104 protein-coding genes, 2 pseudogenes and 3 riboswitches (1 of these 109 only partly in view) are annotated in these 115343 nt (G+C 32.3%); of the genes and pseudogenes, 77 read left to right on the top strand and 29 right to left on the bottom strand.

From position 1 onward, the window contains the following. Positions 1-784, top strand: the 3' portion of a protein-coding gene (locus HMPREF2578_RS09920) for an FtsX-like permease family protein (protein WP_049417976.1). The gene continues 1172 nt to the left of window position 1, outside the view; only the last 784 of its 1956 coding nucleotides appear in the window; its start codon lies beyond the left edge, outside the window; the stop codon is at positions 782-784. A gap of 91 nt (positions 785-875) precedes the next feature. Further along, positions 876-1640 carry a DUF4064 domain-containing protein gene (locus HMPREF2578_RS09915; RefSeq protein ID WP_049417974.1) on the top strand — a complete coding sequence of 255 codons (765 nt, stop codon included), beginning with the start codon at positions 876-878 and terminating at the stop codon, positions 1638-1640. Between the two features lie 95 nt (positions 1641-1735). Here HMPREF2578_RS09915 and HMPREF2578_RS09910 read toward each other — a convergent pair whose 3' ends face one another. Together HMPREF2578_RS09910 and HMPREF2578_RS09905 are read right to left on the bottom strand one after the other, a co-directional pair. Beyond that, positions 1736-3028 carry an LLM class flavin-dependent oxidoreductase gene (locus tag HMPREF2578_RS09910; protein WP_049419649.1) on the bottom strand — a complete coding sequence of 431 codons (1293 nt, stop codon included), beginning with the start codon at positions 3026-3028 and terminating at the stop codon, positions 1736-1738. A gap of 63 nt (positions 3029-3091) precedes the next feature. After that, entirely contained in the window at positions 3092-3841 is a 750-nt protein-coding gene (locus tag HMPREF2578_RS09905) for a 3-oxoacyl-ACP reductase (protein ID WP_049382134.1), read from the bottom strand. 123 nt (positions 3842-3964) lie between these two features. After that, positions 3965-4066, bottom strand: a riboswitch (TPP riboswitch). Positions 4067-4351: 285 nt separating this feature from the next. Here HMPREF2578_RS09905 and HMPREF2578_RS09900 point away from each other — a divergent pair. The 17 genes from HMPREF2578_RS09900 to HMPREF2578_RS09820 all read left to right on the top strand — a co-directional run bounded on the left by HMPREF2578_RS09900 (position 4352) and on the right by HMPREF2578_RS09820 (position 24105). After that, positions 4352-5944, top strand: a complete 1593-nt coding sequence (locus HMPREF2578_RS09900) for a solute:sodium symporter family transporter (protein ID WP_070508440.1) — start codon at positions 4352-4354, stop codon at positions 5942-5944. A gap of 90 nt (positions 5945-6034) precedes the next feature. Further along, positions 6035-7237 (top strand): 5,10-methylene-tetrahydrofolate dehydrogenase, encoded by a 1203-nt coding sequence (locus HMPREF2578_RS09895; RefSeq protein ID WP_037541500.1) that lies wholly within the window; start codon positions 6035-6037, stop codon positions 7235-7237. Beyond that, on the top strand, positions 7234-8340 hold the full coding sequence (locus tag HMPREF2578_RS09890; protein WP_017175457.1) for a hypothetical protein: 1107 nt from the start codon (positions 7234-7236) through the stop codon (positions 8338-8340). Before HMPREF2578_RS09895 ends, HMPREF2578_RS09890 begins: the two co-directional genes overlap by 4 nt. Positions 8341-8529: 189 nt before the next feature. After that, complete coding sequence (locus HMPREF2578_RS09885) at positions 8530-9285, top strand: zinc-ribbon domain-containing protein (protein WP_049414253.1); 756 nt, start codon at positions 8530-8532, stop codon at positions 9283-9285. 67 nt (positions 9286-9352) lie between these two features. Further along, positions 9353-10090, top strand: coding sequence for a zinc-ribbon domain-containing protein (locus tag HMPREF2578_RS09880; RefSeq protein ID WP_049420725.1), 738 nt, complete (start codon positions 9353-9355; stop codon positions 10088-10090). Between the two features lie 217 nt (positions 10091-10307). After that, on the top strand, positions 10308-11039 hold the full coding sequence (locus HMPREF2578_RS09875) for a phosphoadenylyl-sulfate reductase (RefSeq protein ID WP_049379416.1): 732 nt from the start codon (positions 10308-10310) through the stop codon (positions 11037-11039). Between the two features lie 163 nt (positions 11040-11202). Then, positions 11203-13056 carry an assimilatory sulfite reductase (NADPH) flavoprotein subunit gene (locus HMPREF2578_RS09870; protein WP_049414257.1) on the top strand — a complete coding sequence of 618 codons (1854 nt, stop codon included), beginning with the start codon at positions 11203-11205 and terminating at the stop codon, positions 13054-13056. Positions 13057-13074: 18 nt separating this feature from the next. Further along, complete coding sequence (gene cysI, locus HMPREF2578_RS09865; protein ID WP_070508439.1) at positions 13075-14796, top strand: assimilatory sulfite reductase (NADPH) hemoprotein subunit; 1722 nt, start codon at positions 13075-13077, stop codon at positions 14794-14796. Positions 14797-14831: 35 nt separating this feature from the next. Continuing rightward, entirely contained in the window at positions 14832-15596 is a 765-nt protein-coding gene (gene cobA / locus HMPREF2578_RS09860) for a uroporphyrinogen-III C-methyltransferase (RefSeq protein WP_048761808.1), read from the top strand. A gap of 33 nt (positions 15597-15629) precedes the next feature. Continuing rightward, positions 15630-16241 carry an NAD(P)-binding protein gene (locus HMPREF2578_RS09855; RefSeq protein WP_054105909.1) on the top strand — a complete coding sequence of 204 codons (612 nt, stop codon included), beginning with the start codon at positions 15630-15632 and terminating at the stop codon, positions 16239-16241. Positions 16242-16262: 21 nt separating this feature from the next. After that, positions 16263-17138: a sulfite exporter TauE/SafE family protein gene (locus tag HMPREF2578_RS09850; protein WP_048761805.1), complete on the top strand. Its 876-nt coding sequence runs from the start codon at positions 16263-16265 to the stop codon at positions 17136-17138. 45 nt (positions 17139-17183) lie between these two features. Next, positions 17184-18362: a sulfate adenylyltransferase gene (gene sat, locus HMPREF2578_RS09845; protein ID WP_049379419.1), complete on the top strand. Its 1179-nt coding sequence runs from the start codon at positions 17184-17186 to the stop codon at positions 18360-18362. A gap of 18 nt (positions 18363-18380) precedes the next feature. Then, positions 18381-18980, top strand: coding sequence for an adenylyl-sulfate kinase (cysC, locus tag HMPREF2578_RS09840; protein WP_048680071.1), 600 nt, complete (start codon positions 18381-18383; stop codon positions 18978-18980). A gap of 426 nt (positions 18981-19406) precedes the next feature. Further along, positions 19407-20168: a CHAP domain-containing protein gene (locus HMPREF2578_RS09835; RefSeq protein WP_070508438.1), complete on the top strand. Its 762-nt coding sequence runs from the start codon at positions 19407-19409 to the stop codon at positions 20166-20168. A 202-nt stretch (positions 20169-20370) separates the two neighbouring features. Beyond that, positions 20371-20613, top strand: coding sequence for a hypothetical protein (locus HMPREF2578_RS09830; RefSeq protein ID WP_019835181.1), 243 nt, complete (start codon positions 20371-20373; stop codon positions 20611-20613). 165 nt (positions 20614-20778) lie between these two features. Then, entirely contained in the window at positions 20779-22071 is a 1293-nt protein-coding gene (locus HMPREF2578_RS09825; protein WP_070508437.1) for an anaerobic C4-dicarboxylate transporter family protein, read from the top strand. Between the two features lie 411 nt (positions 22072-22482). Continuing rightward, a complete protein-coding gene (locus HMPREF2578_RS09820) occupies positions 22483-24105 on the top strand; it encodes a BCCT family transporter (RefSeq protein WP_070508436.1) in 1623 nt (540 codons plus the stop codon). A 92-nt stretch (positions 24106-24197) separates the two neighbouring features. Here HMPREF2578_RS09820 and HMPREF2578_RS09815 read toward each other — a convergent pair whose 3' ends face one another. Then, on the bottom strand, positions 24198-24752 hold the full coding sequence (locus tag HMPREF2578_RS09815; RefSeq protein ID WP_070508435.1) for a choline uptake/conversion transcriptional regulator CudC: 555 nt from the start codon (positions 24750-24752) through the stop codon (positions 24198-24200). A gap of 238 nt (positions 24753-24990) precedes the next feature. Here HMPREF2578_RS09815 and betB point away from each other — a divergent pair, with 238 nt between their 5' ends. The 9 genes from betB (at position 24991) to lqo (ending at position 37687) form a co-directional block, all read left to right on the top strand. Beyond that, positions 24991-26481, top strand: coding sequence for a betaine-aldehyde dehydrogenase (gene betB / locus HMPREF2578_RS09810; protein ID WP_049414267.1), 1491 nt, complete (start codon positions 24991-24993; stop codon positions 26479-26481). 136 nt (positions 26482-26617) lie between these two features. Then, a complete protein-coding gene (betA, locus tag HMPREF2578_RS09805) occupies positions 26618-28324 on the top strand; it encodes a choline dehydrogenase (RefSeq protein WP_002449442.1) in 1707 nt (568 codons plus the stop codon). A 129-nt stretch (positions 28325-28453) separates the two neighbouring features. Beyond that, a complete protein-coding gene (locus tag HMPREF2578_RS09800; protein ID WP_049416395.1) occupies positions 28454-29635 on the top strand; it encodes an amidohydrolase in 1182 nt (393 codons plus the stop codon). 123 nt (positions 29636-29758) lie between these two features. Further along, positions 29759-29965: a YozE family protein gene (locus HMPREF2578_RS09795; protein ID WP_017175440.1), complete on the top strand. Its 207-nt coding sequence runs from the start codon at positions 29759-29761 to the stop codon at positions 29963-29965. Positions 29966-30027: 62 nt separating this feature from the next. Continuing rightward, positions 30028-30516, top strand: a complete 489-nt coding sequence (locus HMPREF2578_RS09790; RefSeq protein ID WP_070508434.1) for an antibiotic biosynthesis monooxygenase family protein — start codon at positions 30028-30030, stop codon at positions 30514-30516. A gap of 86 nt (positions 30517-30602) precedes the next feature. After that, positions 30603-32195 (top strand): acyl-CoA synthetase MbcS, encoded by a 1593-nt coding sequence (gene mbcS, locus HMPREF2578_RS09785; RefSeq protein ID WP_017175438.1) that lies wholly within the window; start codon positions 30603-30605, stop codon positions 32193-32195. 213 nt (positions 32196-32408) lie between these two features. Continuing rightward, complete coding sequence (gene ppdK / locus HMPREF2578_RS09780) at positions 32409-35033, top strand: pyruvate, phosphate dikinase (protein WP_017175437.1); 2625 nt, start codon at positions 32409-32411, stop codon at positions 35031-35033. Between the two features lie 6 nt (positions 35034-35039). Then, positions 35040-35870 (top strand): pyruvate, water dikinase regulatory protein, encoded by an 831-nt coding sequence (locus tag HMPREF2578_RS09775; protein ID WP_017175436.1) that lies wholly within the window; start codon positions 35040-35042, stop codon positions 35868-35870. Between the two features lie 314 nt (positions 35871-36184). Beyond that, positions 36185-37687 carry an L-lactate dehydrogenase (quinone) gene (gene lqo / locus HMPREF2578_RS09770; protein WP_002449218.1) on the top strand — a complete coding sequence of 501 codons (1503 nt, stop codon included), beginning with the start codon at positions 36185-36187 and terminating at the stop codon, positions 37685-37687. 141 nt (positions 37688-37828) lie between these two features. Here the strand turns inward: lqo and HMPREF2578_RS09765 are convergent, their stop codons facing one another. Further along, the gene (locus tag HMPREF2578_RS09765; RefSeq protein WP_002449395.1) at positions 37829-38719 is read right to left on the bottom strand and encodes a fructose bisphosphate aldolase; all 891 of its coding nucleotides are present in this window, start codon (positions 38717-38719) and stop codon (positions 37829-37831) included. Between the two features lie 175 nt (positions 38720-38894). On the opposite strand from HMPREF2578_RS09765, the gene HMPREF2578_RS09760 reads away from it, so the two are divergent. Together HMPREF2578_RS09760 and HMPREF2578_RS09755 are read left to right on the top strand one after the other, a co-directional pair. Next, positions 38895-39386 carry a P-loop NTPase family protein gene (locus HMPREF2578_RS09760; protein WP_017175435.1) on the top strand — a complete coding sequence of 164 codons (492 nt, stop codon included), beginning with the start codon at positions 38895-38897 and terminating at the stop codon, positions 39384-39386. 192 nt (positions 39387-39578) lie between these two features. After that, entirely contained in the window at positions 39579-40913 is a 1335-nt protein-coding gene (locus HMPREF2578_RS09755) for a putative glycoside hydrolase (RefSeq protein WP_048680059.1), read from the top strand. Positions 40914-41053: 140 nt separating this feature from the next. Here HMPREF2578_RS09755 and HMPREF2578_RS09750 read toward each other — a convergent pair whose 3' ends face one another. Further along, complete coding sequence (locus tag HMPREF2578_RS09750) at positions 41054-41677, bottom strand: LPXTG cell wall anchor domain-containing protein (protein ID WP_070508433.1); 624 nt, start codon at positions 41675-41677, stop codon at positions 41054-41056. Between the two features lie 166 nt (positions 41678-41843). Then, positions 41844-42269, bottom strand: coding sequence for a hypothetical protein (locus HMPREF2578_RS09745; protein WP_049382381.1), 426 nt, complete (start codon positions 42267-42269; stop codon positions 41844-41846). Positions 42270-42415: 146 nt separating this feature from the next. Beyond that, a riboswitch (SAM riboswitch) is annotated at positions 42416-42522 on the top strand. Positions 42523-42630: 108 nt separating this feature from the next. Between HMPREF2578_RS09745 and HMPREF2578_RS09740 the strand changes: the two genes are divergently transcribed. Continuing rightward, positions 42631-43446, top strand: coding sequence for a MetQ/NlpA family ABC transporter substrate-binding protein (locus HMPREF2578_RS09740; protein ID WP_017175106.1), 816 nt, complete (start codon positions 42631-42633; stop codon positions 43444-43446). 202 nt (positions 43447-43648) lie between these two features. Then, a complete protein-coding gene (locus tag HMPREF2578_RS09735; RefSeq protein WP_070508432.1) occupies positions 43649-44986 on the top strand; it encodes an aspartate aminotransferase family protein in 1338 nt (445 codons plus the stop codon). Between the two features lie 128 nt (positions 44987-45114). Here HMPREF2578_RS09735 and HMPREF2578_RS09730 read toward each other — a convergent pair whose 3' ends face one another. After that, on the bottom strand, positions 45115-46566 hold the full coding sequence (locus HMPREF2578_RS09730) for an APC family permease (protein ID WP_017175104.1): 1452 nt from the start codon (positions 46564-46566) through the stop codon (positions 45115-45117). Positions 46567-47305: 739 nt separating this feature from the next. Here HMPREF2578_RS09730 and alsS point away from each other — a divergent pair. The 4 genes from alsS to HMPREF2578_RS09710 all read left to right on the top strand — a co-directional run bounded on the left by alsS (position 47306) and on the right by HMPREF2578_RS09710 (position 51737). Next, the gene (gene alsS, locus HMPREF2578_RS09725) at positions 47306-48970 is read left to right on the top strand and encodes an acetolactate synthase AlsS (RefSeq protein WP_017175103.1); all 1665 of its coding nucleotides are present in this window, start codon (positions 47306-47308) and stop codon (positions 48968-48970) included. A gap of 29 nt (positions 48971-48999) precedes the next feature. Continuing rightward, positions 49000-49704: an acetolactate decarboxylase gene (gene budA / locus HMPREF2578_RS09720; protein ID WP_002449310.1), complete on the top strand. Its 705-nt coding sequence runs from the start codon at positions 49000-49002 to the stop codon at positions 49702-49704. 125 nt (positions 49705-49829) lie between these two features. Continuing rightward, positions 49830-50762, top strand: a complete 933-nt coding sequence (locus HMPREF2578_RS09715; protein WP_017175102.1) for a zinc ribbon domain-containing protein — start codon at positions 49830-49832, stop codon at positions 50760-50762. Positions 50763-51020: 258 nt separating this feature from the next. Further along, the gene (locus HMPREF2578_RS09710) at positions 51021-51737 is read left to right on the top strand and encodes an epoxyqueuosine reductase QueH (RefSeq protein ID WP_017175101.1); all 717 of its coding nucleotides are present in this window, start codon (positions 51021-51023) and stop codon (positions 51735-51737) included. 52 nt (positions 51738-51789) lie between these two features. Here HMPREF2578_RS09710 and HMPREF2578_RS09705 read toward each other — a convergent pair whose 3' ends face one another. Both HMPREF2578_RS09705 and HMPREF2578_RS09700 read right to left on the bottom strand, forming a co-directional pair. Then, positions 51790-52065: a hypothetical protein gene (locus HMPREF2578_RS09705; protein WP_070508431.1), complete on the bottom strand. Its 276-nt coding sequence runs from the start codon at positions 52063-52065 to the stop codon at positions 51790-51792. Positions 52066-52136: 71 nt separating this feature from the next. Continuing rightward, a complete protein-coding gene (locus HMPREF2578_RS09700; RefSeq protein WP_017175099.1) occupies positions 52137-53207 on the bottom strand; it encodes a quinone-dependent dihydroorotate dehydrogenase in 1071 nt (356 codons plus the stop codon). A 225-nt stretch (positions 53208-53432) separates the two neighbouring features. Between HMPREF2578_RS09700 and HMPREF2578_RS09695 the strand changes: the two genes are divergently transcribed. Together HMPREF2578_RS09695 and HMPREF2578_RS09690 are read left to right on the top strand one after the other, a co-directional pair. After that, positions 53433-54287: a fructosamine kinase family protein gene (locus tag HMPREF2578_RS09695; protein ID WP_019835160.1), complete on the top strand. Its 855-nt coding sequence runs from the start codon at positions 53433-53435 to the stop codon at positions 54285-54287. A 52-nt stretch (positions 54288-54339) separates the two neighbouring features. After that, a pseudogene (locus tag HMPREF2578_RS09690) lies at positions 54340-54513 on the top strand (VOC family protein); the annotation flags it as partial. 91 nt (positions 54514-54604) lie between these two features. Here HMPREF2578_RS09690 and HMPREF2578_RS09685 read toward each other — a convergent pair. The 6 genes from HMPREF2578_RS09685 to HMPREF2578_RS09660 form a co-directional block, all read right to left on the bottom strand. Beyond that, positions 54605-55474, bottom strand: a complete 870-nt coding sequence (locus tag HMPREF2578_RS09685) for a DMT family transporter (protein WP_070508430.1) — start codon at positions 55472-55474, stop codon at positions 54605-54607. Beyond that, positions 55467-55892, bottom strand: a complete 426-nt coding sequence (locus HMPREF2578_RS09680; RefSeq protein WP_002449463.1) for an NUDIX hydrolase — start codon at positions 55890-55892, stop codon at positions 55467-55469. Before HMPREF2578_RS09680 ends, HMPREF2578_RS09685 begins: the two co-directional genes overlap by 8 nt. Beyond that, positions 55861-56562: a class I SAM-dependent methyltransferase gene (locus HMPREF2578_RS09675; protein ID WP_017175096.1), complete on the bottom strand. Its 702-nt coding sequence runs from the start codon at positions 56560-56562 to the stop codon at positions 55861-55863. The genes HMPREF2578_RS09680 and HMPREF2578_RS09675 overlap by 32 nt, the downstream gene beginning before the upstream one ends. 391 nt (positions 56563-56953) lie before the next feature. Then, positions 56954-57190: a DUF896 domain-containing protein gene (locus HMPREF2578_RS09670; protein ID WP_002488270.1), complete on the bottom strand. Its 237-nt coding sequence runs from the start codon at positions 57188-57190 to the stop codon at positions 56954-56956. A 12-nt stretch (positions 57191-57202) separates the two neighbouring features. Further along, the gene (locus tag HMPREF2578_RS09665; RefSeq protein WP_070508429.1) at positions 57203-58147 is read right to left on the bottom strand and encodes an LLM class oxidoreductase; all 945 of its coding nucleotides are present in this window, start codon (positions 58145-58147) and stop codon (positions 57203-57205) included. A gap of 157 nt (positions 58148-58304) precedes the next feature. Further along, the gene (locus HMPREF2578_RS09660) at positions 58305-58856 is read right to left on the bottom strand and encodes a TetR/AcrR family transcriptional regulator (RefSeq protein ID WP_202596561.1); all 552 of its coding nucleotides are present in this window, start codon (positions 58854-58856) and stop codon (positions 58305-58307) included. A gap of 304 nt (positions 58857-59160) precedes the next feature. Between HMPREF2578_RS09660 and HMPREF2578_RS09655 the strand changes: the two genes are divergently transcribed. From HMPREF2578_RS09655 to HMPREF2578_RS09635, 6 genes and pseudogenes are all read left to right on the top strand, one after another. Beyond that, positions 59161-60219, top strand: coding sequence for a PTS sugar transporter subunit IIC (locus HMPREF2578_RS09655; protein WP_049434794.1), 1059 nt, complete (start codon positions 59161-59163; stop codon positions 60217-60219). A gap of 110 nt (positions 60220-60329) precedes the next feature. Then, positions 60330-61754 (top strand): phosphate--AMP phosphotransferase, encoded by a 1425-nt coding sequence (locus HMPREF2578_RS09650; protein WP_049382428.1) that lies wholly within the window; start codon positions 60330-60332, stop codon positions 61752-61754. A 426-nt stretch (positions 61755-62180) separates the two neighbouring features. After that, positions 62181-62906 (top strand): aggregation-promoting factor C-terminal-like domain-containing protein, encoded by a 726-nt coding sequence (locus HMPREF2578_RS09645; protein WP_070508428.1) that lies wholly within the window; start codon positions 62181-62183, stop codon positions 62904-62906. Positions 62907-63304: 398 nt separating this feature from the next. Then, positions 63305-63465: pseudogene (locus HMPREF2578_RS11455) on the top strand (dehydrosqualene desaturase); the annotation flags it as partial. Positions 63466-63528: 63 nt separating this feature from the next. Next, positions 63529-63643, top strand: a riboswitch (SAM riboswitch). Positions 63644-63711: 68 nt separating this feature from the next. Then, positions 63712-64881, top strand: a complete 1170-nt coding sequence (locus tag HMPREF2578_RS09640) for an aminotransferase class I/II-fold pyridoxal phosphate-dependent enzyme (RefSeq protein ID WP_049382427.1) — start codon at positions 63712-63714, stop codon at positions 64879-64881. A 27-nt stretch (positions 64882-64908) separates the two neighbouring features. Beyond that, the gene (locus tag HMPREF2578_RS09635; RefSeq protein WP_070443137.1) at positions 64909-65907 is read left to right on the top strand and encodes a D-lactate dehydrogenase; all 999 of its coding nucleotides are present in this window, start codon (positions 64909-64911) and stop codon (positions 65905-65907) included. 37 nt (positions 65908-65944) lie between these two features. Here HMPREF2578_RS09635 and copZ read toward each other — a convergent pair whose 3' ends face one another. The 3 genes from copZ to HMPREF2578_RS09620 all read right to left on the bottom strand — a co-directional run bounded on the left by copZ (position 65945) and on the right by HMPREF2578_RS09620 (position 68971). Continuing rightward, on the bottom strand, positions 65945-66154 hold the full coding sequence (copZ, locus tag HMPREF2578_RS09630) for a copper chaperone CopZ (RefSeq protein ID WP_017175088.1): 210 nt from the start codon (positions 66152-66154) through the stop codon (positions 65945-65947). Positions 66155-66242: 88 nt separating this feature from the next. Further along, complete coding sequence (locus HMPREF2578_RS09625; RefSeq protein WP_017175087.1) at positions 66243-68630, bottom strand: heavy metal translocating P-type ATPase; 2388 nt, start codon at positions 68628-68630, stop codon at positions 66243-66245. A 134-nt stretch (positions 68631-68764) separates the two neighbouring features. After that, on the bottom strand, positions 68765-68971 hold the full coding sequence (locus HMPREF2578_RS09620; RefSeq protein WP_017175086.1) for a hypothetical protein: 207 nt from the start codon (positions 68969-68971) through the stop codon (positions 68765-68767). 190 nt (positions 68972-69161) lie between these two features. Here HMPREF2578_RS09620 and HMPREF2578_RS09615 point away from each other — a divergent pair, with 190 nt between their 5' ends. The 3 genes from HMPREF2578_RS09615 to HMPREF2578_RS09605 all read left to right on the top strand — a co-directional run bounded on the left by HMPREF2578_RS09615 (position 69162) and on the right by HMPREF2578_RS09605 (position 73453). Beyond that, positions 69162-70031, top strand: coding sequence for an SDR family oxidoreductase (locus tag HMPREF2578_RS09615; protein WP_019835151.1), 870 nt, complete (start codon positions 69162-69164; stop codon positions 70029-70031). A gap of 94 nt (positions 70032-70125) precedes the next feature. Further along, positions 70126-70719, top strand: coding sequence for a sugar O-acetyltransferase (locus HMPREF2578_RS09610; protein WP_017175084.1), 594 nt, complete (start codon positions 70126-70128; stop codon positions 70717-70719). A 226-nt stretch (positions 70720-70945) separates the two neighbouring features. Beyond that, entirely contained in the window at positions 70946-73453 is a 2508-nt protein-coding gene (locus HMPREF2578_RS09605) for a glycosyltransferase (protein ID WP_070508427.1), read from the top strand. A gap of 43 nt (positions 73454-73496) precedes the next feature. On the opposite strand, the gene HMPREF2578_RS09600 is transcribed toward HMPREF2578_RS09605, so the two are convergent. Further along, positions 73497-74447 carry an NAD-dependent epimerase/dehydratase family protein gene (locus tag HMPREF2578_RS09600; protein WP_048681963.1) on the bottom strand — a complete coding sequence of 317 codons (951 nt, stop codon included), beginning with the start codon at positions 74445-74447 and terminating at the stop codon, positions 73497-73499. Between the two features lie 270 nt (positions 74448-74717). Here HMPREF2578_RS09600 and pruA point away from each other — a divergent pair, with 270 nt between their 5' ends. The 4 genes from pruA (at position 74718) to HMPREF2578_RS09580 (ending at position 78907) form a co-directional block, all read left to right on the top strand. Continuing rightward, positions 74718-76262: an L-glutamate gamma-semialdehyde dehydrogenase gene (gene pruA, locus HMPREF2578_RS09595; protein WP_070508426.1), complete on the top strand. Its 1545-nt coding sequence runs from the start codon at positions 74718-74720 to the stop codon at positions 76260-76262. Positions 76263-76480: 218 nt separating this feature from the next. Further along, on the top strand, positions 76481-76708 hold the full coding sequence (locus tag HMPREF2578_RS09590) for a FeoA family protein (protein ID WP_002449375.1): 228 nt from the start codon (positions 76481-76483) through the stop codon (positions 76706-76708). 4 nt (positions 76709-76712) lie between these two features. Continuing rightward, positions 76713-78707, top strand: coding sequence for a ferrous iron transport protein B (feoB, locus tag HMPREF2578_RS09585; protein WP_070508425.1), 1995 nt, complete (start codon positions 76713-76715; stop codon positions 78705-78707). Positions 78708-78718: 11 nt separating this feature from the next. Then, on the top strand, positions 78719-78907 hold the full coding sequence (locus HMPREF2578_RS09580) for a FeoB-associated Cys-rich membrane protein (RefSeq protein WP_017175079.1): 189 nt from the start codon (positions 78719-78721) through the stop codon (positions 78905-78907). 71 nt (positions 78908-78978) lie between these two features. Here the strand turns inward: HMPREF2578_RS09580 and HMPREF2578_RS09575 are convergent, their stop codons facing one another. Continuing rightward, complete coding sequence (locus tag HMPREF2578_RS09575; protein ID WP_070508424.1) at positions 78979-79527, bottom strand: TetR/AcrR family transcriptional regulator; 549 nt, start codon at positions 79525-79527, stop codon at positions 78979-78981. Positions 79528-79853: 326 nt separating this feature from the next. Between HMPREF2578_RS09575 and HMPREF2578_RS09570 the strand changes: the two genes are divergently transcribed. After that, on the top strand, positions 79854-80318 hold the full coding sequence (locus HMPREF2578_RS09570) for a hypothetical protein (protein WP_017175077.1): 465 nt from the start codon (positions 79854-79856) through the stop codon (positions 80316-80318). A gap of 151 nt (positions 80319-80469) precedes the next feature. Beyond that, the gene (locus HMPREF2578_RS09565; RefSeq protein ID WP_017175076.1) at positions 80470-80991 is read left to right on the top strand and encodes a methylated-DNA--[protein]-cysteine S-methyltransferase; all 522 of its coding nucleotides are present in this window, start codon (positions 80470-80472) and stop codon (positions 80989-80991) included. 120 nt (positions 80992-81111) lie between these two features. On the opposite strand, the gene HMPREF2578_RS09560 is transcribed toward HMPREF2578_RS09565, so the two are convergent. Continuing rightward, positions 81112-82278: a hydroxymethylglutaryl-CoA synthase gene (locus tag HMPREF2578_RS09560; protein ID WP_048762255.1), complete on the bottom strand. Its 1167-nt coding sequence runs from the start codon at positions 82276-82278 to the stop codon at positions 81112-81114. A 112-nt stretch (positions 82279-82390) separates the two neighbouring features. On the opposite strand from HMPREF2578_RS09560, the gene HMPREF2578_RS09555 reads away from it, so the two are divergent. Both HMPREF2578_RS09555 and HMPREF2578_RS09550 read left to right on the top strand, forming a co-directional pair. Continuing rightward, positions 82391-83545, top strand: coding sequence for a thiolase family protein (locus tag HMPREF2578_RS09555; RefSeq protein WP_070508423.1), 1155 nt, complete (start codon positions 82391-82393; stop codon positions 83543-83545). A gap of 1 nt (position 83546) precedes the next feature. Further along, positions 83547-84824: a hydroxymethylglutaryl-CoA reductase, degradative gene (locus tag HMPREF2578_RS09550; RefSeq protein WP_019835141.1), complete on the top strand. Its 1278-nt coding sequence runs from the start codon at positions 83547-83549 to the stop codon at positions 84822-84824. Positions 84825-84897: 73 nt separating this feature from the next. Here HMPREF2578_RS09550 and HMPREF2578_RS09545 read toward each other — a convergent pair whose 3' ends face one another. Continuing rightward, positions 84898-85332 carry a CHAP domain-containing protein gene (locus HMPREF2578_RS09545; protein ID WP_048762252.1) on the bottom strand — a complete coding sequence of 145 codons (435 nt, stop codon included), beginning with the start codon at positions 85330-85332 and terminating at the stop codon, positions 84898-84900. Between the two features lie 216 nt (positions 85333-85548). Next, positions 85549-85764: a sterile alpha motif-like domain-containing protein gene (locus HMPREF2578_RS09540; protein WP_002454831.1), complete on the bottom strand. Its 216-nt coding sequence runs from the start codon at positions 85762-85764 to the stop codon at positions 85549-85551. Between the two features lie 224 nt (positions 85765-85988). Here HMPREF2578_RS09540 and HMPREF2578_RS09535 point away from each other — a divergent pair, with 224 nt between their 5' ends. The 5 genes from HMPREF2578_RS09535 to ptsG all read left to right on the top strand — a co-directional run bounded on the left by HMPREF2578_RS09535 (position 85989) and on the right by ptsG (position 92239). After that, positions 85989-86873 (top strand): cidABC operon transcriptional activator CidR, encoded by an 885-nt coding sequence (locus tag HMPREF2578_RS09535; RefSeq protein WP_017175071.1) that lies wholly within the window; start codon positions 85989-85991, stop codon positions 86871-86873. A gap of 201 nt (positions 86874-87074) precedes the next feature. Further along, positions 87075-87464, top strand: a complete 390-nt coding sequence (locus HMPREF2578_RS09530; RefSeq protein WP_017175070.1) for a CidA/LrgA family protein — start codon at positions 87075-87077, stop codon at positions 87462-87464. A 2-nt stretch (positions 87465-87466) separates the two neighbouring features. Further along, a complete protein-coding gene (locus HMPREF2578_RS09525; RefSeq protein ID WP_002449420.1) occupies positions 87467-88153 on the top strand; it encodes an LrgB family protein in 687 nt (228 codons plus the stop codon). Between the two features lie 49 nt (positions 88154-88202). Then, positions 88203-89942 (top strand): pyruvate oxidase, encoded by a 1740-nt coding sequence (locus HMPREF2578_RS09520; protein WP_048762249.1) that lies wholly within the window; start codon positions 88203-88205, stop codon positions 89940-89942. A gap of 269 nt (positions 89943-90211) precedes the next feature. Next, positions 90212-92239 carry a glucose-specific PTS transporter subunit IIBC gene (ptsG, locus tag HMPREF2578_RS09515; protein WP_017175068.1) on the top strand — a complete coding sequence of 676 codons (2028 nt, stop codon included), beginning with the start codon at positions 90212-90214 and terminating at the stop codon, positions 92237-92239. A gap of 174 nt (positions 92240-92413) precedes the next feature. Here the strand turns inward: ptsG and HMPREF2578_RS09510 are convergent, their stop codons facing one another. Next, a complete protein-coding gene (locus HMPREF2578_RS09510) occupies positions 92414-93466 on the bottom strand; it encodes a zinc-dependent alcohol dehydrogenase family protein (RefSeq protein ID WP_048762247.1) in 1053 nt (350 codons plus the stop codon). Positions 93467-93672: 206 nt separating this feature from the next. Between HMPREF2578_RS09510 and HMPREF2578_RS09505 the strand changes: the two genes are divergently transcribed. Continuing rightward, positions 93673-93999 (top strand): thioredoxin family protein, encoded by a 327-nt coding sequence (locus tag HMPREF2578_RS09505; RefSeq protein ID WP_017175066.1) that lies wholly within the window; start codon positions 93673-93675, stop codon positions 93997-93999. Positions 94000-94053: 54 nt separating this feature from the next. On the opposite strand, the gene HMPREF2578_RS09500 is transcribed toward HMPREF2578_RS09505, so the two are convergent. After that, positions 94054-95016 carry an L-lactate dehydrogenase gene (locus HMPREF2578_RS09500; RefSeq protein ID WP_017175065.1) on the bottom strand — a complete coding sequence of 321 codons (963 nt, stop codon included), beginning with the start codon at positions 95014-95016 and terminating at the stop codon, positions 94054-94056. A 161-nt stretch (positions 95017-95177) separates the two neighbouring features. Here HMPREF2578_RS09500 and HMPREF2578_RS09495 point away from each other — a divergent pair, with 161 nt between their 5' ends. Further along, positions 95178-96155 (top strand): alpha/beta hydrolase fold domain-containing protein, encoded by a 978-nt coding sequence (locus tag HMPREF2578_RS09495; protein WP_048762244.1) that lies wholly within the window; start codon positions 95178-95180, stop codon positions 96153-96155. Positions 96156-96436: 281 nt separating this feature from the next. Here HMPREF2578_RS09495 and HMPREF2578_RS09490 read toward each other — a convergent pair whose 3' ends face one another. Continuing rightward, positions 96437-96742, bottom strand: a complete 306-nt coding sequence (locus tag HMPREF2578_RS09490; RefSeq protein WP_048762467.1) for a hypothetical protein — start codon at positions 96740-96742, stop codon at positions 96437-96439. Positions 96743-97092: 350 nt separating this feature from the next. Here HMPREF2578_RS09490 and pgsB point away from each other — a divergent pair, with 350 nt between their 5' ends. The 10 genes from pgsB to HMPREF2578_RS09440 all read left to right on the top strand — a co-directional run bounded on the left by pgsB (position 97093) and on the right by HMPREF2578_RS09440 (position 107139). Then, the gene (pgsB, locus tag HMPREF2578_RS09485) at positions 97093-98250 is read left to right on the top strand and encodes a poly-gamma-glutamate synthase PgsB (protein ID WP_017175062.1); all 1158 of its coding nucleotides are present in this window, start codon (positions 97093-97095) and stop codon (positions 98248-98250) included. Between the two features lies 1 nt (position 98251). Continuing rightward, positions 98252-98704, top strand: coding sequence for a poly-gamma-glutamate biosynthesis protein PgsC (pgsC, locus tag HMPREF2578_RS09480; protein WP_017175061.1), 453 nt, complete (start codon positions 98252-98254; stop codon positions 98702-98704). Positions 98705-98727: 23 nt separating this feature from the next. Further along, entirely contained in the window at positions 98728-99798 is a 1071-nt protein-coding gene (locus tag HMPREF2578_RS09475) for a CapA family protein (RefSeq protein WP_017175060.1), read from the top strand. Beyond that, positions 99788-99949: a hypothetical protein gene (locus tag HMPREF2578_RS11190; RefSeq protein WP_002488200.1), complete on the top strand. Its 162-nt coding sequence runs from the start codon at positions 99788-99790 to the stop codon at positions 99947-99949. The genes HMPREF2578_RS09475 and HMPREF2578_RS11190 overlap by 11 nt, the downstream gene beginning before the upstream one ends. 1 nt (position 99950) lies before the next feature. Continuing rightward, the gene (locus HMPREF2578_RS09470; RefSeq protein ID WP_017175059.1) at positions 99951-101549 is read left to right on the top strand and encodes a gamma-glutamyltransferase; all 1599 of its coding nucleotides are present in this window, start codon (positions 99951-99953) and stop codon (positions 101547-101549) included. A gap of 190 nt (positions 101550-101739) precedes the next feature. Beyond that, the gene (xylB, locus tag HMPREF2578_RS09465) at positions 101740-103221 is read left to right on the top strand and encodes a xylulokinase (RefSeq protein WP_049420455.1); all 1482 of its coding nucleotides are present in this window, start codon (positions 101740-101742) and stop codon (positions 103219-103221) included. 925 nt (positions 103222-104146) lie between these two features. Continuing rightward, positions 104147-105190, top strand: a complete 1044-nt coding sequence (locus HMPREF2578_RS09455; protein ID WP_019835130.1) for a PTS sugar transporter subunit IIC — start codon at positions 104147-104149, stop codon at positions 105188-105190. 2 nt (positions 105191-105192) lie between these two features. Beyond that, a complete protein-coding gene (locus HMPREF2578_RS09450) occupies positions 105193-105879 on the top strand; it encodes a serine dehydratase beta chain (RefSeq protein ID WP_017175055.1) in 687 nt (228 codons plus the stop codon). A 13-nt stretch (positions 105880-105892) separates the two neighbouring features. Further along, the gene (sdaAA, locus tag HMPREF2578_RS09445) at positions 105893-106795 is read left to right on the top strand and encodes an L-serine ammonia-lyase, iron-sulfur-dependent, subunit alpha (RefSeq protein ID WP_019835129.1); all 903 of its coding nucleotides are present in this window, start codon (positions 105893-105895) and stop codon (positions 106793-106795) included. A gap of 140 nt (positions 106796-106935) precedes the next feature. Continuing rightward, positions 106936-107139, top strand: a complete 204-nt coding sequence (locus tag HMPREF2578_RS09440; RefSeq protein WP_017175053.1) for a hypothetical protein — start codon at positions 106936-106938, stop codon at positions 107137-107139. A 53-nt stretch (positions 107140-107192) separates the two neighbouring features. Here the strand turns inward: HMPREF2578_RS09440 and HMPREF2578_RS09435 are convergent, their stop codons facing one another. Beyond that, positions 107193-107690, bottom strand: a complete 498-nt coding sequence (locus HMPREF2578_RS09435; protein WP_049414301.1) for a GNAT family N-acetyltransferase — start codon at positions 107688-107690, stop codon at positions 107193-107195. A gap of 148 nt (positions 107691-107838) precedes the next feature. On the opposite strand from HMPREF2578_RS09435, the gene srtA reads away from it, so the two are divergent. Next, on the top strand, positions 107839-108444 hold the full coding sequence (srtA, locus tag HMPREF2578_RS09430) for a class A sortase SrtA (protein ID WP_049382421.1): 606 nt from the start codon (positions 107839-107841) through the stop codon (positions 108442-108444). 177 nt (positions 108445-108621) lie between these two features. Continuing rightward, positions 108622-109431 (top strand): Cof-type HAD-IIB family hydrolase, encoded by an 810-nt coding sequence (locus HMPREF2578_RS09425; protein ID WP_048762239.1) that lies wholly within the window; start codon positions 108622-108624, stop codon positions 109429-109431. 89 nt (positions 109432-109520) lie between these two features. Here HMPREF2578_RS09425 and HMPREF2578_RS09420 read toward each other — a convergent pair whose 3' ends face one another. Next, a complete protein-coding gene (locus tag HMPREF2578_RS09420; RefSeq protein WP_048679920.1) occupies positions 109521-110513 on the bottom strand; it encodes a D-lactate dehydrogenase in 993 nt (330 codons plus the stop codon). A 317-nt stretch (positions 110514-110830) separates the two neighbouring features. On the opposite strand from HMPREF2578_RS09420, the gene HMPREF2578_RS09415 reads away from it, so the two are divergent. From HMPREF2578_RS09415 to HMPREF2578_RS09405, 3 genes are all read left to right on the top strand, one after another. Then, entirely contained in the window at positions 110831-111499 is a 669-nt protein-coding gene (locus HMPREF2578_RS09415; protein WP_079335305.1) for an NAD(P)H-dependent oxidoreductase, read from the top strand. A gap of 130 nt (positions 111500-111629) precedes the next feature. Beyond that, entirely contained in the window at positions 111630-113123 is a 1494-nt protein-coding gene (locus HMPREF2578_RS09410) for an aldehyde dehydrogenase family protein (protein ID WP_049420450.1), read from the top strand. A gap of 331 nt (positions 113124-113454) precedes the next feature. Further along, positions 113455-114363, top strand: coding sequence for a phosphate/phosphite/phosphonate ABC transporter substrate-binding protein (locus HMPREF2578_RS09405; protein ID WP_017175046.1), 909 nt, complete (start codon positions 113455-113457; stop codon positions 114361-114363). A 31-nt stretch (positions 114364-114394) separates the two neighbouring features. On the opposite strand, the gene HMPREF2578_RS09400 is transcribed toward HMPREF2578_RS09405, so the two are convergent. Continuing rightward, positions 114395-115201 carry a VOC family protein gene (locus tag HMPREF2578_RS09400; RefSeq protein WP_019834962.1) on the bottom strand — a complete coding sequence of 269 codons (807 nt, stop codon included), beginning with the start codon at positions 115199-115201 and terminating at the stop codon, positions 114395-114397. Positions 115202-115343: the final 142 nt, after the last annotated feature.

The raw sequence follows: 115343 nt of genomic DNA, 5'->3' as shown, positions 1-115343 counted from the left end.
ATATTTAATTGTAATGAATCAGAAAGATTACAATACAATCAATCATACGCACCTGCGACTTAAACATAATGAAATGGGAATATTAGCGAATCATTTCATGTTTCAAAAATTAGACCATATCAAATTAATGAATCAAACATTTAAAACAAATCAGTTAAAAGGAGATCATTTTTCATTTCCAGTTCCAGGTGGAGTCACACTTGTTACTCATAATGTAAATCAACAACGTCAATTGATTCATTATTATCAAACAACAGCAAATATTAACTCATACATTGCTTTTAATCTTAAAACAAAAGATACACAGTCCATAGATCATATTAAGTCTAAATTGATGAAACAATATGATATTCAAATTGATAATAAAGATGAATTAAATAAGGATATGTTTGATATTTATGGTGGTCTCATTTTTGTTGGCACTATTGTTTCTTTAGTCTTAATGATTGGTACATTTACGATGATGTATTACAAAAATATTGCTGAGGGATATGAAGATCGGAAAAACTATCGAATTATGCGTCAAGTAGGTTTAGAAGAAGAACGGATTAGATCTGTTATTCATGACCAAGTAGTTATTATTTTTACTTTACCTATTATAGTATCTATGATACATGTACTATGTGCTTCTAAAATGATTTATACTTTGCTTGGTATTTTAGATGTTAATGATATAAAATTATTTTTAACAACTTATATTGGTGTCTTAGTGTTCGTAATGATAATCTATGCTTTGATGTATGTAATGACGTCTCGTGTATATTATCGTCTCATTCATCGTTGATATATTAGTAAAAAGAAATCCTCATTCTTATATATAAATGAGTGTAAGACTTTAGACAGTAGGGTATAAGGATAAAAAAGGAGGCGGAATAATGGCGAAACAATATGATGATGCAACAATTAGAAATAGTAACAATAACATTAAACGTACTGGGGAACACGTTCTTACTTGGATAGGTGTTGCGATTCAAGCATTAGTTGCAATTATGTTTTTAATGATTAAACCATTTATTGGTAATGCTGATTTTAAAGAACAAATTATTAACGAAACACAAAAGCAAGGCAATGAGGTTTCTATAACAGAAATAAATAATGGTATGGATGCATTAGGTGGTTTATTTAATTTCTTTACATGGGGCGCGTTCATTCCATTAATTCTTGCAATTATTGGTGGTATTTTAATTAATAAAAAACCTAAACTTGCAGGTATCTTATTAATTATTGCAGGTATTTTAGCGATTGCTACAAACTGGATTAGTTTAATTTTATGGTTAATTGCTGGTATTATGTTACTTGTTCGTAAACCTAAGTATGACGTGTATGGCAATGGCGGTTATAATGATCATTACAAAAGAGACCATCATGATGTAAATGCAAATAATAATGCATTCATTTTGAATGAAGAAGAAGAAAAACAGCAACAACGTTATATTAAAGATCATTATTCAAATAAAGATCAAGCAGCGGACAATAATAATGAAAGAGAGCACGATACACACGTAAATGATTCAAAGGATGACGACTATCGTGATCAACGTTATTCAAATCATAAAACGAATAAACGAAGTAATGATTTTATTCAAGATGAAGCAAGAAAGCTTCAAGAAGAAAAAGATAACGATCCATACAAATATTAATAATATGATATATAAAAGCGATGGTATTCCTAAGTTAATACCATCGCTTTTTACGTTAATTTCTACTATATGGTTTGGATAAAATATATTAGACATTAAATTAAATCTAAGTGTTCTCTTAGTGTAGAACCTTTATACTGATGTCGATATAAGCCACGACGTTGTAATTCAGGTACAATGAGTGTAACCACGTCGTCTAAACTATCTGGTAAAGAAGGTGGCATTAAGTTAAATCCATCTGCAACACCCGCATTAAACCAGCGTTCCATTTCATCTACAATTTCTTTTGGCGTACCTATGAGTGTCAGATGTCCACCCCCCGCATTAAGGTAACTTAGCAGTTCTCTGACAGTAGGTTGCTTATCTTGAATAATTTCTAAGATGGTTTCATATCGACCGACGGGACCGTTAAACTCTTCTAAAGAAGGTAGTTTAGGCACAGGAGCATCTAATTCCCACTGACTACAGTCTTGTTGAATGAAAAAACTGAGTTGCTTTAAAGCGGCTTTGATAGGAAGTCGTTGATCAAGTTTTGCTTTCTTTTTCAATGCTTCTTCATGTGTATGACCTACATAAGTGACTAGTCCAGGAAAGACTTTAATATAACGCTTGTGGTCATGTTGTGCCATTTCACTATCTAAGCGCTCGCGATAACGTTTTGCTTGCTTCATATTCCAAGAAACAGAATATACTGCATCTGCATATTTTGTAGCTAATGCAATACCTTGTTTAGATGCACCTGCTTGCATCGCCACAGGTTTTCCTTGAATGCTACTTGGTGTTGTTAATGGTCCATGAACTTGAAAATATTTGCCATTGTGGTGAAGCGGTTTGATATTGCGATTTATCATTGTATGATGATGCCGATTTGGTTTGAAATCTTCAGTATGCCAAGAATCAAACAATCCATTCATGACTTGAGCAAACTCTTCTGCTTTCTTATAGCGTTCATCATGATTGGGTAGATGGTCCATGCTGTGATTTTGAGCTTCGGCATCTGTCATGGAAGTGACTAAATTCCATCCCACTCGTCCACCACTAATATGATCTAAACTAAGTAACTGACGTGCTGCAGTGAATGGATTAGAAAATGTACTTGAAATGGTAGGAACTAATCCAACATGTTGTGTGACTTGAGATATAGCAGTTAAGTTAATCAGTGGATCAAACCAAAAACTTGGCATAGAAGTATAGCTAGGGATAAAAGACTGATTATCTGCGAAAAAGACTACATCTAACAACCCTTTTTCAGATAACTGAGCTAATTCTTGATAGTATTGAATATCACCGATACGTTCAATACTTGAATTGGGAAGTTGCCAAGCAGCTTGATGATGACCACATCCATAGATTAATATACCGAGATGAAGTTGATGTTGATGGGTCAATTTAATTTCTCACTCCAATGTTCATTTTATTTCTATTCTAAGATAAGGAAGACCAGTTATATATTAATTCATGGTTAAACCACCATCGACAGTAATATTTTGACCAGTCATACCATCTGCTGCTTCGCTACTTAAATAAGCAACCATATTAGCAACATCTTGTGGGGTAGTCACTTTACGTAATGGCGTAGTCTGTGCAATTAAATCAAAAACGTCTGGTGTAGTGACAGCACTAGCATCAGTTGTTTTAAGCAATCCTCCTGACACTACATTAGCAGTAATACCATATTGCCCTAATTCGGCTGCAACATTACGCGTGAATCCAATCAATCCAGCTTTAGCTGTTGTGTATTCATGATATGGGACAACGGGATGTTGATACAAATTTGTGCCAATGCTTACAATGGCACCAGAACCACGTTCTATAAATTGCGGAATGACACTTTGAGTAACATTAAAAGCGCCTTTTAGGGTACCATCAATTTGTTGTTGATAGTCTTCCCATGCTAAGTCTTTAAATGCCTTTTGCGCATTAGGATCGAATTTAAAATTAACTAATGCGTTATTGACCACAACGTCAATTTTTCCAAAATGATGTGTTGCCTCATTAACTAAACGATCAACTTCATCACGTTGTGTGACATCTGCTTGAATTGCGATAGCTTTGTCACCAAGCTCCTTTGCAAGTGCCTCAGCCGCTTCACGACTTTGATTGTAATTAATGATTACTTCAAATCCTTGTGTAGCTAATGTTTTTGCAATGACCGCACCTAAACCACGGCTACTTCCCGTTACTAATACTGTTCTCGTCATAAAGATCGTGCCTCCATTTACTTCATTTACAGCGAAAAAATATGCAACCTTCACATTAGGAAAGTTGCATTAAAATAGATCTATCATTATTGAGAACAGTTTGACACATCTCAACAGGTCATCTTATTTTATACGACACTTTCCTACGCTAGTATAAGCTAGTTCAGGTTCAAAGGGTTTGAGGTTACACCTCATCTCAGTTTTAAAACACCCCTAGTGCATATGATTTAACTATAGTTTCACTTTATGCCTTCTATTATCAGAAGTCAAGCGCTTCCATTAAAGAATATATTGATTACTTTTTTATTTGAATATAAAAATAAAAATTTATATAATTTATTTTTATAATAATTTTCAATTATATGATTGAAAATCAGATATACCGTGGTTAAAATAGAAGTTACACTAAATAGGTGCTTTATAGGATAAGTAATAAACAGTTTAACGTTGAATGAAGATTTAACGTTTTTATTTTTTGCAAATAAAATATTGAGGAGAGCGACACGTATTATGAATTGGCTAGCAATTATTTTATTTTTAGCCGTTGTTATGGGGGTCAGTCTTTATGCGTTCTGGCGTTCAAAAAAAATAAAGACTGATAGTGCAGATGGCTATTTTATGGGAGGCAATAGTTTAACAGGATTTACGATTGCCTCAACGATTATTATGACTAACCTATCTACAGAACAAATTGTAGGGCAGAATGGTCAAAGTTATGGTAAGGGTATGGAAGTGATGGCTTGGGAAGTCACAGCTGCTGTAGCAGTTGTCTTACTTGCATGGATATTCTTACCAAAATATTTAAGGTACGGTGTGGATACCATTTCTGAATTACTTGAAATGCGTTATGGTACCTTTACTAAACGTTTCGTTTCTATATTATTTATTTTCACTTATATTGTATCATTTTTACCAGTTGTCTTATATTCTGGTTCATTAGTATTTAATAAAATGTTTAGTATTGGGGAATACTTAGGAGTAAGTGATGCCACAGCAACGATTATTATTGCATTTGTCATTGGTGCAGTAGGTGTTATCTACTTATTCATCGGTGGTTTGTCACTGAGCGCATTTAGTGATTCAATCTATGGTGTCGGATTAATTATAGGTGGTTTGATTATTACAATTTTAGGTTTACATCATTTAGGTGATGGGAATTTTGTAAAAGGATTCGACCACATGGTCCAACGTACGCCTGAAAAACTAAACGCTTTTGGGGCCATTGATTCAGATGTTGTTCCATGGCCAACATTATTCTTTGGTATGTTCTTTAATAATTTATTCTTTTGGTGTGCGAACCAAATGATTGTACAAAAAGCCTTAGCTGGTAAGAATTTAAAAGAAGCACAAAAAGGTGCGATATATTTAAGTTTATTCAAGGTATTTGGTCCTATTTTTACAGTGATTCCTGGTGTTATTGCATATAATTATTTCAATGGGGGTATAACATCTAATGATAATGCTTATCCTGCATTGATTCAGGCGATTTTACCTGATTGGGGCTATGGTTTATTCGGAGCAGTTATTTTTGGAGCCATATTAAGTTCATTTGTTGGATCATTAAACAGTACAACAACACTCTTTACTTTAGACTTTTATAAACCTATTTTTGGTAAGCGTGCTTCAGATCAACATATTGCACGTGTCGGTCATATCGCGACAGTTGTGATTGGCATTATTGTAGTAGGTATATCTCCACTTATTGCCCTTTTCCCAAGTGGATTATATGCGATTGTGCAACAGTTCAATGGTGTATATAGTATGCCAGTACTTGCATTGGTCTTAGTTGCATTTTATTCTAAGCACACATCTAAACTAGGCGCTAAAGTAGCTTTAGTTACACACATTGTGTTATATGCTGCAATTAGTTTTATGGTGCCACAATTAAATTATTTATATACTTTTAGTTTTATGTTCTTTATTGATTTAGCTATTATACTTGTCTTTAATAAATTTAAACCTTCCAATACGTTTGACTTAAATACTAATAAAGCTAAAGTGGATCTTACACCTTGGAAATATCGTTATATTACAGGCGGTATTGTTCTAGGTTTAGTAGTACTTGCTTACATTATCTTTTCACCACTTGTACTTGCTAAATAATCATTTATAAATAGGTGTACGTTTGAAAAGAGTAGACTTTTTCGACGTACACCTTACTTTATATATTTATAAAGAAAGGAGGATAACACAATGCACAAAATCGGTTTGATACCTTCACCGGGTGTATCTCATAAACACGTAGAAGCTGTTATTCCAGATGTAAAAGAACAGCTGAATCAACGTGTGAATGATCAACAAGAATGGGTATTTCAGCTCCACGTTGATTTAATGATTGGCTCAGCTGAAGATGTACATGAAAGTATTGATAAAGCGGCAAAAATGAAAGAGAAACATGATTGGGATTTTGTTGTATGTATTACAGATTTACCAAGTATTTCTGGAAATAAAGTAGTGATTAGTGATTTTAATAATGATAAACAAGTAGCGATGCTATCTTTACCTTCATTAGGTTGGATAGACCTACGACGAAAATTAAGAAATAGTTTAACTTCTATTATTGAACAATTGTATTATTCAACTTCAAGAGTGGCTCCCAAGATTCATCCTCTTATACATCCTAAAGCAGTAGAACCAAATGAAGATGAAACGCCAAAGCAACGTTATATTCATCGATGGTTTATTCTCAGTTGGATTCAACTTATTTTAGGGTTAACACGAGCAAATGAACCATGGAAAAATATTTTTAATTTCAAAAAGATTATTTCAGTTGCTTTTGCAACTGGGACTTATGTATCGATTTTCTCCATGCCTTGGGAGCTGAGTATACAGTACTCCATAATAAGATTTATTATACTTATGCTTATTGCTATCCTAGGTATGACAGGCTGGTTACTCTATGCACATCAATTGATTGAACGTAAAACGGCTAAGTCACAGCGTGTGTATCGCTATATTTATAATTTTACTACCGTATTCACATTATTTATTATTACACTTTTAAATTATATTATTTTATATCTTTTATTAGCGATAAGTGTATCATTGTTTGTTCCACCAAGTTTATTTAATCAATGGACCAGCGCACATCCTCATTTTACATTTATAAATTATGTAAAATTAGTATGGTTTGTATCTTCACTAGGTTTACTTGCTGGGGCAATGGGGTCTACTGTAGAGAATGAAGAGAAAATCCGTCAGATTACTTATTCGTATCGACAATATCATCGTTATAAAGAAGCAGAACAAGAGAAGAAAGAAAAAGAACAAGCTCAATCATCTTCTCATGATGCATCAAATCAACAAGTTGAAGAAAGTGCATCCAATAAACAAAATAATGATAATCAACAAGATGAACATAAAAAACAAGATCATAGAGAGGAGGAAACAACATGAGTGAAGAAAAATTAATTGGTCTCGTTGTGGCGCCAGGAGTGACAGAGAAATTAGCACAAAGTTTAATTAATGACATACCCAATATATTATCAGAACAAGATAATCATCAACGTGACTGGAAAGTTGATCTCGTGGTGGATCCTCTTACTGGTTTTGCGGAAAGTGTGGAAGAAATATTCAAAAAAATTCAAGATTATCATAATAAAAGAGAATGGGATTATGTTGTAGGAATTACAGACTTACCTATGTTCTATCATCAAAACGTACTTGCTTTAGATATTAATAAAAAAAATGGCGCTGCAATATTTTCATATCCTGCATTTGGATGGCGTCCTGTAAAGAATCGCTTTAAACATGCTATCGTAACCATTATTAATGAACTTCATTATTCTGAAAGAGCGCATATAGGTTATGATGACAATAATAGGGTTAAGAAAGAAATCAATAAACAATTTCCTTTTTCACGTATTGAGAAAACAGAAGTACATTTAAAAGAAACAGGAAACAATCATTTAAGATATTTATCAAATTCACGCAGTCTTGGAATGATACGACTTGTCAGTGGGATGACCTTTGCGAATAACCCACTGAATATGATGGCAAGTTTAAGTAATATTGTAGCGATTGCTTTTACGACAGGTGCATTCGGATTGATTTTTTCAACCATGTGGAATATGGGTCTTGATTTTTCTGTATGGCGATTATTTGGAATTTCCATCATGGCAATTTTAGGTATGCTCGTTTGGATAATGGTATCCCATGGTTTATGGGAATCTACAAAAGAAGCTAAGCATAAAAGAATTGTAATGTTATATAATTTAACAACTATCATGACTTTATTTATAGCCATTGTTATATATTATATGATTTTATATTCATTATTCTTAATAGCAGAGCTGGTTTTATTACCTCCAGGATTCTTAGGACAACAAGTAGGTTTAAAAGGACCAGCCAGTGTTCAACTTTATTTAAGTATTCCTTGGTTTGCAACCTCAATATCTACTGTTGCAGGAGCAATAGGTGCAGGTTTGCTTAATGATCAATTAATTAAAGAAAGCACATATGGTTACCGTCAAAAAGTACGTTATGAAAAGAATAACTAATTAGTAATAATGAAGTGAGAAACACTTCATTATTATTTTTTTATATAATATAATAAATTTATAGAAAACATCTTTAAAGTCATTTAAAATAATGAATAAATATAAGTGTGAATGGATTAAACTAAGACACAGACAACCTACAACACGAACAGAATTATGTGCATCATAAGAAAGAAAGTAGGTAACATCATGAAATTTTGTCCACAATGTGGAAATCAAATTAAAGAAGGTCAATCATTTTGTAATAAATGTGGTAGTGATTTAAAAGTTTTTAAACAATATAGAGAGAATCAATTATATGAAAGTGCGGCATCTCAAAAAAACAAAAGGTGGCCATATATTTTATTCGTAATACTTATAGTAGCTATTTTAATTTCTGGAGGTTTAACATACTATTTCTTTTTTGTGAAACCAGAAATGGTAAAGAGTGAGGAAGTGACAAGCACACATCATAAAACTAAAGAAGACATCAAAAAGACAGTGAGACAAGGAGAGAAAAAATCTAAACAAAAAAATGATAAAGAGATACGTATGAAGTCTCCAAATATTGATGTGATGTCCGAAGATTTTGAAAATACATATTTAAAGAGTGATTGTAGAGACGGCTATTATGGTATTAAGGTAGGTATGACAAAAAATGAAGTTGAAAAATTAATAGGTAAACCTACAGGCATATTGGAAGTGCCAGGGTTCAAATGGAAATCAACGAAATATGGAAATATTACAGTAGATTATAGCCCTAATAATGAAGAAGGTAAGGTAATAGCAGTAGGCGTAAGCCCAGATAATGTAAAAGTAGATGATTTTTTAAGTCGCTATTATTCATATGATAGTTATACACCTACTGAAATTATTTATAACAATGATAAAAGTAACGGATATTTAGTTGCAGTTGATATTGATGGCAATCATATTGCAAAAATTCAGTGCTTAGCTGAAAGATAAAAACAGATATCAACATGTTCACAAGCATCTAAGAATTTAACCTCAAGAAGTGAAAGTAGGTAATAAAATGAAATATTGTCCACGTTGTGGGAATCATATTCATGAAACTCAACGCTTTTGTAATCAATGTGGGAATGATCTAGAAGCATTTGAGCAATATAGAAATCAAATGATCACTAATTCAAAGCGAAAAAAATGGTCTTTTATTGTAATTGTCATTTTAGTTATTGCAATGATTGTCGTAGCATGTTCGACGTATTATTACTTTTTTGTCAGACCAGTAGATGCACCTAAAAAAGATACACCAGTGCATCAAGTATCTAAAAAAGATAGTGAAGAAGGTAAAGTTCCAAATGATCCTGATAAGGAAGGGAAAGAAACGATAGAGAATAAGAAATCACCACAGATTAATGTAATGAGTGATGATTTCTTAGAAAATTTCATGCATAAAAATACATTGAATGGATATATGGGGATAAAGCCAGGAATGACTGAAAAGGAAGTTGAGAGGATAGTTGGAAAATCAACAGGAAAAATTCATATTGATGGTATGGATCATGAATCTATTAAGTATGGAGATTTGGCAGTTAATTACGATCCACACTCTAAAGAAAAGATTGTCACTTCAGTGGGAATTGCTCCAAATAATATAAGTGAAGAAGAATTTATAAGTCATTACAATAATTATGATAAAAGAAATTTTAGAGATATTGTTTATAACAATATCAAAGGAAATGGTTATGAAATTGTAGTATATTTAGATGGAGATAAGGTGGGACTTATATTTGCGGTTCCAGAATATTAATAAAAAAGTGCGAGTCCATAATAGGATATTGCACTTTTTTTATTAATATTATTTTTTTAGTTCGAATAAAAAATGTATTTTTATTTTAAAGCAAATATTCCCTAAACTTTCTTGACTTTCTCCTCAAAACTCGTTAAAGTATTAGCATATTATTCTGACAATTCTGATAGGTATTAGATTAATAAATTTGTAAATACTGAGGAGGGACCATAGGTTTATGTCAGTATCAAAGATAACGTATGAGAGTTTTGATGGTGATCCATTTATTGACTCCATTTCTACTGACGACGCGACAAAGGGTGCCTATGAAATTTTAAAATGGGCTTATACTACGTATGGTGAAGATATCGTTTACTCATGTAGTTTTGGGGCAGAGAGCATGGTACTTATTAATTTGATTTATCAAATTAAACCAGATGCTCAAATTGTATTTTTAGATACAGATTTACATTTTCAAGAAACATACGATTTAATTGATAGAGTAAAAGAACGTTTTCCTAAGTTACGTATTGAAATGAAGAAACCAGAATTGACGCTTGAAGAACAAGCTGAGAAATACAATCCTGCATTATGGAAAAATAATCCAAATCAATGTTGTTATATTCGTAAAATTAAACCTTTAGAAGAGGTACTAGGTGGGGCGATTGCCTGGATTTCGGGACTACGAAGAGATCAATCTCCGACTCGTGCTAAAACAAATTTCATTAATAAAGATGAACGTTTTAAATCGATTAAAGTATGTCCTTTAATTTATTGGACGGAAGATGACGTTTGGGATTATATTAAACAGCACGATTTACCTTATAATGAACTGCATGACCAGCATTATCCAAGTATTGGTTGTATTCCTTGTACAGCGCCAGTATTCAATTCAGATGATTCCAGAGCAGGACGTTGGTCAAGTTTTGAAAAAACAGAATGTGGACTTCATGTTGCAGATAAACCGTGATGTAAGGTTTAAAAAATTTTATACAAAAAACATAGTATTCTGATAAGGATTTAAAGATATTCTATATTCGATTTTTACTGGAAAGTCGAATATAGATTACATAATATAGAGATAGTAAGTATTTTAAAATAAAATAAAGATTGAAATGATAGAGGTGGATGAATTGAATCTAAGTGTTACCAATAGTCCTTTTACTGAAGGACAAGCCACACAAATTAATGAATTATTACAGACACTTACACCAGAACAAAAAGTATGGTTAAGTGGCTATTTAGTCGCAAATCAACAACTTACATCAGGAACATCTGACACACAAGGTTCACAAATAGGAGCTGTTTCAAAGGATACTGAAACAATGCTTCAACAAAATGAACCAACAATTCAACCTGAAAAACGAGCGATTACATTATTATATGGTTCAGAAACAGGAAATGCGCAAGGTTTAGCAGAAATATTTGAAGAACGTCTTTCAAATATTGGACATAATGTAACGTTAAAAGCCATGGATGAATTTAAATCTAAAAATCTTAAAAATGTTGAAGATTTATTTATTATTACTTCCACACAAGGTGAAGGAGATCCACCAGATAATGCAGCCGAATTACATGAATTTATTCATGGTAGAAAAGCTCCTAAATTAGAGGGAGTAAGATTTTCAGTACTTGCATTAGGTGACCAAACTTATGAGTTCTTCTGTCAAACAGGTAAAGATTTTGATAAAAAACTTGAAGAACTTGGTGCCGAACGATTATATGAACGTGTTGATTGTGATGTGGATTATGAAGAAGATGCCGAAAAATGGATGGCTAATGTCATTAATACTATTGACTCAGCACCTGAAGGTACACAAAGTGAACAAGTTGTAAGTGAATCAATTAAATCTGCGAAAGAGAAAAAATACTCAAAAGCGAATCCATACCAAGCTGAAGTATTAGAAAATATTAATTTAAATGGTAGAGGATCGAATAAAGAAACACGTCATATTGAATTCTTATTAGATAATTTTGGTGAAGAATATGAAGTAGGAGATTGCTTAGTCGTTTTACCACAAAATGATCCAGCTTTAGTTGAATTACTGATGAGTACATTAGGATGGGATCCGGGAGATCAAATTCAAATCTCAGAAGATGGAGATACGATTTCTTTAGAAGAAGCATTAACATCTTACTTTGAAATTACAAAATTAACGAGACCATTACTTCAAAATGCAGCAGCATATTTTGATAATGAAGCGTTAGAAGACAAAGTTCAAGATAGTGAGTGGATACAAAATTATATTGAAGGTAGAGATTTTATTGATTTACTCAATGATTTCCCACCTGAAGAATTAGAACCTGAAGATTTATATCAAATCCTTAGAAAATTACCTCCTAGAGAATATTCTATATCAAGTAGTTATCAATCATTACCTGATGAAGTTCACATTACGGTTGGTGCAGTAAGATATAATACACACGGTAGAGATCGTTCAGGTGTATGTTCCGTTCAATTTGCTGAACGTATTCAACCAGGAGATACTGTTCCAATTTATCTTAAACGTAATCCAAACTTTAAATTTCCTAAAGATGGAGATACGCCTGTTATTATGATAGGACCTGGTACAGGAATTGCGCCATTTAGAGCACATATGCAAGAACGTGAAGAATATGGTTATAAAGGTAATACGTGGTTATTCTTCGGCGATCAACACTTTACTACTGATTTCTTATATCAAACAGAATGGCAAGAATGGTTAAAAGATGGTGTTCTTGAAAAAATGAATGTCGCTTTCTCCCGTGATACAGATCAAAAAGTATATGTACAACATCGCATTGCTGAACATAGTAAAGAATTTAATGAGTGGTTAGAAAAAGGTGCATCTATCTATATTTGTGGTGATGAAAAAAATATGGCTAAAGATGTACATCAAGCTATTCGCAATGTATTAGTGAAAGAACAAAATTTAACTGAAGAAGATGCTGAAAGCTACTTAAAACAAATGAAAAAAGATAAACGTTATCAACGTGACGTGTACTAAAGAAAGGGTGGAGAGTGAATGGCTAAAACGATTAAACAAATTGCTGATGAGTTAAATGAAAACCTTGATGCGTTAGAACATTTAAAAACTGAAAGTAATTATTTACGCGGTACGATTGAAGAAGGTTTAGCAGATCCTTTAACTGGTGCTATTTCTGATGATGATACCAAATTACTTAAGTTTCATGGGAGCTATCAACAAGATGACCGAGATGTACGTGATGAACGTCGTAAACAAAAATTAGAACCTGCATATGCTTTCATGATTCGTGTGCGACTACCTGGAGGTAAAGCAACACCTGAACAATGGATTGCAATGGATGATATTTCTAATAATTATGCGAATCATACATTGAAATTAACAACACGTCAAACATTCCAATTTCATGGTATTTTAAAACGAAATTTAAAATCATCTATGAAAAAAATTAATGAATCAGTGTTAGATACGATTGCAGCATGTGGGGATGTTAATCGTAATACAATGTGTAACCCAAATCCATATCAATCAAATATTAATAAAGAAATACTTGATTATGCTACAGCTATCAGTGATCATTTATTACCTAAAACGAATGCCTATCATGAAATTTGGTTAGATGGAGAGAAAGTGCTTGATTCTAAAGAAGAAGTAGAACCAATGTACGGGGAAAAATATTTACCACGTAAATTTAAAATTGGTATTGCCGTACCACCATCAAACGATATTGATGTATTTTCACAAGATATTGGTTTAATTGCAATTGTAGAAAATGATGAACTCGTTGGATTTAATGTGGCTATTGGTGGCGGCATGGGTATGACGCATGGTAATCCAGATACATACCCTCAAGTAGGACGCATTGCTGGATTTATTCCTAAAAATAAAGTCATAGATGTATGTGAAGCATTACTTACAATTCAACGTGATCTTGGTAATCGTTCAAATCGTAAAAATGCACGTTTTAAATACACAGTAGATCGTTTTGGTGTAGATAATATTGTTAAAGAATTAAATACACGTCTAGGCTGGGAAATCAGTGAAGCTCGTGAATTTAAATTTGAACATAATGGCGATCGTTTAGGTTGGATTGAAGGTGAAAAAGGTGTATGGAATTATACATTATTCATTCAAAATGGACGTGTAAAAGATACAGAAGACTATAAGTTAAAAACGGCGTTAAGAGAAATTGCAGAAACACATACTGGTGATTTTAGATTATCTCCAAATCAAAATTTAATTATTGCTAACGTAACTGAAGAGAAAAAAGCAGATATTCAATCTCTTATTGATAAATACGGTTTAACTGATGGTAAAAATTATAGTGGTTTAAGACGTAATTCAATGGCTTGTGTAGCATTTCCAACTTGTGGTTTAGCAATGGCTGAATCAGAACGTTATTTACCAACGCTATTATCTAAAATTGAAGATTTATTAGATGAAGCTGGTGTTAGTGAAGAAGAGATTACTATACGTATGACAGGTTGTCCTAATGGTTGTGCAAGACCTGCATTAGCTGAGATTGCATTTATTGGTAAAGCGCCTGGCAAATATAATATGTATTTAGGCGGAAGCTTTAACGGTGATCGCTTAAATAAACTATACAAAGAAAACATCGATGAAAAGGAAATCCTTGAAAGCTTAAGACCAATTTTAATGGATTATGGAAAATCACGTCTCGAAGGTGAACATTTTGGCGACTTCGTTATTCGTTCGGGTGTAGTAGCTAAAGTTCATGATGGTAGAGATTTTCACAGCTGATTTTTAAAGAAATAGAAGGCGAACGGGGTGATAAGATGGGAAAGGTTTATCTTGTAGGTGCAGGACCTGGTGATCCTGATTTAATAACTGTAAAAGGTATGAAAGCGATTCAAGCGTCAGATGTGATTTTATATGATCGCTTAGTAAATAAAGAGATTTTAGATTTTGCAAAACCCAACACAAAGTTCTTCTATTGTGGTAAAGATCCAAATAAGCATTCATTGCCACAAGAGGAAACAAATCGTATGTTAGTGAATTTAGCGAAAAAAGGTCATACCATTACACGATTAAAGGGTGGCGATCCTTTCGTTTTTGGACGTGGTGGTGAAGAAGCAGAGATATTAGCGGATAATCAAATTCCATTTGAAGTTGTTCCTGGTATTACATCAGGAATTGCAGCTCCTGCTTATGCAGGAATTCCTGTTACTCATAGAGATTATAGTTCCTCAGTTGCGTTTGTTACAGCTGTGAATAAACCAGGTATGACGAAAGAAGCATATTGGGAACATTTAGCGCATGGTCCTGAAACATTGTGTATTTATATGGGGGTAAAACGTTTGCCTGAAATTTGTGAACTATTAGTGCGTCATGGTAAGTCAGTAGATACACCTGTAGCGCTAGTACATTTAGGGACAACAGTTTCTCAAAAAACAGTCACTGGAACATTAGGTAGCATTGTACAACGTGCATCTGAAATCAAAAATCCTGCAATGATTGTGATTGGTGATGTTGTAAATATGCGCCAAAAAATTAGCTGGTTCAAAGAACAAGTATCAGATGTTGAAATGACATTACCATAATTTGAAAAATATCTAATATAGGAGGACGACAATATGAACCATATGCCGCTCATGATTGATTTAAACCAGAAATCGATTGTCATAGTAGGTGGTGGGAAAGTTGCAACGAAACGAGCTTCAACTTTAATCGAATATTGTGCTGATGTTCATATTGTTAGTCCTAATATTTCAACAACTTTAAAAGAATTATTAGATAACGAAAATATCACTTGGAGTCAAAAAGAATTTGAGCCACAAGATGTTGAACATGCCGACCTTGTAGTGATTGCCACAAATAATAACGACGTCAATACAAAGGTGTTAGAAAGTGTTCCTCATCATGCATTGTGTAATCATGCTTCGAAAGCCCAAGTTGGAAATGTTACGATTCCAAGTATTTTAAAACGTGGAAAACTTTCTATTAGCGTGTCAACCAATGGAGCAAGTCCTAAATTGAATAAAAAAATTATTTCAAGAATAAGCGATATGTACGATGAATCATATGAAATGTATATTGATTTTTTATATGAAAGTAGACAACTAATTAAACGATTATCAATCGAGCCATCTAGGAAACAGGAGTTATTACAACACATTTTATCTGATGAGTATTTAGATGAGGTTAAGCAACGAGAATTCACACGATGGCTTCATTTGCAAGTTTAGGTATGAAGGGATATGTGATATATGAGAAAATTGTTTATATTTGCATTAGCTGGATTTTTAGCACAACTTGTTGATGGATCACTCGGAATGGGATTCGGTGCTTCCTCATCATCCATATTATTAACATACGGCATAGCACCTGCGATTGTTTCAGCAACGGTACACTTTTCAGAAATAGCAACGACTGCTGCATCTGGTACATCACATTGGAAATTTGAAAATGTACATAAGCCAACCATGTTGAAACTCGCAATACCAGGATCAATCAGTGGATTTATCGGTGCAGCATTATTAACTCAAATACATGGTGACTATATTAAACCTTATATAGCACTATTCTTACTTTCAATGGGTTTTTATATTTTGTATCAGTTCTTATTTAAACGTCACAAAGCCATTCATACACACGTAGGCACACTTAGTAGTGCGAAACTTGTTCCACAAGGAGCCGTTGCTGGTTTTCTAGATGCCATTGGTGGTGGAGGCTGGGGACCAGTCAATACACCGTTGTTACTTGCAAGTCGTAAAATTCAACCACGCTATGCCATTGGTACAGTGTCTGCAAGTGAGTTTTTTGTAACACTTTCAACATCATTAAGTTTTATTATCTTTTTAGGATTTACCCAAATTAATTGGTGGTTTGTCATTGCATTAAGTATAGGCGGTATGATTGCCGCACCAATTTCAGCCTATTTAACTAAAATATTACCCATTAATATTTTAGCAATTTGTGTAGGTGGTCTTATTATTTTTACAAATAGTAATGCTTTAATGACGTATTTCATCCAAGACACTACAGTGACAAATGTTATTCGATTCGCAATTATTTGTGCGATTATTGTATTAGTTATTATTACTATTATTCGTAACAAAAAATTGTCTTTTTCTTATAAATAAAGCCGAGTAAACTAATCAAAATAATTAGAAAAGGAGTTATCAACGATGCCAACAAATGAAGATATTATCAATTATACAATTAAGCCACATGGTGGAGAGTTAATTAATCGAGTTGTAGAAGGAAAAGAAAGAGAAGCATTAATTGAAAAAGCGAACGCTTTTAAATCATTAACTTTAAATCCTTGGTCAATTTCAGATTTAGAATTAATAGCTATTGGTGGCTTTAGTCCACTTACTGGATTTATGGGGGAAGCGGATTATAAAAAAGTTGTTGAAGATACACATCTTGAAAATGGACTAGTATGGAGTATTCCTATCACTTTACCTGTCACTGAGACACAAGCGAATGAACTTAATATTGGTGATGATATTGCTTTATATGGTGAAGATGGCATACTTTATGGTACTTTAAAACTTGAAGAAAAATATACGTATGATAAAGAAAAAGAAGCTCAAAATGTCTACGGTACGACTGAAGAAGCCCATCCAGGTGTCAAAAAAGTATATGAAAAAGGAAATGTTTATTTAGCAGGTCCTATTCAATTAGTAAATCGTCCTAAACATGATGAATTTTCAGATTATCATTTAGATCCTGCTGAAACACGTCAATTATTCAAAGACTTAGGGTGGAAAACAGTAGTCGGATTCCAAACACGTAATCCTGTCCACCGTGCACATGAATATATTCAAAAATCTGCATTAGAAATTGTAGATGGCTTATTATTAAATCCTTTAGTTGGCGAAACTAAAGCGGATGATATCCCTGCAGATGTACGTATGGAAAGTTATCAAGCTATCTTGAAAAATTACTTTCCTAAAGATAGAGCACGTTTAGTTATCTATCCTGCAGCGATGCGTTATGCAGGTCCACGTGAAGCAATTTTACATGCTACAGTTCGTAAAAATTATGGTTGTACACATTTTATTGTTGGACGTGATCACGCAGGTGTTGGTGATTATTATGGTACTTATGAAGCACAAGAGCTTATCTCTCAATTTGAAGATGAATTAGATATTCATATTTTAAAATTTGAACATGCATTTTACTGCGAAAAATGTGGCAATATGGCTACAGCTAAAACGTGTCCACATGATGCATCAGACCATGTACATTTAAGTGGTACGAAAGTAAGAGAAAAATTACGTAATGGCGAATCATTACCAAAAGAATTCTCAAGACCTGAAGTTGCAGAAGTATTAATTAAAGGATTAAGACAAAAGTAATTTGGGGGAGTATATAAAATGAGTCAATCAACAAATATTACATGGCATGATTCAGAAGTAACTAAAGAAGATAGACAACGTCAAAATGATCATAAAAGTGCTGTCATTTGGTTTACAGGTTTATCTGGTTCTGGTAAGTCAACAATCTCTGTGGCACTTGAAAAGGCTTTATTTGAAGAAGGCAAACATTCATATCGATTAGATGGCGATAATGTCCGTCACGGTTTAAATAAAAACTTAGGTTTTAGTCCAGAAGACCGTAAAGAAAATATTCGTCGTATCGGTGAAGTAAGTAAATTGCTTGTAGATGCAGGAACAATTGCAATTACTGCATTTATTTCTCCATATAGAGAAGATCGTGATGAAGTACGTGACATTCTAGAAGACGGAGAATTCATTGAAGTATATACGGAGTGTAGTGTAGAAGAATGTGAGAAACGAGACCCTAAAGGTTTATATGAAAAAGCACGTTCAGGTGAAATTAAAGAATTTACAGGAATTAGTGCACCTTATGAAGCGCCAAAACATCCTGAAATAACTATTAATACTGAAACACAAAGTATAGATGAATCAGTTGAACATATTCTTAATTACTTAAAAGAACACCAATATATTTAATGAATAACCAAACGAGTGAGATAACGAATTCAAAATGAATGTTATCTCACTCGTTTTTTGCTATACATTCTTGAAAATAATAAATAATATTCCCCTATGTTATGAAATAAAACATATTTAAAATAATCAGATATATTACATCATTTGTAATGACACTGTTGATTAAATTGATAAAAAGATTGATATTAAAGTGTTTTGATGATGTAACAAAAGAGAGATTTAATTACAAAAACCGTCGTATTATTATGATTCAATTACAAGGTATTAACAACGCCCACAAACGCTTGTTTATCTGATAAAGTATGTCTTGTCGTTAATTAACGAGAAAAAATAATTCGAAGTAATTTAATATTGAGATGTCATTTGAAAGTAGCCACGTGATAAATAAAAGAAGAATGTTTTAAAATTCTAGGAGGATATTTAATTATGAAAAAAATCGCTACAGTAACTATCGCCACAGCCGGAATCGCTACAGTTGGATTTGCGCATCATGACGCACATGCAGCGGAAAATAATGGATATAACCCTAATGACCCAACTTCATATAGCTACTCTTATACAATTGATCAACAAGGTAACTATCATTACACATGGCAAGGTAATTGGAGTCCTGATCGTTTAAATCACACTAATGATTCAAATAATAGTCAATCTAACTATAATAATTACAATAATAATAACTATAATTACAATAGCAATTATTCATATACAACAAACAACAATCAATCTTATACAACTAATAATACGACAGGTGGATTAGGCGCTAACACTGCGTCAACATCAGATAGTAATGTAAAAGTTACAACTCAAAGTGCACCAAGAACACAATCAACTGCTTCAACTCAAGCATTCTTAGGTAAAACAAATTCAGGTGCGAATTACTATACTTGGGGTCAATGTACATATTATGTATATGACAAAGTTGGTGGCACAATTGGTAATACTTGGGGAAATGCAAATAACTGGGCTAACGCAGCAGCGCAATCTGGTTATACTGTAAACAATACACCTAAAGCAGGTGCTGTAATGCAAACGACTCAAGGTGGTTATGGTCACGTTGCATATGTTGAAAGTGTAAATAGTGATGGTTCTGTTACAGTATCTGAAATGAACTATCAAGGCGTAGGTGTAGTATCTACACGTACAATTTCAGCAAGTCAAGCAAGTTCATACAATTACATTTCATAATTTAAGGAAATGAACTATTAAAAAATTGGTTTAAAATAATGACTAAGATGTTTAAAAGAGCAAGTATATGAATTCAAAACGAATTCTACCTTGCTCTTTTTTATTTTTAAAAATTATATTTAATATGATTTAAATCGCTTTATAAAGGGAATATATAACTACTAGTTCTTATAGTGTTCAAATATAAAGGTGGTGATTCACAATGGCGTTAGGAGTACTTCAATGGATCCTAGTGATCGCAATTGTGGTAATTACGATTGGCGTCATATTTGGTCTCATTTGGGGTTCGCTTTTTGAGGAACGCTTTTATAGAAGTCGTTCTGAAAAAGAAGAAGAAGCACGTATTGAGAAAAATCTTAAAATGGCAAAAGGCCATACCGATGATGACGTAGCATATGATGAAGAAGGTCGTGCATCACTCAACGAAGATGATAAAAAACAATAAATATTCATAAACCTTTAAGAATCTGTTTGATTTTTAAAGGTTTTTTCTTATCAAAATATTTATATTAATTAACTTTATGCAATTATATACTTTTAACAAATAAAAGTGATAAAATAGATATGTTAAAAAATTCACATGAATTATTTAAAGTTAGGAGTTATTATAATGCTACTGTTTATAGTAGAAATTATCATAATGATTGTAGCCATTATGCTAGGATTGCGCACAGCAGGTGCTTTAGGCTGTGGTATTTTTGCTATTGTGGCCCAACTGATTATGATATTTGGTTTTCAACTTCCTCCTGGTTCTGCCCCTGTTACAGCAGTCCTAATTATTCTGGCAATTGGTATAGCTGGAGGAACGTTACAAGCTACAGGCGGAATTGATTATCTTGTCTATCTTGCTTCGAAAATCATTGAACGGTTTCCAAAATCAATTATTTTTATTGCACCGATGATTGTATTTGTCTTCGTATTTGGAGTAGGGACTGCAAACATTGCTTTATCACTAGAACCTATTATTGCTCAAACCGCAGTAAAAGCTAAAATCCAACCTAAGCGACCACTCATTGCTTCAGTATTAACTGCTAATTTGGCTTTACTTTGTAGTCCAGCTGCATCCGCAACAGCCTATATTATTTCAGTACTTGCAGGTCATGACATTTCAATGGGTCAATATTTGAGTATTGTCTTACCTACATCATTAATCACTATGTTTATGTTAAGTATATTTTGTACGTTTGTAGGACGTAAAAATACAATTACTAAAAGTGAAATTGCTCATACACCTGACGTTGATGTAAATCATGCTTTTTCTACTAGAGTAAAGATAGGTGTTTTAGCATTTATTTTTTGTGTGTTTGGTATTCTTACGTTTGGTATTTTTCCTCAATTCATGCCTTCGTTTAATGTCAATGGAAAAGAGGTCACTGTATCAATGACAGAAATTGTACAATTCTTTATGTATTTAAGTGCAGCAATTAATTTGTTAATGTTAAAAGTGAATACGAGTGATATTCTCTCTTCTAATATTACACAATCTGCTATTGGTGCATTATTTGCAGTACTCGGACCTGGTTGGTTAGGTGCGACAGTATTTAACGCACCTCATAATTTACATATCATACAAAATGATGTAGGTAAAACGATTCAACACATGCCCTGGCTTGTGATCATTCTTGTAGCTGTAGTAGCGATGATTGTTATTTCACAAACAGCAACAGCATCGATTATGGTACCCATCGTCATGAGTATGGGAATTCCACCCATGTATTTTGTAGCAATGGTACAAACATTAAATGTTAACTTTGTTATACCTGCGCAACCAACGTTATTATTCGCAGTTAATTTAGATGAAACAGGACGTACACGACCTACAAGCTTTATTATTCCAGGATTCTTTGCAATAGGTATTTCAGTTATTGTTGGTTTTATAATAAAAATAATATTAGGATATTAGTTTATAATAGAGTATTAGTCATATAAACAATGTAAAGTTTCATGAAAATTTAATAGATTGAGAAGACCTTTTGTGCCTTTTTGAATATTGAAGAGAAGAATTGTATTCTTCTCTTATTTTTATTTTAAAACAGAGAATTTCAAAAAAATATATATTCATTAAAAATGAATAAAAATTCAATTTTTATAATTTATTGTTTGTTCAAAACGTTTATTTTTAATTTAACACTATTGATATATTTAATTTTTTTCGATAGTTTCAATGGAATAAAATATATAAATATTCAGTTTTCTAAAATAATTTTATGAATGTAATTTGCATTTTTATTTAATTTTAGATATTGTCATCATGTGAATCATTCACGTAAATAAAATATAAGTCGTACATATAATATTCAAAGGAGGATCTTAGTTGAAAAAAGAAAAAATAATGGATTGGCCCACCTTTATAGGTACTGTGATTGTCTTGCTTGCAGCAGTTATATCTATGATGGTCTTTCCAAGTGCAAGTGAGAAAGTTATTACTGATATAAATAGTGCTATTTCTAACTCGATAGGATCTGTTTACTTATTTATAGGTTTAGCTGTTTTATCCTTTGTACTCTATATTGCTTTCGGCCGATATGGTAATGTGACTTTAGGAAAAGCAAGTGATAAACCTGAATTTAATAATTTTAGTTGGGCTGCAATGCTATTTTGTGCAGGCATTGGTTCAGATATTCTTTATTGGGGCGTTATCGAATGGGCCTTCTATTATCAAGTACCTCCAAATGGAGCTAAAGGAATGACTGATGAGGCGCTTACATATGCAACGCAATATGGCATGTTTCATTGGGGACCTATTGCATGGGCAATTTATGTATTACCAGCTTTGCCTATTGGCTATTTAGTATTTGTAAAGAAACAACCAGTATATAAAATTAGTCAAGCTTGTCGTCCAGTACTGAAAGGACAAACTGATAAATTTTTAGGTAAATTAGTAGATATCTTATTTATATTTGGACTATTAGGAGGAGCGGCAACCTCTTTAGCATTAGGTGTGCCATTAATTTCTTCTGGAATTGAACGATTAACAGGTATAGATGGAGACAATATGGTTATTCGCTCAATTATACTTTTCACAATCACAGTCATTTTTGCCATTAGTTCTTATACGGGTTTAAAAAAAGGAATACAAAAATTAAGTGATATTAACGTATGGTTATCATTCTTACTACTTGCATTTGTATTTATTGTAGGTCCAACCATCTTTATTATGGAAACAACGTTAACTGGCTTTGGGAATATGATGCGAGATTTCTTCCATATGGCAACATGGATGGAGCCATTTGGTGGAATTAGAAATCGTAAAGAAACAAATTTCCCTCAAGATTGGACGATATTTTATTGGTCATGGTGGCTTGTATACGCACCATTTATTGGTTTATTTATTGCTCGAATTTCAAAAGGTCGTCGTCTCAAAGAAGTCATATTAGGAACAATTGCTTATGGTACATTGGGATGTGTCTTATTCTTTGGTATTTTTGGTAACTATGCCGTTTATTTACAAATTAGTGGACAGTTTAATGTGGTTGATTTTTTAAATAAACATAGTACTGAAGCAACAATTATAGAAGTTATGCACCAATTGCCAATGGGTTCTTTAATTATAGTGTTGTTCTTAATATCTGCATTTTTATTCTTAGCAACGACTTTTGATTCAGGTTCTTATATTTTAGCAGCTGCTTCTCAGAAGAAGGTAATAGGGGAACCATTAAAAGCGAATCGTTTATTCTGGGCTTTCGCTTTATGTCTATTACCTTTCTCCCTTATGTTAGTTGGTGGAGAACGAGCTCTTGAAGTGTTAAAGACTGCTTCATTATTAGCAAGTGTACCACTTCTATTTATATTTACGTTTATGATGATATCCTTTATTATCACACTTAATAAAGATCGGATTAAACTGGAAACAAGAGCAGATAAACTAAAAGAAGTAGAACGACGTTCACTTCGTATTGTTCAAGTTAAATCAGACCCTGAAGACGATAATTTATAATGTAAAAATGATAATACATTTAAAAATCCTCAGAAATTAGATAATAAATCTAATTTCTGAGGATTTTTGAATCATATTGATAATAAATTAAGTTATAAATCTTCTTCTTTTGGTATAGGATAATGTTCGAAAATATCTCCAGATTCAATCGCAGAGCTTAAATTTTCTAACCATTTATAATATAATTTTGTGTGGTTCAATTGGGATTGTATACGATCTATTTTTTCTTTTTCTTCTTCACTTAAATGATTAGTTTGTATTATGTTTTGAAGAATGTTTTCTGCTTTTTTCGTCGCTTCTAAATTTGTATCGACTTCACGTTCCCATTTTTGTGTGAAAAAGTTTCGAAAAAAATTAAAAAAATCTTTCTCGGCTATAAAATGTTGTTTGCGACTGCCACGGGTAAATTGTTGCTTAACGATATCGTATTCTTGCAATTTTTTTACACCCGCACTCATACTAGGTTTGCTCATTTGCAAATGTTCACGCATTTCATCAAGCGTCATACTACCTTCAAAAACCATCGTACCGTAAAGATTACCAACACTACGATTTGTACCATATAAATCCATGGTTTCACCAATTGAGTTGATAACTAAATCTTTCGCTTCCTCTATTTTTTGATTAATATTATAAGAATTGCTCATATTGCACCTCACTTATTTTAACCTTCATAAGATGTGAAATATTAACACAAATTTTACATTCTCACTCATTATATGATTTTTTCTTAAGAGTTTCAAAACTCAATTTTAATTCCCACAATATTTAAAATGATATAAAAAATATATAAAGATGCTTTTTGCAATGACTTAAGAAATATGATAAGCTACTTTTGTAAAATTCGTTAAATAAAAATTTAACAAACTTAACGGAGGTAGTATGATGGAACTTGTAAAAGCATTGTCTAATCGCCAATATATCAATGGTGAATGGGTAGAGAGCGCTAACAAAAATACTAGAGATATTATTAATCCATATAATCAAGAAGTGATTTTTACTGTTACTGAAGGGACTAAGGAAGATGCAGAACAGGCTATTTTAGCAGCACGTCGTTCATTTGAAAATGGTGAGTGGTCACAAGAAACAAGTGAAGTCAGAGGTAAAAAAGTAAGAGCAATTGCTGATAAAATTACAGAAAATCGTGATGAATTAGCCAAATTAGAAACGCTAGATACTGGTAAGACATTAGAGGAATCTTATGCAGATATGGATGATATTGCAAATGTGTTTAATTATTTTGCAGGTTTAGCGGATAAAGACGGAGGAGAAATTATTGATTCTCCAATACCTAACACTGAAAGTAAACTTGTCAAAGAACCTGTAGGTGTAGTTACACAAATTACGCCTTGGAATTATCCATTATTACAAGCTTCATGGAAAATTGCACCTGCATTAGCAACTGGTTGCTCATTAGTAATGAAACCAAGTGAAATTACGCCATTAACAACAATTCGTGTATTTGAATTAATGGAAGAAGTTGGATTCCCTAAAGGGGTTATCAACCTAATATTAAGTAGTGGTGAAGAAGTAGGAGATACATTATCAGGTCATAAAGAAGTTGATTTAGTATCATTTACGGGTGGAATTGAAACTGGTAAACACATTATGAAGAATGCTGCAAATCATGTAACTAATATTGCATTAGAGCTTGGCGGAAAGAATCCAAATATTATTTTTGATGATGCTGATTTTGAATTAGCTGTAGATCAAGCATTAAATGGCGGATATTTCCATGCAGGTCAAGTTTGTTCAGCAGGTTCAAGAATTTTAGTGCATAACGATATTAAAGATAAATTTGAAAAAGCATTAATTGAACGTGTTGGAAAAATTAAATTAGGTAATGGATTTGATAGTGATACAGAAATGGGTCCAGTGATTTCTCCAGAACATCGAGATAAAATTGAAAAATATATGAAAGTTGCTAAAGATGATGGTGCAACAATTGCTATCGGTGGGAAACGTCCAGACGATGAAGATTTAAAAGATGGTTTATTCTTTGAACCAACTGTAATCACTAATTGCAATACTCATATGAGAATTGTTCAAGAAGAAGTATTTGGTCCTGTTGTTACAGTAGAAGGGTTCGATAATGAAGAAGAAGCGATTGCACTCGCAAATGATTCAATTTATGGTTTAGCAGGTGCAGTATTTTCTAAAGATATAGGAAAAGCACAACGTGTAGCTAATAAATTAAAACTAGGCACAGTTTGGATTAATGACTTCCATCCTTACTTCGCTCAAGCGCCATGGGGTGGTTATAAACAATCTGGTATTGGACGTGAGTTAGGTAAAGAAGGATTAGAAGAATACTTAATCTCTAAACATATTCTTACAAATAGAAATCCAGAACCTGTAAATTTCTTTAGTAAATAACTTTTACAATTTAACTATAAAGGACCGTAGACGTATTATTTTACGGTCCATTTATTTTGAAGAATAAAGACGTATCAAATCAAACTAAATTGTATTTAAATAGAAGATTTATATTTTTATAGGAGGACGACAATATATGAGTAAAAATCAATCATATGATTACGTAATTATTGGCGGAGGAAGCGCTGGATCAGTATTGGGAAATCGTTTGTCAGAAGATAAAAATAAAGAAGTACTTGTACTAGAAGCAGGACGTAGTGATTATCCATGGGATTTATTTATACAAATGCCTGCAGCATTGATGTTTCCTTCAGGAAATCCATTTTACGATTGGAGATACCAAACTGAAGAAGAACCGCATATGGGACGTAAGGTAGACCATGCTCGAGGTAAAGTATTAGGTGGTTCAAGTTCAATTAATGGTATGATTTATCAACGTGGTAATCCAATGGATTATGAAGGATGGGCTGAACCAGAAGGAATGGAAACTTGGGACTTTGCACATTGTTTACCTTATTTTAAAAAACTAGAAAAAACATTTGGAGCTGCACCATATGATAAATATAGAGGACATGACGGTCCGATTAAATTAAAACGTGGACCAGCCACAAATCCATTATTTAAATCATTCTTCGATGCAGGTGTTGAAGCAGGTTATCATAAAACAAACGACGTCAATGGATATAGACAAGAAGGCTTTGGTCCATTTGATAGTCAAGTACATAATGGCCGTCGTGTTTCAGCTTCACGTGCCTATTTACGTCCTGCAATGAAGCGTAAAAATTTAACAGTTAAAACACGTGCATTTGTTACTAAAATACATTTTGAAGGTAAGAAAGCTACAGGTGTAACGTTTAAACGTAATGGTAAACTTCATACTGTGAATGCCGGTGAAGTAATTCTTTCAGGTGGTGCATTTAATACACCTCAGTTATTGCAATTGTCTGGTATTGGTGATTCTGAATTCTTAAAATCTAAAGGTATAGAACCACGCATGCACTTACCTGGTGTTGGAGAAAACTTCGAAGACCATTTAGAAGTATATATTCAACATAAATGTAAGCAGCCTGTTTCACTACAACCAAGCTTAGATGTAAAACGTATGCCTTGGATTGGATTACAATGGATATTTGCACGTAAAGGTGCAGCAGCTTCAAACCACTTTGAAGGTGGTGCTTTTGTTAGATCTAACAATCAAGTTGCATATCCAAATTTAATGTTCCATTTCTTGCCAATTGCTGTAAGATATGATGGTCAAAAAGCACCGGTGGCGCATGGATATCAAGTACATGTTGGTCCTATGTATTCAAATTCACGTGGTAGTTTAAAAATTAAATCAAAAGATCCATTTGAAAAACCAAGTATTGTATTCAATTATTTATCAACAAAAGAAGATAAACAAGAATGGGTTGAAGCAATTCGAGTAGCACGTAATATTTTATCTCAACCTGCAATGGATCCATATAATGGTGGTGAAATCTCACCAGGACCATCTGTACAAACAGATGAAGAAATTCTTGATTGGGTACGTAAAGATGGCGAAACTGCTTTACATCCTTCTTGTAGTGCTAAAATGGGGCCAGCGTCAGATCCAATGGCAGTTGTAGATCCATTAACTATGAAAGTACATGGCATGGAAAATTTACGTGTCGTTGATGCATCTGCTATGCCTCGCACTACTAATGGTAATATTCATGCACCAGTTTTAATGCTCGCTGAAAAAGCAGCTGATATCATTCGTGGTAAAAAACCATTAGAACCACAATATGTTGATTACTATAAACATGGTGTTAGTGACGAGAATGCTGGAGCAATGGAATTCGATCCATACTATAAACATTAATAAGATAGTTATATGAAATAAGGGTTGGAATCAAAGATGATTCTAACCTTTTTATTTTAAATATCCCCTTCTACAACATTTTTAATACGTAAAGGCATATAATGAATGACAGAGAAGGAGTGATATGAAATGATTAAAGATTTAGTGCAACGTTTACAAGATAAGGAAAAGCGTATGATCGAGATTCGAAGACATTTACATAAATATCCTGAGTTATCATTTCATGAAACTGAGACACCCAAATATATTGCTAATTTTTATAAAGATAAAGAGTGTAAGGTAGAAACAAATATAGGACAAAATGGTGTAAAAGTAACGATAGATAGTGGTAAACCTGGGAAAACGATTGCTATTCGAGCAGATTTTGATGCGCTTCCCATTCAAGAAGATACTGGTTTATCATTTGCTTCTAAAAACGAGGGAGTCATGCATGCGTGTGGACATGATGCACATACAGCATATATGCTTATTTTGGCAGAAACATTGATAGAAATGAAATCTCAGTTCAGTGGCAAAGTAATTGTTATTCATCAACCCGCTGAAGAAATGCCACCTGGTGGAGCTAAAGGTATGATTGAAGATGGCGTATTGGATGGCGTTGATCATGTTTTAGGCACCCATGTGATGACTAATATGGCTCCTGGTAAAGTCTATTATCATAAGGGTAACGTTCAAACAGGACGTTCTTACTTTAAATTAATTGTAAAAGGTGAAGGAGGACATGGTTCTTCTCCGCATACTGCAAATGATGCGATTGTAGCGGGAGCTAATTTCGTTACTACCGCTCAAACAGTGGTCTCACGTCGCCTTAATCCATTTGAAACGGGTGTCGTCACAATTGGATCATTTGATGGTAAAGGTCAATTTAATGTGATTAAAGATAAAATAACCATTGAAGGTGACGTTCGCGCTTTGACAGATGCTACACGCGATCGTATTGAAACGGCTTTAAAACAAATGGTTCATGGTTTGGCAGAAACATTTGATGTAAATTGTGAATTTACATTTAGTAAAGATTATCCTGCATTGTATAATGATCCTGACTTTACTGAATATGTTGCAGAAACCATTAACCAAGCAAAATTAGCTGATGTTAAAGGCATAGAAGTATGCGAACCTCAACCGCCATCTGAAGACTTCGCTTTTTATGCTAAAACATTGCCAAGTACTTTTATATATTCTGGAGCAAAACCGAGAGAGGGTAAAGCATATCCACATCATCATCCTAAATTTACGATTGATGAGTCAAGTATGTTAGTTGCAGCAGAAGCAGTAGGTGCAGTAGTATTAAACTATTTAACTATTGAATAAGCAGTCAAAATATATATTTAAGTAATAATTCTACATTTTTAAAGTAGAAGTCAAGTGTATACTCTAGTATTAAAGAATTTGTCATGATAGTATTATCCTATATTTAGATATTGGGGTGAGTTGATGAGTTTTTATGATTTTATGCAAGGATTTATTGATGATAAGACCCCATTAGGTGAACTTGCATCATGGATAAATCAAGACCAAAATTTTCCAAAACATGAATATCTTGCTGAAAATATACTTGATTACTTTTCTAAGACGTCGATGTTGGATCATGAATTCTTAGAAATTGTTAAACGTTCCCTTTCATTATATGAAGGAAGATAGAGATGAATAGCAGAATTAAAAATGATAGCTTAAAGCTAGTTAAGAAATGAAGGAACTAAGAAATGACTTTAACTGATAGTTATAAAACATATGTAATAGAAGAAAAAGAAGAACAGACTATGTCTATCGAAAAAAATAATGATGTTCAATTATATACAGTACTTGAGTCAATAAACGAGTTAACAAACGATTCAATATGTGTTTTGAATCACTTGTTTGTTAATGAAGGTAATGAACCTCAATTTGAATCTAAATTTTTAGAGCGCACTAAATATTTACAAGATGTGCCAGGATTCAAAGCTTTACGTTTTTTACGTCCTCAAACTAAGCATCGTCATTATATTATTTTGACGTTATGGAAAGATCGACAATCGTTCTATGATTGGCAAAGTTCAGCCGCTTATGATAAAACGCATAAAAAAAGAGGCACTAAACAAGGTGTCGATAATAAAATAGTTAATCGCGATTTATCTTATAATGTAAGAATAGAACTTGCTAATTTAGAAACGAATGTTGATATAGATAATATATTTAATCTTTTTTATATTTAAAACAAATACCGCATAGGATTGCGTGAAATTAAGATGTGTGATTTTATGAACGATGAAAACTTAAAAATTGGAAGGAAAATAAAGTAATGAATCATTTAAATTTATTAGCACCAGAGACATATAATATTGTATCTGAAATAGAAAAACATGCTTCAAATCAAAGTAAACAAGCAATTATTTATGAAAACGGTGTAGAAGAACCCATTAGTGTTACATACTCTGAATTAATTAAAAACGCTAATAAAGTAGGACATGTATTATTAAACCATGGACTAAAAAAAGGCGATAAAGTGTTAATCATGATGCCACGTGCTATCATCACGTATGAACTTTATATTGCAGCATTAAAATTAGGTATTGCAATTATCCCAAGTTCTGAAATGTTAAGAACAAAGGATTTACAATATCGTATTACGCATGGAGAAATTAATGCAGTTATTGTATTAGCTGATTTTATAGAAGAATTTAGAGATATTGAAGAATATAACGAATTAACAAAATTTGTGATTAACGGAAATCAAGAGAATTGGATTAGTATTGAAGATGAAAAAGCAAAGCAAAGTGATAAATTAGACATAGCCAATACAACAAGAGATGATGTTGCTATTTTATCTTACACTTCTGGAACTACAGGTAATCCAAAAGCTGTTACACATTCTCATGGTTGGGGATATGCTCATATGAAAATGGCACCTGAACATTGGTTAGCTATAAAAGAAGATGACTTAGTGTGGGCAACAGCTGCACCTGGTTGGCAAAAATGGGTATGGAGTCCATTCCTATCTATTATGGGATCAGGAGCGACAGCATTTGTGTATAATGGTAAATTTAATCCTTCCCGTTATTTATCACTATTACAAAACTTTAAAATTAATGTGCTTTGCTGTACACCAACAGAATACCGTATGATGGCAAAATTAGATAACTTAGATCAATACAATTTAGATCATTTACACAGTGCAGTATCTGCAGGGGAACCATTAAATAGAGAAGTAGTTGAACAATTCCGTAAACATTTTAATTTAACAGTGCGTGACGGATATGGACAAACAGAAAGTACGTTACTAATTGGTTTCTTAAAAGATACAGAACCACGTCCTGGTTCTATGGGTAAAGCTATTCCGGGTAGTCGTGTAGCAGTTGTTGATGATGATGGAAACAAAGTGGATACAAATGTAAAAGGTAATATAGCATTACCACTTGATTTCCCTGGATTATTTAAAGGTTACTTTAAAGATGAGAAACGTACAAAAGAGGCACATGCAGGAGATTATTACATTACTGGAGATTTAGCACATATCGACGAAGATGGCTATTTCTGGTTTGAAGGTCGCCGTGACGATATTATTATTAGTTCTGGTTATACTATTGGACCTTTCGAAGTTGAAGATGCACTCACAAATCATGAAGCGGTAAAAGAATGTGCAGTTGTAGCAAGTCCACATCCAATTCGTGGCAATATTGTTAAAGCATTTATTATTTTAAAAGAGGGCTATAAACCAAGTGATGATTTAGTGAAAGAGTTACAAACTTTCTCTAAAAAAGTAGTCGCACCATATAAATATCCACGTGCGATTGAATTTGTAGAAGATTTACCAAAAACAAACTCTGGCAAAATTCGTCGTGTTGAATTACGCGATGCTGAACGCACAAAATATAACAACGCTCAAAATAAATAATCATATTCACCACACTGATAAATTAGTATGTCACTAATTTATCAGTGTTTTTTTATGATGAGAATACTGATGTATCAGATAACATGAATATTGAAAATTTGTCTATATTTAGAAAAATTAAAAATAAAGATAATTTTAATTGTATTTCACGTGTTATTATGACATACTTTTAAATAATTAGTATGACATAATAAAAATTTGAGGTGATTTATAATGACTAAATATATTTATGCGTTTGATGAAGGACAAAAATCAATGAGAGATGTATTGGGAGGTAAAGGAGCTAATCTATCTGAAATGAAACGCTTAGGTTTACCTGTACCAGATGGTTTCACCATTACCACAACAGCATGTATTGAGTATTTAAAACAAGGTAAGTCATTATCTACTGACATCAAAACAGAATTAATTGATCACTTGGCTTCATTTTCAGAGAGAACCGGAAAAATATTCTCTTCTGATACTAATTTATTACTTGTTTCTGTAAGAAGTGGTGCAAAAATTTCTATGCCAGGAATGATGGATACAATATTAAACTTGGGCTTAAATGATGAGAATGTAGAAAAATTAGCTAAAAAAACTGGGGATAAACGTTTTGCTTATGACTGTTATCGTCGTTTATTACAAATGTTTGGTGAAGTCGTATATAGTGTACCTATGCAAGCATTTGATACATATTTCGAACAGTATAAAAAACAACATCATTTTGAGAATGACGCTGCCATTAGTGCAGAGGGTTTAAAAGAAATTTGTAAGCGCTTTAAGGAAATATATGTAGAAGAAGTACATAAACCTTTCCCACAAGAGCCTTTGAAACAACTGGAAGAAGCTATAGAAGCTGTATTTAAATCTTGGGATAATGATCGTGCTCGTATTTACCGAGATTTAAATGATATTCCACATGACATCGGCACAGCAGTAAATATCCAAGAAATGGTTTTCGGTAATAGTGGAGATAATAGTGGAACAGGTGTTGCTTTTACGCGTAATCCAGTGACTGGCGAAAATAAATTATTTGGTGAATATTTACTTAATGCACAAGGAGAAGATGTTGTTGCTGGTATTCGTACACCTAAAGATATCTCAACATTACATGATCAAATGCCAGAGGTTCATCAAGCATTTGTAGATGTGACAAAACAATTAGAAAAACACTATAAAGATATGCAAGATATTGAATTTACAATTGAAAATGGACAATTATATTTACTCCAAACTCGTAATGGTAAACGTACAGCACGTGCAGCTATTCAAATTGCTGTAGATTTAGTGAATGAAGGTATTATTACTAAAAAAGAAGCAATGAAAAAAGTTGAAGTAAAATCAATTGATCAACTGTTGCATCCTAATTTCGATGAGTCTTCATTAAAAGAAGCAACAGTTGTATCTAAAATGGGATTACCTGCGAGTCCAGGTGCTGCAACAGGTCAAATTGTATTTACTGCTGAAGAGGCGAAAGCACAATCAGATCAAGGTAAAAAAGTGATCTTGATGAGACCAGAAACGTCTCCTGAAGATATTGAAGGTATGATTGCAAGTGAAGCGATTGTAACCACACATGGTGGCATGACGTCTCATGCAGCAGTTGTAGCTCGTGGAATGGGTAAATGTTGTGTGACAGGATGTTCTGATTTAGAAATTAATACGAGTGCTAAGACGGTATACTATGGCAATCAAACACTACATGAAGGAGATATGGTTTCAGTTGATGGTTCAGAAGGTGACATTTATTTAGGTGAGATTAAAACAGTCAATGCTGAGCATAGCGAGTCATTCAATCAATTTATGGAGTGGTCAGAAAAGACAGCTCGTTTAAAAGTACGTATGAATGCAGAAACACCTCAAGATATTAAAGTGGGTTACCAATTTGGTGCTAAAGGCATCGGATTAGTACGTACAGAGCATATGTTCTTTGGGGCTGAGCGACTAGTAGAGATGAGACGTTTCATCTTATCATCCTCTCGTGAAGACCGTCTCGAAGCACTTAATCATATTAAACAATATCAAGTAGAAGACTTTAAAGAAATTTTTAAATTATCAGGTGAACATCCTACAATAGTACGTTTACTTGATCCGCCATTGCATGAGTTCTTACCACATTCTGAAGAGGATATTGCGAATGTTGCGAAGCAATTAAATATTTCAAAGGAAACATTAGATAAACGCATTGTGGATTTAAACGAAGTGAATCCAATGCTTGGACATCGTGGTTGTCGTTTAGCCATCACATACCCTGAGTTATATGAAATGCAAGTAGAAGCGATTATTGAAAGTGTATTTAAATTAAAAGAAGAAGGCATTCAGTGTAAACCAGAAATTATGATTCCGTTAGTGTCTACAGTCGAAGAATTTACTACTTTAAAAGAAAACCTTGTTAAGACTATTGATCAATTAGAAAAACAACATCAAGAAAGCGTAGATTACTCAATGGGAACAATGATCGAAACGCCTCGTGCATGTCTTATTTCAGACGAATTAGCAAAATATTGTGATTTCTTCAGCTTTGGTACGAACGATTTAACACAATTGTCATTTGGTTTTTCTAGAGATGATGCAGGGAAGTTTATAAATGTGTATACTGAAAGAAATATATTGAAACTTGACCCGTTCCAAACATTAGATGAAGATGGCGTTGGAAAACTAATTGAAATGGCAGTTAAACAGGCAAAGAAAGTGAACGAAAATATTAAGATTGGTGTATGTGGTGAATTAGGTGGAGATGCAAAATCTATTCATTATTTCAATCACTTACCAATTGATTATGTATCATGTTCACCATTCCGAATTCCAGGAGCAATTTTAGCGACTGCTCAGAGTCAAGTGGAGGAAAGTGAGTAATCAAAAATGAATGAAGTCGAGTCACAAGCACATAATTTAAAATTATTTATTGTTTCAGATTCAATTGGAGAAACTGCTCAACGTATGATTCATGCAACTTTAACCCAGTTTCCAGATTTAAATAATGTAGAAATAAAAAAATTTCCTTATATTAAAGATGAGGAAGAATTTTTAAATATATTAAATTTAGCGAAAGAACACCACGCAATAGTAGCTACGACATTAGTAAGTGAATCATTTAATGCACTTGGTCACGAATTTGCTAGAGAACATCATATCCCATATGTAGATTATATGTCTGATTTAATTAGCATTATTGAACACGTGACAGGTGAAAAACCATTGATGGAAAGTGGTGCGTTAAGAAAGTTAAATGAAGCTTATTTTAAGCGTATTGAAGCGATTGAATATTCAGTTAAATATGATGATGGTAAGCATTTTTCTGATATAGGCGAAGCGGATGCGTTGATTGTAGGGGTATCACGTACTTCAAAGACACCATTAAGTATGTATTTAGCGAATAAAGGCTACAAAATAGCAAACATTCCTTTAGTACCTGAAGTTAGTATTCCAGACAGTGTTTTTAAGCAAAAAGGGTTACAAGTATTTGGATTAACTGCAAGTCCACAGTATATTGCAAATATACGAAAAAGTCGTGCTGAAACATTAGGTTTGTCGAAAGAGTCTCAATATAATAATTTAAATCGTATAAAAGAAGAACTCAGTTATGCAGAAGAAGTATTTAAAAAATTAAATGCTACAGTGATTAATACTGAGTATAAATCAATTGAAGAATCAGCTTTTTATATTGAAAAGTTTTTACAAAATAATAAATAATCATTATATAAGGTTGTAAGTAAATCATTAAGTGATTGTAATGACATCATGTTATAATAAAACTTTGATCATTCAACTATTCTTACTATTTAACTTATATTGATAAATTTTTTGCTTAATTTAATGATAATGAATTCATTAATTCGAATATTTAAGTTTTTCTGATTTACAATTGACTATATTTGTTTTAACATAGTAATGAAAGACTTAACACATTACTAAAACAATATATTGATTACTAGATATTAGGGAAACAAGAGCAACAGGTAATTATAATATATTGTGAAACATAATTTTTGGAGAGGTGTACAAACATGACAGAATCAAAAGATATGATTATTGTCGGTGCTGGTGTAATTAGTACAACAGTTGCATCTATGTTCAATGAACTTGTACCTAACTGGAACATCGATCTTTATGAACGTTTAGATCGTCCAGGTATCGAAAGTTCAAATGAACGTAACAATGCTGGTACTGGTCACGCTGCATTATGTGAATTAAACTATACTGTAAGACAACCAGATGGTACGATTGACATTGAAAAAGCAAAAGAAATTAACGAACAATTTGAAATTTCTAAACAATTTTGGGGTCATTTAGTAGAATCAGGACAAATTAAAGATCCTAGAGATTTCATTCATCCTTTACCACATATCAGTTTCGTACGTGGTAAAAACAACGTTCAATTCTTAAAAGAACGTTACGAAAAAATGAAAGATTTCCCTATGTTCGATGATATCGAATACACTGAAGACATCGAAGTAATGAGAAAATGGATTCCATTAATGATGCAAGGTCGTTTCGATGATGGCTTAATGGCTGCTAGTAAAATCGACGAAGGTACTGACGTTAACTACGGTGAATTAACTCGTAAAATGGCACATAACTTACAAAACGACGATTCAAACGTAAACGTCAACTATAATCATGAAGTACAAGACTTCAAACGTTTATCTAACGGTAAATGGCAAGTTAAAATTAAAGATTTAGCTAACAATAAAGTCTTTACTAAAGAAGCTGACCATGTATTCATCGGTGCTGGTGGTGGATCTATTCCATTATTACAAAAAACTGGTATCGAAGAAGGTAAACATATCGGTGGTTTCCCAATCATTGGTCAATTTATCGCTTGTACAAATCCAGAAGTTATCGAACAACATGATGCGAAAGTTTATGGTAAAGAGCCACCTGGCACACCACCAATGACTGTTCCTCACTTAGATACTCGTTATATCGATGGTGAAAGAACATTATTATTCGGACCATTCGCAAATGTTGGCCCTAAATTCTTAATTCACGGTTCTAACTTAGATTTATTCAAATCAGTTAAACCACACAATATCACTACGTTATTAGCTGCAGCAGTTAAGAATATGTCATTACTTAAATATTCATTTGACCAAATCATCATGACTAAAGAAGGTTGTATGAACCACTTACGTACGTTCTACCCTGAAGCTCGTGATGAAGATTGGCAAGTATATACTGCTGGTACACGTGTACAAGTTATTAAAGATGATGAAAAAGAAGGTAAAGGATTCATCCAATTCGGTACAGAAGTGGTTGACTCTAAAGACCACTCTATCATTGCTTTACTTGGTGAATCACCAGGGGCTTCTACATCAGTTTCAGTAGCGTTAGAAGTTATCGAAAGAAACTTCGAACAATATTTAGATGAATGGAAACCAAAAATCAAAAAAATGATTCCTTCATATGGTGAATCATTAATTCATGATGTTGACTTAATGAGAAAAACTCGTCGTTTAACATCTAAACAATTAGAATTAGGTTTCTATGAAAATACTAATGCTAAATAAGAAAAATTAGAAAACTGTTAACAGGACATCACGTTCTGTTAACAGTTTTTTTATTAAATAAATTTAATGGTTATAACTGCTTAAAAACATGAAAAAAGTGATGAGCACGTGACTCATCACTTTTAAATAAAAATCTGACTATTAATTTTTATTTACTGAAGCATCGTAGATTGAATCTACTGCATCGCCTAAAGCTTTATCAAATTCTTCTTTTGATTGGCCTGCACGTAAATCACTTGCTAATGCACGTGAGAAGCTTGCAATTAATTCATCATTGTCTTTTAATAATTTGTTTGCTTCGTCTCTGCTGTAGCCACCAGATAATACAACAACACGAACAACATTTGGATGATCAGCTAATTCTTTGTATAAGTTAGCTTTAGTAGGGATAGTTAATTTTAGCATTACTAATTGATCATCATTTAAAGAATCTAAGCCTTTTTTAAGTTCAGCTTTTAATACTTCTTCGATTTCAGCTTTGTCTTTAGCGTTAATGTTTACTTCAGGTTCAATGATAGGTACTAAACCTTTAGCAATGATTTTTTTAGCAATTTCAAATTGTTGTTCAACAACGTCTTTGATACCTTGTTCATTTAATTCTAAGATGTTAGAACGCATTTTAGTACCGAAGATATGACGTTCAACTGCACGGTCTAAAGTTTCATCTAAGTTGTCGATAGGTTTCATTAATTGGACACCATTTTGCTCTTCAGCTAAACCTTTGTCGACTTTTAAGAAAGGAACGACACCTTTATCAGCTAAGTAGTCACCAGTATATTTACCTTCAACTTCACGATCCATAGTTTGTTCAAATAGAATCGCACCTAAAATTTTATCTGAAGTAAATGAAGGTGAAGTGACAACACGTGTACGCATATCATGTACAAGTTGGAACATTTCGTCATCATTGCTGTATTGATCTTCGTTTACACCATATTCTTTTAATGCTTTTGGAGTACTACCACCACTTTGGTCTAATGCAGCGATGAATCCTTTCCCATGACTTACTTTTTCTAATTGTTCTTTATTCATTATGCCTTTCACTCCTTTAATAAACTTTCAATATCATTATCGTAAAAAATAATAATATTCTCAAGTATAAAGTAATTAATTATTGAAATTTCTTAATTAACAATTTACAATTTTATGAAATTACCGTATTTATACATTTAATGTAAACATTCAAACATATTCAAAGGGGATTGTTATGAAACAACGTATATTAATTATTGGTAGCCCTGGTTCTGGAAAATCAACATTGGCATATCAACTACATTTAAAATATCAACTGCCACTTTACCATATTGATCAAATTCAATGGCTTAATAATAAAAACGTCATTACTTTTGAAGAATTAAAACAAAAACTTGAATCTATTGTAGTAAAAGAGGAATGGATTATTGATGGAAATTATTCTAGTACACTTAGTATGAGATTAAAATATGCAACTAAAGTCATATGGATTAAAGAACCAAGAGTAAAATGTATACTTAGAGTAATCAAGCGTTACATATATTCACTATTTAACAGAGAACATATCGGAGGAAATCCTAAAACATTAAGTTTTGAATTTATTAAGTATATTTGGGATTTTCCTAAAAATAATGAGCAATTTATCATGCAACAAATGAAAAGATCAATACCAAATGTTCAGTGGATCATCGATGATTCTAAAGCATTATCTTTACGTTTTCTTTAAAATTTTAATATATGTAAATATTAAATAGAATATTTTATAAAACTTTAGTGTATCGTATATTTTTTGTTAAAATATGCTATTCTAAAGTAAGTTAAGTTCTTATTAATTGAAGTTAGTCTTTATTTTTAAATCGTTTATATATGATAACTAAGTTCTTAATTAATACTTATATACTTTCTTGGAGGAACAGTAATGAAGAAAAATAAAATTTTTGCTGTATTAACAACAAGTGCTCTATTATTGGCGGCTTGTAGTAACGGAGATAATGCATCTGATAGTGGACAAAAAGATGGAAATCAGAAAAATGAGCAATCTAGTAATCAAAGTGGTAATAGTCAAAGTGATGCATTGAAAAAAAATAATGATAAAAATACAAATGAAAATAAAGTAGAGTATCCTAAAGATGGTGTTAAAGGGATTTATGTAACAAGTAATTCTACACAGGGTGCTAAAATGGATGAGTTAGTTAAATTCATCAAAGATTCTAATTTAAATACCATGGTTATCGATGTGAAAGATGATACAGGTAACATTACTATGAAATTAAATACAGGCAATAAACAAGTGGATAAAAATACGCTTGATATTGTAGATGGTAAAAAATTATTAAAAAAACTACATGATAATAATATTTATCCAATTGCACGTATTGTGACATTTAAAGATACAAAATTAGCAAATGAACACCCTGAATGGACATTCAGAAATAGTGATGGTTCTGTTTGGACAAATGGTAAAGGAGATAGCTTTGTTAATCCATTTATGAAAGAAGTATGGAAGTATGATATTGATGTTGCAAAAGCAGCTGCAAAAGCCGGCTTCCAAGATATTCAATTTGACTATGTACGCTTCCCAGAAGGATTTGAAAATCAAGCAGATAGCTTAACTTATAATAAAGGTGAATATAAAAATAGTCAGATGAGTTCAGGCGATCAACGTGTGGATACAATTACTAAATTCTTAGAATACGCAAATAAAGAATTAAAACCAATGGGAGTTAATGTGTCAGCTGATGTATTTGGTTATTCTGCATTAGTTGAAAATGCACCTGGTATTGGTCAAAGCTTCCCTAAAATTTCTAAAAATGTAGATGCCATTTCATCAATGATTTATCCATCTCATTGGAGTAATGGAGATTTCGGTTTACAAGCACCAGATACTGAGCCATATAAAACAGTTAATCGCTATATTCAAAAAGAAAATAGTTTATTAGATACATTAGGTAAAGATAAGCCTATTTCAAGACCATGGATTCAAGACTTTACCGCTTCATATTTAGGTGCTGGTAATTATATTGATTATGATGCAAAAGCGATATCTGAAGAAGTTCAAGCTTTAAAAGATAACGGTGTGAATGAGTTCTTATTATGGAATGCAGGTAATGATTATACAGAAGGTGTTAATTATAATCCTAAAAAAGGCAATGCTAAAGAACAAGACCCTGAAGGTGTAGAACAAACTAAAAACAAAGATGATCAACATTCTGATAGTCAAGATAATGAACAAACGGATAATAAAAATAAATAATATGGAGACCGTTTCTCGTGTATTAATTTAGTATGGAAACGATTTATCTTGTAAAACTATTTAAATGAAAGGAGTGAGTCAGCATTCATTTTGAATTTGTTGACTCACTCCTTTTTTATTTATTAAAAATGTTTAGTAGATCAATAAGAATGACTATGATGTTTTCGTTTAAGTAATAATGAAGTTCCCATAACTAATAGAAGTGAGGCTAAAAGTTGAGTTGAGTGTTGTTGTGTATCGTCTCCAGTACTTGGGAGTGTTTTAACAGAAGATTGTGATGTTTGAGTATTTTTAAGTGACTTAGAGGATGGCACCTCAGAAGAAGCAACTGTTCCTACATAATAACGATTGAGTTCACGTGCACAATCAACAGAATTAACTTGTTTATCATTAGAAGAGGAAGGTGTTTTAGCAGCTTTAGCGATACCTGATTCTGCATGAATACGTGTATCTTGAAGTTGATTAAAGTCACTATATGTACCATTTTTGTACTCAACTTCGCCATTTTTATAAACTTTATACATTCCACTGCCTTCATTTAATCTATTATGACTTATAATTTCAAAGTATGCGCCTTTGTCAACAGTACGACCCAGTCGTTGTAGATTTGGATTACCTCCACTATTAGATAATGCCTCTGTAGCAATTTGTTTAGCGTTTTCTTTAGTCACTAAGTCAGCAGTATGTGCTTCTACAGATTGAGTCGTTGTAAGTAGCATTGTACTTGTTAAAAGTGTAGATGCGATGAAAGATACTTTCTTCATAATGAAAACCCCATTTCATTCATGATCAATTACAACTAGAGTGTAGCATTTGAATAGATCAGAAACAGGGTTTTAAAAAAAATCATAATAAATCTTTAACTTAACTTAAAGAATAAATGTTTTGTAAACATTAAATCAATATTTATCACATAATTTATATAAGGTATTAATATTTCTTTTTAGAAAAATATGAAATGGAACAAGCCATTAAAATCATAAAAATAATATGAGCAATCATCCATAAACCGTATTCTGTCCAGTTAAAGTGAAAGAATGAACGCTTTGCCATAGCGATGAGTGACGGATAAAGAGAGGCAAAAACAATCATTAATAAGACATAACTTAGTTTATATAATGGTTTAAAGACATGATAAATAAGTAAGAAAATAAAATATATTAACCATCCTATAAAAATATGAATGGCTAGTTCTAATAATAATGGCGTTTTGCTTGGGTCAATTAAGAAATCAATATTAATTAACAATAAAGTAAGATGAGTCGATTGAACTAAGACATCCATTATAGCCATTGTAATTAATAAGATGATACTTATAACTAAAGCACTAAGACAATGATAAAAATAATAGATCATAATTTCCCTCCTTCTTATATACATAGTATAAGAATATTCCCTGAAATATTTGGTTTAACACTTTTTAAATTTTTAGAATATTAAAAAAACATATTGACCAACGTTTAAATCAATGATAAGTTATTAATAATTCAATAATCTATTAACTCTTATCAAGAGTGGTGGAGGGATGTGCCCTACGAAACCCAGCAACCGTCATGGTATGACATGGTGCTAATTCACATAAAGTTAATCATACTTTAGAAGATGAGAGAAAGTGTATCGATGCTTTCTCTTAATAGTAGAAAGTATTTTTTTATGTCTTTACATATCTAGTAAGAGTAAATGAGAGTTGAAAATTTATAAAAAGGTGTCAATACATATGAAAAAATTAATAGGTATGATCAGTATTGTATTAGTAATTATTACGCTAACGGCTTGTGGAAATCAGAAAGAAGATAATAAAAAAATTACCGTAGCAGCGTCGCCAGCACCTCATGGTGATGTGTTGAAAAAAGCTAAAGAAGAAATGAAGAAAAAAGGATATGATTTAGAAGTCAAAGAAGTTAATGATTATAAGGTGCCTAATAAATTATTAGATAAAGGCGATGTTGATGCGAACTTCTTCCAACACGTTCCATACTTGAATGCTGAAAAGAAAAGTCATGGTTATAAAATTGAAGAATTAGGTAAAGTGTTTACAACGCCTATGGGTGTATATAGTAAAAAATATAAAAATTTAAAAGACATTCCAGATGGATCGACGATTTACGTTTCTAATAATCCTGCAGAAGAAGGACGTTTTCTATCTTTCTTTGTTAATGAAGGATTAATTAAATTAAAAAAAGGCGTTAAAATTGAAAATGCAAAATTTGAAGATATTGCTGAAAATAAAAAACACTTGAAATTTAACCATCAACAAGGGGCAGAGTTTTTACCAAAAACATATGAGAATGGTGAAGGAGCTGCAGTCATTATAAATTCAAACTATGCGCTTGATAATGGTTTAAAACCGTCTAAAGATGCTATTGTTATGGAAGGTAAATCATCACCATTTGCGAATACGATTGCCGTGCAAGAAGGTCATAAAAATGATGAAAAATTCCAAACATTATTAAAAGTTATGCAATCTAAAGAAATCAAAGCGTATATTAAAAAAGAATATGGCGATGATGTTATTCCATACGAAAACAAATAAGTCATAAAAGGTCTCTATTAGAGGCCTTTTATGATTTACTTTTATAATTGTTTAAAAGATAGAAACAATATATTTTAATTTTTCTGAAAATATTTACAAATCTGACAATTATTAGTAAGATATTGATTATTATCACAAGAATTGAAGTCAATAAAGAAAGTTAGATATAAGTTGTTGATACTTTGGGAGAGGATGAGTCAATTTGAGTAAAGCAGAGGATATGATAAAAGAAGAGAGCAAGTATTTTGCTACTTCAGGACGTATAAAATATTATCCATTAGTGATTGATCATGGATATGGAGCAACTTTAGTAGATATAGATGGAAAAGAATACATCGATTTGTTAGCTAGTGCAAGCTCACAAAATGTGGGTCATGCACCACAACAGGTAGCAGAGGCGATTAAAAAGCAAGTAGATAAATTTATTCATTATACCCCCGCATATATGTATCACGAGCCTTTAGTGAAACTGTCTAAAAAGTTATGCGATATTGCGCCAGGTGATTATGAAAAACGTGTCACATTTGGTTTGAGTGGTTCGGATGCGAATGATGGTATTATCAAATTTGCACGTGCTTATACGGGACGACCCTATATTATCAGCTTTACAAATGCTTATCATGGCTCTACATTTGGAGCGTTATCAATGTCGGCTATCAGTTTAAATATGCGTAAACATTATGGCCCTTTATTAAATGGTTTTTATCATATTCCATTTCCAGATAAATACAGAGGGATGTTTGAACAATCTAAATCAAACACTGTTGAAGAATATTTAGCGCCATTGAAAGAGATGTTTGCTAAATATGTTCCAGCTGAGGAAGTAGCTTGTATTGTGTTAGAAACGATTCAAGGAGATGGTGGACTATTAGAACCAGTAGAAGGCTATTTTGAAGCACTTGAAGCGTTATGTCGAGAATACGGTATTTTAATTGCTGTTGATGATATCCAACAAGGATTAGGTCGTACAGGTTCTTGGAGCTCTGTGGACCACTTTAACTTTACACCAGACCTCATTACATTTGGTAAATCATTAGCAGGTGGATTACCAATGTCAGCGATTGTGGGTCGAAAAGAAATTATTGAAAGTCTTGAAGCACCAGCACATCTATTTACGACAGGGGCAAATCCAGTAAGTTGTGAAGCGGCTCTTGCTACGATTGAAATGATAGAAAACGACGACTTACTAACAGCTAGTTCTGAAAAAGGAAACTACGTGCGTCAACGTATGAATCAATGGGTAGATCAATACGATTACGTAGGAGATGTGCGCGGTATTGGGTTATCTATTGGAATTGATATTGTTAAAGACAAACAGTCAAAAGAAAGAGCTGCTGAAGGAGCATTGAAAATTTGTAATTACTGTTTTGAACATGGTGTAGTGATTATTGCAGTTGCTGGGAACGTCTTACGTTTTCAACCGCCACTCGTTATTACTTATGAACAGTTAGATAAAGCGTTAGATATTATTGAAGAAGCGCTTCAAGCACTACAAGATGGTAATTTAAATCAATATAGTATAGAAGGACAAGGTTGGTAAAATATATTAAAAGAGCAAGAAAAGACATTAAGTGAATGTCTTTTCTTGCTCTTTTTCAGTATACTCCCCTTAAAAAACAATTGAATGTTTCTTAAGGGGATATGAGAAATATAAGTTAGTTCATTATCTTAATCTTTTGGTACGACATAATCATCTTCATCATTCTTTTTAGAATGTTTAATACCATAGAGTACATAAATAACAATACCAACTAAGAACCAGATTAATGTATAAAGTTTAGCTTCAAAACTTAATCCCCAGAATACAAGCAAGACTAATAAAAAGGTAATGACAGGTAATACAGGGAAGAATGGCACTTTAAATGCTGGAACTGGTAAATCTTTGCCTTCACGTTTTCTTAAACTATACATTGCAATAGATACAAACATAAATGCAATTAATGTACCTGCTGAAATTAATTGAGCTAAGAAAGCAAATGGGAACATTGAACCAATTAAAACACCGATAACAGTGAGAATAACAAGCGCTCTATTAGGTAAATGTTTATCATTTAATTTGGCTAACCAAGAAGGTAATAATCCGTCACGACCAAATGAATAAAGTAAACGTGAACCAGCTAACATCATACCGATTAATGCTGTAAACATACCGATGACTGAAATAGCTTGAACTACTGCTGCTACTACACCATGTCCACTTTGACGAAGTGCCCAACCTACAGGTTCAGCATTCCCAGCATATTTTGAATAATGGAACATACCAACTAATACTAAAGCTACAGCTACGAATAAAACAATCGCAATGATTAATGAACCTAAAATACCACGAGGCATCGTTTTTTGCGGATTAATAGCTTCAGCTGAGTTGGCAGCAATTGAATCAAATCCTATGTATGCCAAGAAAATCATTGATACACCCGCATAAATACCTTGCCATCCACCAAAATCACCAGTTTCAGTGACTTTATGCTCAGGAATAAATGGAACATAGTTACTTGCTTGAATTGCTGTTAATCCAACAATAACGAATAAAACAATCGCTAGAACTTTTAAAATAACAAGAATATTTTCGATACGAGCAGCTTCACTCATACCACGAGATAATAATAATGCAGTTAAAATAATAACAATTGCTGCAACTAAGTCTATAATTCCTCCATTTGCACCAAAAGGGTTAGATAAAGACTTAGGTAACGCAATACCTAAAGGAGACACAAGTCCTCTTAAATTGGCTGAAAAACCAGAAGCTACAAAGGCAACGGCAATAAAGTATTCGGCAAGTAATGCCCAACCAGCTACCCATCCAAAGAATTCACCAAATAAAACGTTAATCCAAGAATATGCAGAACCAGCAAAAGGCATGGCTGCAGCCATTTCAGCATATGAAAATGCAACTAAACCAGCAACAATTGCAGCTAATAAGAAAGATAAAGCTACGGCTGGACCAGCATGCTCTGCTGCTACTACACCAGGTAGTGTGAAAATCGATGTTGATACAATAGTACCTACACCTAATGCAAGAAAATCTTTAACACGTAACGTACGTTTTAAATGTCCATCTTTACTTTGATAGATAGTGGGATCTTCTTTTCTAGTAAAATTTTTGAAAAAACTGGCCATAATTATGAACCTCCACTAATAAGTTTAAAATTTAATGAATTAGCTTGTTAGCTATATAACATTTATTATCATAGCATAAAAGAACAGTATTTTGTCTAAAATTTCTGAAAATTTCAAGTTTTCTTACTTTTAATCAAACAAGAATACATAACTAGAAAATTTAAATGATAGATTTGATTATATCAGATAAATCTAAAATAAAAACAACAAAAAAGAGTATATTTACTCCAAAAATATAAAAAGTAGTAATTATATCAATATTGGCACTATAATGATAGAAGACAAGTCAAGTCATTAGACCTTTTTAATTGTGTCATTTTACAATGGTTAAAGTATATTGACCTATTCCAATATGGAATGGTTACTATCGAAAATATGTATTTTATTAATGTTTCGATGCGTACTATAATAAGAAACGTAATAAAGTTACAACGTATTCAAATGTTCTAATAAGTATGTCTTACTATCATTCCCTTAAACATGACATATATAATAGAAAACTCCCATCTCATATTTGAATATGTCTAATTAACTGAGGTTACACTTCAACTTTAAAAATTGAAGTTATTTAAATATAAAGAAGCCGCAATTAACATGTGACTAAGTCTTTCCCTCTTTTTCCCTAAAAAAATAGACATGTGTGTGGCTTCTTTTTAATTGGGTATAAAAAAATAGAAAAGTAATTTTGAAATAAAAAATTTAAATTACAAATGTAAACTTGAAAGGATATGAATATAAAATGGCTAAAGAAAACTATTCTGCTGCAGATATGGTCATTGATACTTTAAAAAATAATAATGTGGATTATGTATTTGGTATTCCAGGTGCAAAAATCGACTATTTATTCGATGCATTAGAAGATGATGGTCCAGAACTTATCGTTACACGTCATGAACAAAATGCTGCAATGATGGCACAAGGCATTGGACGTTTAACAGGTAAACCTGGTGTTGCATTAGTAACAAGTGGTCCAGGGGTAAGTAACTTAACAACTGGATTATTAACAGCTACTTCAGAAGGTGACCCTGTATTAGCAATCGGTGGTCAAGTTAAACGAAATGATTTATTACGTCTTACTCACCAAGCTGTAGATAATGCTGCGTTACTAAAATCATCAACTAAATATAGTGCAGAGGTTCAAGATCCTGAATCATTATCTGAAGTTATGACAAATGCAATCCGCACTGCAACTTCTGGTAAAAATGGTGCAAGTTTCATTAGTATTCCACAAGACGTTATTTCATCTCAAGTGCAAAGTAAAGCAATCGACTTACCAGAAAAACCTCATTTAGGCGTACCAACAGATGAAGAAGTGAATGAAGTGCTTCAAGCAATTAAAGATGCTAAATTCCCTGTATTACTTGCAGGTATGAGAAGTTCTAGTGAAAAAGAAACAGAAGCAATTCGTAAATTTGTTGAAAAAACAAGCTTACCTGTTGTAGAAACTTTCCAAGGTGCTGGTGTAATTAGTCGTGAATTAGAAGACCATTTCTTTGGTCGTGTTGGTTTATTCCGTAACCAAGTGGGTGACGAATTACTAAGAAAAGCTGACTTAGTAGTTGCAATCGGTTATGATCCAATTGAATACGAAGCAAGTAACTGGAATAAAGAATTAGATACTGAAATTATCTCAATTGACGAAGTGCATGCTGAAATTACAAATTACTTACGTCCTAAAAAAGAATTAGTAGGTAATATTGCAGGTACAATTCAAATGATGTCAGAAAAAGTATCTGAACCAATTATTGATCAAAAACATTTAGATGACTTAGAAGAATTAAGAGCAAATATTATCGAAGCTACTGGCATTAAATATGAACATGAAGACGGTATTTTACATCCAGTAGAAATTATCAATACAATGCAAAAAACGTTAACTGATGATACAACTGTTACAGTAGACGTAGGTAGTCACTATATTTGGATGGCTCGTAAATTTAGAAGTTACAATCCAAGACATTTATTATTCAGTAACGGTATGCAAACTTTAGGTGTTGCGTTACCATGGGCTATAGCAGCTGCATTAGTACGTCCAAACACACAAGTTGTATCAGTTGCTGGTGATGGTGGTTTCTTATTCTCAGGTCAAGATTTAGAAACTGCTGTACGTAAAAAATTAAATATCATTCAATTAATTTGGAATGATGGTAAATACAACATGGTTGAATTCCAAGAAGAAATGAAATATAAACGTGCAGCTGGTGTAGCATTTGGTCCAGTAGATTATGTTAAATATGCAGAGTCATTTGGTGCGAAAGGTATTCGAGTAACAAGCCCAGAAGAACTTGAAGCTGCAATTAAAGAAGGTTACGAAACAGAAGGACCTGTTTTAATTGATATTCCAGTAAATTATAAAGATAATATTAAATTATCAACAAATATGTTACCAGATTCTTTAAATTAATTTTCTAAAAAATAGGAGTGAATATTAATATGGGTCACGTATTATATCAACATGGTACATTAGGTACATTGATGGCAGGTTTATTAGAAGGAACTGCCACAATCGATGAATTATTAAAACATGGTGATTCAGGACTAGCAACACTTACAGGTTCAGACGGTGAAGTTATCTTCATTAATGGAGAAGCTTACCATGCAAATGAAAAAAAAGAATTCGTTAAACTTAAAGGTGATGAATTAACACCTTTTGCAACAATTACTAAATTTGAAGCAGATGAATCTTATGAAACTTCTAATAAAGATTCTGAAACAGTATTAAATGAAGTAAAAGAACATATGTTAAGTGATAATTTATTCTCAGCAGTAAAAATCACTGGTAAATTTAAAAAAATGCATGTTCGTATGATGCCAAAACAAGAACCACCATATACAAGATTAATTGATTCAGCACGTAGACAACCTGAAGAAACTCAGGAAGATGTTAACGGTACAGTGATTGGCTTCTTTACACCTGAATTATTCCATGGTATTGGTTCTGGTGGTTTCCATATTCATTTCGCCAACGATGATCGTAATTTCGGCGGACACATTTTAGATTTTGAAGTAGATGATGTAAAAGTTGAAATTCAAAACTTTGAAACATTTGAACAACACTTCCCAATCGATAATAAAACATTCACTAATACTGAAATTGATTATGCAGATATCGATGCAGAAATTAGAGAAGCTGAATAATATATCATCATTAGAGTTCGAATCTTTTAAGATTCGAACTTTTTTATTTCATTAAAATAATATTTTAAGCAATTCAATTTAATGGTATAATGATTTCGAATTTTATGTTTATGGAGGTATATAGGATGCAATGTCCAAATTGTGGTCAGTCATATCAACAAGGAGATTTATTTTGTGGAGAATGTGGAACGAAATTAGATCAGATTACACCATCTACAACAACACCAGAATCATTAAACTTGGATAGTCATATAAACAAAAGTGTAAATCACTCTACTTCAAGTTCTGTTACTTCGCCAAATGCTATATCAAAAGAACAGCCTACAGTGAATCAATACAACAATATTGAGTCATCTCAAACGCAAGATGCACCTGATTATACATCTTATCAACAACGTTATGGTAATCCTAGTGCTTCAAGTCAAAAAGTTAAATCTGTTGTCGAAGAAAGTAAAAAATTCTTTAAACAAGTGTTTAAACGGCATGATACAATCATTGAGAGTCATCATTCATTTAGTTACTCATTATTAGCTTCATTAGTGATAGTGGGCTTATTAATTTTAGGATTTTTTATTCATTTTATGATTGAAGATAGTTTTGGTTATATCGTTTCAGGAGTATTTACTATTGTTCTAAGAGTAATACTAGGCATCGCTATTGCTATAGCTATTCTTTTCTTTATTACTTATGGAGTGATACGTTTAACTGTACTTCAACCTTTTCAAATTAAAAAAGTTTTGTCAGACTTTATTTTAACGAATACATTATCAGTGCTTATACTTTTGTTAGGATTTATTTCACTATTTTTAAAACTTTATATTTTAAGTGGGGTATTAGGAGTATTTTCGATTATCTTATTATTCACATCATGTATATATTTAATTGCTAAATATAGTGTAAATAGAAAATTACGTATCCCTAGTTTTTACGGTGTTATCATATTTTTCGTTATTATTGGATTTGCATTACATTTATTTGGATCATCGTTAATTAGTCAATTCGATGATTTCGGAGTACTACGTAGATTATTTGGAAGAGGTTTTAGTGGCTTATTGTAAGCATTATGGAAGTAAATTTGTTCCAATTTAAAATGTATGTACTCAATGTGATACGCGTGTCATTAATGAATTTAAGTAATCACCATCTTTAAGAAATAATATAAAAAATACATAGGGCAATAAAAATTTTCAAAGAAATAGAAGATGAGGCTATTAAAAAAGTTCAAGATATAGTAAGTCGATAATATCTGATATATTTTTATTGTATAAGTCTCAAACTAAAAATAATATATAATATTTTATAAGGAGAATTGAGAAATGTTAAATGCTGAACCTATGATTAAGAAGATGAAAAATCAAAAAATCAATTATGATAGGGTGTTGAAAAAACTGATTAATCAATGGGAGCGTGAAGGCGTTCGCCCTAAAATTTTATTACATAGTTGTTGTGCACCTTGTAGCACATATACATTAGAATATCTATCTCAGTATGCAGATATTGCTATTTATTTTGCTAATCCTAACATTCATCCTAAAAATGAATACTTAAGACGTGCCAAAGTCCAAGCACAATTTGTAAAAGATTTTAATGAGAAGACTGGATATTCGGTAAAATATATTGAAGCTGATTATCAGCCATATGAATTCATGAAGATGGCAAAATCGCGTGGTCTTACTGAAGAACCTGAAGGTGGAAAACGTTGTACAGCGTGTTTTGAGATGCGTTTAGAGCTTGTCGCAGAAGCAGCAGTGAAGTATGGATATGATTATTTCGGTAGTGCATTAACATTATCTCCTAAAAAGAATGCTCAATTAATTAACGAACTCGGTATGGAAGTTCAACGATTATACAATACATATTATTTACCTAGTGATTTTAAGAAAAATAAAGGTTACGAACGGTCTATAGAAATGTGTAATGATTATAATATATTTAGACAATGTTATTGCGGATGTGTATTTGCAGCGATGGAACAAGGTATTGATTTTAAAAAAATTAATCGAGAAGCTAAAGCATTTTTAGAACAATTTTAAAAGGAGTAAGAGAGAATGAGTTAACCATTCTTTCTTACTCCTTCGCTTTTAGTTATAACGTACGATGGATAAAACGCACAATAGCTAAAATAGCAATAACAAGGGCAGATAGTAGTCCAGCAATTTTTATACCTTTCTTCTCTTTTTCAGGTTCAGGATCTTTATTTTCCATCATTTCTAATAGTTCACGTTCAATTTCAAGATCCAAAGCTGCTTTCTTTTCACCATTGTAACCGATACTATTATCGTATTCTTGAGAAGATTTGGCATCTTCAATGTTATTCTTATCTTTAGTTTGTGACTTTGTTTGTTTATCTTCTATAGTCATCAACATACCCTCCGATAGTACGTGCTACGTGTAATATTAGTATAGTACACTTTATCGTTTAGTGAAATATTTTAACGTCTAGCATCTAGTCCAATAATCTCACTAATATGACTATAATGGTTTGCTTTTAAATATTTAGCAATATCTCGATTAATCTTTTTAGTTAAACCAGGGCCTTCTATCACGAGGGATGAGTAGATTTGTACAAGTGACGCACCATTTCGCATCATTTGAATAGTATCTTGTGCACTAAAAATACCACCTGTACCAATGATTAAAAATTCGCCATTCGTTTGTTGATAAGCCCATTTTACAAGTTCTAAATTACGTTTAAATAAAGGTCGACCACTTAATCCTCCGTCTTCTACTTTATTTGGAGAAGATAATCCATCACGTTGACGTGTGGTATTGGCTAAAATCATACCATCAAAGGTTTCTGTAATTTGAGGTAAAATAGTTTTAAAACCTTCAAGTTCTAAATCTGAAGTTAGCTTTAAAAAGATTGGGACATTCACTTCGTGTTGTGCTTTATAATCTATTAAAGCATGACATAACATTGAAAATTCATCTTTATCATGGAAACTTTGTAAGTTTTCAGTATTAGGTGAGCTAATATTCACAGTGAAAAATGATACATCTGCTTTAAACGCATCGATGACTTTAATATAATCTTGATAACGCTCTTCGTAAGGTGTCGTTTTATTAACGCCCACATTTAAACCTACAGGAATAGTGTAAGCATGACGTCTTAAATTCCATAAAGCTTTATTCATCCCCATATTATTAAAGCCCATACGATTGATTAAGGCATCATCTTCAAGTAAGCGATACATACGCGGTTTAGGATTGCCATCTTGTGGTTTAGGTGTAATGCCACCAAGTTCAAGAGCACCGAAACCAGCATTTTCAAGTGCTTTAGGCACTTCACATGATTTATCAAAACCAGCAGCTAAACCAACTGGATTTTTAAATGTTATCCCTTTAATGTTTTGTGAAAGAGAGGGGTGTTCATATGTAAATAATTTATTTACAAAAGGTAGTAAAAAAGCGTTTTTCTGAGTGAATTTTAAGGCATCTACTGTTAATCCATGTGCCTTTTCAGGTTCGATTTTGAATAAAAGAGGTTTAATTAATTTGTACATTATAATGCTCCATTTCATTGTATTTGAGGCTTACGATCCTCATTTAATATCATTGAAAAAACATTCCTTTAATAGACTAGCACGTTCGATTAAAAATGAATAGTCAAATTTGAAAGTGTTTGAAAAATTGCCTAACTTTAAATCATTTTGGAATGACAAAGGTTAAAGCACATCCATTTAGGTAATAGAATAGTAGATAAAGAATTGGACTAAGGAGGATAATTAATGAAATCATATTGGAAAAATCAATTACCTTTAGAGGGTATTCAAGATATTTCACCAGTAAGCGGTGGAGATGTAAATGAAGCATTTAAAATTACAACAAACGATGATATATATTTTTTATTAGTTCAAAGAAATCGTAAACCCTCTTTCTACGCTGCCGAAATGGCTGGACTAGAAGCATTTGAAAAAGCAGATATTACAGCACCAAGAGTGATTGAAAATGGCGAAATTAATGGCGATGCGTATCTATTACTCAGTTATTTAGAAGAAGGCGGTAAAGGAAGTCAAAAAGAATTAGGACAACTTGTAGCCAAAATGCATAGTCATCAACAGTCAGAAGGTAAGTTTGGATTCGAGTTACCTTATGAAGGTGCTGATGTCTCATTTGATAATACATGGTCAGAGTCTTGGAGTGAAATTTTTGTAGAACGTCGTATGGATCATTTAAGAGATGAACTATTACGTAAAAATTTATGGAATGAAGAAGATAATAAAGTATACGAACAAGTACGTTCTGTTATGATTAATGAATTAGAAAATCATAATAGCAAACCGTCTCTTTTACACGGTGATTTATGGGGCGGTAATTATATGTTTTTAAAAGATGGGCGTCCCGCTTTATTTGATCCAGCCCCGTTATATGGAGATAGAGAATTTGACCTAGGTATCACTACTGTCTTCGGTGGATTTACACAAGAGTTTTATAATGAATATGAAAAGCATTATCCTTTAGGAAAAGGAGCAGAAAAACGCTTAGAGTTCTATAGATTATATTTATTCATGGTGCATTTAGTTAAATTTGGTGGTATGTATGCAAGTAGTGTGAATCGTTCAATGGATCACATATTGGCCTAATAAAATACTTCGGGTTAAGTCGTCTTAATCCGAAGTATTTTATTTCGTCTTTAATGAAGTCATCATATCATTAGATGTTAAAACGAACGATGAAGTGGATACATTACTGCATAAAGTGAAAGCGTTAGGTGGTAAGGTGATTGATGAACCTAAGACTTCTCAAGGTTATTACGGTGCAACATTTGCTGATCCAGATGGACATAAATATAATTTCTTAGTTTGTTAGTTCAATTAATTTTATAAAATACGCCAATTAATATACGCCCCAAAGTTAGAATGAGATCTAATGGTGGGGCGCATTTTTAATGAAAAAGTTATCATGAAGACGTTTTTTTATCTTTATATAGATTCATATAAATAATAGAAATAATGATTAAAATCGCGCCGGTTATGAATTTAGGCGTTAATGGTAAAGGGAAAAACGGGAAAGAAAATATAAACACAAATATAGGATTGAGGGTTCTTATAATATTCGCTTCACGAAACGAAATGTATTTCAAACCTTCATAAAATAATAAAAGTCCTATTACGCCACTACACAAAGCAGAAAGTAAAATAGAGAACAAGCCTATGTTTATATGTATGGTATGTAAATGATTAGTCACAATTAATATGATACCTAGCAACAAAGTAGAAGTCGCCTGATTGTATAGTAAGATGGTTTTAGAATCAATGTCTTTGACGGTCTTTTTAGCTAACATATTCGTTAGCGCAAAAAAGAATGTATAAGATAGGGTGACAATCACACCTAATATACTGTTAAAATCACCTGAAAAATGAGTAATCAAGAATGAACCTATAACAGCAAAAATTATAGGAAGGGTATCGTTTTTGCACAACGTTTCATTTAGAAAGAGCACTGAAAGAAACAACGCAAATATAATATAAAATCTTCCTAATAATCCAACACTAACTGGATCTAACAAACTTAAACTTACATATTGGAGTAAAATACCTATTGTATTAGTAATACCTAAGAGCCATATAAATTTGTTATGATAGATTTTTATTTTACTTTTATCGAGTAATACAGTTATTAATAATATTAAAGTTGAAAACAAAGCATTAAAAAAACTTGCTTGAATAGGTGATAAATCAGTGAGTGAAAGTTTGTTTAATATTGGGGTTAAAGACATGATTGCTACGGAAATAATATTAAATAAATACCCTTTTTTAACCTTATTCATGGTATGCCCCTAAATATTTAAAAATTTCTTCATATAACCCATCTTGAAATGATAATAAATTTTTGTCTAATGGTTCTTTCGTAAGTATTCTTTCAGTAGTTTCTGAATATTTCGGTATATCTTTAAAATAGCTTACTTCAGCTTTTGTAATTGTAGTGGTATGGCCATTTGGTAGTATATAGTAACCTAAATAGTCTATATCACTTTCATTGATGACAGCGCCAGACTCTTCATAAGCCTCTCTGATAGCTGTCTCATTCATCGTTTCATTATGGTTTACCTTACCTCCTGTTAATTCCCATGCTCTTTTTTTATTTTTAACAAAAACAAGATGTCCTTGATAGGTTAAAACAATTAAAACAGAATCATATTTTGTAACTGTCTCATTAAATTGAAGTTTGATATGATTTATAATCATTTTTATCTACCTCCTTTATGAGATAGATATAACTGTAGAATCCAAAATTTTTATTAAAAACATTTAATATTTGATCAATTGATGAAATCAGTTTAAAACTGATTGAGTCGTTCTTAAAAGTCTTTCGTGAGACTACTTTAAAACCATATTTATTAGCTATCTTTTCTAAATCATTTACGCTATATTCCGTTTGATAACCAAATTTCCAAACTTTTAATAAAATTTTTATTTTCTTATCTAAAATACCAAACGAATATTTATTTGGTGTCATTAATATAAGGTGTCCATTAGTTTTCAATACTCTATACATTTCCTTCATGACTTTATCAGGGTTTAGAAAATGTTCTATAACACCTAATGAACTAACTGTATCAAATGTATTTTGAGGGTAAGGTAAATTTTGAACATCTCCAATAACATACTTAAATTTGATTCCAGTTTTAATCATATACTCAGTTGCAATACTTTTTGCATTTTCAGAAATATCAATACCATGTCTTTCAATTTTATATTTCTCAATAAGTTTGAATAGGATGGCCCCATCCCCGCATCCAGCTTCTAATACTTTATCGCCAGGACTAAAATAATATTCATTATAAATAAATGTTTTTAATTTATCTTTTGCTCTTTCAATTCTTGATGGTGGGAAATTATATGATACTTTATTCATAGATGCACCTTCTTAGTTGTTTTATATATTATTATATATTTATTTTATATAATATCATAATTATTATCGTGATAAGTTATGATGTTTGATTCTATACCTGAATATATCTTATAAATAAATATTTGTGGCTTGAACTATTCTACGATAGACTATGAAATATATTTGTTGAGTGGCATATAGAATCAGTCGCATAAACGAACATAAGTGAGCAATCACTTCATTAAGTAGTTTTAATTATTAAAATCAAAGAACTACTTTATATTTTCTCTAGGAAAGGGTTTCAACAAAATGAGCTGTGATTCAATTAAGAACTTTACTCAAAATATGGACATAAAAAATCTGCCCTCAAAGTCAGAACTTTGAAGGCAGTCTAAGTCTTGATAATAAAATTTTAATTTTTTTGAATGTTGCCGTATTCTTCTCTTAAGTCATACACTTTATCAGGTGTAACGTCTTGACCAAGTGGATCGACAACTTTCATAGTTGAGAATGTATGAAGGACTTGGCCTCTAATCATTCCTAAATATTCTTGTCTTAATTGATGTTGTTCTTGTTTTTCTTCAACACTCAAACTTTCAACTTTTTCTTTATTTGCTAATTGATTAATTCTATCTAGTAATTCTCTCATTATTTATTCCTCCTAATTTGTATGAGCTGGGAAGTGGGGTACAATATACGTTCCAACTTCTTCTATAAGTGCTTCGATATCACGATCATCATTTGTAAATCTTAAGATAATATGATTTGTATTAATGGATTCATAAGCTTTTAATATTTGTAGTAAATTTTTACGTCCAGTACGGAAACCACCTTTAATCGGTTTTACGGTTTCATTTGGATTTTGGGATAAATCAATCATTAGAATATTCATAAACGGTTTGAATCGGTCGGTACCACTGTGCCAAGCTTCAACTAATTTCTTTTGATCTTGAAAAGGTTGTGCGTAAAATAGCCAACCATCCATATGCTGTTGTAACCAGGACATGGATTGTCTTGAGTAGCCTGTACCAAACATCGGAATCGTATGATGTTTAGGCAATACTTGTAACCCAGAATCCTCATATAATTCAAAAATTGAATTTGAAATGTTGGGAGAATGTGATTGCCAAAGTGCTCTTAATGATTGAATGGTTGTTTGATAACGTTCTGTTAATGCACTTTCATCTACTTTAAATGCAGGGAATTCGAAAGCGCGATCACCGGTAGCCATACCGAGTAATAAACGTTGATTGGAAATAAGATCAAGTGAGGCTGCTGATTTAGCTAAATGGATAGGATGACGTAGTGTTGCCACAATACTGCTGGTCCCAAGTGCAATTTTTGAGGTAAACGCACTTAAATACGTTAGGAAAACAAATGGGTCGTAATTTTCAGTTACGGGCCCTAAATGAGGACTATAAAGTGGATTATCTCTCACGAATAAACTTGTAAATCCTAATCGTTCAGCTTGTTGTGCAAACTTCACTTGTTCATTAAAATCAATATACTCTTTATTTTTACTATCAAATGGTATGGATAGACCTAATGTTAATTTATGATTTTTAAAGGTACGTTTAAAACCCTCATGATTTTCTATCTTGGACATATCATCCCTCCTAACTAAACTTTATTTAAACAACACTTATTATCTAAACAACAAGTGTTGTTTATAATATAACGTAAATAATCATTTTATGCAAGTCGCATGCTTTTCTATAAAACAACACTTACAATCATTAAGACTGTAAGTGTTGTTTATAGAATTATAGATTTGTAATATGGTGAAGTAAAAATGGTAAGTTTTGATTAATAAATTGCTCAGCACTTAGTTCGCTTGTATTTAACCAATGTCTTGCCAGTCCACATAAACCAGCGGCTAAAAAGCTTGCGCTATTTTCAATAATACTAGAATCGTGCTCGGGATATTTATGTTGTAACATAAGGGTAAACATAGCTTCCAACTCGTTGTTAATGCATTTATGAGCATGGTTACAAAATGTCTCACGATTGAGTTTGCAAGCATTTTGTACATTTTCCAAATAATATGCTATCGAGACAAATAATTTAGAGATAATCTGACCATTGAGCGTTTCTGAAATAGACAACGTTTCTTTAATATCTTTAAGAACAGTCATTGATAATGAATAATCTAATATTTCATATTTATCATTAAAGTGTGCGTAAAATGTAGCCCGATTAACAGTAGCACGGTCAGTAATATTTTTTACTGTAATTTGGGTCATTTCTTTTTCTTGTGACACATTTAGAAATGCTTCTACGAGTAATTGTTTTGTACGTATGACTCTTGGATCCATTTTATTGCTTGGCACAAAGACACCCCTTTCATTTTAAAATGTGATTACTTTAAATTATTAAACGAACAAAGAAGGTTGTCAAAGAGTATGATTACTCTTTCTATTTTAAACTATTATAATAGAAGAAATTTGTTTTTTCTTTTTAAATTACATATATATTGTTGGTCAAAATTCTTAAAATATCCATAAAACTAGAAAAATTTAAGAAAATGATAAAATAAATATTCTGAAAATTTAGAAAATGTGTTATAGTATTTTTTATCATTACTTAATACAACAACAAAATATTATAGGAGGTATAAGAATGACAACAGAACTTAGAAAAATAAGCGTTGGAGATTTTATTTTTAGAGTACTTTCCGGAGTGGCTATTGGGATTGTGGTAGGTTTAGTACCGAATGCCATTTTAGGTGAAATCTTTAAAGCTCTTATGCATCACCATCCTATTTTTGCAACATTACTACATGTTGTTCAAGCATTACAATTTACTGTACCAGCATTAGTAGGTGCGTTAATTGCGATTAAATTTAATATGACTCCTCTTGCGATTGCAGTCGTATCAAGTGCAGCTTATGTAGGAAGTGGTGCTGCTCAATTTAAGAATGGGGCTTGGATTATTGCAGGTATTGGTGATCTAATCAATACGATGATTACTGCTGCAATTGCAGTTTTATTTATTCTACTTATTGAAAAACGTGTAGGAAGTATGGCATTAATTGTTTATCCAACAATTGTTGGAGGTATCTCAGCTACAATTGGTGTGCTCATCCTACCATATGTACATACTATAAATATTGCGATTGGTAATATGATTAATAGTTTCACTGAATTACAACCCGTATTGATGTGTATGTTAATCTCAATGGTATTTAGTTTTATTATTATTTCCCCATTATCAACAGTAGCTATTGCTATTGCCATTGGTATTACAGGTTTGGCAGCTGGTTCAGCTTCAATTGGTATTTCAGCTACTGAAGCGGTTTTACTTATTGGCACAAGTCAAGTAAATCGTGTTGCAGTACCAATTTCTATTTTCTTTGGTGGCGTGAAAATGATGATGCCAAATATGGTGAAATATCCAATTATTATGCTACCTATTTTGATTACCGCAGCGGTTTCTGGTGTAGTGGGTAGTCTTATCGGTATTGCTGGAACAAAAGAGTCTGCTGGGTTTGGATTTATTGGTATGATTGGGCCGATTAGTGCATTTAAATTTTTACACGTTGATTCAGCTGTTATGAGTATCATCCTAATTATTATTGGATTTTTTGTTGTACCTTTAGTAACAGCATTTATACTAGATGTTATTTTACGCAGAGTCTTAAAATTATTCACAAATGATATTTACAAATTTATGGGATAAACGCATTAGCCTGGGACATGATGAATTGTCTCAGGCATTTTTAAATTTAAACGATAAACGCCAATAATGTTACAATAAAATAGAAAAAAGATTAAAAGGATGAAGGGTTAATGGCGAAAAAAATTGAAGCTTTAGCATTAAAAACAGCAGAATTAACACGACGTACACATGAACTAGGCATTCCAGTGATGATATTATTTGAGGGTGTACCTGCATCTGGGAAGACGCGCTTATCTAATGAGTTATTATTAAATTTAGATGCGAAGTATACACAATTTATTGCGACACAGTCACCTAAACAGGATGATTTAAGATATCAATTTTTACAAAAATATTGGAATACCTTACCTAAAAAAGGTGATATAAATATTTATTTTAGAAGTTGGTATTCTCATTATCTAGATTATAGAGAAAATAAAATTAAACACGCCAAATATAAAAACTATGATGTACTCAAACAACAAATTTCTTCTTTTGAAAATATGCTTAAACAAGATCACTATGAAATCATTAAGTTTTTCATAGAAATTAATGAAGAAAAACGTCAAGAACATATTCAACAAACCAAAGATAATCCATTGACGCGTTGGAAAGTTCAAGAATATAGTAATGTACTTTCAACAGATATTTATCTTAAAGACATGCGTCAATTTATAAAAAATGATAAAGCATGGGAAATCATTGATTATACCGAAAGAGAAAAAGCGATTGAAACAATGTATGAACATATTATCAAACGTCTTGAAACAGCGATTGAGAAGCATGAGCAAAAAGAAGAACAGCGAGACGGTAAATTTCATTCTAATTTTAAAACACACCTTTTTGATAGAAAGGTGGATAAAGTAAAAAAAGATGAATATAAACAGCTCATTGAGGAATTGCAAAATCGTATGAGAGAAATTCAATTCGCTTTATATGATAGAAAGATTCCACTTATTTTAGTATTTGAAGGTATGGATGCAGCTGGTAAAGGCGGAAATATTAAACGAATTAGAGAAAAATTAGATCCAACGGGTTATCGAGTGAATGGCATTAGTGCCCCTACAGATGTTGAATTAAAACATCATTATTTATGGAGATTTGCGAAAGAAATGCCAAGAACAGGGCACATCGAATTATTCGATAGAAGTTGGTATGGTCGTGTATTGGTAGAGCGTGTCGAAGGTTTTGCTACTGCCGATGAATGGCAACGTGCATATGATGAAATAAACGCATTTGAGAAAATGTGGACAGATGAAGGAGCGATTATTTTAAAATTCTTCCTTACATTAGATAAAGAAGAACAATTAAAACGTTTTAAAGATCGTCAAGAAAATGTTAATAAACAATGGAAAATTACAGATGAAGACTGGAGAAATAGAGAAAAATGGGATTTATACGTGGAATCAAGTCACGATATGGTTGAGAAAACAAATACATCCTATGCACCATGGCTTGTGGTCCCTGCTGATCATAAAAAAACCTCTCGTATTGAGATACTAAAATATATTATTCGTAATTGTGAAAAGGTACTTTGGGGAGTAAAGGATTATTAAAAATAAATAAGGAAACTGAATACGTACAAGCTCTTGTTTTTTTATCAAAAATAAAGAATTTAAATAGCCAATTACACTTTAAAAATATTACAGTAATGTAACAAAACATTAATTTGTAATATTACTAATGATGTTAAAGTATTGTAATTTTTGTAAGAAAGTATTGTAAAACGTTAATTTATAATAAAAATAAACTCCATATTGATAGATTTTATATATTACAAGAAGTATTTAATATATTTCAATATTACAAAATGATGGATTAATTGTAATTTTTTGTAAAAAAAGCGTAATACTATTCTATGAATTTTGTGTTATAGTAGCTATTGTCAAAAGTTAAACAACAAATCAAAACAGAAATTAATCTTAAACAAAGAACGAAACATAACGAAAATATATATTTCAATTTTGGAGGAATTATTTATTATGAAAAAGACAGTAATCGCTTCGTCATTAGCAGTAACTTTAGGTTTAACAGGATATGCTTTAACAAACGATCACAGTGCACATGCATCAGAACAAACAACTAACTATTCTCATTTAGCTGACTTAGCTCAAAATAACCCATCTGAATTAAATGCTCACCCAGTACAAGCTGGTGCATATGACATTTCATTCGTAAAAGACGGTTTCAAATATAACTTTACTTCAAATGGTAACACTTGGTCTTGGAACTATACTTACACTGGTGGTGCTGACACAGCTCAATCAACTACTGACTACACTGAGTCTTATAATCAAGCTTCAACTCAATCAGTAAGTTCAAATAATCAAGCTAGCACTTCAAATGTAAAAGCTGTTTCAGCTCCAGTACAAAGAACGTCTAGCTACAATAACTACAGTGCTCGTATAACTTCATACTCAGCACCAAAAACAACTTCATACTCAACTGCTTCAACTGGTGGATCAGTTAAAGCTCAATTCTTAGCTAACGGTGGTACTGAAGCTGCTTGGAACGCTATCGTAATGCCAGAATCAAGCGGTAACCCAAATGCTTCTAATGGTCAATACCATGGTTTAGGCCAAACTAATCAATCATGGGGTACTGGTTCAGTAGCATCACAAACTCAAGGTATGGCTAACTATGCTAAATCACGTTACGGTTCATGGGATGCAGCAATTGCTTTCCGTAATGCTAACGGTTGGTGGTAAGATTTAAGTAGATAACTGGATAGGACATCGAGTTATTGAAATAAAGCCTGGGACATTATTAAATGTCTCAGGTATTTTTAATATATTGACAATTGATAACTGAATTGAAAATGTGCTTGTTTAAGCTTTTTCAACTTTAGTCTTTTTTGCTGAAGTGGGACGACGAATTCAAAGTGAATTCTATCCCACTTTTTTTTTATTAAATAATGTCATGTATATTCTAAACGATGAATGGATAAAAAAATTTAACTAAAGAAGATGTTTATTTATAAGATGACTATCGTAATGTGATGTATTGAACTAGTTCATTGGTTTTCTATACTGTCAGTTATTATTTTTGTGAGAGCGTCTGCCTATATTAAAATAAATGATATATTAAATACTTTATTAGTGAATTTACTGAGACACAAAATAATTATTATCTGTCCTGTAATTATATAGATTTATATTTTTCAGGCGTAAAGCAAGCATATATCCAGACGGAGACGTACCCATTGTATTAACAAGTGCTAAAATAACAGCAGAGGCTATGTTAGAAGATATAAAAAATATGAAATAGAATAAATAAATCTGAAAATTGACAATTATCAGTGTAATGTTAAAATAAGACTTAATACGTAAGAACTTATCGAGAGAAGTGAAGGGATTTGGCCCAATGAAACTTCAGCAACAGGCTTCATAAATATAAAGTACTGTGCTAACTCCAAGAGGATAATAAATAACCTCAAAGATAAGTGACATATATCTCATGAAGCTATATGCCACACAAAAGTGGTATATAGCTTTTTATTTAAGGAGGAATAACATGGTTATTTCAAAAAGATTAGCAGCCATTCCTGATAGCTATTTTGGAAAAACGATGGGACGTAAAGTAGAACATGGCCCTTTACCACTTATTAATATGGCAGTAGGCATTCCCGATGGTGAAACACCAGAAGGTATTATTGAGCATTTTTCTGAAGCAATTCGGATTCCTGAAAATCAAAAATATGGTGCTTTTCATGGTAAAGAATCATTTAAAGAAGCCATTGTTAATTTTTATCAACGTCAGTACAATGTGACATTAGATAAAGAGGATGAAGTATGTATTTTATATGGTACAAAAAATGGACTAGTAGCTTTACCTACATGTGTTGTTAATCCTGGAGAAAATGTGCTACTTCCAGATCCTGGATATACAGATTATTTAGCAGGAGTGATGCTCGCAGATGCCAATCCGGTTCCATTAAATTTAGATCCTCCAGATTATTTGCCAAATTGGGATAATGTAGATAAGAGAGTACTAGACAACACGACGCTTGTTTATTTAACGTATCCCAATAATCCAACAGGATCAACGGCTACAAAAGAAGTATTTGATGAAGCAATTGAACGATTCAAAGGTACAAAGACAAAAATTGTGCACGACTTTGCTTATAGTGCTTTTGGCTTTGATGCTAAAAATCCAAGCATACTTGCTTCAGAACACGGTAAAGATGTCGCTATTGAAATTTTCTCACTTTCAAAAGGATATAATATGTCAGGTTTCCGAGTGGGTTTTGCAGTAGGAAATAAAGACATGATTCAAGCATTAAAGAAATATCAAACGCATACAAATGCTGGAATGTTTGGTGCGTTACAAGATGCAGCGACGTATGCACTTAATCATTATGATGAATTTTTAGAAGAACAGAATGAAACATTTAAACGGCGTCGAGATAAGTTTGAAGCAAAATTAAGTGAAGCCCATCTACCATTTGTGCATTCTAAAGGCGGTATCTATTCATGGTTACGTACACCTCCAGGTTATGATAGTGAAACCTTTGAACAATATTTATTAAAAGAGAAATCTATTTTAGTTGCTCCAGGTATACCATTTGGTGAAAATGGAAAACATTACGTGCGTATCTCACTTGCATTAGATGATAAATGGTTAGAAGAAGCAGCTAGTAGGTTAATTGACCTAGCTGATATGTATAAAGCAAAGCATAGTTAAAAAATTATGAAGGAAGAGGATCAATATATGACCAAAATTAAAATTATGAGTGTAAGAGATGAAGATATACCATATATTAACGAGTGGGCGAAACAAAACAATGTTGATGTTGATTTAACCAAAGAAATGTTAACAGAGACAACAGTTGATACTGTAAAAGGATTTGATGGTCTATCGTTATCTCAACAACATCCAATTTCAGAAGAGATTTTTGCGAAATTGAAACAATATGGAATTAAGCAAATTGCACAACGTAGTGCAGGATTTGATACGTATGACTTAGATTTAGCTACTAAGTACGACATCATTATCTCAAATGTACCCTCGTATTCTCCAAGTTCAATTGCTGAATTTGCTGTTACACAAGCCATCAATATTGTAAGGTATCAAAAACGTATTCAACATAAAGTGCATAATTATGACTTTCGTTGGGAACCTTCTATATTATCACAATCTATCCGAGATTTAACTGTGGCAGTAATTGGTACTGGACGCATAGGTTCGATTGTGGCAGAAATTTTTGGAAAAGGTTATAACAGCAAGGTTGTTGCTTATGATCCATTTCCAAATAACGCTTTAGCAAAATTCGTTGATTATAAAGATACATTAGAAGAAGCAATTAAAGAAGCTGATATTGTTACCGTGCATATTCCAGCTACGAAATATAATCATCATTTGTTTAATGACGTTGTTTTTTCAAATTTTAAAAAAGGTGCCGTATTTGTGAATGCGGCAAGGGGATCAATTGTAGATACACAAACTTTACTTTCTGTTATAGATAGTGGTCGAATTAAAGGGGCTGCATTAGATACATATGAATATGAAAGAGGATTATTCCCAGGTGATTATCGTGGAAAAGAGATAGATGATGTACTGTTAAAGCAACTTATCAGAAGAGAAGATATTATTTTAACACCACATATTGCTTTCTATACAGAAGCGGCTGTCAAAAATCTCATAGTAGATGCACTTGATGCAACTATGGATGTTTTAACTAGTGGTACGACTAAACTAAGGGTAAATTAAAATAAAAAAAGTTGGAGTATTACCTCCAACTTTTTTATTATTCTTTAACATCATAGCCTTGATCTTCAATAGCGTCATGTAAGTCTTTTGTTGAAACAAGTTCATCATTATAATCTACACGAACTTCGTTTTTATCAAGGTCTACTTCAGCAGTTCTGACACCATTAATTTTAGCTAATGCTGATTCGATTGTATTTTTACAATGGTCACAACTCATACCATCTACTTTAATGACTTTATTAATCATTGATTGTCACCTCCGAGTACTTCATAATGACTATACCCATATTTTACGCTTTTTAAATTTTTATGAAAGTATAAAGCTTAAAATTCATTTATAATTTCATTCGTTTTAGACGTAATGCATTAGTTACAACGCTTACAGAACTTAATGCCATCGCTGCACCAGCAATCCATGGAGCGAGTAAGCCCATAGCAGCAATAGGAATACCAGCAGCATTATAACCGAACGCCCAAAAAAGATTCTGTTTAATATTTCGAATCGTTTTATGACTTGCGTGAATAGCTTTAGGTACTAAGGCAATGTCTCCACCTAAGATAGTAATATCAGCTGCTTCAATTGCGACTTCAGTACCTGTTCCCATGGCAATACCAATATCTGCTTGAACTAAAGCAGGTGCATCATTAATACCATCGCCAACCATCGCAACGTTCTCACCTTTATCTTGAAAATGAGCAACATGTTTAGCTTTATCTTCCGGAAGAACGTTGGCGATAACATGATCAATACCAACTTCATTTGCAATAGCTTGAGCTGTAGAGTGGTTATCACCTGTAATCATTACCGTACGTAAATCCATGTCTTTTAGTTCTTGAACTGCAACTTTGGCTTCAGATTTAACAGTGTCTGCTACAGCGATATAACCACGTAATATCTGATCATATGCAATCAACATGACAGTTTGTCCTTTTTGTTCAATTTGGGTAATTTCATCTAATAAAGATGCTGTATCAATATGATGATTTGACATTAATGATCGGTTGCCTATGAATAATGTCTTATTATTGATTGTAGCTTTAATACCATGACCTGGTAATGTTTCATAGTGCTCTATATTTGTTAAAGTAAGCTGTTTTGTTTTAGCGTACTTAACAATCGCGGTTGCCAAGGGATGTTCAGAATTATTTTCAGCAGAAGCTACATATTGTAATAAAGTATCATCACCTTTAAAGTAAGTCACTTCTGGTGTACCATGTGTCAATGTACCCGTTTTATCAAATACAACTGTATCAATTTGATGAGTACGTTCTACATATTCGCCACCTTTAAACAAGATACCTTCTTCTGCTGCACGTCCTGTACCAACCATTATAGAAGTTGGCGTTGCAAGTCCTAATGCGCATGGACAAGCAATGACTAATACAGAGATCATGGCAACGAGTGCATCTTCAAATTGACCAGGATGAACGAAGATAATCCATATGATAAAAGTGAGTACGGCAATACCAATAACAATAGGTACGAAATAGCCAGAAATTATATCTGCTAAACGTTGAATAGGTGCCTTTGAACTTTGCGCTTCTTCAACTACTTTAATAATATTAGATAAAGCAGTATCTTGACCTACTTTTGTTGCTTGAACGGTAATGACACCATTTTTATTTAGTGTTGCACCAATCACTTCATTATCAACGGTTTTATCTATAGGCATGGATTCTCCAGTTAGCATAGATTCATCTACTGTTGTTGTCCCTTTAATGACTTTCGCATCTACTGGGATTTTTTCTCCTGGTTTAACAAGTAATGTGTCTCCAACTTGAACATTTTGAAGCGGAACCATTGTTTCTGTTCCATCATCTTTAATAAGACGTGCTTCTTTGGCTTGTAAATTTAATAATTGATTTAAAGCATGTGTTGTTTGTGATTTTGCACGTGCTTCTAAATACTTGCCAAATAAAATTAAAGTGATTAAAACAGCACTGGTTTCAAAATAAAGGTGGGGCTGTGTGTTTGAATCTAATAACCATTTACTCATTTCGTAAATACTATAGAAATAAGCTGCACTAGTACCAAGTGCTACAAGAACATCCATATTGGCACCACCATTACGTAAATTCTTGTATGCGCCAACATAAAATTGCCATCCTATAATAAATTGAATGGGAGTGGCTAAGATAAATTGAAACCAAGGGTTCATAAATATTTCAGGTAACGGTATATTAAATAAATGAACAAGCATAGTTAAAAGTAATGGAAAAGCTAATATTGCTGAAATAATGAGTTTATTACGTTTTCTTTTTAATTCTTGAACTTTACGAGAAGCTTGTTCTTTTTTTGATTGTTTAGGTTTAGCATCATAGCCGAGATGTTGTATTCGTCCAATGAGCGTATCAACATCAGTTTGACCTGGATAATAATCGATCGTTGCTTGTTCTGTGGTTAGATTGACTGTTGCTTGCTTAACGCCTGTTGTTTTATTTAATACTTTTTCAATACGATTAGAACAAGCGGCACACGTCATACCTATAACGTCTAGTTCACTTTTATCTGTTTCAACGTCATATCCTAATTTTTGGATCGTTTCAATAAAATCGCTTACTTCATATTGATCATTAGGATAATCAATGGTTGCTTTTTCAGTTGCCAGATTCACTTGAGCATGAACGCCATCTATTTTATTCAATCGTTTTTCAATACGATTAGAACAAGCGGCACATGTCATACCAATGATATTCAAGGTAATTTGATGATTTTGAGTCATATTTTCGTCCTCCTACCATCTTCAATATACCCCCTTAGGGTATATTAGTCAATGACCTTGCTTAATAAAAAAAGAACAACGTTACTCTAAATAAAATGAGTATATTGTTCTTTTATTCATGATAGCTATGAATATTAAAAGAAATCAGATGGTTTAAAATGACTTAAATCTAAATCTTTAAAATTATTGAAATTTGGGTGAGTGATAGATTGTATAAGTTCACCACTTTTAGCTTCATTATAGTATTGGTTAGCTTCATTCATTAAATCATGATCTTGAACTGTTTTTACAAGCCCTAAAATGATAAGAATAGTAATGATACCCTTTAGAATGCCTTTCATATTGTAACACTCCTTTTTTATCTCTATATGAGTCATTTTTAGATTAATTATATTATAAAGATTCTATGTTAAAATTTCATGCATCTGTAGTATGGACTTTATATCATTCAAAAGTAGTAAGTGTAATCATTTTGTTTTAAAAATTAAAGAAATGGGAACGGTTAAGTAAATAAAGAAGGAGTGAAGATGTATGGACTTATTAGATTTTCATAAAAAAATTAAAGGTTATACACAAGAAAAACAACCAGGTTCTGAAAAAGACATGGATCCTAGACCTATTGCTGAAATGGAAGAATACAAAGCAGGCGGTAAACTAAAAGGAAAAGTCGCATTAATTACTGGTGGTGACTCCGGTATTGGTCGTTCAGTAGCGATTTTATATGCCAAAGAAGGCGCTGATGTAGCTATTGGTTATTATAATGAACATGAAGATGCTGAAGATACTGTCAATCGTTTAAAAGAAATCGGCGTTAAAGCAAAAGCATATTCTCATGATTTAAAAGATGCTGATCAATCAAAAGAACTTATTGAAAATGTTGTTAACGATTTTGGTGGTCTCAATATATTAGTAAATAATGGCGGCGTGCAATTTCCTAATGAAGACTTTTTAGATATTAAACCAGAACATTTCAATGAAACATTTAAAACAAATATTTTTGGGATGTTTTTCTTAACACAAGCTGCAGTACCTCATTTAAGTAAAGGTGATGCAATTGTTAATACAACAAGTGTAACGGCTTATCGTGGTTCTGGTCATCTTATTGATTACTCAGCAACGAAAGGTGCTATTGTGTCGTTCACACGTTCTATTGCAACATCATTGATGGAAAAAGGAATTCGTGTTAATGGTGTAGCGCCAGGTCCAATTTATACTCCATTAATTCCATCAACATTTGATGAAGATAAGGTAGAAAATCAAGGTGGAGATACACCAATGGGTCGACGTGGTCAACCTGCTGAACTTGCGCCAGCTTATGTATTCTTAGCAAGTTATGCAGATAGTTCTTATATTACAGGTCAAATTATCCATGTTAATGGTGGCGACTATATTACGTCTTAGTATGTAGTACTTATGAAGATAATAAAGTATTCTGTCTACGTATAGCGTAGGGAGAATACTTTTTATATTTATAAAAAGAAAAGAGGAAAAGATAATGACTGAAAAAGAAAAAATGTTAGCACACGAATGGTATGATGCAAATTTTGATGAGGAATTAAGAATGGACAGACAGCGTGCTAAAGACTTATGCTTTGAATATAATCATACGCGACCTAGTGATAGAGAAAAACGACAAGCGATTTTAAAAGAATTACTTGGCTATGAAGCGAAACAACTTTCAATCAGCAGTCCATTTGACACAGATTATGGTTGGAATATAAAAGTTGGAGAAAACGTGTTTATCAATAGCAATAGTTATTTAATGGATGGTGGTGGCATTACGATTGGCGATAACGTCTTTATAGGACCATCATGTGGACTATATACAGCACATCATCCACTCAATTATCAAGATCGTAATAAAGGATGGGAATTGGCAAAACCTATTCATATAGGAAGTAATATTTGGTTTGGTGCGAGTGTGACAGTTACGCCAGGCGTTTCAATTGGTGATGGCTCAGTTATTGCAGCAGGTAGTGTTGTAACAAACAATATTCCACCGAATAGTTTAGCTGCTGGAGTGCCAGCAAAAGTGATAAGAACGATTGACCAAAATGAAACAATAAATATGCCTAATCATTTTGAATAATATAGTAACCAACCTTTAAGTAGGAACACGTATACTTAAAGGTTGATTTTTTATATAAAATAACAATGTGTATTGAAATTAAATATTTATTATATAATATAATTAAATGATATAATTGTAGAGTGCTGAATGTGTGTATTACTATATGTGCATCATTGAAATCGTTCAATTCATTTTAATGAAACAACTTAAGAGAAATAAAAGCAACTTAGAAAGGATAATGAATATGACACTTAAGACATGTCTTACAAATCAATTAAGACGTAAATTGAATTTTTTATTTACGCCAATACAAAGAAAAAATAAATCTGCTTATACAAGTAAAGTAATGACTTACGCTAAATATTATAAAAAGAATAATGTTAAGGAATATCAGATATTATATCAAGTGAGAGATGGAAAAAGTATCACAGATAGTCCATATGCAATATTTAAAAGTTTAATTCAGCAACCTCGTTATCGTAAATATAAACACATATGGGTAGTAGATCATAACGAAACATTGCTATTTTATAAAGCAAGATTTAAGCACTATAAAAATGTAGAGTTTGTTATTAAAGAATCAAGAGAATATTTGAAAGCATTAACGGAGAGTAAGTATTTAATTAATAATTCTACTTTTCCATCCTATTTCATTAAAAAGCCAAAGCAAATCTATATCAATACATGGCATGGGACACCTTTAAAATATATGGGATTAGACATTGAAAATAGTCTATATGGTTCTCAAAATATTATTAAAAACTTTTTAAGCAGCGATTACTTAATTAGTCCTAATCACCATACGACGACGATTTTTAAACGAGCCTTTAGACTTGAAAATATTTATGGTGGAGAATTTTTGGAAATTGGATATCCTAGAATCGATTTAACTTTAAATTCAAATCGAAAAGACATGATTAGCGAGTTGAATCATTATCTTCATATTAGTAAAGAACAAAGTATTTTATTGTATTGTCCAACTTGGAGAGGCGAGGATGTCAATGCACCAGAGGCAAGTTTAAATCATATCGTTGAAGAAGTTGAAAAACTTAAACATCATCTAGATTATCAAGTATTAGTCAAAGTACATCCTTATTTATATAAAGACGCGCTTAAAATAAAACGTTTAAAACCTTATTTAATTCCTGATTATTTTGATACCAATGAAATATTAGCGATCGTTGATTTAATGATTACAGATTATTCAAGTATCTTCTTTGACTATTTAGTAACCAATAAACCGATTGTCTTCTATACTCCAGATTTGGATGAATATCAATCATCACGAGGTATGTATATTGCTAATCGTGACCTACCTGGTCCTGTCGCTCATCATATTGAAGATGTGATTACAGCGATTAAGCAAAAAGTATATGATGAAGATTCAGTGAAGAAAAAATATCAATATTTTAAAAATCAATATACCTATCTAGATGATGGAACTGTTACTGAAACACTTATTAACATACTATTTGAGGGTAAACGTAAGCGTCCTAAACGTAAGATCTGTGCTAAGAAAAGAGTGTTAATTTATCCTGGTGGTATGAAAAATAATGGTATTACAACGTCTATCATTAATTTATTAGAAAATGTCGATTATGAAACATATGACATTACATTGTTTACTAATAAAAGTAAAAATCTTGAAGTTTTAAATAACTTAAATAGTATTAATAAGAACGTTAGAATTATTTTGAGAGTACCTCCATTAGCAGCATCATTGAAAGAAACGTATAGGATCGATTTCGTAAGACAGAGAGGATTAAAAAGTACGTTAGAGCATTTGATATATCCGAAGAAAGTATACGAAAGAGAAATACGAAAAGTATTAGGTCATAGCCAATTCGACTATGCGATTGATTTTAGTGGGTATTCTATGTTTTGGGCTAATTTAATTTTAGCAACAAAAGTAAAACGTAAATTGATTTATTTACATAGTGATATTAAAGCAGATATGAAAAGAAAAGTTAACGGTGTTAAAATACATTATCAAAATTTAAAAGGTGTACTCTCGCTGTATAGGCAATTTGATCAATTAGTATGTGTATCCGATGCTTCTAAAGATCAAAATAAACAGAAGATGAATGATAAATCATTGAATAAGAAATTTGTCACTTCCAGAAATGTGATTAATTTGAATAAAATCAATCAATTAAAATTAGATGACTCTGAAAAATTTGAAAAACAACACCAATCCGTACTCGTACGCATCAATAATGGAGATATAAGTTCAGTACCATTTAAGGAAGACGATTTCAAAATTGTAACTGCAGGACGATTATCACCTGAAAAAGGCTTCGACTTACTTATTGATGCATTTAGTAAAGTACATGTCAGTCATCCGCATACAAAGTTATATATTATGGGGGAAGGTCCTATCCGTGTTCAATTAGAACAACAAATAAAAAGGTTGAAATTAGAAAAACATGTCTTTTTATTAGGTCAAAGGAAGAATCCATACTATATCATGAAACAAGCAGACGTCTTCTGCTTAACGTCTCATTATGAAGGACAATCAATGGTATTACTTGAAGCATTAACTTTAAAAGTTAATATTATCGCGTCAAATATTATAGCAAACCGCTATGTACTCGGTAATGGTAAATATGGTACTCTTGTGAGTCATGATGTTGATGATATCACCGTCGCATTAGAACAGTGTATTCAAAAACAACCATCTCAATATGAAGTGTTTAACGCACAAGAATATAATCAATTAGCACTTAAAGAATTTTATAAACTACTCAAATAGTAAAAAACGGTTAGCATATTAATAAAAGCTAACCGTTTTTCTATTAAATAGTGATGTTGTTATGTTTATTATAAGTCAAATAAGCTGTAATACCTTCTTCAATACTATATTTAGGTTTGTAACCTAATGATTTAAGTGGGGTAATGTCAGCACAAGAATGTTTAATATCTCCAAGACGTGGAGCTTCAAATTGATAAGGTATATGATAATCAAAGCCATTTTCAAACGATTTAAAAACAGCTTTCAAATTTGTTTGTGTTCCTGTGCCTACATTATAGATAAAACCATCCGTTAGAGTAGTATTAAGAACAATTGATATAGCATTGATTAAATCATCGATATAAACAAAATCACGTGTTTGTTCACCATCTCCATAAAATGTAAAGGTTGAATGATTTAAAAACTTAGTATTCATAATAGAAATGACTCCTGAATAATCAGATGTTGGATTTTGTCTAGGACCGTAAATATTAAAGAACCTTAGACAAGTACAAGGAATTTGATATAAATGATTATAAATCTTAGCATATTGTTCTCCAGCGTACTTTTGAATAGCATATGGAGATAATGGAAATGGTTTAGATTGTTCTACGGATTTAGGTAAATCGGGTAGATGACCATAAATAGCTGCAGAAGAAGCAAATATGACTTTTTTAATATTTGGATTATATGTTCGAATTGCTTCTAATATATTGACAGTAGCATCTATATTAATACGATTGGATAATTCTGGCTTTTCGATAGTTTCTACTACACTCACCATAGCAGCTAAATGAATGACAAAATCAAATTGTTCTTTTTGTATTAACTGTGTTACAAATTCAAAATCGGTGATGTCTTTAATATAAATATGTTCATTGTTCACAAAAGGTATATTCTTTAAAAAACCGGAACTTAAATTGTCAATAACATGTACTTCTGTGTCATGTTTCATAAAATATTCTGCTACATGGGAGCCAATAAAGCCTGCTCCACCAGTGATAAGTGCTTTCATATATATACTTCCTTTTCTAGATGTCGGTTAATTGTGTTGTGATTATTATACTTTATTTTATTTAAATTATAAATTATTTATATAATAGAGTGTATTGATAGGGCTACATTAGTATTTGAATAAAAGGTCAAACAAACAATTTTGTAAGCGGTTGCAAATGAAGGAGTAAGCATAGTAAAATGAAGTTAATGATAGAAAATATCATGATTAAGAAACAAAGGGTTAGAGAATGAATTTAAATACTTAAAAACATATAGGGGGTAATGAAGTATGGTAGTACCTTTCAAAAATGAACCTGGTATTGATTTTTCTGTACAAGAAAATGTTGAAAGATTTCAAAAAACGTTAGAAAAAGTAAAACATAGTTTAGGTAAAACGCTTCCTATTGTCATTGATGGTGAACATATCATTAAAGATGATACATTCGATTCAATTAATCCAGCGAATACATCTGAATTAGTAGCTAAAGTGTCAAAAGCGACAAAAGACGATGTAGATAACGCATTTGAATCTTCAAACAAAGCTTATGACGCATGGCGTAAATGGTCACACAAAGATCGTGCTGAATTAATGCTTCGTGTCGCAGCAATAATTCGTCGTCGTAAAGAAGAAATTGCAGCAGTCATGGTGTATGAAGCGGGTAAACCTTGGGATGAAGCAGTTGGAGATGCGGCTGAAGGTATTGACTTTATAGAATATTATGCTCGTTCAATGATGGAACTTGCAGATGGTAAACTGGTCTTAGATCGTGAAGGTGAACACAATCAATATTTCTATAAACCGATTGGTACAGGTGTAACCATTCCACCCTGGAACTTCCCATTTGCAATTATGGCAGGTACAACATTAGCACCAGTGGTTGCAGGTAATACAGTGTTATTGAAACCTGCTGAAGACACAGTGCTTACTGCATATAAACTGATTGAAATTTTAGAAGAAGCAGGCTTACCTAAAGGTGTGGTAAACTTTGTGCCTGGTGATCCTAAAGACATTGGTGACTACTTAGTTGATTCTGTGCATACACATTTTGTGACATTCACAGGGTCTCGTGCAACAGGAACACGCATTTACGAGCGTAGTGCAGTTGTGCAAGAAGGTCAAACTTTCTTAAAACGTGTGATTGCTGAAATGGGTGGTAAAGACGCGATTGTAGTAGATGAAGGTGTAGATACAGACTTAGCTGCACACTCTATTGTAACGTCAGCGTTCGGATTCTCCGGTCAAAAGTGTTCAGCATGTTCACGTGCCATTGTGCATAGTGCTGTTTATGATGAAGTCTTAGAAAAAGCAATTGAGTTAACAAAAGATTTAACAATAGGTAATACTGTCAATAATACATTTATGGGTCCTGTTATTAATAAAAAACAATTCGATAAAATTAAAAAATATATTGAAATTGGTAGTAAAGAAGGAAAAATTGAAATTGGTGGAGAAGTGGATGATTCAACAGGTTACTTTATCCATCCAACAATCATTTCAGGATTAACATCTTCTGATCAAGTGATGCAAGAAGAAATCTTTGGCCCTGTAGTTGGCTTCACCAAATTCGATAACTTTAATGAAGCCATTGATATTGCAAATGATACAGATTATGGCTTAACAGGAGCGGTCATCACAAACAATCGTGAACATTGGATTCAAGCTGTAAATGAATTTGATGTAGGTAACTTATATCTAAATCGTGGATGTACTGCAGCTGTTGTAGGTTACCACCCATTTGGTGGTTTCAAAATGTCAGGTACAGACGCTAAAACAGGCAGTCCTGACTATTTATTAAACTTCTTAGAACAAAAAGTCGTATCAGAGATGTTCTAACATAACTAAGTGGTAGGTGCTGTGGAAAGTCGAATTCGTTCGATTTTCCATAGCTTTTTTTATAGTCTAAATAAGAAAATAAATACGCTAAACACTGTATGAATCGTATATAAAATTTATGAAAAATGAATAAATAAATGATTGTAAAAGTAAGTGAAAAAGGTTATCATTTAAGTGTTGAGAATGATTATTAATTACAAATAGAAAGTGTGACTGGAATGATAAATGTAAGCACTGCATCAAAAGATAAAAAGTATGTAGTTAAACAAATTGATATTCAAAATAAAAATATGCTATATCGTTTAGGTGCCTTTGGCTTAAATGTAGGTAGTAAAATCAGTATTAAACAAAAGTGCTTGTTAAATGGACCAAGTGTTGTTGAAATTAATGGCCAATGTGTAAGCATTCGTCAACGTGATGCACGTTTAATTATGTTAGAGGAGTAAGCCTATGCACGAAAGCTTCTGTATATTAGGTCATCCAAATGTAGGAAAGACATCATTGTTTAATGCACTAACCGGTTCGTATGAATACATTGGAAACTGGAGTGGCGTTACAGTTGAAAAGAAAGTTGGACAATTAAAGAAAGATATTGGCAATTTAATCGATTTACCGGGTATTTATGATTTATCACCTATTTCTAAAGATGAAACAATCGTCACAGACTATCTGATGACAAATACATTTACAGGTATGATTAACATTATTGATGCCAGTCAATTAAAGAGAAACCTTCAACTTACAATACAATTAATGGAATTAAATGAACCTATTATCATTGGATTAAATATGGTAGATGTGGCAACGCAAAGAGGTATTAAAATTAAATATGAAGGTCTAATGAGAAAACTGAAAGTACCTGTATTTCCCATTGTTGCTCGTAAAGGAAAAGGTACGGAGGAATTGCTAAATGAATTGTCTTTTTTAAATCCAAAAGAAAAACGTAACTTCAAAATCAGTTATGGTAAAGAAACTGAAGATGCGATTAAGCAAATGACTTCTATCATTCAAGCACATACAGAATATCCTTCAAAACGTTTACGCTTTATAGCAATTCAGTATTTATTAGACAATCCGGAAATCGAGCGAGAACTACCTTCAGTCATTTCCGAACAAATTGAACCTATTAAAGAGAAGTTAAGTCAACACTTAGATATATCAATACGACAACATATTGAAATAATTCGAAATCAATACATTGATCGTCTATTAGATGGTGTCGTTGAATATCCGAATGAAGAACAGCAATTTTTAACTGAAAAACTCGATAAAATAATAATGAATAGATACTTAGGTATTCCAATATTTCTAGTCATTATGTGGCTGATTTTTCAAACGACCTTTACTTGGATAGGAACACCATTATCAGATCAGCTCGATGCTTTCTTTAGCGGACCGCTCACAGACTGGTTAAAGGCAGGCATGCATTATATACATGTTGCGCCATTTCTACAGAATTTGATTACAGATGGTATTGTAGCTGGAGTAGGTTCAGTCTTAGTATTTGTGCCACAAATTATTGTATTATTCTTCTTTATTTCACTTTTAGAAGATTCAGGATATATGGCACGAATTGCAGTTTTAATGGATAGAACAATGGAATCAATAGGATTAAGTGGTAAATCATTTATTCCAATGATTATTGGATTTGGTTGTAATGTACCTAGTATTATGGCAACACGGAGTATTGAAAATGAAAAAGAAAGACTCATCACTATTTTAATTGCACCTTTCATGTCATGTTCGGCGCGATTGCCAGTATATGCTATTTTTGTAGGAGTATTTTTTGAAAAGTATCAATCTCTTGTAGTGCTAAGTTTATATGTATTAGGAATTGTAGTGGCATTAATTGTAAGTACATTACTTAACAAGTTTATTCTTAAAAGTGAGAATTCCGTATTTATTGTAGAACTACCTACATATAGAGTGCCATCAGTTAAAACGTTATGGAGAAGTACTTGGGAAAAAGCAAAAGGATTTGTTAAAAAAGCAGGTACATTTATTTTTGGTGGTTCTGTAGTCATTTGGGCATTGAGTTACATCGGTCCTCATGGGGTGAATGTACAGATTGATGAAAGCTTCATGCATAGTATTGGAGAATTCTTTGGACATCTAATTGCTCCATTAGGATTTGGTAGTTGGCAAGCAGGCGCTACGTTAATTCCAGGATTCTTAGCCAAAGAAGTCATTGTAAGTTCTATGGCTATCCTGTATTCTTCTAGTGAAGGTGGTTTAGTGAATGTCATTCAACAACAGTTCACACCTTTATCTGCCTATGCCTTTATGATTTTTATATTATTATATGTGCCATGTATTTCAACTGTTGCAACAATTCGTAAAGAAACAACATCATGGAAATGGACACTTACAGCATTAATTTATCCAATTTTTACAGCGTATATATTAACATTTGCATTTTATCAAATAACAAAACTATTTATATAAGGATGATGACAATGACTTTATTAATAAACGTAATCATTTTTGTTGCTATTTTTGGTTACGCTGCGTATACATTATATAAATTCTTTAATCGCTCTACTCAAGGAAAATGTGGTGGTTGTGATACAGATTGTAGTTGTGATATTAATGCATCTAGCGAGTTAAATGAATTAAAATTAAATCATATAAAAAACAATAATTAATAATAAATAAAACCCGTTGAATTAATTCGACGGGTTTTATTTACTAAAACGATATAACGATTGTTTGATCATTAATTAATCGTTTTAATATTAACTAATTTATGAAAAATTTCATCCATTTCTTTAGGTGTAAGTGTTGTCTTCTCATTTTTTTGCCACTCTAAAAAACCATCTATAATTGAACCAAAAACATAGAAAACTAAGCTTTTAGGAATGGTTTCTTCAAGTGCTATCCGATCCATATTTTCATAAAAATCATTTTTGATAATATCTATAAGAAACTGATTTCTAACTTTGTTGTATTCATTATCTTCTTCTTGCATGTATTCGATTCTAGACAATGTTTCACGATTTAATGAATTAGACAAAACTTGAAACGGACGATTAATACGTTCCTTAATATCAATTGCAAAGTAATTTTTTCCAATGACTTCAAGTAAATAGACGAGTAGTTCATATTTATCATAAAAGTGTTTATAAAATGTAGTACGATGAATACCAGCATTTTCACAAATTTTATGAACTGTAATAGAAGAGAAGGGTTCTATTTCTAGTAAAGCATATAAACTACTCGTTAACGCTTTCTTAGTCTTTATCACTCTTAAATCTTTATCATTCATGTCTTTCTCCCCTAACATGTAAACTATAAAATATTTATATAGAGATACATAATATATGATTATAGAATAGAAATATCTATAAATAAATAGAGAATAACTAATAAATTATAATTTAATAAAAGAAATGATTTTTTATGTTTAGCATTAAATAATTTACAATATAGAAAAGTTTTAACTAGGATGAATAGGGTATACAAAATTTAAAGAAATTAATTAGAATTATAAATAAAAATTAAAAAATTATAGAAAAATAGTATTCTTTATAGAATGATTCAATGTTAATTCGATAAAAGATAAAAATACTCTATACTGGAGGATGGTATAATATGAAAGGTAGTAAAAGATTAGATCAAATTAAAGAAGATAATAAAAAGCAACTTAAAAAATTATTTAAGTATGACAAAAATAATGCTTTATCATTTAGTAAACAAGATCGTGAAAAAGTTCAAGATAAATTTGGTGTATATGTTATTTTTGATAAAAAAACACCAATATTTGTAGGTCAAACTGGAGGATATTCAACAGGTTATCAACCTATTACGAAAGACTTATTTAATAAAATGGGACAATATAACTTAAAATCTGGTGTAGGCACAACAAAATTTAAAAAAGGCTTAGCTCAACAAAAAGGTGTAAGCGAAGACGATATTAAATCAATCACAGCTGAAGATTATGGATTAAAATTCCAATATGTAAATGTGAAAGATGAGCCAGCGTTTATCAATATATTAGAAATTTTAGCATTAGAATATGCTAAAGATAAAGGTTATGAATTATATAACTTCAATTAAGAATTATTGTGTTATTAAAATAAACTTAGTATTAAAAAGTTATTAATAAATGTGTCAGAATGGATTAATGGGAGCGAGAAGAGGAATTCAAATGAATTCAGTCTCGCTTCTTATTTTTTATTACAATACAATAGAGTAAGGAGGAAGCTATATGTCTTATTCAATGCTTTATCAATCTCCAGTAGGTAATTTAGAAATCATTACAGACGGAGAAGTAGTGACGCAATTAGAATATTTATATCAATACACACATTTACGTTTTCCTACAAATCATGAATTATATATTTTTAAAAAAGTAAAACGATGGCTTGATGACTATTTCTTAGGAAATAATCCAGAGATTGATTTTCCTTTACAACCTCATGGTACACCTTTTCAACAAGAAGTATGGGCTTATCTTAATACGATTCCATATGGAGAGCTTACTACTTACGGAACGATTGCCAAACATATCGGTCAATTATTAAACAAACCAAAAATGTCTGCACAAGCTGTAGGTGGAGCGGTAGGAAAAAATCCAATTTCTATCATCATTCCTTGTCATCGCGTTGTAGGAAAAGATGGTAGTTTAACAGGATATGGTGGAACAATTGATAATAAAATTAAATTGTTAGAAATTGAAAATGTGAATATGAGTCAATTATATCGACCATTATACACAACTAAACCATAAATAAAAGGCGCCTAAGACATAATTCGTTGTCTTAGGCGTTTATAATGTGTTGGGGAGATGGGATGACGAATTCATTTTGAGTTCGTCGTCCCATCTTTTTTAATATCTGAGTGATATACATTATTCAGGAGAATGATAATATCTAATATCATCTTCAATGTTTTCTAAATAAAAGATATTTTTATCGTTTTCTACGTTTTCAATCTCATGATCGAAAGATAAATCATCAAAACGTCTGAAGAATGATTCGTATTCTTTTACAGATACTTCTTGACGTTCATTTAATAAAGCTTGATGTGCTTTTTTATCTAAGTGTTGTTCAAAACCTTCCACTACTGTGGCGCTAAAGAATTCTCCCACAGACCCAGAACCATAACTAAAAAATCCAATTGTTTGCCCAGGAGTTAAAGTTCTGTTTTCAAGTAATGAAATTAAGCTTAAATAAAGTGATCCAGTATATATATTACCTACATAGCGATTATAGTATACAGCATCTTCATAACCAGACGTTAATCGAGATTGAGTCGTTTCATCAGTATCATTAATGATAGAATCTAATGCTTTTTTGCCCATTTTAGTAAAAGGCACGTGGAAACATAATGATTCAAAATCGGATAATGATTTATCTTCACGACGTGCATACTCTTTCCAACTTTCTTGGAATGATTCAATATATGCGTCTTTTGATAACGCGCCTGCAACAAGTGGATATTTATGGCCAGTCGGTCTCCAGAAATCATACACATCTGCTGTATAAGCAACAGCATCATCGTTTAATTGTAAAATACGAGGCTGATGTGAAATTAACATTGCCACTGCACCAGCACCTTGTGTAGGTTCACCGCCTGACTCGATACCATAACGTGCTGTATCACTTGCAATGACCAATACTTTTTCGTTAGGACGGTTTGCAAGATAATCTTTAGCAAGTTGAATTGCAGGTGTAGCTGCATAGCAAGCTTCTTTCATTTCAAAACAACGTGCAAAAGGTTGGATATTTAATAAATGATGAATTTGAACTGCTGCAGCTTTAGCGTTGTCGATAGCAGATTCAGTAGCAACGATAACCATTCCAATATGTTTTTTATCATCTTCTGTTATAATATCTTTAGCAGCATTGGCTCCCATTGATACAATATCTTGAGATACTGGACTTACTGCCATTTGTGTTTGTCCAATCCCAATTAAAAATTTGTTTGGATCAACTTGACGAGCTTCTGCAAGCTTCGCCATGTCTACATAGTATTTAGGGACATAAAAATTGATTTTATCGATACCTATATTCACAGGCATGTCATCCTTTCGAATAGTCTAATTTTAACAATACAATACTCTGTATTTTACCAAAATAAATTACTAAAATACAATTATATATATATTACAGGCAAGGAGATAAAGAATGAAACAAATCGCTATTGTAAGTGCTAAAAGAACGCCAATTGGCAGATATAAAGGGAAATTGAGAAATTATTCAGCTGTTGAACTAGGTACAACAGCTTTAAAAGGAGCTATTGAATCAATTGATATCGATCCAGCTCTTATTGAACAAGTTATTTTCGGAAATGTCTTACAAAGTGGTATAGGACAAAATTCTGCACGACAAATTGCTATTAAATCAGGTATTCCTGATACAACTCCAGCGATGACGATTAATGAAGTATGTGGTTCAGGACTGAAAGCAATTATTTTAGGGAAGCAACTTATTCAGTTAGGGGAAGCTAAAGTCGTTGCTGTTGGTGGTGTTGAAAGTATGACTAATGCACCTAAACTTATTTTAAAAGACGGAGAAGATCCTGTAGATAGTTTTATGCATGATGGATTAACGGATGCTTTCCATTATGTTCCAATGGGTGTCACAGCAGAAAATATAGCCGAAAAATATCATGTAACACGTGAAATGCAAGACGAGTTTGCTAACCATTCTCATGCTAAAGCTGCAAAGGCAGTTGAAGAAGGTAAATTTGATAATGAAATTATAAAAATGACAGACGCTGAAGGTAATGAGATGACTTCTGATGAAGGTATAAGACCAAATAGTAGTGTCGAAAAATTATCTACTTTGAAAACAATATTTAAAGAGAATGGAACAGTCACTGGTGGTAATGCTTCAAGTATTAATGATGGATCATCTGCCCTTATTTTAATGGAAGCAACATTTGCAAAAGAACATGGATTTGAAATTCTTGGCATAGTAGGCGATTACGCTGAAGTAGGTTGCGATCCACAATACATGGGGTATGCACCTTTTTATGCAGTAGAAAAATTATTAGAAAAAACACATCAACACATTAATGATATTGATATTATAGAAATGACTGAAGCATTTGCAGCTCAAAGTATACCTGTTAAGGATCATTTAAAAATACCTGATAACATTTTAAATATTTATGGTGGTGCCATTGCGCTAGGACATCCTATTGGTGCAAGTGGTGCACGTCTTGTTACAACACTTGTGAATGCTCTAGAACAAGAACATCAACATACAGGTATCGCAACAGCTTGTATTGGCGGAGGACTAGGTATTGCTTTAATGATTGAAAAGGGAGTACATTAATATGAAAAGTTTAGATAAAAACTTTCGTCATTTATCAAGAGAAGATAAATTAAAACAATTAGTAGACTACGGGTGGTTAGATAAAACGAATTATCAAACATTATTAAGCAATCCAGTTATTGATGAGGAAGTGGCAAACAGTCTCATCGAAAATGTCATTGGCCAAGGTACATTACCAGTTGGATTATTACCTAAAATTATTGTAGATGAGAAAGAATATGTGGTACCTATGATGGTTGAAGAGCCATCAGTTGTTGCTGCTGCGAGTTATGGATCGAAACTTGTTAACCAAACTGGAGGATTTAAAACGATAAAAAGTGAACGCTTGATGATCGGACAAATCGTATTTGATGATGTTAAAGATACAGAAGACTTAACACAACGTATTCAAAAACAAGAAAACCAAATTAAACGTATTGCAGATGAAGCCTATCCTTCTATCATCCATCGTGGAGGTGGTTATCGTGGTATTGACATAGATGCATTTCCTAATGAACAGTTATTGTCTCTTAAAGTATTTGTTGATACTAAAGATGCGATGGGTGCAAATATGCTTAATACCATTTTAGAAGCAGTGACAGCCTATCTAAAAAATGAGTTAACAGATCAAGAGATATTAATGAGTATCTTATCTAATCATGCAACGTCTTCTGTTGTAAGGGTAGAAGGTGAGATTGATATCAATGATTTAAATCGCGGCGATTATTCTGGTGAAGAAGTAGCTAAGAGAATGGAACGTGCGTCAGTGCTTGCACAAGTCGATATTCATCGGGCAGCAACACATAACAAAGGAGTCATGAATGGAATTCATGCCGTTGTTCTAGCTACAGGTAATGATACACGAGGTGCTGAAGCAAGTGCGCATGCTTATGCAGCACGCGATGGTCAGTATAGAGGTATTGCTACGTGGAAATATGATGAAGCCCGAGGACGTCTTGTGGGCACAATTGAAGTACCGATGACTTTAGCCATTGTTGGCGGAGGAACGAAAGTATTACCAGTTGCGAAAGCGTCTTTAGACTTACTCAACGTTGAGTCTGCTAGAGAATTAGGACATGTAGTAGCTGCAGTAGGTTTAGCACAGAACTTTTCAGCTTGTAGAGCCCTTGTTTCAGAAGGTATTCAAAAAGGACATATGAGTTTGCAATATAAATCATTAGCGATTGTTGTAGGCGCTAAAGGTGAAGAAATTTCAAAAGTTGCTGAGCAACTCAAACAAGAACCTAAAGCGAATACTGAAGCGGCTGAACGCATTTTAAAATCAATACGCCAATCTTAAAAATAAGCCATGAGAATTTAGAAATGGAAGAGATTCCATCACTAAACTTTCATGGCTTATTATGTTGTGTCAATTAATAAATGTAATTGTAATTACGCGCAGCAGATGCACTAATATAACGCGTACTGTATGCTAGTGGACGGTTATAATTATATTCTGAAACAAGAATCTTTCCATTACTGTAAACACGTTCAACGATGGCAACATGACCGTAATATCCTGCAGTTGATTGCATAATAGCATAGCGTTTAGGCTTATGTCCTGTTCTATAACCAGCACGTTGAGCTCTATAGTACCAGTTTTTTGCATTGCCCCATTGATTTGAAACAGGTTTACCTAATTGAACACGGCGTTTATATGCCCACCAAGTACATTGATATTTATTATAATAGTTATAACCAGCTGCTTTAGAAGTATGTGTATGTTCAACATTTTGATATGTATAAGTGCCAGTAAAAATAATTGTCGTAGCTAATATTAGACGTAAAATGAATGTTTTAATTTTCATTAAGTTCTCCTCAAAAATTAAATAATTTAAAATCTAAAATAATAATATTATTTAAAAAGTTGTAATACAATATAAGAAATGAATTATACAAATAACTGTAATACTTTTGAAATATACGTAATATATTGTAGCTAAATTTGTGCATAAAAAAGACGCCACAAGGGCGCCTTAGTGAGATGATACTTCCATGTAATGTATAACTACATTTTGTTGAAATCATACATCTGTGAATTGGTTAAAAACAGCTAATGCTCTTTTAACACTAGTCACCGGTATGTTTTCAAGACACGGATTTGTTCGAAAATATAGCAATATTTCGTTTTGGCTCTTCACGTCTTTAGGAAAAGTGTTATCTTGATTAATCCAATTTACCAATTCACCTAATGGTGTGTCATCGCCTATAAAATTTTGCATAAATTCGTAAAAGCTCAATTCATCACCTCATATTCGTTTGAGCCGATTTTGATTATAACATTTTTTGTAATTTGAAAATATAGTTTTGTTTATATGAAAAATAATTTATTTATAAATATTATTTTTCCATAAAGTATACATATTTGAGTAAGTTATCGAATGAATTCAAAATCTAATGAATTTACATTTTTCTTACAAAAATAATGTATAATAAAAAAAGAATTTTTTAAGAAGGTGAGCAATTGGATATCAAGCATATGAAATATTTTATGGAAGTTGTGAATCAAGGTGGTATGACGAATGCTTCTAAATCTTTATATATTGCTCAACCAACTATAAGTAAAGCAATAAAAGATATTGAAAATGAATTAGACATGCCTTTATTCGATCGACAAAAGCGTTATTTAGTTCTTACAGATGCAGGAAAAGTGTTTTATAAAAAATGTGAAGAGATTTTAGCATTATATGATAATATTCCAAATGAAATTAATGGCTTGCTTGGTTTAGAAACAGGCCATATTAATATTGGAATGTCAGCAGTGATGGATATGCAACAATTTATTAATATTTTAGCGGAGTTTCATAAATTATATCCAAACGTTACCTATAGTCTTAATGAAAGTGGGGGTAAATCGATTGAAAATCGTTTGGTTAACGATCAAATAGACATTGGTATTACGACCATTCCTATAGATGAGAACACATTTGATTATGTGTCTTTATATAGTGAAGATTTAAGACTTATAGTGAGTGAAGAACACCAGTTAGCTAAGCGTTCATCTGTTACTATGGCTGACTTGAAAAATGAAGATTTTATATTATTCAATGAGGACTTTTATCTTAATGATAAAATTATAGCTGCTGCAAAAAATGCTGGTTTTATCCCAAATACAGTGTCCAATGTATCACAATGGAATTTCATTGAATATTTAGTAATAGCACGATTAGGCGTTAGTATTTTACCAGAACATATTGCCAAGATGTTAAAAGATGAGATTAAAAGTATAAAAATTGAAGACTCAGGTATGAGCTGGGAACTTGGAGCAATTTGGAAAAAAGATAAACTTTTAAGTTATGCAACGTCTAAATGGATAAAATTTATGACTGAGAGATTGGAAAACAAGTAAACGGTTCATTTTTATAAATAGTGAAAAACCTTAACGTAGGTTCTCTCACTATTTTTTATTTTTAAAACGGTTCCATAGAAAATAACTATAAGTTATATATAAAATCAATATTTTTATAATCTGTCAATATAGATTATAATTTTGAATATAGACTAAAAAATCGCTGTAACAAATTCGACAAATTTATGGAGGTCAGTCGTTTTGAAAAAAGCATTAAATATTATAGAGATTATTCTTCAAATCGTATTGGTGGTAGCGATTAGTATTATAGGTTCACTGCTACAAAAATGGCTACATATACCATTAGCAGGAAGTATTATCGGTATGATATTATTTTATATTTTATTACATTTTCAAATTATTCGCGTTGAATGGGTTTCTAAAGGAGCCGACTTCTTATTAACCACAATGGTCTTCTTCTTTATTCCTTCAGTTGTAGGAATTATGGATATTGTTTCTAATATCACTACAAGTTATATTATTTTCTTCCTCTTGATTATTATTGGTACAAGCTGTGTGGCACTTGTTTCTGGATTTATTGCTGAAACAATGTCTAAGAAAAAACCTCATACTAAGAAAGGAAATCATTAAAAATGGATATATTAAAAGGCGTTTTAATGATATTATTAACTGTTGTAATGTATAAACTTGCTCAAATATTACAACGTAAATATAATAACCCATTATTGAATCCAGCATTAATCGGTTCACTTGGAATAATTATTGTTTTACTTTTAACACGTCAAAACTATCACGATTACATGATTGGCGGTCAATGGATTAACCATCTATTAAATGCCACTGTTGTATGTCTTGCTTATCCACTTTATAAAAATAAAGATAAGATTGTAGAAAATATTGGGGTCATTTTTTCAAGCGTCATGGCTGGCGTGATATTGAATTTTGTGTTAGTGTTTAGTTCGTTAAAGTTATTAGGTTACTCAGAAGAAACAATCGTAACTATACTACCTAGATCAATTACAGCTGCTGTAGGAATTGAAGTCTCTCAAGAACTTGGAGGTACAGATACGATTACAGTACTGTTTATCATTACTACTGGATTGATAGGTAGTATGATGGGTTCAATGCTACTTAAGGTTGGTCAATTTAAAACATCAATCGCGAGAGGTTTAACATATGGAAATGCATCACATGCTTTTGGAACTGCAAAAGCGTTAGAACACGACATCGAATCTGGCGCATTTAGCTCAATTGGAATGATTTTAACAGCAGTTATTAGTTCAATTCTTATTCCAATTATGATTAAGTTGTTTTACTAAAGGGAATACAGAAACAAATTGTATATTTAGGAAAGGGGCTATTTAATCAATGGCGAAGATTAAAGCAAATGAAGCATTAGTTAAAGCATTACAAGCTTGGGATATTGATCACTTATGGGGTATTCCAGGTGACTCAGTTGATGCAGTAGTAGATAATTTAAGAACAGTTAGAGATACTTTCAAATTTTATCATGTACGTCATGAAGAAGTTGCAAGCTTATCAGCTGCAGCATATACAAAGTTAACAGGTAAAATCGGTGTAGCTTTAAGTATTGGTGGACCTGGGGTTGTTCACTTATTAAATGGTATGTATGACGCTAAAATGGACCGTGTACCTCAACTTATTATTACAGGTCAAACGAATAGTACATTATTAGGTACAAAATTCTTCCAAGAAACTAACATTTCTAAAATGGTTGACGACGTAGCAGTATTCCATCATCAAGTTCAAAAAGGTGATGACTTATTTGAAATTACAAACGAAGCGATTCGTACTGCATATGAAAAAAATGGTGTAGCAGTTATTATTTGTCCAAATGATCTATTAACTCAAAAAATTAAAGACACTACAAATCGTCCAGTAGATACGTCTAGACCAGTGTTACCAACACCATCTTATCGTAGCATTAAAAAAGCTGCTAAATTAATTAACAAAAGTAAAAAACCAGTTATGCTTGTTGGGGTAGGTGCAAAAAATGCTTCAACTGAATTACAAGACTTCATTGAAGCAGCTAAAATCCCTGTAATTCATACATTACCAGCTAAAACTGTTTTACCTGATTCACATCCATACAGTGTGGGTAACTTAGGTAAAATTGGTACAAAAACGTCTTACCAAACTATTCAAGATGCTGATTTATTAATCATGGCTGGTACTAACTTCCCTTATGCAAATTACTTACCTAAGAAAAATATTAAAGCGATTCAAATCGACACAAATCCAAACGTAATTGGTGAACGTTTCGATATTAATGTTGGTATTGTTGGTGACGTTAAATTAGCATTCCATCAATTAACTGAAGCAATCAAACCAGTACCTCATCGTTCATTCTTAGACAAAACGTTAAAACGTAAAGCTGTATGGGATAAATGGATGGAAAAAGACATGAATAATACAAGTGCTCCAATTCGTCCAGAACGTTTAATGAAAGCTATCAATGATTACAGTAAAGATGACGCTGTATACTCAATCGATGTTGGTACTTCAACTGTTTGGGGTACACGTTACTTAGACTTAAATGTTAATAATAAATTTATTATCTCAGCATGGTTAGGTACAATGGGTTGCGGTCTTCCAGGTGCTCTTGCTTCTAATATTGCTTACCCAGGTCGTCAAGCAATTGCAATTACTGGTGACGGTGCATTCCAAATGGTAATGCAAGACTTCGCAACTGCTGTTCAATACGATTTACCAATGACAATTTTCGTATTAAATAACAAACAATTATCATTCATCAAATATGAACAACAAGCTGCTGGTGAATTAGAATATGCCATCGACTTCTCTGATATGGATCATGCTAAATTCGCTGAAGCTGCTGGTGGTAAAGGTTATGTATTAAAAGACCCTAACCGTATTGATGAAATTGTTGAAGCAGCATTAAATGAAAATGTACCAACTGTTGTTGATGTACATGTTGATCCAAACGCTGCGCCATTACCAGGTCAAATCGTTAACGAAGAAGCATATGGTTATGGTAAATGGGCTTACAGATCTATCACAGAAGACAAAGAATTTGACTTCGATAAAGTACCACCAATCTCTGTAGCTGCTAAACGTTTCTTATAAGACATAGATTCGAAACACTGACGAAAGTAATGCTTTTGTCAGTGTTTTTTTATGAATATTTAAATTAAAAAAATGTAAAATATTAGTAAAAAAGATATTGAAAACGCTTTATATTATAGGTATAATTAAATTGTTAAAAAAGAACTGCGTGTTACTATTCGATTAGGCATGAGCAGATAAGCTATCATTATTTTTGTCATAAATGATGGGCTTATTTGGTCATGCTTTTTTAATGCGTAAAAAAGATATATTGAAAGGATTGAATCAAAATGTTTAAAAAGCTATTTGGACAATTGCAACGTATTGGTAAAGCATTGATGTTACCTGTGGCAATTTTGCCTGCAGCTGGATTATTACTAGCAATTGGAACAGCTTTTCAAGGTGAAGCATTACAGCATTATCTTCCATTTATTAAAAATGGAGTAATTCAAAATATTGCTAACATGATGACAGGTGCTGGTGGTATTATTTTTGATAACTTACCTATCATTTTTGCACTCGGTGTAGCAATAGGACTAGCAGGTGGAGATGGTGTAGCAGCCATTGCAGCTTTTGTCGGATTTATTATTATGAATAAAACAATGGGAGCATTCTTAAATGTTACGCCAGCACAATTGGAAGACCCATCTAAAGGATTCGCAAATGTTTTAGGCATACCTACACTTCAAACTGGAGTGTTTGGTGGGATTATTATAGGGGCTCTAGCAGCTTGGTGTTATAACAAATTTTATAATATTTCCTTACCATCGTATTTAGGGTTCTTTGCGGGTAAACGTTTTGTGCCGATTATGATGGCAACGACATCGTTTATTTTAGCTTTCCCAATGGCTTGGATTTGGCCATTCATTCAAAATGGATTAAATGCATTTAGTACAGGTTTGTTAGAATCTAATACTGGATTGGCAGTATTCTTATTTGGATTTATTAAACGATTACTTATTCCATTTGGTTTACATCATATTTTCCATGCGCCATTCTGGTTTGAATTTGGTTCTTGGAAAAATGCAGCTGGAGAAATTATTCGAGGAGATCAACGTATTTTTATTGAGCAAATACGTGAAGGTGTTCATTTAACTTCAGGTAAATTCATGCAAGGTGAATTTCCTGTTATGATGTTTGGATTACCAGCAGCAGCATTAGCAATTTATCAAACAGCTAAACCTGAGAATAAAAAGGTAGTTGGAGGTTTGATGTTATCAGCAGCTTTAACATCATTCTTAACTGGTATTACTGAACCGTTAGAATTTTCATTCTTATTCGTAGCACCATTATTATTCTTTATTCATGCAGTACTTGATGGATTATCATTTTTAACACTTTATCTACTACATTTACATCTAGGATATACATTCTCTGGAGGATTCATAGATTTTGTTTTATTAGGTATTCTTCCAAATAAAACACCATGGTGGTTAGTGATTCCAGTAGGATTAGTTTACGCTGTTATTTATTATGTTGTATTTAGATTCTTAATTGTTAAATTCAACTTTAAAACGCCAGGTCGTGAAGATAAACAAGCCTCTGTAGCTAATACATCTGCAAGTAAATTACCTTTTGATGTGTTAGATGCAATGGGCGGTAAAGAAAATATCAAGCATTTAGATGCTTGTATTACACGTTTACGTGTTGAAGTCAATGATAAGTCTAAAGTAGACGTTGAAGGACTAAAAGCTCTTGGTGCTTCAGGGGTGCTTGAAGTAGGAAATAATATGCAAGCTATTTTTGGTCCTAAATCAGATCAAATTAAACATGATATGGCACGCATTATGAATGGAGACATCACAAAACCTAGTGAAACCACTGTGACTGAAGATACATCAGATGAGCCAGTACAGTTGGAAGAGGTAAAAGAAACGGATATCTATGCACCAGGTACGGGTCATATCATCCCATTATCTGAAGTACCAGATAAAGTATTCTCAGAAAAAATGATGGGTGACGGTATTGGATTTGTTCCTGAAAAAGGCGAAATTGTAGCACCATTTGATGGTACAGTTAAAACGATTTTCCCAACGAAACATGCCATCGGTTTAGAATCTGATACAGGAATTGAAGTATTAATTCATATTGGTATCGATACAGTGAAATTGAATGGTGAAGGCTTCGAAAGTTTAGTTGATGTCAATGAACCTGTTACACAAGGTCAACCATTAATGAAGATTAATTTAGCATACTTAAAAGAACATGCGCCAAGTGTTGTCACACCAGTGATTATTACAAATCAAGATGATAAAACATTAACATTCGATGATGTTGATTCAGTAGATCCTGGTAAGCGTATTATGACAATTAAATAATAAAACAAGCCTGGGACATCATATGTGTCTCAGGCATTTTTAATGTATTGGCGGTCGATGACTGAATTGAAAAGGTGTTGTCTTAAGGTTTTCAATGCTAGTTCTCTTTGCTATAGTAGGGCGACGAATTCAAAAAGAAATCTTTCTCTTTTATTTTTTATTTAATACACAACATTATTTAGTTATATCATTCTCAATTAATAATTTGATTGCTTTATGATCTGTAGCATTTCTAAATAAGTCATAAGCATTTTCAATTTCGCTTAATTTACTATAATGTGTCACGAGTTGTTCAGGTTGAATGATTTTAGATTTGAGTGCTTCCAACAATTCTTCAGTGGTATTAGCAGAAACTAAACCAGTTGTAACGTTGATATTTTTAATCCATAATTTTTCGATATCAAATTGAACGGGTAAGCCGTGAACACCAACATTAGCAATTGTTCCATCGACGCCAATCAACTTTTGACATAAATCAAATGTTGCTGGAATACCAACTGCTTCAATAGCAACATCGACGCCACGATGATTGATATCTTTGATTTGTTTAATTGCTTCATTCACATGACTAGAATTAATTGTATGAGTCGCTCCAAATTTTTTGGCTGTAGCTAAACGATGATCATCTAAATCAATCATAATTATTTTTGAAGGTGAGTAGAATTGAGCAGTTAATAAAGAAGCTAATCCAACTGGTCCAGCACCTACAATAGCAACAGTGCTACCAGGTTTTACTTTTCCTTTTAATACACCAATTTCATAACCAGTCGGTAAAATATCTGAAAGCATCACGAGTGCTTCATCAGGTAAAGAAGTAGGAGCATGATATAAAGAATTATCTGCAAAAGGGACTTTCACATATTCTGCTTGCGTACCATCAACAAGATGACCTAATATCCATCCACCTCCATTTTCACAATGAGCATAGATACCTTTTTTACAGTAATAACATTTGCCACAAGATGAGATACAAGACACAATGACTTTATCGCCGACTTTGAAGTTATTGACATTCGAACCAACAGATTCAACAATACCAATACCTTCGTGACCTAATGTAGTATATTGAGGAACTTCAGGTGTGTCTCCTTTAATAATATGTAAGTCAGTACCACAAATTGTTGTTTTGACCATTCTAATAATAGCGTCAGTACTTTCCGTAACAACTGGTTTTTCTTTATCGACGAGCTTAGCTACGCCAGGTTTTTCATAGATGTAAGCTTTCATGTTGATTCCTCCAATATAAATTGTGAATTATTTCACAAACATTATAACATTAATTTAATAAGATGTATTCTATTTTGAAGAGAAAATCATTGAACTATTGTTGAACGTATTTAACAAGAGGATTTAGATGAAAAAATAAGTGTAACATCGTAAAATAAGTATGTATAAGAGAACGAGACCGTTAAATTAAATAAGTAGGTGAAAATATGACTAAAAATATTGAAAGTATAGAACAATTTCATCAATTTATTCAAACGCATCGATTAGTAGTGATTCATGTTATGCGGAATCATTGTTCAGTATGTCATGCGGTATTGCCACAAATTGAAGATATCGTCAATGATTATTCTAAAGTCCATTTTGCTGTTATCAATCAATCTAATGTAGAAGCTATTGCGGGAGAACTATCTATATTTACTGTTCCAGTGGATTTAATATTTTTGGACGGAAAAGAAATGCATCGACAAGCGCGTTTTATTGATATGCAAGATTTTGAGCACCAATTAAGTTTAATGCATGAGAGTTTAAAATAAGTTAAGAAAGCCTAAACACGATAAATGAATTGTTGTGTTTAGGCTCTTTTATTACTATTTATTTAAAATTGATTCAATGAGAGCATCAGCACGTTGTTGATGCTCTAAAATAATATGACTTGATTGTTTGAAACGAGTAAGTTCATCTTCTTCCAATTTCAGTTCAATGACACGATCAGCACCATTACCGTTAATCACTGTTGGCGTTCCAATATAAAGGTCATTTAGTCCATATTCACCTTCAAGATAACTTGAAACATTCATAATCACATTTTTATTAAATAAAATAGCTTCTACAATACGTACTAAACTTAATGATATACCAAAGTTTGTAGTACCTTTTCGAACGTAAATATCATATCCCACTTGAGTGGTTTGCGAAGCGATAGATTGTTTGAACGTGGTTTGGTCTACTCCTTTATTCAGTAAATCAAGGACAGGTTCACCGGCAATTTGAGCATGAGACCAAACAGCTACTTGAGAATCGCCGTGTTCGCCAATAACAGGCGCATAGACATTTTGTGGTGCCACATCAAACGTGCGACTTAAGAAAAATTCGAAGCGAGCTGTATCTAATGAAGTTCCTGATCCAATAATTTTATTCTTAGGAAATTGAGACACACGTTTTATAACATAACTCATAATATCGACTGGATTAGATGGAAGTACAAAATAACCATCGAAACCATGAGCAATGACTTTTTGAATCATAGGCACAAAGATATTCACATTATCTTCTAATAATTTTAAACGTGTGTCACCTTTATCTAATTTTGCACTTGCACAGATCACGACGATATCAGCATCACTACAATCACTATACGAACCAAGATGTACATCTACAAACTTATCACCAAAAGGTGTAGCATGATTTAAATCCCATACATCTGCTTTTGCTTTATCTTCATCAATATCAATAATAGCTAGTTCATCGACTAGTCCTTTAGCTACAACTGCATGTGCAAACGCAGAACCTACGAATCCACTACCAATCAGCACAATTTTATTTCTTTTCATTCAGCATAACCTACTTTCTAAAATAGAATAAAAATTCTGATAATTATATTTAGAATAGCACTTATCACTACTTTTTTAAATATTTAAAAGTTGAATAAGCGATTTACTAAAATATAACGACTCTGAGGTATATAATAATATAGAGTATAGGAGGTCAAAAGATGAAAAAACGATTATTAACCGTAGCGACATCTGCAATTCTTGGAACTTTAGCTTACATTAAAGTAAAAGAAAAACGCAGTTATCAAAGCTTTATTACTGAAAAATATATTCGTATGTCTGGAATGAAAAAAACATTTGAAAATACGAATGATGCTAAAAAAGCATTAGAGGAAGTTAAACCTTTAACAGCTGGTAAATATGATGGGACGGATTATGAATTTAAACATCGTGCGCATACTAGAAGTATTAATGGATCTGTCACATATATTGTTAATGATAAAAGAGAACCTCATCAAGATGTTGTGCTTTACATTCATGGTGGTGCTTGGTTCCAAGATCCATTAGATAATCATTTTGATTTTATTGATCAACTTGCAGGAGAATTGGATGCACGAGTGATTATGCCTGTTTATCCTAAAGTACCTCACAGAGACTATCGAACAACATTTGAATTACTAAAAAATATTTATCAAAAAGAAATATTGGAAGTTGAAAATCCGCAACATATGACGATAATGGGAGATTCAGCAGGCGGTCAAATCGCTTTATCATTTGCACAATATCTTAAAAAAGAAACACAATTACCACAACCAGGACATATTGTGATGCTGTCTCCAGTTCTTGATGCAACATTTAATAATCCTGAAGCTAAAAAATATGAAAAAGTAGATCCTATGCTAGGAATTGAAGGAAGTAAATATTTCATTCAATTATGGTCTGGTGATACGCCAATAGAAGACTATAAAATATCGCCAATTAACGGAGATTTAGAGGGTCTTGGTCGTATATCTATTTTTATAGGCACAAAAGAAACGTTATATCCAGATGCATTAAAGCTCTCTAAAATGTTAAATGATAAAGGAATTGAACATGATTTTACACCTGGTTATAACTTATTCCATATTTATCCTATTTTCCCATTACCAGAACGTCAAAAGTTCTTTACACAACTGAAAAATATAATGGGAAAAGATTAAATACTAGTTTGAACATTGGTGTTATTTTTAAAAGCACTCGAATAAAGAATAAAACATCTATGATAGCACATATGACTAGGCTGTTTTTTTAAAAAGATAATAATAAAATAATGAGTAAAATGAATATCATTCTAAGAATTTGAAATGCATTGAAAATCGAATGTTTAGGTTGTAAAATTTCAGCAAAATTCAATAAAAACATGTCACTTATTAATAGTCTAGCAGTAAGTAACATATTAATTCGCATTTTATATAAACATAAAAACAGATACTAACTTGTATTATTCTCTAGAGTTAGTATCTGTTTCTTTATATTCAGTATTAATAGTATCGTTATGTGAAGATAGGGCATCTTCTTTTTCTATTTCAGTAAAATTTGAAGTCGAATGTGGTGATTTGTTTTTATTGATTGTCTCGTGAGAAGATTGAGAACTGTTGTTGATATAACGATGATCAGTATCTAATACAGAATTACTCATGTCATTTCCTTGTAGACTGCCAATCAAAATAAAGATGAGATAACTAGAACAAGCCAGTAAAACTAAAGAAAGATAAATGCCAACTGCAATTTTAACAGGTTTAGCCATAGATTTATCCATTTATGTCCTCCTAGAGTCATAGCAATGTTTACTTATAAACTAACATGAGAGTTTTAAGTAAATGTAAATAAGAAGTAAATATTTATCGATTTACTATTAATAAATGTAAGGTAATTAAATTTGTCGATATTAATTTGAAATAATCAATAATTTATTCGAGAAAATATTGATATTCTATTAACTTTTTTATAATTTTATACTATTTTTAACTGAATATTTACATTTTTAAAACTGACTAAATATTAAGATGATAGCATACCCTTATTAAAGTGTTTAACGCATTCATTAAGATAATATTAAATGAAAGAAAAAATATGTTTAAAGAGAGGGACTTCAGTTTGATTCTCATTATCATTTGTATCGCTTTGATATTATTTCTAGGAATTAGAGAGAAAAAGCGACATACACACCGTTTAAATAAGATTCCTCTACGAATAAATATTAATGGTATTCGTGGTAAATCAACTATTACAAGAATGATTTATAGTATTTTGCGAGAAGATCAATATCATGTCATTGGTAAAACAACAGGCACTGATGCCAGAATGTTGTATTGGTTTACAGAGAAAGAATATCCTGTCCTTAGAAAACCGCAAGGCGCCAACATAGGAGAACAAAGAGACATTGTGCAAAAAGTAGTTAAGCAAAAAGGCAATGCGCTTGTTAATGAATGTATGGCAGTGAATCCAGATTATCAAATTGTCTTTCAAGAAGATTTAGTAAAAGCGAATATTGGTGTCATTGTCAATGTTATGGAAGACCATATGGACGTATTAGGGCCGACACTTCAAGATATTGCTCAAGCATTTACTGCAACGATTCCCCGAAATGGAAAATTAGTAGTCATGAAGGATGAGTTTACAGACTTTTTTGCTAAGGAAGCTAAAAAACGTAAAACTGAACTTATTGTTGTAGATAAAAATGATATACCTGAATCATACTTAAGGAAATTTAATTATTTAGTATTTCCTGATAATGTCGCTATCGCTTTAGGTGTAGCGCAAGCTGTAGGAGTTGAAAAAGACGTTGCACTGCGCGGCATGTTAAATGCACCTCCTGATCCAGGAGCGGTTGAAATTAAATATTTTAATGCAAATAACACAAAAAATGTATTTGTTAATGCGTTTGCTGCTAATGAGCCTCAGTCTACGAAAGCGATATTAAATAAAGTAGAATCATACGATTATCCTTATACAAAAAAAGTAGTGATTCTTAACTGTCGTTCTGACAGGGTGGATCGAACGCGACAGTTCGTTGAGAATTTTATTGAGGACGTCGAATTCGATACCTTAATTTGTACAGGAAAAAGCACGCAAATGGTTACAGATTTAATGCAACATCTACCTGAAAAAACATACATAAACCTTGAAAATCATGATTTTTCAGATATAGAAAAAGCGATTCTTAGTGAATCACATCAGGCACTCATATTTTGTGTTGGAAATATTCATGGTCCAGGTGGAAAAATAGCAGAATTTATAGAAGGGATAGAATAAAATGATAGGTTCGGAATTATACTTTTCCCTATTTGTTGGTATTGTATTAAGTTTAATTTTTGCAGAAAAATTTGGGATTAATCCCGCAGGTCTTGTTGTACCTGGTTATTTAGCACTTATTTTTGATCAACCCATTATGTTACTATCTGTGTTGGTCATTAGTTGTCTCACTTATTTTATTGTTACGTTTGGTATTAGTAGATGGGTCATTCTTTATGGTAGACGTAAATTTGCAGCGATGATTTTAACTGGTATGGTTCTAAAATTTGTTTTTGATTTAATTTATCCACTCACTCCATTTGAAGTTGTAGAGGTTTCAGGTATCGGAGTTGTTATTCCTGGTATTATTGCCAATACCATTCAAAAACAAGGTGTTGTAATTACATTAGCTACGACAATGTTATTAACATGTATTACTTATGTCATCTTGTTCTTATATAGCTTTATTAATTAATCGCGAGCGAGGAGCGCATAATAATGAAAAAGAAAAAACGATTATCAGCGAGCGAATGGTTACTTAAGCAATCGAAACGACATAAACGAAGAAACTTTTTGTATACGTTTATTGTCTTAGTTATCACAGTAGTACTTCTAATTTTTGCTATTCGAGCTGTTAAAGTTGAACCTGTAGAGGCGATGCCACATTCGGGTAATAGTATTAGAAATACATATTTAGGAAATATCACTTTGAATAATGACATCAGAAAAGTCAATTTAAATGATGTTTTTAAAAGTTTAAGACAGCCATTACAACAAAGTGATTTTTCCACAGCTTCTTTATATGTGAACCAATTTTCTAAAAATCCTAAAGAAAATATAAACAAAAACATAGAAAACATTATGTTTTTAAAAAAACAAAATATTAAAAGTATCAATTTAATTAATAGCACTATAGATAATGTACAAGCGCAAGATTTATCCAAAAAAGTTGAAGCACAAACAGATTATAATTTTTTAACTGGAAATGGTTCGAATCCAATTAATAGTAAAACAGTGCAACAAAAAGTTAAAAATAAAAAAGTCGCTAATGTTTCGTTCACAGATATTGAATCGTATTATGAAGATCCTTTAAAAAATACGACATCTATTAGCTTAGATCCCAAAATTTTTGTACCATTAATTAAAAACTTAAAGGAAAACAATGATCTTGTAGTTGTGAACGTAGATTGGGGGATTCCTAACGAACGTAATGTAACAGATCGCCAAAAAGCTTATGCCCATGCATTAGTTGATGCAGGTGCAGATGTAATCATTGGCCATAATACAGTTATACAAAGTATTGAGAAATATAAACATGCTAGTATTTTTTATAGTTTAGGAAATTTAACCTCTGCTGATTTTCTATCAAAAAATCAAAAAAGTATAGTTGTTCAACATGATTGGGATGGTCAGCATCATCAATTTCAAATTACACCTGTTCGCTCTGCAGATGGAAAATTAACAAAAGATCATATGAATAGTATGGAGTCACAACGTTATTACAATAATATTAAAGATAAAACAATTCATCTGAAAGAAAAGAATGGGGGGTATTCTTTTGAATATTAAACAACATTGGTTACCTATTGTTACAACACTCATTATTATTGCTATTTTATTAATGGTTACATTTGCTAGAGCAAATGAAGGTCTCGATAATTACGAAAAAAATGAATTAAATAAAGCCACGGAGCAATATTTATCTAAAGGGGCCAAGTAGTATGAATATCTATAATAAAGTGACACTATCAGTCATTTTAGTGATTACAATTTTAATCTCATTTATATTTTATTTTTTTAATAAAGAAGATAAACTTGATAAAGATGATCTATATGAAAACAAGATTGCTAACCGTAAATCAGCAACCTCTGATGAGCAAAAAACGTATGGTGTCGCTTCAAACAATGCTATCGCAACACGTGTAGGTAATAAAATTATTGAAGATGGTGGTAATGCAGTTGACGCAGCGGAAGGTGTCGCTTACGCGCTTGCAGTAACAGAACCTCATTCATCTGGATTAGGTGGTGGCGGCGCTACACTTACATACGATGGTAAAAATGGTGAAGAACCTCGCATGTATGAATATAAAACAACATCTTCATTTAATTACAAAAAGGGAGATAAAATAGGGACACCCGGTTTTGTACGCGGTTTACATGATATGCATGAAAAAGAAGGTAAAATGGATGAGAAAAAAATCTTAAACTATGTCATTCCATTAGCTGAAGATGGCTTTGAAGTAGATTCAGAGTTAGAACGTAGCTTGAAATTATTTGGTTCTGACATTGATCGAAACTCTCCCTTCTTTAAAGGCAAGCGTACAGTTCGTGAAGGTGCAATTGTAAAACAACCTGCTTTAGCAAATACTTTAAAGAAAATTCGAGATAAAGGACCGGATTATTTTTATAATCATATTGGAAAAAGTTTATCTAAACAATTAAAAAATCAACTCACTGAAGAGGATTTTAAACAAGTAAAGACAGAAGAAAAGAAACCTATTAGTACAAAATATTTAAACAATACTGTTTATGCTGCATCTAACCCATTAGGTGGAATCTTAATGGAACAAGGTTTGAAGATTGATGAAAGCGTAAATTCTGCAAATGATCGTACAGATTATATTACAGGGATTGTCAAATCTCGTGATATTATGTATCGAAATAGAGATATTGTTAATGGCAAAGAATCTAGTAGCAATACCTACTTGTCTCAAGATTATTTATTAGATAAGATTAACGGTATCAATTTTGACGAACAAGGTAGTGACTTCAATACACAACGTATTGATAACACAAGTACAACACACTTTGTAGTGATTGATAAGAACGGTAAGTTAGCAAGTACTACAAATACATTATCAAGCTTCTTTGGAACAGGTAAATATGTTAAAGAAGGTTTTTATATGAACAACTCGCTAACAAACTTTTCAACAGATCCAAACAGTCCAAACTATGGTGAGAAACATAAAGCACCACGTTCTTATACGTCACCTACTATTATTGTTGGACCCGACTTCTATATGGGTATTGGTTCGCCTGGAGGAAATAAAATTCCAACGATTCTTAATGAAGTCATTGTAGATTATTTAAGAGGAAATGGGACGTTACAAGAATCTATTAATAAGCCACGTTTTTATAATGATGGTGGAACAATCTTCTATGAAAATGCTATGGATGATAATGATGTCAATATTTTCAAAAGTCTAGGTTTTGGTGTAGAAGAAAAACGTAACGATCCTAACTTTGGTAGTGTTCAAGGTGCGGTTTATAACAAGCAAGATAGAACAGTGGAAGTTGGACAAGATGTAGGAAACAGATAATAAAAAGGGACAAAAATCAATCGGTTTTTGTCCTTTTTTTATTTACTTAAAATAAGTATTGAAATAATTATTTAAAACGCTATCATAAATACATAGATAGCTAAATTTAATTTATATATAATAGAAAATATAAAAATAATAAATTGTCATTAATATAATTATATGAATAGTGATATAAAGGGTGAGTCGTATGAAAGAAGCAGTATTAGGTATTGATCTTGGAACTAGCGCAGTTAAAATTATTGCGGTAAATCAATCAGGCCATGTGATTACTTCAACAAGTGTGCCTTTAAATTTAATACAATCCCAACCTGGATATAGTGAACAAGATCCAGAGGAATGGTTTAATGCAGTTAAAACAGGCATATATCAGTTAAATCATTCTGATGAAATGAAATTATATAAAGTGAAGGGTATCTCATTCTCAGGGCAAATGCATGGGCTAGTAGCTTTAGATAAAGAAGGTCACCCTGTACGACATGCTATTCTTTGGAATGATACACGTAATTCAGAACAATGTAAGCAAATTAGATCGGTTTATGGAGAGCGATTAAATGGAAATCCGATTCTTGAGGGTTTTACACTTCCTAAGATGATGTGGGTAAGTACTCATGAACCTGAACTATGGAAGAAAGTAGATGTGTTCGTTCTTCCTAAAGATTATGTACGTTATCGTTTAACAGGTAAGATTCACATGGAATATTCTGACGCTGCAAGTACGCTTCTTCTTAGTCCAGAAACGCATGATTGGTCAAAAGAAGTTGGAGATACATTTGATATAGGAGATGTTTATCCATCACTTGTGAAATCCACAGACGAAGTTGGAATGATTCAAGGCCCCTTAGCGAGTGAACTTGGTTTTACATCTCCAGTAAAAGTATTTGCTGGGGGTGGAGATAATGCCTGTGGTGCCATTGGTGCAGGTATAATCAATGATAATGATACATTATGTAGTATTGGTACTTCTGGTGTAATCGTAAACGTAGAAAAAAGTAATCAAACGCAGTATAAAAATAATATACATTTTTTTGATCATAGTGTTCCAAATACATATTATGCAATGGGAGTAACGTTGGCTGCAGGATATAGTCTTAATTGGTTAAAGAGAACATTTTTTGATAACGATACGTTTGATGAAATTGTTAAACAAGCGAGTACCTCGTCAATAGGTGCAAATCGTTTATTATTTGCGCCTTACCTAGCTGGTGAGCGTACACCACATGGCGATGCATTTATTCGAGGGAGTTTCATTGGTATTAGCGGTAACCATTCTAAATCAGACTTTGCACGAGCGGTACTAGAAGGTATTACCTTTTCTTTATATGATTCAATTCAATTGATGCGAGAAGCGGGAAAAGAAATTACACATATTACTTCAATTGGTGGAGGGGCAAAAAGTGAATTTTGGCTTCAAATGCAAGCTGATATTTTCAATGCATCTATACGTAAATTGAAGCATGAAGAAGGACCAAGTATGGGGGCAGCAATGATTGCGGCGTATGGATTACAATGGTTTGATTCTTTTGATGACTGTGTAGCACAATTTATAGACGTTGAACATATATATGAACCAAATTTGCAACGACACCAACAATATGAATCTTATTACAATATTTATAAACAAATCTATCAACATACACATCAACTTACAGAAGCATTATTAAAGATTTAAAGCGTTTAGCCCATGATTATTTAGAAAGAAACTCGAAGAATCAGATGACAAAGTAGGGACAGACATCGTTTTTATGTCCCTACTTTTTTAATAGTAAATTCCGATTAACATTCCTTTTTATAATTAAAATATTATATTTATGACAAATATATTGACAAAAATCTAATATAGATATTAAATAATATATATAAATTCCTCATTCCAAATAACACTATCTGTTAAGTATGGAAAGGAGTGATAGTTATGAACGATACTCATTTCATTGATCAACTATCACACGTAAATATGATTGAGACCCTTTATTTAAATTCTAATGATTTAAAACCCTCTATGAATCTTTTCCTAAATGTATTATTTAAACGATTATTACTAGAATATTATGTATACATTCGTACAATTTATAATAAGTATGCATGTTTAGAAATGCCATTTCTATCCTTTCAACTTTTTTCCAATCATTTTCATGATTTATGTTATATCATGTATACACTCATCGATACGCAAAATATAACAACTTATTCTAACGTTTTAGAATAGTAAAACGATATAGTTAAGTATGTTTGTGTGTATAAGAGATCCACCCCATTAAGAAATAGAGTGAGTAAGAAAACAATAAATAATTGATAAAATTCAATCAAGTGGTGAACATTCATATTACTAAAAGATGTATTATAACTGAGTGTATTTATAAACATCTTTTTCAGTAGAAGTGAGTATATTTCTCGTTTCTACTGTTTTTTTATGAACAAAATTAATATTTTGCGTCTAATTTTTTTTACATGAAAATTAAATTCGTTAAAATACTTAAAATGTGAATTATTTCACAAATAAATTTTAGATTTACTGTATTAGGTGTTGAAAACGTTTTCCAAGGGGTGTACTATGACATTGGCTAGGAAATTAGAGAGAAAGAGGTTATCGGGAAATGAATATTATTTTAGGCGTTGGGACTCTTGTATTAGTATTAATTGTAATGACACTTTTCTTAAACTTTGCACCATATGGAAAACAAGGATTACAAGCACTGTCGGGAGCAGCGTGTGCAACTTTCTTGCCACAGGCATTCTTAAGTTATGCGATAGGTGGCGTTTTCCATATTCACTTCTTCCAAGTGATTGGAGATTTAGCAGGGAGTTTAGCTGGCGTTGCAGTAGGAATTTTGACATGTGTTAATTTAGGTATTTCACCAGTATTTGCAGTTATCGTTGGTTTAGTATTACATGATTTTAAATTATTACCAGCATTTATTGCAGCGTATATTATTTCATTTGGTATTAAATTTATTGAGAAAAAAGTACCAGAAGGTTTAGACTTAATTGCAGTTATTTTAATTGCTCCAGCCGTTGCATTTGGCTTAGCAACAGTCATTAGCCCAGGAGTAATGGCTGTATTGCAACAAATTGGTGGTGCAATTACTGCTGTAGGAGACAGTCATCCATACGCTTTAGCAGTGATACTTGGATTAGTCATTCCAGTTACAGGTATGACACCATTAAGTTCAATGGTACTGACAAGCTTATTGGGTTTAACAGGTGTACCAATGGCAATCGGTGCATTAACTTGTACAGGCGCTTCATTTGTTAACTACGTGATGTTTAGTAGATTAAACATTGGTGGTCCATCTAAAGCATTTGCAGTTTTTGTTGAACCGCTCACTCAAATTGATTTAATTGCTAAATATCCATTACAATTATATGGAACAAATGCCTTGATTGGTGTAGTAAATGCATGTATTGTAACATTTAGTGGACTAGTAATAAATGTAAAAGGTATGGCTACACCAATTGCTGGTGCAATTGTATTGTTTGGCTTTAATACACCTATGAAAGCAGTAATTACAATCATTGCTGTAGCAATTTCAAGTATCATTTTGGCGTTCGCGATCAGTACATTGATTAAAAAATTCAATCTCATGGATTTATCTATCAAATTACCATCTAAACAAAAACAACCTAAGGAGAGTGTTTAAGAATGGCTACTAAAAAAAGTTATGACTATCAAAGTGCGTTTGATATTATTGGACCAGTCATGATGGGACCTTCAAGTTCTCATACAGCTGGAGCAGTAAAAATAGGGAATGCTGCTTTTAATGTACTCGGAGGCATTAAACCAGAAACATTAGCAATTCATTATTATGAATCATTCGCAAAAACACACCAAGGGCATGGTACAGATTTAGCAATTGTAGGTGGTGCAATGGGTTATAGTACGTTCGATAATCGAATTAAAGATTCATTAACTATTGCTAACGATTTAGGTATTCATGTTGACATTATTGAAGAAGATGGAGAAAGTATTGGAGAACATCCAAATTGTGCTTATTTAATTGCTGAAGCAAATGGACGTCATATTGAAGTGATTGGTAATTCTATAGGTGGCGGTACCATTAAATTGAGAAGAATTAGTGTTGAAGGTATAGATGTTAACTTTAATCATGGCTTACCCATTTTAGTCATGGATGGATCTAAAAATAAGTCGGAAGTGAATCATTTCTTAAATGAAGTAAACGAACTTGGCGTAAGTATAGACGAAGAATTGGTTGAAACAGATGATGATAATAGTTTAGTTGTTTTACCGTTAACAAAAGCAATCAAAGAATCAACATTAAATCAAATCAAAGAAAAATATAATCACTTAAATATATCCTATATAAAATAAAGGAGGATTAAAAATGTTCGATTCAATTAGAGAAACTATAGATTATGCTGTTGAAAACAATATGTCATTCGCGGATATTATGATTCAAGAAGAAATGGAATTATCAGGTCAATCACGTGATGAAGTTAGAGATTTAATGAAAGAAAATTTACAAGTCATGCGTGATGCTGTAGTTAAAGGGACTACAGGAGATGGGGTAGAAAGTGTCACAGGTTATACGGGACATGATGCAGCTAAAATCCGTGATTACAACGAGAATTATCATGCTTTATCAGGCCATGAAATGATGGAAGCAGTTAAAGGCGCTGTAGCAACAAATGAAGTCAATGCAGCAATGGGGATTATTTGTGCAACACCGACAGCTGGTTCCTCCGGTACGATTCCGGGCGTATTATTTAAATTAGAAAAAACACATGGTTTAACAGAAGATCAAATGATTGATTTTCTATTTGTTGCATCATTATTTGGACGTGTGGTTGCAAATAATGCGAGTGTTGCTGGTGCAACGGGAGGTTGTCAAGCAGAGGTAGGTTCAGCATCAGCTATGGCAGCAGCAGCTGCAGTATCTGTCTTTGGTGGTGAACCAGAAGCTTCGGGTCATGCGATGGCATTAGCTATTAGTAACTTATTAGGCCTTGTGTGTGACCCAGTGGCTGGACTTGTTGAAATTCCATGCGTCATGCGTAATGCCATTGGTTCAGGAAATGCATTAATTTCAGCTGATTTAGCTTTAGCTGGTGTGAAAAGTAGAATTCCAGTCGATGAAGTCATCGAAGCGATGGACAAAGTAGGGCGAAACTTACCTGCACAACTTAGAGAAACTGGACTAGGTGGTTTAGCAGGTACACCAACAGGAGAAGCCATTAAACAAAAAATCTTTGGTAATGCAGAAGACCCAGTCAATAGTTTTTCATAACATTTAAAATCCTAAACCATTCTTGAATGACAACATATTCAAGAGTGGTTTTTTTACGCCTTAAATTATCAGAAAATTTCAAAAAAGTAATTGCAATATTTCACTTTTGGATATAAAATAACTCAAAAGGGGATGATGATATGCTTAGATTATATCTCTTATTTTTAGCCTTCATCATTAATACAACGTTAACACGTGTATGGACGATCGAAGGAACTTGGGAGAATCTTTTACTTCAATCAATGTCCATGAGTATAATGTTTGTATTTCTTTTTTACTATGTGTGTTTTATGCTTGAAAATAGAAAACATGAAAAAATAGATAGCCTTAGAGATGAAGAATAAACAAAAAAGTCGAGACAGTTATGTGAATAACAAGATCTCGATTTTTTTATGAGTTATTTATCCGTATTTAAATCATATTGATAGAAAGCTAAATCAAGCCAACGTTCAAATTTATAGCCTACGTTTTCAATCGTACCAGCATGTTTAAAATTGAATTTTTCATGAAGTTTAATACTTGCTTCATTTGATGCATCTATGCCTGCAACTATAGTGCGATACTGGCGGTGTTTAGCATCATCAATTAAATGCTCGAGTAAATGTGATGCCACGCCTCTTCCACGATAATCTTTATTTACATATATAGAATGCTCAATAGAATATAAATAGGCTGGCCAATTTCTAAATTGACCATACGTGGCAAACCCAGCAACTTTATTATCTATTTCAAATATAAATATAGGTTCGTGTGCAAGCACTTTTGTTTCGAACCATGCTTCTCGTTCATCAAGACTTTGTGGATTATAAGTATATACAGCAGTTGTATTCAGTATGGCATCATTATAAATATTTAATATATCAGGTAAATCTTTACGTTCTGCTTTTCTAATCATGATAAGCACCTACTTATAGTATTTATTGTTAATTTAAGCACTTGCATGAAGTTAAATCAAATATATGTCATATAATCTAACATTTTATTTAGAAAAATAAATGATATACTATGAATTAAGAATTTTAAAATTAAAGGAGTACTACTTAGTGAAAAATTGGACAAATCGACTCATGACCATTATTGGTGTGATTTTGATATTAGTAGCAGTATATTTATTTGCGAAACCATATATTGATAATTACTTACATGAAAAAGATAATGACGATAAAATAGAACAATATGATAAAAATGATAAAAGCAATACATCAAAAGAAAAACCTACGATTCCAAAAGATAAATCGAAAATGGCAGGGTATATCAGTGTACCCGATGCGGAAATCAAAGAACCTGTTTATCCTGGTCCTGCGACACCTGAACAACTTAATAGAGGTGTAAGTTTTGCAGAAGGTGATGAATCACTTGATGATCAAAATATTTCTATTGCAGGACATACATTTACTGATCGTCCACATTACCAATTTACAAATTTAAAAGCAGCAAAAAAAGGCAGCAAAGTTTATTTTAAAGTTGGAGATGAAACTCGAGAATATAAAATGACAAGCATTCGAGATGTAGATCCTGAAGATGTTCAAGTATTGGACGAACATAAAGGGGAAACTAATCAACTGACATTAATAACGTGTGATAATTATAATCAACAAACAGGCGTTTGGGAAAAAAGAAAAATTTTCGTAGCTAAACAAATTAAATAAATATTTTAGTTGACCGCTCATCTTCTCATTGATGAGCGGTTTTTATGCATAAAATTTTATTCTTTGTATGTAATTTCTAAATGTGAATATAGTTTCACTCTTCAAGTACTGACTTCAATCCCAATCATAAGGTGGATATAATGGACGATGAAAAGTATTGTAAGGGGGAAACCACTCATGATTAGAGCCATTGCAGTAGATATGGATGGGACATTTTTAGATACAAATAAAGAATATGACAAAGCGCGCTTTGAGATAATTTATCAAGAATTAAAACGAAGACATATTGAATTTATTGCAGCCAGTGGTAATCAATATGCTAAGTTAAAGTCTATTTTTGGAGAGCGAGACATGTACTTCATTTCTGAGAATGGTGCAGTGATTTATCATGGTAATCAATTGTATAATTACCGTAGTTTTGATCAAACCATATATGAAAAAGTAGTGAATTATATTCATCTTGATCAACATATCGACGAATTCATTGTATGTGGACTTAAAAGTGCATATATTTTAAAAGATACGTCAGAAGCCTTTAAAAAAGATGCCCATTTTTATTATCGTCAATTAGAAGAAATAGATACATTTCAACCTTTACCTAATGATGAATATGTGAAGATTGCATTAAATATTAATCGTGAGACACATCCCACTTTGGATACAGATTTAGAAACAAAGTTTAAAGAAGAAATTAAACTGGTTTCAAGTGGCCATGATAGTATTGATATTATTATGCCTAATATGACAAAAGGCCAAGCGTTAAAACGTTTGTTAAAAAAATGGGAAATGTCACCATCTGAATTAATGGCATTCGGTGATGCTAACAATGATAAAGATATGCTAGAATTTGCAGAGCATAGTTATGTTATGGCAAATAGCCATGATCAATCATTATTTGATATTGCAAAATTTATAGCGCCAAGTAATGATGAACAAGGGGTACTTCAAATTATAGAAGAAAAAGTATTAAAGAGTGAGACAGAATAATTCGTCGTCTCATTCAGTAGTCGACTACTAACACATAAAAAAGGCCTAGGACATCATAAGTTGTCCCAGGCCTTTTTATATATTAAATCTTAGTTTAATTGAGTGTCACATTTACCTGTGTTAATTACAGATAATGCAGCATTTAATCCACCTTCAACTAAGTTTCTAACTGCTTCATCTGAGAAGAAAGCAATATGAGGTGTCACTAAGATGTTTTCATTTTCAATTAATTCAAGTAACGTTTTATCTTCAATTTCTTTACCTGTCCAGTCATATGTGAAGTAATCAGCTTCATTTTCATATGTGTCAATGGCAGCACCGTATAAAGTACCATTATTTACAGCATTAATTAAAGCTGGTGTATCAATAACAGCACCACGAGCGGCATTTACTAATACAGCGCCTTTTTTCACTTTGCTAAACATGTCAGCATTGAATAAGTGGAAGCTTTCTTTGTTAGCAGGTACATGTAAAGAAATGATATCAGCATCGGCAATGGCTTCTTCAACTGAATCTTTATATTCTAAGAAATCTAATGAGTTGTTTGGATATGCATCATAGCCTACTACTTTTGCGCCAAAACCAGCATAAATTTTACCAGTTGCAGCACCAATACGGCCTGTACCGATAATTGCAACAGTCATGTTTTTAACAGGTGTAGACATGATAGGTGCAGCCCATTTGAAATTATGTTCTTGAACGCGTTTTTCAATTGCAGGGAATTTACGTACTAATTGTAAAGCGATTGATACTGAGTATTCAGCAATTGTTTCAGGTGAATAACTTGGTACGTTAGAAATTACAATATTGTGTTTTTTTGCAAGATCTAAATCATACATATCAAAACCAGCAGTACGTTGAGCGATTTGTTTAATACCGTATTTTTCAAGTTTAGGATAAACAGAATCTGATAATTTACCGAATTGCATTGTAGTTACGCCATCGAAACCTTCTAATTGATCTACTGTGTCTTCGCTTAAAATTTCTTCAGAAGTAACAACTTCTACATTGTGTTCTTTACCCCAATTTAAAGCGTCTTTTTTTTCGTAATCACGAGTTCCGAAAAACATAATTTTTGTCATTAAAATAACCCCATTTCATTTTGTATAAAAAAGTTAAAATTTAATAAATACGTAAGACTAAAGTTAAAGTAAGAGATTTGGTACAAAATCATTAAATATTATCTCTAACAAAACTTACAACCCTATTATATTGTGAATTAGTTCACAAATCAATTAAAAAGGATTTTTTATTTTGTATAATGTGAAATTATATACATAAAATATCATTTAAAATGAAATATTACAACTTAGAATTAGACAAATCATTTTGAGCTAATTATTTTGGCTAAAATAGTTTGTATTTTATAATTTGAGTAAGATTTTTAATAGAGGAGTGGATGACTATCAATCAGATTCAAAATACCATTATAGATGCGTTTAAATTTAGATTTGCTACTAAGGAATTCGATACAACAAAAAAGATAAGTGATTCTGAATTTAATACAATTCTTGAAGCAGGACGATTATCTCCTAGTTCGTTAGGCCTTGAGCCTTGGAGATTTCTTGTGATTCAAAACGAAACGCTGCGTGAGAAATTAATACCTTATAGTTCTGGTGCACAAAAGCAACTTAAATCTGCCAGTCATTTTGTACTAATTTTAGCTCGTAAGAATGTAACACAGACGTCTGATTATGTACAGTCATTTATTAGAGGGATTAAGCAGTATGAAGAGAGCACCATTCCAATGTTTGAAGATAAAGTACAGGGATTCCAAACACGTTTTCATATTAATGACAACGCTAGAACCATTTTGGATTGGGCGTCTAAACAAACCTACATTGCATTAGGTAATATGATGACAGCAGCTGCATTAATGAATATTGATTCCTGTCCAATGGAAGGTTTCGATTTAGATGGCGTAACTGAGTTATTAGAACATGAAGGAATCATTGATAGTAATCAGTTTGCACCTTCAGTTATGGTAGCTTTTGGTTACAGAAAAGAGAATCCTACAAAACCTAAAACACGTCAACCACAAGAAGATGTAATTGAATGGTTAAATTAAGCATAGTTTTGTAAAAAAAGGGTAAATAATAAATATACAAAACGTATCAATGATGAAGTGAATTTAACATTACTTTATAGAGAGTTACGTTATGATTTATTTATAAACAAAGAAAGAGGGATGAAAACGTATGGCAAAAGTAAATGTTAGAGATTTTTTAGATGAACAATATGATTTATTTATAAATGGCGAATTCCAACCAAGTGAAAGCGGAGAAACACTTACGGTAACTAACCCAGCAAATGGTGAAGAATTAGCTAAAGTTGCTAAAGCAAATGAAAAAGATGTTGATAAAGCAGTGCAATCAGCACATGATGCATTTGATAGCTGGAGTAAAATTTCTAAAGCAGAACGTGCAGATTATTTATTAGAAATTAGTCGTCGTATTGAAGAAAATAAGGAACATCTAGCAACAGTTGAATCACTTCAAAATGGTAAACCTTATCGTGAAACTTCAACGATCGATATTCCTCAAGTAGCTGAACAATTTAAATATTTTGCAGGAGTATTAACGACTGATGAAGGTTCGGTTAATCAAATAGATAATAACACTATGAGTTTAGTTGTAAATGAACCTGTGGGAGTAGTAGGTGCAGTAGTAGCATGGAACTTCCCAATCTTACTTGCATCTTGGAAATTAGGTCCAGCATTAGCAGCAGGTAATACAGTGGTGATTCAACCATCATCTTCTACACCATTAAGCTTAATTGAATTAGCTAAAATTCTTCAAGATGTGTTACCTAAAGGTGTAGTCAACGTCATTACTGGTAAAGGTTCAGAATCAGGTGATGCGATTTTCAAACATGAAGGTGTAAATAAATTATCATTCACTGGTTCAACTGATGTAGGCTATGGTGTTGCTAAAGCAGGTGCTGAACGTATTGTGCCGACTACATTAGAACTTGGCGGTAAAAGTGCTAATATTATCTTTGATGATGCAAATTTAGATCAAGTCATTGAAGGCGTTCAATTAGGTATTCTATTCAACCAAGGTGAGGTATGTAGTGCCGGTTCACGCTTATTAGTACAATCATCTTTATATGATAAATTATTACTAAAATTAAAAGAAGCGTTCGAAAATATTAAAGTAGGTGACCCATTCGCTGAAGATACAAAAATGGGTGCACAAACTGGCCCAGAACAAATTGAAAAAATTGAAAGTTATATTAAATTAGCAGAAGAAGATGACAAAGCAAATATCTTAACGGGTGGACATCGTATTACTGATAATGGTTTAGATAAAGGCTATTTCTTCGAACCAACAATCATTGAACTTTCAGATAATAGTCATAAATTAGCACAAGAAGAGATTTTTGGACCTGTTGTTGTTGTTGAAAAATTCGAAGATGAAGAAGAAGCAATTAACATTGCTAATGATTCAGAATATGGTTTAGCTGGTGGTGTCTTCACTACAAACTTACTTCGTGCATTAAATGTTGCAAAAGCAATTCGTACTGGACGTATTTGGGTTAATACGTATAATCAAATTCCAGCTGGTGCGCCATTTGGTGGTTATAAAAAATCTGGTATCGGCCGTGAAGTTTATAAAGATGCAATTAAAAACTATCAACAAGTTAAAAACATCTTTATTGATACAAGTAATGAAACAAAAGGCTTATACTAATTAAAATATAATTAAATAGTTTAATAAATGTTTTGAAATGTCGACAAAGGTGTATACTTTGTCGGCATTTTTTTATGAAGTATGATTAAGAAATAGAAAAGTATGACGGATTTTATTTTGAAGTTGTATAGTCCTCTTGGTAACCCCAATTCAACTTATATGAAGGCTTTCTGATGAAAATCTAAATATTAAGATCTTCAAACTGAAATCAAAATTTAATATAAATTGTATTTTCAATTTAAATATTGGTGGTTAATATATTATAAATACGTCTTTATATTTTAAGTTTGATAAAGTTTAAATACATTATATATTTTGAAAAGGAAAAATGATGAAACGTTTAAAATTTTTAGTTATTTATTTAGTTATTACAATTATAGTAAGTGGTTGTTCAAACATTGACAATGTAAAGCATCCTAAAGAAGCATATACACCTAAGTCATTAACTGTTGGGTTTATCCCATCTCAAAATGCTCAAATTCTTAACGCTAAAGTAAAACCTTTGCAACAATTATTATCTGATGAGCTGGAGGTTCCTGTAAAAGTACATATAGCCACAAATTATAATACAATGATAGAAGGATTGAAATCGAAAAAAATCGATATTGCTTTTATTTCTCCTGTTTCTTACACATTAGCTCATGATGCTCATGCAGCAGATGTATTGTTAAAGTCAAAAGGTTACCTAGTAGATAATAAAGGGAATCAAACACATCACCTTGTAGATTACTATCGATCTCAAATTGTGGTTCGTAAAGATAGTAATATTAATCATTTAAAAGATTTGAAAGATAAGAAGATAGCATTGCAAGATGTGGAATCAACGTCAGGATATATTTATCCTTTAGCAACATTAATGGAAAAAGGAATAAAAAAGTCTGATATTCAAATTCAACAAGTGAAAGGTCATGATCAGGGATTAATTGCATTATTAAATCATGATGTAGAAGCTGTTGCTACATATCAAGATGCTCGGGCAGATTTAAAAAAAGATGATCCCGATATTTATCAAGAAACTAAAGTGATTTATCGTACAAAGAAAATTCCTAATGATACCATTTCAGTACGTAATGACATGAGTAACAAATGGAAAAATAAAATTAGTCAAGCATTCATTAATATAAGTCATACAAAAAAAGGTAAACAGATTATTAGTGATATTTATGGTCATCAAGGTTATGAAAAAGCAAAAGATAGTGACTTTGATACTGTAAGAAAATATCGAGATATTGTAGATTAAAAAAGGTTGGATGATTGTCATCCAACCTTTTTTAATCAGGAACCACACTCACATCTCCATGAATAGTCATACTAAAACCTTCAGGTGATGTTAAATTTGTTTCTTTAGCGTGAGGTTGATAGATATCAATATGTGTTAATCCATAAGTGTTTTTATTGTCTGGATTCACTTGATTAGATTGCCATGTATTCACAGCAATGTGATGATGATAGTGTTGTGTAGAAATAAATAAACTTTGAGGGAGATTTGAAATATGTTCAAAACCAAGTTGATCAATATAGAATTGACGAGCCTCTACCAAATTATGTGTTTTTAAATGGAGATGTCCTAGTTTTCCATCTGATGGAAAACCTTGCCAACCATTTTCAGTACGATGTGAAATTAAATCTTGTGCATCAACTTCAAGAGTATCCATTTTAATAAAGCCATTCTCCCATTCCCAACCACTAGAAGGGCGATCTTGATAGACTTCAATACCATTACCTTCTGGATCATTGAAATATAGTGCTTCACTTACTAAATGGTCACCGCCACCAACAGGCTGATTTAAACTACTCATATGATATAGGAAGTTAGCTAAATCTTGTCGTGAAGGTAATAAATAAGCGATATGAAAAAGGCCAGCTTCTCTAAATTCAGGATGACGTCCATGATCTAAAAGATGAAGCGTTAACGTGTGACCATGTTCTCCAACATTAAAAATAGTTTGTGTGCCAGTTTTCTTTTTAATAGAAAAACCGAGTACTTCAGAATAAAAGTGATTCATTTTGTTTAAATCTTTAACATTTAAAGTGACGTTCGTCACTTGCATTGCTTCTTTTGAATGAAATGTAGTCATGTATCATAGCCTCTCTTTTTTATACTAAGTATATTAAATATACTAGAATAGTTACTAAGAGACAAGATAAATAACTTGATTAAAAAAGAGGCTGGGACATAATTCCTAACAAAATAGCCAGTAAATGAGTTTATTATAAATT

The sequence above is a fragment of the Staphylococcus sp. HMSC072H03 genome (assembly GCF_001809305.1).
Taxonomy (GTDB): domain Bacteria; phylum Bacillota; class Bacilli; order Staphylococcales; family Staphylococcaceae; genus Staphylococcus; species Staphylococcus hominis.
The sequence above is the reverse complement of the archived record's forward strand: the minus strand, read 5'-3'. Positions and strand labels throughout refer to the sequence as shown.

Coding starts and splice junctions, on each gene's coding strand:
- pruA (WP_070508426.1), top strand. CDS start 74,718: ATGGTAGTACCTTTCAAAAATGAACCTGGTATTGATTTTTCTGTACAA.
- HMPREF2578_RS09790 (WP_070508434.1), top strand. CDS start 30,028: ATGACTTTAACTGATAGTTATAAAACATATGTAATAGAAGAAAAAGAA.
- HMPREF2578_RS09890 (WP_017175457.1), top strand. CDS start 7,234: ATGAGTGAAGAAAAATTAATTGGTCTCGTTGTGGCGCCAGGAGTGACA.
- sat (WP_049379419.1), top strand. CDS start 17,184: ATGCCAACAAATGAAGATATTATCAATTATACAATTAAGCCACATGGT.
- HMPREF2578_RS09510 (WP_048762247.1), bottom strand. CDS start 93,466: ATGAAAGCTTACATCTATGAAAAACCTGGCGTAGCTAAGCTCGTCGAT.
- HMPREF2578_RS09905 (WP_049382134.1), bottom strand. CDS start 3,841: ATGACGAGAACAGTATTAGTAACGGGAAGTAGCCGTGGTTTAGGTGCG.
- HMPREF2578_RS09500 (WP_017175065.1), bottom strand. CDS start 95,016: ATGAAAAGAAATAAAATTGTGCTGATTGGTAGTGGATTCGTAGGTTCT.
- ppdK (WP_017175437.1), top strand. CDS start 32,409: ATGACTAAATATATTTATGCGTTTGATGAAGGACAAAAATCAATGAGA.
- HMPREF2578_RS09795 (WP_017175440.1), top strand. CDS start 29,759: ATGAGTTTTTATGATTTTATGCAAGGATTTATTGATGATAAGACCCCA.
- HMPREF2578_RS09440 (WP_017175053.1), top strand. CDS start 106,936: ATGCTTAGATTATATCTCTTATTTTTAGCCTTCATCATTAATACAACG.
- HMPREF2578_RS09740 (WP_017175106.1), top strand. CDS start 42,631: ATGAAAAAATTAATAGGTATGATCAGTATTGTATTAGTAATTATTACG.
- HMPREF2578_RS09405 (WP_017175046.1), top strand. CDS start 113,455: ATGAAACGTTTAAAATTTTTAGTTATTTATTTAGTTATTACAATTATA.
- HMPREF2578_RS09605 (WP_070508427.1), top strand. CDS start 70,946: ATGACACTTAAGACATGTCTTACAAATCAATTAAGACGTAAATTGAAT.
- HMPREF2578_RS09915 (WP_049417974.1), top strand. CDS start 876: ATGGCGAAACAATATGATGATGCAACAATTAGAAATAGTAACAATAAC.
- HMPREF2578_RS09700 (WP_017175099.1), bottom strand. CDS start 53,207: ATGTACAAATTAATTAAACCTCTTTTATTCAAAATCGAACCTGAAAAG.
- sdaAA (WP_019835129.1), top strand. CDS start 105,893: ATGTTCGATTCAATTAGAGAAACTATAGATTATGCTGTTGAAAACAAT.
- HMPREF2578_RS09450 (WP_017175055.1), top strand. CDS start 105,193: ATGGCTACTAAAAAAAGTTATGACTATCAAAGTGCGTTTGATATTATT.
- HMPREF2578_RS09715 (WP_017175102.1), top strand. CDS start 49,830: ATGCAATGTCCAAATTGTGGTCAGTCATATCAACAAGGAGATTTATTT.
- HMPREF2578_RS09750 (WP_070508433.1), bottom strand. CDS start 41,677: ATGAAGAAAGTATCTTTCATCGCATCTACACTTTTAACAAGTACAATG.
- ptsG (WP_017175068.1), top strand. CDS start 90,212: ATGTTTAAAAAGCTATTTGGACAATTGCAACGTATTGGTAAAGCATTG.
- HMPREF2578_RS09640 (WP_049382427.1), top strand. CDS start 63,712: ATGGTTATTTCAAAAAGATTAGCAGCCATTCCTGATAGCTATTTTGGA.
- HMPREF2578_RS09635 (WP_070443137.1), top strand. CDS start 64,909: ATGACCAAAATTAAAATTATGAGTGTAAGAGATGAAGATATACCATAT.
- HMPREF2578_RS09850 (WP_048761805.1), top strand. CDS start 16,263: ATGAGAAAATTGTTTATATTTGCATTAGCTGGATTTTTAGCACAACTT.
- HMPREF2578_RS09600 (WP_048681963.1), bottom strand. CDS start 74,447: ATGAAAGCACTTATCACTGGTGGAGCAGGCTTTATTGGCTCCCATGTA.
- HMPREF2578_RS09575 (WP_070508424.1), bottom strand. CDS start 79,527: ATGAATGATAAAGATTTAAGAGTGATAAAGACTAAGAAAGCGTTAACG.
- HMPREF2578_RS09675 (WP_017175096.1), bottom strand. CDS start 56,562: ATGAATAAAGTATCATATAATTTCCCACCATCAAGAATTGAAAGAGCA.
- HMPREF2578_RS09655 (WP_049434794.1), top strand. CDS start 59,161: ATGACAACAGAACTTAGAAAAATAAGCGTTGGAGATTTTATTTTTAGA.
- HMPREF2578_RS09455 (WP_019835130.1), top strand. CDS start 104,147: ATGAATATTATTTTAGGCGTTGGGACTCTTGTATTAGTATTAATTGTA.
- HMPREF2578_RS09745 (WP_049382381.1), bottom strand. CDS start 42,269: ATGATCTATTATTTTTATCATTGTCTTAGTGCTTTAGTTATAAGTATC.
- lqo (WP_002449218.1), top strand. CDS start 36,185: ATGACAGAATCAAAAGATATGATTATTGTCGGTGCTGGTGTAATTAGT.
- HMPREF2578_RS09830 (WP_019835181.1), top strand. CDS start 20,371: ATGGCGTTAGGAGTACTTCAATGGATCCTAGTGATCGCAATTGTGGTA.
- cysI (WP_070508439.1), top strand. CDS start 13,075: ATGGCTAAAACGATTAAACAAATTGCTGATGAGTTAAATGAAAACCTT.
- HMPREF2578_RS09660 (WP_202596561.1), bottom strand. CDS start 58,856: ATGGATCCAAGAGTCATACGTACAAAACAATTACTCGTAGAAGCATTT.
- HMPREF2578_RS09420 (WP_048679920.1), bottom strand. CDS start 110,513: ATGACAAAAATTATGTTTTTCGGAACTCGTGATTACGAAAAAAAAGAC.
- HMPREF2578_RS09665 (WP_070508429.1), bottom strand. CDS start 58,147: ATGTCCAAGATAGAAAATCATGAGGGTTTTAAACGTACCTTTAAAAAT.
- HMPREF2578_RS09815 (WP_070508435.1), bottom strand. CDS start 24,752: ATGAGCAATTCTTATAATATTAATCAAAAAATAGAGGAAGCGAAAGAT.
- HMPREF2578_RS09520 (WP_048762249.1), top strand. CDS start 88,203: ATGGCGAAGATTAAAGCAAATGAAGCATTAGTTAAAGCATTACAAGCT.
- HMPREF2578_RS09545 (WP_048762252.1), bottom strand. CDS start 85,332: ATGAAAATTAAAACATTCATTTTACGTCTAATATTAGCTACGACAATT.
- betA (WP_002449442.1), top strand. CDS start 26,618: ATGAGTAAAAATCAATCATATGATTACGTAATTATTGGCGGAGGAAGC.
- HMPREF2578_RS09415 (WP_079335305.1), top strand. CDS start 110,831: ATGACTATCAATCAGATTCAAAATACCATTATAGATGCGTTTAAATTT.
- HMPREF2578_RS09525 (WP_002449420.1), top strand. CDS start 87,467: ATGGATATATTAAAAGGCGTTTTAATGATATTATTAACTGTTGTAATG.
- HMPREF2578_RS09900 (WP_070508440.1), top strand. CDS start 4,352: ATGAATTGGCTAGCAATTATTTTATTTTTAGCCGTTGTTATGGGGGTC.
- HMPREF2578_RS09760 (WP_017175435.1), top strand. CDS start 38,895: ATGAAACAACGTATATTAATTATTGGTAGCCCTGGTTCTGGAAAATCA.
- HMPREF2578_RS09410 (WP_049420450.1), top strand. CDS start 111,630: ATGGCAAAAGTAAATGTTAGAGATTTTTTAGATGAACAATATGATTTA.
- HMPREF2578_RS09755 (WP_048680059.1), top strand. CDS start 39,579: ATGAAGAAAAATAAAATTTTTGCTGTATTAACAACAAGTGCTCTATTA.
- HMPREF2578_RS09435 (WP_049414301.1), bottom strand. CDS start 107,690: ATGATTAGAAAAGCAGAACGTAAAGATTTACCTGATATATTAAATATT.
- HMPREF2578_RS09695 (WP_019835160.1), top strand. CDS start 53,433: ATGAAATCATATTGGAAAAATCAATTACCTTTAGAGGGTATTCAAGAT.
- HMPREF2578_RS09555 (WP_070508423.1), top strand. CDS start 82,391: ATGAAACAAATCGCTATTGTAAGTGCTAAAAGAACGCCAATTGGCAGA.
- HMPREF2578_RS09590 (WP_002449375.1), top strand. CDS start 76,481: ATGATAAATGTAAGCACTGCATCAAAAGATAAAAAGTATGTAGTTAAA.
- HMPREF2578_RS09825 (WP_070508437.1), top strand. CDS start 20,779: ATGCTACTGTTTATAGTAGAAATTATCATAATGATTGTAGCCATTATG.
- HMPREF2578_RS09505 (WP_017175066.1), top strand. CDS start 93,673: ATGACTAAAAATATTGAAAGTATAGAACAATTTCATCAATTTATTCAA.
- HMPREF2578_RS09620 (WP_017175086.1), bottom strand. CDS start 68,971: ATGAAAGGCATTCTAAAGGGTATCATTACTATTCTTATCATTTTAGGG.
- HMPREF2578_RS09550 (WP_019835141.1), top strand. CDS start 83,547: ATGAAAAGTTTAGATAAAAACTTTCGTCATTTATCAAGAGAAGATAAA.
- feoB (WP_070508425.1), top strand. CDS start 76,713: ATGCACGAAAGCTTCTGTATATTAGGTCATCCAAATGTAGGAAAGACA.
- HMPREF2578_RS09835 (WP_070508438.1), top strand. CDS start 19,407: ATGAAAAAAATCGCTACAGTAACTATCGCCACAGCCGGAATCGCTACA.
- HMPREF2578_RS09580 (WP_017175079.1), top strand. CDS start 78,719: ATGACTTTATTAATAAACGTAATCATTTTTGTTGCTATTTTTGGTTAC.
- HMPREF2578_RS09645 (WP_070508428.1), top strand. CDS start 62,181: ATGAAAAAGACAGTAATCGCTTCGTCATTAGCAGTAACTTTAGGTTTA.
- HMPREF2578_RS09765 (WP_002449395.1), bottom strand. CDS start 38,719: ATGAATAAAGAACAATTAGAAAAAGTAAGTCATGGGAAAGGATTCATC.
- HMPREF2578_RS09615 (WP_019835151.1), top strand. CDS start 69,162: ATGGACTTATTAGATTTTCATAAAAAAATTAAAGGTTATACACAAGAA.
- HMPREF2578_RS09470 (WP_017175059.1), top strand. CDS start 99,951: ATGAATATCTATAATAAAGTGACACTATCAGTCATTTTAGTGATTACA.
- HMPREF2578_RS09875 (WP_049379416.1), top strand. CDS start 10,308: ATGTCAGTATCAAAGATAACGTATGAGAGTTTTGATGGTGATCCATTT.
- HMPREF2578_RS09570 (WP_017175077.1), top strand. CDS start 79,854: ATGAAAGGTAGTAAAAGATTAGATCAAATTAAAGAAGATAATAAAAAG.
- HMPREF2578_RS09705 (WP_070508431.1), bottom strand. CDS start 52,065: ATGACTATAGAAGATAAACAAACAAAGTCACAAACTAAAGATAAGAAT.
- HMPREF2578_RS09670 (WP_002488270.1), bottom strand. CDS start 57,190: ATGAGAGAATTACTAGATAGAATTAATCAATTAGCAAATAAAGAAAAA.
- HMPREF2578_RS09685 (WP_070508430.1), bottom strand. CDS start 55,474: ATGAATAAGGTTAAAAAAGGGTATTTATTTAATATTATTTCCGTAGCA.
- xylB (WP_049420455.1), top strand. CDS start 101,740: ATGAAAGAAGCAGTATTAGGTATTGATCTTGGAACTAGCGCAGTTAAA.
- HMPREF2578_RS09610 (WP_017175084.1), top strand. CDS start 70,126: ATGACTGAAAAAGAAAAAATGTTAGCACACGAATGGTATGATGCAAAT.
- HMPREF2578_RS09565 (WP_017175076.1), top strand. CDS start 80,470: ATGTCTTATTCAATGCTTTATCAATCTCCAGTAGGTAATTTAGAAATC.
- HMPREF2578_RS09495 (WP_048762244.1), top strand. CDS start 95,178: ATGAAAAAACGATTATTAACCGTAGCGACATCTGCAATTCTTGGAACT.
- copZ (WP_017175088.1), bottom strand. CDS start 66,154: ATGATTAATAAAGTCATTAAAGTAGATGGTATGAGTTGTGACCATTGT.
- HMPREF2578_RS09775 (WP_017175436.1), top strand. CDS start 35,040: ATGAATGAAGTCGAGTCACAAGCACATAATTTAAAATTATTTATTGTT.
- HMPREF2578_RS09895 (WP_037541500.1), top strand. CDS start 6,035: ATGCACAAAATCGGTTTGATACCTTCACCGGGTGTATCTCATAAACAC.
- HMPREF2578_RS09490 (WP_048762467.1), bottom strand. CDS start 96,742: ATGGCTAAACCTGTTAAAATTGCAGTTGGCATTTATCTTTCTTTAGTT.
- HMPREF2578_RS09625 (WP_017175087.1), bottom strand. CDS start 68,630: ATGACTCAAAATCATCAAATTACCTTGAATATCATTGGTATGACATGT.
- HMPREF2578_RS09885 (WP_049414253.1), top strand. CDS start 8,530: ATGAAATTTTGTCCACAATGTGGAAATCAAATTAAAGAAGGTCAATCA.
- HMPREF2578_RS09475 (WP_017175060.1), top strand. CDS start 98,728: ATGAAAAAGAAAAAACGATTATCAGCGAGCGAATGGTTACTTAAGCAA.
- HMPREF2578_RS09710 (WP_017175101.1), top strand. CDS start 51,021: ATGTTAAATGCTGAACCTATGATTAAGAAGATGAAAAATCAAAAAATC.
- HMPREF2578_RS09400 (WP_019834962.1), bottom strand. CDS start 115,201: ATGACTACATTTCATTCAAAAGAAGCAATGCAAGTGACGAACGTCACT.
- HMPREF2578_RS09880 (WP_049420725.1), top strand. CDS start 9,353: ATGAAATATTGTCCACGTTGTGGGAATCATATTCATGAAACTCAACGC.
- HMPREF2578_RS09855 (WP_054105909.1), top strand. CDS start 15,630: ATGAACCATATGCCGCTCATGATTGATTTAAACCAGAAATCGATTGTC.
- alsS (WP_017175103.1), top strand. CDS start 47,306: ATGGCTAAAGAAAACTATTCTGCTGCAGATATGGTCATTGATACTTTA.
- cysC (WP_048680071.1), top strand. CDS start 18,381: ATGAGTCAATCAACAAATATTACATGGCATGATTCAGAAGTAACTAAA.
- HMPREF2578_RS09730 (WP_017175104.1), bottom strand. CDS start 46,566: ATGGCCAGTTTTTTCAAAAATTTTACTAGAAAAGAAGATCCCACTATC.
- HMPREF2578_RS09425 (WP_048762239.1), top strand. CDS start 108,622: ATGATTAGAGCCATTGCAGTAGATATGGATGGGACATTTTTAGATACA.
- mbcS (WP_017175438.1), top strand. CDS start 30,603: ATGAATCATTTAAATTTATTAGCACCAGAGACATATAATATTGTATCT.
- budA (WP_002449310.1), top strand. CDS start 49,000: ATGGGTCACGTATTATATCAACATGGTACATTAGGTACATTGATGGCA.
- HMPREF2578_RS09650 (WP_049382428.1), top strand. CDS start 60,330: ATGGCGAAAAAAATTGAAGCTTTAGCATTAAAAACAGCAGAATTAACA.
- betB (WP_049414267.1), top strand. CDS start 24,991: ATGGAACTTGTAAAAGCATTGTCTAATCGCCAATATATCAATGGTGAA.
- pgsC (WP_017175061.1), top strand. CDS start 98,252: ATGATAGGTTCGGAATTATACTTTTCCCTATTTGTTGGTATTGTATTA.
- cobA (WP_048761808.1), top strand. CDS start 14,832: ATGGGAAAGGTTTATCTTGTAGGTGCAGGACCTGGTGATCCTGATTTA.
- HMPREF2578_RS09800 (WP_049416395.1), top strand. CDS start 28,454: ATGATTAAAGATTTAGTGCAACGTTTACAAGATAAGGAAAAGCGTATG.
- HMPREF2578_RS09680 (WP_002449463.1), bottom strand. CDS start 55,892: ATGATTATAAATCATATCAAACTTCAATTTAATGAGACAGTTACAAAA.